General features: G+C 40.7%; 100 protein-coding genes, 1 tRNA gene, 1 other RNA gene and 7 pseudogenes (1 of these 109 only partly in view). 83 read left to right on the plus strand and 26 right to left on the minus strand.

Annotated features, from left to right (window positions below):
* Positions 1 to 199 precede the first annotated feature (199 nt).
* Positions 200 to 1,420, minus strand: a complete 1,221-nt coding sequence (locus tag AB1I63_09610; protein ID MEW4355087.1) for an MFS transporter — start codon at positions 1,418 to 1,420, stop codon at positions 200 to 202.
* A 441-nt stretch (positions 1,421 to 1,861) separates the two neighbouring features.
* Here AB1I63_09610 and tadA point away from each other — a divergent pair, with 441 nt between their 5' ends.
* From tadA to AB1I63_09635, 5 genes are all read left to right on the plus strand, one after another.
* Positions 1,862 to 2,329, plus strand: coding sequence for a tRNA adenosine(34) deaminase TadA (tadA, locus tag AB1I63_09615; protein MEW4355088.1), 468 nt, complete (start codon positions 1,862 to 1,864; stop codon positions 2,327 to 2,329).
* Positions 2,330 to 2,361: 32 nt separating this feature from the next.
* An RNA gene (ffs, locus tag AB1I63_09620) (signal recognition particle sRNA small type) lies at positions 2,362 to 2,460 on the plus strand.
* A 172-nt stretch (positions 2,461 to 2,632) separates the two neighbouring features.
* Positions 2,633 to 2,827, plus strand: coding sequence for a helix-turn-helix transcriptional regulator (locus AB1I63_09625; GenBank protein MEW4355089.1), 195 nt, complete (start codon positions 2,633 to 2,635; stop codon positions 2,825 to 2,827).
* A gap of 169 nt (positions 2,828 to 2,996) precedes the next feature.
* Positions 2,997 to 3,119, plus strand: coding sequence for a hypothetical protein (locus AB1I63_09630; GenBank protein ID MEW4355090.1), 123 nt, complete (start codon positions 2,997 to 2,999; stop codon positions 3,117 to 3,119).
* Positions 3,120 to 3,169: 50 nt separating this feature from the next.
* Positions 3,170 to 3,442 (plus strand): hypothetical protein, encoded by a 273-nt coding sequence (locus AB1I63_09635; protein ID MEW4355091.1) that lies wholly within the window; start codon positions 3,170 to 3,172, stop codon positions 3,440 to 3,442.
* Between the two features lie 170 nt (positions 3,443 to 3,612).
* Here AB1I63_09635 and def read toward each other — a convergent pair whose 3' ends face one another.
* Positions 3,613 to 4,227: a peptide deformylase gene (def, locus tag AB1I63_09640; protein ID MEW4355092.1), complete on the minus strand. Its 615-nt coding sequence runs from the start codon at positions 4,225 to 4,227 to the stop codon at positions 3,613 to 3,615.
* 136 nt (positions 4,228 to 4,363) lie between these two features.
* Between def and AB1I63_09645 the strand changes: the two genes are divergently transcribed.
* The 4 genes from AB1I63_09645 (at position 4,364) to rpsO (ending at position 6,297) form a co-directional block, all read left to right on the plus strand.
* Positions 4,364 to 5,092, plus strand: coding sequence for a pseudouridine synthase (locus AB1I63_09645; protein ID MEW4355093.1), 729 nt, complete (start codon positions 4,364 to 4,366; stop codon positions 5,090 to 5,092).
* 118 nt (positions 5,093 to 5,210) lie between these two features.
* Positions 5,211 to 5,423 (plus strand): helix-turn-helix transcriptional regulator, encoded by a 213-nt coding sequence (locus AB1I63_09650; GenBank protein ID MEW4355094.1) that lies wholly within the window; start codon positions 5,211 to 5,213, stop codon positions 5,421 to 5,423.
* Entirely contained in the window at positions 5,413 to 5,883 is a 471-nt protein-coding gene (locus tag AB1I63_09655; GenBank protein ID MEW4355095.1) for a DUF6773 family protein, read from the plus strand. The genes AB1I63_09650 and AB1I63_09655 overlap by 11 nt, the downstream gene beginning before the upstream one ends.
* A gap of 144 nt (positions 5,884 to 6,027) precedes the next feature.
* A complete protein-coding gene (gene rpsO, locus AB1I63_09660; protein MEW4355096.1) occupies positions 6,028 to 6,297 on the plus strand; it encodes a 30S ribosomal protein S15 in 270 nt (89 codons plus the stop codon).
* Between the two features lie 128 nt (positions 6,298 to 6,425).
* On the opposite strand, the gene pepF is transcribed toward rpsO, so the two are convergent.
* Complete coding sequence (gene pepF / locus AB1I63_09665; GenBank protein MEW4355097.1) at positions 6,426 to 8,225, minus strand: oligoendopeptidase F; 1,800 nt, start codon at positions 8,223 to 8,225, stop codon at positions 6,426 to 6,428.
* Between the two features lie 268 nt (positions 8,226 to 8,493).
* Between pepF and pnp the strand changes: the two genes are divergently transcribed.
* The 4 genes from pnp (at position 8,494) to AB1I63_09685 (ending at position 13,792) form a co-directional block, all read left to right on the plus strand.
* Positions 8,494 to 10,683 carry a polyribonucleotide nucleotidyltransferase gene (gene pnp / locus AB1I63_09670; protein MEW4355098.1) on the plus strand — a complete coding sequence of 730 codons (2,190 nt, stop codon included), beginning with the start codon at positions 8,494 to 8,496 and terminating at the stop codon, positions 10,681 to 10,683.
* Positions 10,684 to 11,157: 474 nt separating this feature from the next.
* Positions 11,158 to 11,742, plus strand: coding sequence for a serine O-acetyltransferase (cysE, locus tag AB1I63_09675; GenBank protein MEW4355099.1), 585 nt, complete (start codon positions 11,158 to 11,160; stop codon positions 11,740 to 11,742).
* Positions 11,743 to 12,072: 330 nt separating this feature from the next.
* Positions 12,073 to 13,416, plus strand: coding sequence for a cysteine--tRNA ligase (cysS, locus tag AB1I63_09680; protein ID MEW4355100.1), 1,344 nt, complete (start codon positions 12,073 to 12,075; stop codon positions 13,414 to 13,416).
* Positions 13,409 to 13,792: a Mini-ribonuclease 3 gene (locus AB1I63_09685; GenBank protein MEW4355101.1), complete on the plus strand. Its 384-nt coding sequence runs from the start codon at positions 13,409 to 13,411 to the stop codon at positions 13,790 to 13,792. Before cysS ends, AB1I63_09685 begins: the two co-directional genes overlap by 8 nt.
* Before the next feature lie 33 nt (positions 13,793 to 13,825).
* On the opposite strand, the gene AB1I63_09690 is transcribed toward AB1I63_09685, so the two are convergent.
* Both AB1I63_09690 and AB1I63_09695 read right to left on the minus strand, forming a co-directional pair.
* Positions 13,826 to 14,785, minus strand: coding sequence for an aromatic acid exporter family protein (locus tag AB1I63_09690; protein MEW4355102.1), 960 nt, complete (start codon positions 14,783 to 14,785; stop codon positions 13,826 to 13,828).
* 316 nt (positions 14,786 to 15,101) lie between these two features.
* On the minus strand, positions 15,102 to 16,064 hold the full coding sequence (locus tag AB1I63_09695; protein ID MEW4355103.1) for an aromatic acid exporter family protein: 963 nt from the start codon (positions 16,062 to 16,064) through the stop codon (positions 15,102 to 15,104).
* 142 nt (positions 16,065 to 16,206) lie between these two features.
* On the opposite strand from AB1I63_09695, the gene rlmB reads away from it, so the two are divergent.
* From rlmB to rpsI, 3 genes are all read left to right on the plus strand, one after another.
* Positions 16,207 to 16,935: a 23S rRNA (guanosine(2251)-2'-O)-methyltransferase RlmB gene (gene rlmB, locus AB1I63_09700; protein MEW4355104.1), complete on the plus strand. Its 729-nt coding sequence runs from the start codon at positions 16,207 to 16,209 to the stop codon at positions 16,933 to 16,935.
* Positions 16,936 to 17,147: 212 nt separating this feature from the next.
* On the plus strand, positions 17,148 to 17,594 hold the full coding sequence (gene rplM / locus AB1I63_09705; protein ID MEW4355105.1) for a 50S ribosomal protein L13: 447 nt from the start codon (positions 17,148 to 17,150) through the stop codon (positions 17,592 to 17,594).
* A 19-nt stretch (positions 17,595 to 17,613) separates the two neighbouring features.
* Entirely contained in the window at positions 17,614 to 18,006 is a 393-nt protein-coding gene (gene rpsI / locus AB1I63_09710) for a 30S ribosomal protein S9 (protein ID MEW4355106.1), read from the plus strand.
* A 110-nt stretch (positions 18,007 to 18,116) separates the two neighbouring features.
* Here the strand turns inward: rpsI and AB1I63_09715 are convergent, their stop codons facing one another.
* From AB1I63_09715 to AB1I63_09745, 7 genes are all read right to left on the minus strand, one after another.
* The gene (locus AB1I63_09715) at positions 18,117 to 19,337 is read right to left on the minus strand and encodes a tyrosine-type recombinase/integrase (GenBank protein MEW4355107.1); all 1,221 of its coding nucleotides are present in this window, start codon (positions 19,335 to 19,337) and stop codon (positions 18,117 to 18,119) included.
* Positions 19,338 to 19,405: 68 nt separating this feature from the next.
* The gene (locus tag AB1I63_09720; protein ID MEW4355108.1) at positions 19,406 to 19,666 is read right to left on the minus strand and encodes a helix-turn-helix domain-containing protein; all 261 of its coding nucleotides are present in this window, start codon (positions 19,664 to 19,666) and stop codon (positions 19,406 to 19,408) included.
* 71 nt (positions 19,667 to 19,737) lie between these two features.
* On the minus strand, positions 19,738 to 20,271 hold the full coding sequence (locus AB1I63_09725) for a hypothetical protein (GenBank protein ID MEW4355109.1): 534 nt from the start codon (positions 20,269 to 20,271) through the stop codon (positions 19,738 to 19,740).
* 152 nt (positions 20,272 to 20,423) lie between these two features.
* Positions 20,424 to 20,960 (minus strand): hypothetical protein, encoded by a 537-nt coding sequence (locus AB1I63_09730; protein MEW4355110.1) that lies wholly within the window; start codon positions 20,958 to 20,960, stop codon positions 20,424 to 20,426.
* A 148-nt stretch (positions 20,961 to 21,108) separates the two neighbouring features.
* Positions 21,109 to 22,395 carry a hypothetical protein gene (locus tag AB1I63_09735; GenBank protein MEW4355111.1) on the minus strand — a complete coding sequence of 429 codons (1,287 nt, stop codon included), beginning with the start codon at positions 22,393 to 22,395 and terminating at the stop codon, positions 21,109 to 21,111.
* On the minus strand, positions 22,395 to 22,805 hold the full coding sequence (locus tag AB1I63_09740; GenBank protein ID MEW4355112.1) for a hypothetical protein: 411 nt from the start codon (positions 22,803 to 22,805) through the stop codon (positions 22,395 to 22,397). Before AB1I63_09740 ends, AB1I63_09735 begins: the two co-directional genes overlap by 1 nt.
* 1 nt (position 22,806) lies before the next feature.
* A complete protein-coding gene (locus tag AB1I63_09745; GenBank protein MEW4355113.1) occupies positions 22,807 to 23,130 on the minus strand; it encodes a hypothetical protein in 324 nt (107 codons plus the stop codon).
* Between the two features lie 215 nt (positions 23,131 to 23,345).
* Here AB1I63_09745 and AB1I63_09750 point away from each other — a divergent pair, with 215 nt between their 5' ends.
* On the plus strand, positions 23,346 to 23,984 hold the full coding sequence (locus tag AB1I63_09750) for a hypothetical protein (protein ID MEW4355114.1): 639 nt from the start codon (positions 23,346 to 23,348) through the stop codon (positions 23,982 to 23,984).
* Between the two features lie 74 nt (positions 23,985 to 24,058).
* Here the strand turns inward: AB1I63_09750 and AB1I63_09755 are convergent, their stop codons facing one another.
* On the minus strand, positions 24,059 to 24,391 hold the full coding sequence (locus AB1I63_09755) for a helix-turn-helix transcriptional regulator (protein ID MEW4355115.1): 333 nt from the start codon (positions 24,389 to 24,391) through the stop codon (positions 24,059 to 24,061).
* Positions 24,392 to 24,568: 177 nt separating this feature from the next.
* On the opposite strand from AB1I63_09755, the gene AB1I63_09760 reads away from it, so the two are divergent.
* The 4 genes and pseudogenes from AB1I63_09760 to AB1I63_09775 all read left to right on the plus strand — a co-directional run bounded on the left by AB1I63_09760 (position 24,569) and on the right by AB1I63_09775 (position 28,392).
* On the plus strand, positions 24,569 to 27,013 hold the full coding sequence (locus AB1I63_09760) for an LPXTG cell wall anchor domain-containing protein (protein ID MEW4355116.1): 2,445 nt from the start codon (positions 24,569 to 24,571) through the stop codon (positions 27,011 to 27,013).
* An 82-nt stretch (positions 27,014 to 27,095) separates the two neighbouring features.
* Positions 27,096 to 27,740 carry a hypothetical protein gene (locus AB1I63_09765; GenBank protein ID MEW4355117.1) on the plus strand — a complete coding sequence of 215 codons (645 nt, stop codon included), beginning with the start codon at positions 27,096 to 27,098 and terminating at the stop codon, positions 27,738 to 27,740.
* 38 nt (positions 27,741 to 27,778) lie between these two features.
* Positions 27,779 to 28,078: a hypothetical protein gene (locus tag AB1I63_09770; protein ID MEW4355118.1), complete on the plus strand. Its 300-nt coding sequence runs from the start codon at positions 27,779 to 27,781 to the stop codon at positions 28,076 to 28,078.
* A 156-nt stretch (positions 28,079 to 28,234) separates the two neighbouring features.
* A pseudogene (locus AB1I63_09775) lies at positions 28,235 to 28,392 on the plus strand (putative holin-like toxin).
* Between the two features lie 516 nt (positions 28,393 to 28,908).
* Here AB1I63_09775 and AB1I63_09780 read toward each other — a convergent pair.
* Positions 28,909 to 29,973: pseudogene (locus AB1I63_09780) on the minus strand (site-specific integrase).
* On the opposite strand from AB1I63_09780, the pseudogene AB1I63_09785 reads away from it, so the two are divergent.
* The 13 genes and pseudogenes from AB1I63_09785 (at position 29,971) to lacG (ending at position 43,509) form a co-directional block, all read left to right on the plus strand.
* Positions 29,971 to 30,600 (plus strand): annotated as a pseudogene (locus AB1I63_09785) (phage replisome organizer N-terminal domain-containing protein). The pseudogenes AB1I63_09780 and AB1I63_09785 sit on opposite strands and share 3 nt — an antisense overlap.
* A 157-nt stretch (positions 30,601 to 30,757) precedes the next feature.
* Positions 30,758 to 32,692 (plus strand): N-6 DNA methylase, encoded by a 1,935-nt coding sequence (locus AB1I63_09790; GenBank protein MEW4355119.1) that lies wholly within the window; start codon positions 30,758 to 30,760, stop codon positions 32,690 to 32,692.
* Positions 32,676 to 33,710 (plus strand): restriction endonuclease subunit S, encoded by a 1,035-nt coding sequence (locus AB1I63_09795; GenBank protein MEW4355120.1) that lies wholly within the window; start codon positions 32,676 to 32,678, stop codon positions 33,708 to 33,710. The genes AB1I63_09790 and AB1I63_09795 overlap by 17 nt, the downstream gene beginning before the upstream one ends.
* On the plus strand, positions 33,711 to 35,483 hold the full coding sequence (locus AB1I63_09800; protein ID MEW4355121.1) for a DUF262 domain-containing protein: 1,773 nt from the start codon (positions 33,711 to 33,713) through the stop codon (positions 35,481 to 35,483).
* A gap of 15 nt (positions 35,484 to 35,498) precedes the next feature.
* Positions 35,499 to 35,639, plus strand: a pseudogene (locus tag AB1I63_09805) (ATP-binding protein).
* A 490-nt stretch (positions 35,640 to 36,129) separates the two neighbouring features.
* Complete coding sequence (locus AB1I63_09810) at positions 36,130 to 36,888, plus strand: DeoR/GlpR family DNA-binding transcription regulator (protein MEW4355122.1); 759 nt, start codon at positions 36,130 to 36,132, stop codon at positions 36,886 to 36,888.
* 171 nt (positions 36,889 to 37,059) lie between these two features.
* The gene (gene lacA / locus AB1I63_09815; protein ID MEW4355123.1) at positions 37,060 to 37,485 is read left to right on the plus strand and encodes a galactose-6-phosphate isomerase subunit LacA; all 426 of its coding nucleotides are present in this window, start codon (positions 37,060 to 37,062) and stop codon (positions 37,483 to 37,485) included.
* Positions 37,486 to 37,512: 27 nt separating this feature from the next.
* Positions 37,513 to 38,028, plus strand: a complete 516-nt coding sequence (gene lacB / locus AB1I63_09820; protein ID MEW4355124.1) for a galactose-6-phosphate isomerase subunit LacB — start codon at positions 37,513 to 37,515, stop codon at positions 38,026 to 38,028.
* 29 nt (positions 38,029 to 38,057) lie between these two features.
* Entirely contained in the window at positions 38,058 to 39,050 is a 993-nt protein-coding gene (gene lacD / locus AB1I63_09825; protein MEW4355125.1) for a tagatose-bisphosphate aldolase, read from the plus strand.
* Positions 39,051 to 39,224: 174 nt separating this feature from the next.
* Positions 39,225 to 40,058, plus strand: a complete 834-nt coding sequence (locus AB1I63_09830; GenBank protein MEW4355126.1) for a PRD domain-containing protein — start codon at positions 39,225 to 39,227, stop codon at positions 40,056 to 40,058.
* A gap of 37 nt (positions 40,059 to 40,095) precedes the next feature.
* Complete coding sequence (locus tag AB1I63_09835; protein MEW4355127.1) at positions 40,096 to 40,410, plus strand: PTS lactose/cellobiose transporter subunit IIA; 315 nt, start codon at positions 40,096 to 40,098, stop codon at positions 40,408 to 40,410.
* Position 40,411: 1 nt separating this feature from the next.
* Positions 40,412 to 42,097, plus strand: coding sequence for a lactose-specific PTS transporter subunit EIIC (locus tag AB1I63_09840; protein MEW4355128.1), 1,686 nt, complete (start codon positions 40,412 to 40,414; stop codon positions 42,095 to 42,097).
* Positions 42,098 to 42,106: 9 nt separating this feature from the next.
* Positions 42,107 to 43,509 (plus strand): annotated as a pseudogene (gene lacG, locus AB1I63_09845) (6-phospho-beta-galactosidase).
* A 187-nt stretch (positions 43,510 to 43,696) separates the two neighbouring features.
* Here the strand turns inward: lacG and sstT are convergent.
* Positions 43,697 to 44,908: a serine/threonine transporter SstT gene (gene sstT, locus AB1I63_09850; GenBank protein ID MEW4355129.1), complete on the minus strand. Its 1,212-nt coding sequence runs from the start codon at positions 44,906 to 44,908 to the stop codon at positions 43,697 to 43,699.
* A gap of 280 nt (positions 44,909 to 45,188) precedes the next feature.
* On the opposite strand from sstT, the gene AB1I63_09855 reads away from it, so the two are divergent.
* Together AB1I63_09855 and AB1I63_09860 are read left to right on the plus strand one after the other, a co-directional pair.
* The gene (locus tag AB1I63_09855; GenBank protein MEW4355130.1) at positions 45,189 to 46,049 is read left to right on the plus strand and encodes a mechanosensitive ion channel family protein; all 861 of its coding nucleotides are present in this window, start codon (positions 45,189 to 45,191) and stop codon (positions 46,047 to 46,049) included.
* 14 nt (positions 46,050 to 46,063) lie between these two features.
* On the plus strand, positions 46,064 to 46,660 hold the full coding sequence (locus AB1I63_09860) for a DUF4352 domain-containing protein (GenBank protein ID MEW4355131.1): 597 nt from the start codon (positions 46,064 to 46,066) through the stop codon (positions 46,658 to 46,660).
* 294 nt (positions 46,661 to 46,954) lie between these two features.
* Here the strand turns inward: AB1I63_09860 and gdhA are convergent, their stop codons facing one another.
* A complete protein-coding gene (gene gdhA, locus AB1I63_09865; protein ID MEW4355132.1) occupies positions 46,955 to 48,301 on the minus strand; it encodes an NADP-specific glutamate dehydrogenase in 1,347 nt (448 codons plus the stop codon).
* 235 nt (positions 48,302 to 48,536) lie between these two features.
* Here gdhA and AB1I63_09870 point away from each other — a divergent pair, with 235 nt between their 5' ends.
* Both AB1I63_09870 and msrB read left to right on the plus strand, forming a co-directional pair.
* Positions 48,537 to 49,475 carry a dihydroorotate oxidase gene (locus AB1I63_09870; protein MEW4355133.1) on the plus strand — a complete coding sequence of 313 codons (939 nt, stop codon included), beginning with the start codon at positions 48,537 to 48,539 and terminating at the stop codon, positions 49,473 to 49,475.
* A gap of 11 nt (positions 49,476 to 49,486) precedes the next feature.
* Entirely contained in the window at positions 49,487 to 50,422 is a 936-nt protein-coding gene (gene msrB, locus AB1I63_09875) for a peptide-methionine (R)-S-oxide reductase MsrB (GenBank protein MEW4355134.1), read from the plus strand.
* Between the two features lie 400 nt (positions 50,423 to 50,822).
* On the opposite strand, the gene AB1I63_09880 is transcribed toward msrB, so the two are convergent.
* Positions 50,823 to 54,335, minus strand: a complete 3,513-nt coding sequence (locus tag AB1I63_09880) for a S8 family serine peptidase (protein ID MEW4355135.1) — start codon at positions 54,333 to 54,335, stop codon at positions 50,823 to 50,825.
* A 476-nt stretch (positions 54,336 to 54,811) separates the two neighbouring features.
* Between AB1I63_09880 and AB1I63_09885 the strand changes: the two genes are divergently transcribed.
* The 6 genes from AB1I63_09885 to AB1I63_09910 all read left to right on the plus strand — a co-directional run bounded on the left by AB1I63_09885 (position 54,812) and on the right by AB1I63_09910 (position 62,840).
* Complete coding sequence (locus tag AB1I63_09885) at positions 54,812 to 55,645, plus strand: MetQ/NlpA family ABC transporter substrate-binding protein (protein ID MEW4355136.1); 834 nt, start codon at positions 54,812 to 54,814, stop codon at positions 55,643 to 55,645.
* Between the two features lie 97 nt (positions 55,646 to 55,742).
* A complete protein-coding gene (locus AB1I63_09890) occupies positions 55,743 to 56,765 on the plus strand; it encodes a methionine ABC transporter ATP-binding protein (protein ID MEW4355137.1) in 1,023 nt (340 codons plus the stop codon).
* Positions 56,758 to 57,465, plus strand: coding sequence for a methionine ABC transporter permease (locus tag AB1I63_09895; protein ID MEW4355138.1), 708 nt, complete (start codon positions 56,758 to 56,760; stop codon positions 57,463 to 57,465). The genes AB1I63_09890 and AB1I63_09895 overlap by 8 nt, the downstream gene beginning before the upstream one ends.
* A 241-nt stretch (positions 57,466 to 57,706) precedes the next feature.
* Positions 57,707 to 58,993, plus strand: coding sequence for a TRZ/ATZ family protein (locus AB1I63_09900; protein ID MEW4355139.1), 1,287 nt, complete (start codon positions 57,707 to 57,709; stop codon positions 58,991 to 58,993).
* A gap of 661 nt (positions 58,994 to 59,654) precedes the next feature.
* Positions 59,655 to 61,538 (plus strand): beta-glucoside-specific PTS transporter subunit IIABC, encoded by a 1,884-nt coding sequence (locus AB1I63_09905; GenBank protein ID MEW4355140.1) that lies wholly within the window; start codon positions 59,655 to 59,657, stop codon positions 61,536 to 61,538.
* A gap of 114 nt (positions 61,539 to 61,652) precedes the next feature.
* Positions 61,653 to 62,840 carry a CapA family protein gene (locus tag AB1I63_09910; GenBank protein MEW4355141.1) on the plus strand — a complete coding sequence of 396 codons (1,188 nt, stop codon included), beginning with the start codon at positions 61,653 to 61,655 and terminating at the stop codon, positions 62,838 to 62,840.
* Positions 62,841 to 62,968: 128 nt separating this feature from the next.
* Here the strand turns inward: AB1I63_09910 and AB1I63_09915 are convergent, their stop codons facing one another.
* On the minus strand, positions 62,969 to 63,850 hold the full coding sequence (locus AB1I63_09915; protein MEW4355142.1) for an AraC family transcriptional regulator: 882 nt from the start codon (positions 63,848 to 63,850) through the stop codon (positions 62,969 to 62,971).
* Between the two features lie 110 nt (positions 63,851 to 63,960).
* On the opposite strand from AB1I63_09915, the gene AB1I63_09920 reads away from it, so the two are divergent.
* The 8 genes and pseudogenes from AB1I63_09920 (at position 63,961) to AB1I63_09955 (ending at position 72,056) form a co-directional block, all read left to right on the plus strand.
* Entirely contained in the window at positions 63,961 to 65,367 is a 1,407-nt protein-coding gene (locus tag AB1I63_09920; GenBank protein MEW4355143.1) for a glycoside hydrolase family 1 protein, read from the plus strand.
* A 93-nt stretch (positions 65,368 to 65,460) separates the two neighbouring features.
* A complete protein-coding gene (locus tag AB1I63_09925) occupies positions 65,461 to 66,093 on the plus strand; it encodes a GDSL-type esterase/lipase family protein (protein ID MEW4355144.1) in 633 nt (210 codons plus the stop codon).
* Between the two features lie 196 nt (positions 66,094 to 66,289).
* Positions 66,290 to 68,545: a 5-methyltetrahydropteroyltriglutamate--homocysteine S-methyltransferase gene (metE, locus tag AB1I63_09930; protein MEW4355145.1), complete on the plus strand. Its 2,256-nt coding sequence runs from the start codon at positions 66,290 to 66,292 to the stop codon at positions 68,543 to 68,545.
* A gap of 415 nt (positions 68,546 to 68,960) precedes the next feature.
* A complete protein-coding gene (gene metF, locus AB1I63_09935; protein MEW4355146.1) occupies positions 68,961 to 69,827 on the plus strand; it encodes a methylenetetrahydrofolate reductase [NAD(P)H] in 867 nt (288 codons plus the stop codon).
* 127 nt (positions 69,828 to 69,954) lie between these two features.
* Complete coding sequence (locus AB1I63_09940; GenBank protein MEW4355147.1) at positions 69,955 to 70,803, plus strand: Cof-type HAD-IIB family hydrolase; 849 nt, start codon at positions 69,955 to 69,957, stop codon at positions 70,801 to 70,803.
* Positions 70,800 to 71,396, plus strand: a complete 597-nt coding sequence (locus tag AB1I63_09945; GenBank protein ID MEW4355148.1) for a histidine phosphatase family protein — start codon at positions 70,800 to 70,802, stop codon at positions 71,394 to 71,396. The genes AB1I63_09940 and AB1I63_09945 overlap by 4 nt, the downstream gene beginning before the upstream one ends.
* Positions 71,393 to 71,623 (plus strand): annotated as a pseudogene (locus AB1I63_09950) (phosphoglycerate mutase family protein). Before AB1I63_09945 ends, AB1I63_09950 begins: the two are co-directional and overlap by 4 nt.
* Positions 71,624 to 71,762: 139 nt before the next feature.
* Positions 71,763 to 72,056, plus strand: a pseudogene (locus tag AB1I63_09955) (histidine phosphatase family protein).
* A 72-nt stretch (positions 72,057 to 72,128) separates the two neighbouring features.
* Here the strand turns inward: AB1I63_09955 and AB1I63_09960 are convergent.
* The 3 genes from AB1I63_09960 to AB1I63_09970 are packed head-to-tail and all read right to left on the minus strand — an operon-like array spanning position 72,129 to position 74,666.
* Positions 72,129 to 73,241: an SPFH domain-containing protein gene (locus tag AB1I63_09960; protein ID MEW4355149.1), complete on the minus strand. Its 1,113-nt coding sequence runs from the start codon at positions 73,239 to 73,241 to the stop codon at positions 72,129 to 72,131.
* Between the two features lie 10 nt (positions 73,242 to 73,251).
* The gene (locus tag AB1I63_09965; protein MEW4355150.1) at positions 73,252 to 73,806 is read right to left on the minus strand and encodes a hypothetical protein; all 555 of its coding nucleotides are present in this window, start codon (positions 73,804 to 73,806) and stop codon (positions 73,252 to 73,254) included.
* Positions 73,807 to 73,835: 29 nt separating this feature from the next.
* Entirely contained in the window at positions 73,836 to 74,666 is an 831-nt protein-coding gene (locus tag AB1I63_09970) for a DUF4839 domain-containing protein (protein ID MEW4355151.1), read from the minus strand.
* Between the two features lie 166 nt (positions 74,667 to 74,832).
* Here AB1I63_09970 and AB1I63_09975 point away from each other — a divergent pair, with 166 nt between their 5' ends.
* The 4 genes from AB1I63_09975 to rpsR all read left to right on the plus strand — a co-directional run bounded on the left by AB1I63_09975 (position 74,833) and on the right by rpsR (position 77,197).
* Positions 74,833 to 75,702, plus strand: a complete 870-nt coding sequence (locus tag AB1I63_09975; protein ID MEW4355152.1) for a type II CAAX endopeptidase family protein — start codon at positions 74,833 to 74,835, stop codon at positions 75,700 to 75,702.
* A gap of 378 nt (positions 75,703 to 76,080) precedes the next feature.
* Positions 76,081 to 76,371: a 30S ribosomal protein S6 gene (gene rpsF, locus AB1I63_09980; GenBank protein MEW4355153.1), complete on the plus strand. Its 291-nt coding sequence runs from the start codon at positions 76,081 to 76,083 to the stop codon at positions 76,369 to 76,371.
* A gap of 11 nt (positions 76,372 to 76,382) precedes the next feature.
* Positions 76,383 to 76,871, plus strand: coding sequence for a single-stranded DNA-binding protein (locus tag AB1I63_09985; protein MEW4355154.1), 489 nt, complete (start codon positions 76,383 to 76,385; stop codon positions 76,869 to 76,871).
* A gap of 83 nt (positions 76,872 to 76,954) precedes the next feature.
* The gene (rpsR, locus tag AB1I63_09990; protein MEW4355155.1) at positions 76,955 to 77,197 is read left to right on the plus strand and encodes a 30S ribosomal protein S18; all 243 of its coding nucleotides are present in this window, start codon (positions 76,955 to 76,957) and stop codon (positions 77,195 to 77,197) included.
* 483 nt (positions 77,198 to 77,680) lie between these two features.
* Here the strand turns inward: rpsR and AB1I63_09995 are convergent, their stop codons facing one another.
* Positions 77,681 to 78,343: a DUF1129 family protein gene (locus AB1I63_09995; protein MEW4355156.1), complete on the minus strand. Its 663-nt coding sequence runs from the start codon at positions 78,341 to 78,343 to the stop codon at positions 77,681 to 77,683.
* Between the two features lie 20 nt (positions 78,344 to 78,363).
* Positions 78,364 to 79,308, minus strand: coding sequence for a magnesium transporter CorA family protein (locus AB1I63_10000; protein ID MEW4355157.1), 945 nt, complete (start codon positions 79,306 to 79,308; stop codon positions 78,364 to 78,366).
* Between the two features lie 131 nt (positions 79,309 to 79,439).
* On the opposite strand from AB1I63_10000, the gene uvrA reads away from it, so the two are divergent.
* Both uvrA and AB1I63_10010 read left to right on the plus strand, forming a co-directional pair.
* Positions 79,440 to 82,277 carry an excinuclease ABC subunit UvrA gene (gene uvrA, locus AB1I63_10005; GenBank protein MEW4355158.1) on the plus strand — a complete coding sequence of 946 codons (2,838 nt, stop codon included), beginning with the start codon at positions 79,440 to 79,442 and terminating at the stop codon, positions 82,275 to 82,277.
* A gap of 121 nt (positions 82,278 to 82,398) precedes the next feature.
* The gene (locus AB1I63_10010; GenBank protein MEW4355159.1) at positions 82,399 to 83,778 is read left to right on the plus strand and encodes an IS1182 family transposase; all 1,380 of its coding nucleotides are present in this window, start codon (positions 82,399 to 82,401) and stop codon (positions 83,776 to 83,778) included.
* A gap of 71 nt (positions 83,779 to 83,849) precedes the next feature.
* On the opposite strand, the gene AB1I63_10015 is transcribed toward AB1I63_10010, so the two are convergent.
* Positions 83,850 to 84,023 carry a YlcI/YnfO family protein gene (locus AB1I63_10015; protein ID MEW4355160.1) on the minus strand — a complete coding sequence of 58 codons (174 nt, stop codon included), beginning with the start codon at positions 84,021 to 84,023 and terminating at the stop codon, positions 83,850 to 83,852.
* 163 nt (positions 84,024 to 84,186) lie between these two features.
* Here AB1I63_10015 and AB1I63_10020 point away from each other — a divergent pair, with 163 nt between their 5' ends.
* The 11 genes from AB1I63_10020 (at position 84,187) to AB1I63_10070 (ending at position 92,044) form a co-directional block, all read left to right on the plus strand.
* Entirely contained in the window at positions 84,187 to 84,819 is a 633-nt protein-coding gene (locus AB1I63_10020) for a hypothetical protein (protein ID MEW4355161.1), read from the plus strand.
* 21 nt (positions 84,820 to 84,840) lie between these two features.
* On the plus strand, positions 84,841 to 85,896 hold the full coding sequence (locus AB1I63_10025; GenBank protein MEW4355162.1) for a hypothetical protein: 1,056 nt from the start codon (positions 84,841 to 84,843) through the stop codon (positions 85,894 to 85,896).
* A 12-nt stretch (positions 85,897 to 85,908) separates the two neighbouring features.
* On the plus strand, positions 85,909 to 86,256 hold the full coding sequence (locus AB1I63_10030) for a hypothetical protein (GenBank protein ID MEW4355163.1): 348 nt from the start codon (positions 85,909 to 85,911) through the stop codon (positions 86,254 to 86,256).
* A 275-nt stretch (positions 86,257 to 86,531) separates the two neighbouring features.
* Positions 86,532 to 87,593, plus strand: a complete 1,062-nt coding sequence (locus AB1I63_10035) for a Xaa-Pro peptidase family protein (protein MEW4355164.1) — start codon at positions 86,532 to 86,534, stop codon at positions 87,591 to 87,593.
* Positions 87,594 to 87,653: 60 nt separating this feature from the next.
* On the plus strand, positions 87,654 to 88,214 hold the full coding sequence (efp, locus tag AB1I63_10040) for an elongation factor P (GenBank protein ID MEW4355165.1): 561 nt from the start codon (positions 87,654 to 87,656) through the stop codon (positions 88,212 to 88,214).
* A gap of 21 nt (positions 88,215 to 88,235) precedes the next feature.
* Positions 88,236 to 88,625, plus strand: coding sequence for an Asp23/Gls24 family envelope stress response protein (locus AB1I63_10045; protein MEW4355166.1), 390 nt, complete (start codon positions 88,236 to 88,238; stop codon positions 88,623 to 88,625).
* A complete protein-coding gene (nusB, locus tag AB1I63_10050; GenBank protein MEW4355167.1) occupies positions 88,618 to 89,058 on the plus strand; it encodes a transcription antitermination factor NusB in 441 nt (146 codons plus the stop codon). The genes AB1I63_10045 and nusB overlap by 8 nt, the downstream gene beginning before the upstream one ends.
* Before the next feature lie 47 nt (positions 89,059 to 89,105).
* Positions 89,106 to 90,008 carry an ROK family protein gene (locus AB1I63_10055; protein ID MEW4355168.1) on the plus strand — a complete coding sequence of 301 codons (903 nt, stop codon included), beginning with the start codon at positions 89,106 to 89,108 and terminating at the stop codon, positions 90,006 to 90,008.
* A 120-nt stretch (positions 90,009 to 90,128) separates the two neighbouring features.
* Positions 90,129 to 90,407, plus strand: a complete 279-nt coding sequence (locus AB1I63_10060; protein ID MEW4355169.1) for a hypothetical protein — start codon at positions 90,129 to 90,131, stop codon at positions 90,405 to 90,407.
* A gap of 22 nt (positions 90,408 to 90,429) precedes the next feature.
* Entirely contained in the window at positions 90,430 to 90,696 is a 267-nt protein-coding gene (locus tag AB1I63_10065) for an ACT domain-containing protein (GenBank protein MEW4355170.1), read from the plus strand.
* A 10-nt stretch (positions 90,697 to 90,706) separates the two neighbouring features.
* Positions 90,707 to 92,044 carry a PFL family protein gene (locus AB1I63_10070; protein ID MEW4355171.1) on the plus strand — a complete coding sequence of 446 codons (1,338 nt, stop codon included), beginning with the start codon at positions 90,707 to 90,709 and terminating at the stop codon, positions 92,042 to 92,044.
* A gap of 36 nt (positions 92,045 to 92,080) precedes the next feature.
* Here the strand turns inward: AB1I63_10070 and AB1I63_10075 are convergent, their stop codons facing one another.
* Entirely contained in the window at positions 92,081 to 92,533 is a 453-nt protein-coding gene (locus tag AB1I63_10075; protein ID MEW4355172.1) for an NUDIX hydrolase, read from the minus strand.
* A gap of 135 nt (positions 92,534 to 92,668) precedes the next feature.
* Here AB1I63_10075 and truA point away from each other — a divergent pair, with 135 nt between their 5' ends.
* From truA to AB1I63_10125, 10 genes are all read left to right on the plus strand, one after another.
* Positions 92,669 to 93,418 carry a tRNA pseudouridine(38-40) synthase TruA gene (gene truA / locus AB1I63_10080; protein ID MEW4355173.1) on the plus strand — a complete coding sequence of 250 codons (750 nt, stop codon included), beginning with the start codon at positions 92,669 to 92,671 and terminating at the stop codon, positions 93,416 to 93,418.
* On the plus strand, positions 93,408 to 94,169 hold the full coding sequence (locus AB1I63_10085) for a bifunctional hydroxymethylpyrimidine kinase/phosphomethylpyrimidine kinase (protein ID MEW4355174.1): 762 nt from the start codon (positions 93,408 to 93,410) through the stop codon (positions 94,167 to 94,169). Before truA ends, AB1I63_10085 begins: the two co-directional genes overlap by 11 nt.
* Positions 94,159 to 94,632 carry an ECF transporter S component gene (locus AB1I63_10090; GenBank protein ID MEW4355175.1) on the plus strand — a complete coding sequence of 158 codons (474 nt, stop codon included), beginning with the start codon at positions 94,159 to 94,161 and terminating at the stop codon, positions 94,630 to 94,632. Before AB1I63_10085 ends, AB1I63_10090 begins: the two co-directional genes overlap by 11 nt.
* A complete protein-coding gene (locus AB1I63_10095; GenBank protein ID MEW4355176.1) occupies positions 94,629 to 95,171 on the plus strand; it encodes a TIGR01440 family protein in 543 nt (180 codons plus the stop codon). The genes AB1I63_10090 and AB1I63_10095 overlap by 4 nt, the downstream gene beginning before the upstream one ends.
* Positions 95,172 to 95,689: 518 nt before the next feature.
* A complete protein-coding gene (gene tig, locus AB1I63_10100) occupies positions 95,690 to 96,973 on the plus strand; it encodes a trigger factor (GenBank protein ID MEW4355177.1) in 1,284 nt (427 codons plus the stop codon).
* 120 nt (positions 96,974 to 97,093) lie between these two features.
* A complete protein-coding gene (rpoE, locus tag AB1I63_10105; GenBank protein ID MEW4355178.1) occupies positions 97,094 to 97,681 on the plus strand; it encodes a DNA-directed RNA polymerase subunit delta in 588 nt (195 codons plus the stop codon).
* 118 nt (positions 97,682 to 97,799) lie between these two features.
* Positions 97,800 to 99,407 (plus strand): CTP synthase, encoded by a 1,608-nt coding sequence (locus AB1I63_10110; GenBank protein MEW4355179.1) that lies wholly within the window; start codon positions 97,800 to 97,802, stop codon positions 99,405 to 99,407.
* Between the two features lie 105 nt (positions 99,408 to 99,512).
* Positions 99,513 to 99,598: transfer RNA gene (locus tag AB1I63_10115), tRNA-Leu, on the plus strand.
* A gap of 177 nt (positions 99,599 to 99,775) precedes the next feature.
* The gene (locus AB1I63_10120; protein ID MEW4355180.1) at positions 99,776 to 100,657 is read left to right on the plus strand and encodes a class II fructose-bisphosphate aldolase; all 882 of its coding nucleotides are present in this window, start codon (positions 99,776 to 99,778) and stop codon (positions 100,655 to 100,657) included.
* A gap of 368 nt (positions 100,658 to 101,025) precedes the next feature.
* Positions 101,026 to 105,732 carry a ZmpA/ZmpB/ZmpC family metallo-endopeptidase gene (locus tag AB1I63_10125; protein MEW4355181.1) on the plus strand — a complete coding sequence of 1,569 codons (4,707 nt, stop codon included), beginning with the start codon at positions 101,026 to 101,028 and terminating at the stop codon, positions 105,730 to 105,732.
* Positions 105,733 to 105,824: 92 nt separating this feature from the next.
* Here AB1I63_10125 and AB1I63_10130 read toward each other — a convergent pair whose 3' ends face one another.
* Positions 105,825 to 107,084: an ISL3 family transposase gene (locus AB1I63_10130; GenBank protein MEW4355182.1), complete on the minus strand. Its 1,260-nt coding sequence runs from the start codon at positions 107,082 to 107,084 to the stop codon at positions 105,825 to 105,827.
* A 316-nt stretch (positions 107,085 to 107,400) separates the two neighbouring features.
* Here AB1I63_10130 and AB1I63_10135 point away from each other — a divergent pair, with 316 nt between their 5' ends.
* From AB1I63_10135 to AB1I63_10150, 4 genes are all read left to right on the plus strand, one after another.
* Positions 107,401 to 108,387, plus strand: a complete 987-nt coding sequence (locus AB1I63_10135; protein ID MEW4355183.1) for an IS30 family transposase — start codon at positions 107,401 to 107,403, stop codon at positions 108,385 to 108,387.
* Between the two features lie 186 nt (positions 108,388 to 108,573).
* Positions 108,574 to 109,404 (plus strand): Cof-type HAD-IIB family hydrolase, encoded by an 831-nt coding sequence (locus AB1I63_10140; GenBank protein MEW4355184.1) that lies wholly within the window; start codon positions 108,574 to 108,576, stop codon positions 109,402 to 109,404.
* An 8-nt stretch (positions 109,405 to 109,412) separates the two neighbouring features.
* On the plus strand, positions 109,413 to 115,118 hold the full coding sequence (locus AB1I63_10145) for a ZmpA/ZmpB/ZmpC family metallo-endopeptidase (protein ID MEW4355185.1): 5,706 nt from the start codon (positions 109,413 to 109,415) through the stop codon (positions 115,116 to 115,118).
* A 174-nt stretch (positions 115,119 to 115,292) separates the two neighbouring features.
* Positions 115,293 to 115,343, plus strand: the start of a protein-coding gene (locus tag AB1I63_10150; GenBank protein MEW4355186.1) for a 6-phospho-beta-glucosidase. The gene runs 1,380 nt beyond the window's last position; the window shows 51 of its 1,431 coding nt (coding positions 1-51); it begins with the start codon at positions 115,293 to 115,295; the stop codon falls past the right edge of the window.

Below are 115,343 nucleotides of genomic sequence, written 5' to 3' on the forward strand. Positions count from 1 at the left end.
GAACAAATCCTCCGCTTTACAGGCTTACGCCTCGTTTTAAGTTGGAGATGAAGAAAAACGCCGAAGCGTTTTTTGTCCGCGGAACAACCTTATTGTACCTATGGAACATTTTTCATTAGCAAAAACGCTGATCAATGATTCCTGTTTTCAGTTGAAGAAAAAGTCTCAAACAAAGATACTTGTTTGAGACTTTTTCTCGTTATTTCTTCTTATACGTTTCTGGCAGGGTCATAATCATGACGAGGTAAATCACGGGCACAAGTAGGTAGAAGATATTAGCTGGCCAGTAGCCGAGGTGTCCGTAAATCCAGCTCCAGATATAGTTCAAGATAGTGTAGAGTCCATAAGTCACTCCCCAGATAATTCCAAACATGAGGGTTGCTTTTTGTGGATTCATATTTGGCAATTCATGTGGGATATTGAGGTAGACTGCGTATTGGTAAAAAATGAGGAATCCGCAGACAAAAAAGAAAAGGTAACCAAGAAAGGCAAGTTTCAACAGAGCAATGCTTGCAATTCCAGCTGCCATTGCAAGAGTTGCTGCAATTCCTAATTGGACTAAATACGGTTTACGTTCACGATTGACAGGGCGTTTCAAGCGGACTAAGGTTCCCATGATTCCACCACCTGAAATGGCACAAATCATATATCCTGAGACGAAAAAGTCTGGGAATTCCTTGGCGAGCTGTCCAGGAATACTATTGAGTGACATTACATAAAGAATGAGGAAGGCACTGAAACCAACGGCAAAACGCCAAACAAAGGAATCTTTGATTGCCATACCATAGGAATAGGCTTGAGCAGGTGCATTTTGAGCATTTCCAGCTGTTTCAAAGTCTTTTGCTTTAAACAGCCATACGATAAAGGTCGCAATAGCGACAAGTGCTACACCGCTGAGTGTGATGCGCCAGTCCGCTCGAAGAGCATCTGACCAAAAGACGAAGGCGATGGCAATGACAAAGGCACCGATATTATAGCTTGCGGTAATCAAAGATGAATAAAAAATCTTGTTTTCTTGAGCGACAAAGCGTACAACGATTGGGTTCATGAATACCATAATCATAGAACCGCCCAGCGCCATAATCATTCGAGCGATGATATAGAGCCAGTAGTTAGGCATCCAGACTGCAACAAGAGCAAAGCAGAGTAGTCCGATAGCGATTTGAGCTGCACGCTTGATGCCAAATCTGACTAGCACAGCGGCTGCTAAGAAGTTTGCGATGACCCGTGCCACCGTAATAGTGTAGTTAACCATTTCAGAAATGGTTGGATCTACTCCTTTATCTCCAAAATAAGTGGCAACAATCTGAGCACCGAGGTTAGAACCACCGACCCAGCTGGCGGCAAAAGTAATATAAGCAATCAACAGGGTGTAAAACATGAGAATCCCTGTTTTTTTTGAAACAGATTTGTCTGACATAAACAATCTCCTAGTATTTTTTTAATCTGATAGCGCTTTCAAGAATAGTCTATCATGTAACCAAATGAATTGTCAAAGAAAATGCTCATGAGATTTCCATTTATTTTAATGAAAAAATTGGAAAAAGACAGAGAATCAGCAAGCTTTTTTCTTAAAATAAAGGTTAAGTTTATTTTAAGGTCTCTTCGATATACTAAATCCATCAAGTAAAGACCTACTAACTTTATTTGATAGAATCCTAAATTTTTCATAATAATCTCCCTATAAAAGCCACCCAATTCGGTGGCTTTTATGTTTATCTGTGATGTTATAGAGATGGAGTTAGGTTTTTATACATATCAGATAAAATAGTCATCTTGTCCTTTAGGTTTGACTTTTTCGAGTAGAGCCAAGAAAAAGTCCTTGCTTTTTGGTATAATGATACAAGCGAAAGGAAGCAAAATGGAGTATACAAGAGAAGAAAAAGAAAACTTTATGAAAGAAGCCTTGAAAGAGGCGAGGATTGCCTTAGAGCATGAGGAGATCCCCATTGGCTGTGTGATTGTCAAGGATGGAGAGATTATCGGGCGCGGGCACAATGCACGAGAGGAGTTGCAACGCGCGGTTATGCATGCGGAGATTATGGCGATTGAAGAGGCAAATAAAGAGCAATCTAGCTGGCGATTGCTTGATACGACTTTGTTTGTCACGATTGAACCGTGTGTTATGTGTAGTGGGGCAATCGGTCTTGCACGCATACCACAGGTAATCTATGGAGCCTCCAATCAAAAATTTGGAGCTGCAGGGAGTCTCTATGATATTCTGACAGATGAGCGTTTGAATCACCGTGTTAGGGTCGAAAGTGGTGTTTTAGAAGAGGAATGTGCCCAGATCATGCAGGAATTTTTCAGAAATCGACGGAAAAAATAATTTTTCATATGCAAAAGAGAAAAAATGTGTTATAATAGTCTATGGAGCAACAGTTTTGCGTGAAGCGGGTCAGGGGAGGAATCCAGCAGCCCTAAGCGATGTAATCTGTGTGCTCTTTTTTACGATATGGATAATCCCTCTGAAACTAGGATTTCAGAGGGAATTTTTTTTTGTGAAGAAAAAATAGTTTAAAAAATGTAAAATAGACTTGACAAAAAATGTAAAGTTAGCTATACTTTTAATTGTAAAGGAAATTTTACATTTCTAAGAGTCATGACAATTACGAAAAGAGGAAAGGGGAGCATGGAAACACGGATACAAGAGTTACGCAAGAGCCAAAAGCTCAATCAAGCTGATTTGGCAGACGCTTTGGGAGTGACCCGCCAGACAATCATCTCTCTAGAAAAAGGGCGCTACAATGCTTCGCTTGAATTAGCGCATAAAATCGCTCGATTTTTTAATCTAACGATTGAAGAAGTCTTTATATTTGACGAATAGGAGAAATAAGATGAAACTAGTGAGATCATTTATCGTAGGAATTGCTTTAGGAATTATCGTTTATTGCTTACTTCATTCTTTATTGAGTCTTGCCCTATTGTTACTAGGGATTGGATTCTTATGCATGTACTGGGAAAAGCAGAACACAGTCAGGAAAGGAGAGGAGTAAATGAAGAAAGTGAGTGAGAAAGAATTTTTTAGAGAAACAGCAATAACTATTTGTATGTATATTCTAAATCTTGTGATTGTCGGCTTTCTAGTTTCTCGTTTATCCAGCTGGTGGTTAGATTAGATTTGCTTTTAGGTGTATGGGGTTTGATTTCTCTATTTATGCTAGGAGTCATGATGTATATAGTCTTGAATCCAGTGTATCGCAAGCGTAAGTTCATTGAGCGAAACGATGAGCGTCATCAGCTGATTCAGGAAAAAGTTGCAAGGAATGCTTATACAGTTCTAGCATTTGTGATTGCAGGAATCTTTGGCTATGCTTTGACAAGTTATGCCTTATCAGGAGAGGAGCTATCAATTTCTTTAGTGGTGGTAAGTACGGTGCTATTAGTGATTGGAGCAACAACCTATACCCTTTCGAGGTTACTATTAGAGAGAAGAATGTAAAAATAAGGCTGAGACAAAAGTGTCCAGCCTTACTTTTTTATAAATTGAACAGTTTGACGTATATCAATAGTCAGGGAAGTGACTATTGATACCTGAGTCTAAAAATGGGAAAGTGAAGATGACAAAATCGGTTTCTGCGAAATAATGATTGAGTCTCACTCCCATTTTATTTACTCAATCACCAACATGCCTTCTTTGATTTCAAAAGGTTTGTTTTGGTTGATGCGGTCATAGAACATGATGCCATTGATGTGATCAATCTCGTGTTGTACGACAATGGAGTTATACCCTTTGAGTTTGAGGCGATGTTTTTCGCCATGCTTATCACAGTATTCTACGGTGACGCGTGCATGACGGACGACATAGCCAGGCACTTCGCGATCAACAGATAAACAGCCTTCTCCATCTGCCAGAGCAGCATCTTGGACAGAGTGAGAGACGATTTTAGGATTGTACATGATGGCTTCTAAATCATAGGCGTTTTCTGGAGGATTGCTCTCTTCATCAGGGACATTTGGCACAAGGACAGCAATGATGCGTTTTGAAATGTCGATCTGCGGAGCAGCTAAGCCGACACCTCCTCGAAGTCCCATTTTCTCTGCCATGACAGGGTCTTGGGAATGTTTGAGAAATTGCAGCATTTTCTCGCCAAGGATGACTTCCTCATCGCTCAGTGGGAAGCTGACTTCTTCAGCAACCTTGCGTAGAGTGGGGTGTCCTTCTCGGATAATATCGTTCATATCAATTAAGTGGCTTGCTTTGGTTAATTCTTTAATGACAGACATAGTTTCTCCTTCTTTTATCATTGATAAATATACCACAAAAAGGAGCAGAAATAAAGCTAGGAGGGCTCTTTTTACAGAAAATACAGTTGCCTCGTGGGTTAAAAAATTGTATCATGAAAGAGAAGGGAGAGTAGGTATGCGCTTAGATAAATTTTTAGTAGAGTGTGGAATTGGCTCGCGGACAGAGATTAAAAAAATCCTCAAAAGAGGAGAGGTAATGGTGAATCAAGTTGTGGAAAAATCTGCTAAAGTCCACATTGATGAGCAAAAAGACGAGATTTGCTACCAAGGGCAGGTTTTACAGTATGAAAAATTTGTTTATTATTTGTTAAATAAGCCTAAGGGTGTGATTTCTGCGACAGAGGATGCCAACCATCGTACGGTTTTGGATTTGCTGGATGATACGGCAAGACACAAAGAGGTTTTTCCTGTGGGGCGGCTGGATATTGATACGCATGGATTGTTGCTCTTGACCAATAATGGAGCGCTTGCCCATGAGATGTTATCGCCTAAAAAGCATGTGGATAAGGTCTATCAGGCTGAGATAGCAGGTGTTATGACGGACGAAGATGTGATTCGCTTTTCGGAAGGAATCGTACTGAAAGACTTTACTTGCCAACCAGCTGACTTGAAAATCTTAGAAACGGATGAAATCAATCAGACTTCGTACGTAGAAATCCGTATCTCAGAAGGGAAATTTCACCAGATTAAGCGCATGGTAGCTGCTTGTGGCAAAGAAGTAATAGACTTAAAACGTCTGAGTATGGGACCTCTGAGCTTGGATGAAGGTCTTGCCTTGGGTGGATATCGTCGCTTGAGCTCGCAGGAAATGGAGCGATTAGCTGTATTTAGCGTAGAATTATAAACTAGGATCTTGGAGAAGTTTTCTCCAAGATTTTTTGTTAAGAAAAATTTATCAAACTTAATGCAAGTTATATGTTGCATTTTATAAAATATAGTGTATAATAAAGAGTAAAGGAGGGATTATGAAAAATCTTCGGTTGAAAATGGCGCGTGTGGAGCATGATTTGACCCAAGGGCAGTTGGCAGATGAGATTGGTGTGACACGGCAGACCATTGGTTTGATTGAGGCTGGTAAGTATAACCCCAGTATCAGCCTGTGCTTAGCGATTTGTCATCGCTTGGGGAAAACATTAGATCAATTATTTTGGGAGGATGCTACAGATGAAAGCTAAGAAAACACTTGTAGATGAGCGTGTGATTGGACTTGAACATCAGATTATGGCTGAGATTGGATCAATACTGCTAATGGTATTGCCGATATCTGCATTGATTAAGTCAGCGATTTTACATCAACCTTTTGAGAATTACAGTTTTGAGATTGTTGCAAGTCTAGTGACTTTGGTCTATTCGATCATTCGTTACATGATAAAAGGACTTGATATGACTCGTGGCGGAAATCTCTGGCTACAAGGATTGGGTTGCAGCCTTCTTGTGACGGTGATTTGTAGTTGGAATAATTATCAGACTTATGGCAGTCATTATCACGGCTTGAGTGATGGTCATTTTTGGGCAGTTGTACTCATCCTTTTTATCTCCTCTAGTTTATTTTTTTATATGATGTATGGCGGATTAACTCTTTTGAACCGTTACAGTCAGAAAAAAGCCCTCAAGCAGTTTGACAAAGACGAGTAGGCTAGGTATTTTTGAGATTGATATTTGACAAATCCAAACAAGCTTGATAAAATAAGAGTGTCGTTAGAGACAAAAAAACTTTTTCTTGGTTTTAGGACTGCCAAGCCTAAGACTCGGATTAAGCGGAAAACAAAGGAGAAAATCATGGCAATCTCAAAAGAGAAAAAAAATGAAATCATTGCACAATATGCTCGTCACGAAGGTGATACAGGTTCTATCGAGGTTCAAGTAGCTGTTCTTACTTGGGAAATCAACCACCTCAACGAACACATCAAACAACACAAAAAAGACCACGCTACTTACCGTGGTTTGATGAAAAAAATCGGTCGCCGTCGTAACTTCCTTGCATACTTGCGTAAGACAGACGTTAACCGTTACCGCGAATTGATCCATTCATTGGGACTACGTCGCTAATCAAAAGGCAGCTTTTACGCTGCTTTTTTGTTTTCCAAATAGTGCTTTAGTAAGTATTTGGAAAGAGTCAAGACAAAAGAAACGAGGCTGGAAATTTTCCAGTCTCGTTTGTTATGTGATGTGAAGAATTATTGTTCCAATTCTGCGCTATAAGTGATGATTTGATCCACCGTGTCAGAGAGGAATTGGATGGTATCACGCAGGGGCTTGTCGGTAGAGATATCTGCACCGATGAGTTTTGCGGTTTCAAGGGGTGTTCTGCTACCACCGGATTTGAGGAGTTCTAGCCAGTCAGCGGCTCCTGTTTCCGAATGTTTGAGATGGAGATAGCCAGCTGTTGAGAGGACTAAGCCAGCTGAGTAGGTGTAGCTGTAAAGCCCCATATAGTAGTGGCTTTGACGCATCCACGTTAGAGCGGCATCGTCATCAATTTCCACGGCATCTCCCCAGAACTGGGTTAAGACCTCTTTCATAATGCTGTTGAGCTTATTTGCCCCAAAGGTTTCTCCATTTTCAATCAAGGTGTAGACCTGACGTTGGAAGGCAGCTTCTAGGAGGTGAGTGATGAAGTTGTGGAAATACGTATCTGTCAAACGGTGCGCAAGAGCAAAGCGTTTTTGGTGTGGATTGTCAAATTGATGTTCCAAGTAATCGCTAAGGAGCAATTCATTGAAAGTCGAAGGGGCTTCGACATAGTAGGTGGACATGTGGGTGTTGAAATAGCTTTGGTGATTGTCTGAGAAGATAAATTGTCCAGAGTGTCCAATCTCGTGGATGAGGGTATAGACATCACTCATTCGTCCTGTCCAACTCATCAGCACATAAGGATGCACGCGGTAAGGGTCTGTCGCATAACCGCCAGAATCTTTGCCACTATTTGCCGCAAAATCCACCCAGCGCTCTTCTTGGTAGCGAGCGACTTCTCGACAGTACTCCTCTCCTAGTGGGGCAACTGATTTCATGACTAAATCATAAGCATCCGCAATCGTCACTTCTGGGTTGAGTTCGTTGTCAATGTCGAGTTTCCAATCGGCAAAGGTCATTTTTTCAAGTCCGTTGACTTTAGCTACGTGTTTGAGGTATTTTTGTGCGACAGGAGCAAATTCAGTCATAATGAGGTCAATTTGACGGTCAAACATCGCACGATCCACTTCTTGTTCTGCAAGGAGGTAGTCAAAGACGGAGTCATATCCGCGCATATCTGCCAAGAGTTTTTCGGATTTGACTTGGGCTAGGTAGCTAGCTGCAGCTGCATTTTGGTGTTTGCGAAGTCCTTTTGAGAAGGAACGGAAAGATTTTTCGCGGACAGTAGCGTCTTCGTGATTTTGATAGTAGTTTTCATAGGTGATGAAGCTATTTTTATAGACTTTGCCGTCGATTTCAAAATCCTCCATAGCGTAATCACCAGCCCGCATCTTGGCATAGATATCATAAGGGCTGCCAAAGACTTCGCGAAGGTTGGTGAGGGATTTTTCTACTTCAGCTCCAAGATAGTGTTTTTTGCGAATTTTTGCTAAGCGGATTTCGCTGGTCAAGTGTGGTAACTCTAACAGCTGGTCTAAAATGGTTTCATCTGCTTCTAAGACAGCAGCGTCAAAAAAGCTGAGTTCCACTCGTGCCCAGGTCTCAAAATCAGCTCCTGCTTGGGCGATTTGAGCAAAGCTCTCATTGCCAAAGTCAGTCGTCTGCGGCATAAAAGCGTAGTTGCCGATATGGCTCATTTGGATATAAATTTGCTCGATCTCAGTATAGGCAGCCTCAAAGTCTGTAAAAGTCGTGAGTCTTCCCGTGTAGTTGAGGCAGAAGGTTTGAATATCTTCTTTGGCTTTTTCAATGGCGCGTAGAAAATCTTCTTGGTCTTGGTAGAGGGCAGTCAGATCCCAGAGTTCTTGTTCTGGAAATTGATCTCTTGATTTCTGTTCAAGCATAGTATTCTCCTTTGAGGTCATTTTTAGAATCGCCTTTCCTGATAAGAAAGCCGTTTCATTCTTTTATTAGTATATCAAAAAAATCGGGATTTTGCCGAAAATTCTTGATTTTCCTTGGTTTCTTTTCTTTAAAAATATGGTAAAATGGAAACTATACGAACTTGGATACAAAGATGAGTGTGAAAGAGGTTTCCCATTGATCTTTGTAGGCCAGTCGTATAAAACACAAACAAGGAAAGTCTGCTTTTCTTACATTACAGGAGTTACTATGTCAAAACAAACTTTTAACACTACTTTTGCAGGTCGTCCTCTCATCGTTGAGGTCGGTCAGGTCGCAAAACAAGCAAACGGTAGCGTCGTTGTCCGCTACGGCGAAAGTACAGTCCTCACTGCGGCTGTCATGTCGAAAAAAATGGCAACAGGAGATTTCTTCCCTCTTCAAGTCAACTACGAAGAAAAGATGTATGCAGCAGGTAAATTCCCAGGTGGATTTAACAAGCGTGAGGGTCGTCCGTCGACGGACGCAACCTTGACGGCTCGTTTGATTGACCGTCCGATTCGCCCCATGTTCGCAGAAGGTTTCCGCAATGAAGTGCAGGTCATCAACACCGTCTTGTCTTATGATGAAAATGCGAGCAGCGCAATGGCAGCTATGTTTGGTAGCTCGCTTGCCCTATCCATCTCAGACATTCCATTTAACGGGCCAATCGCAGGTGTTCAAGTCGGCTATGTGGATGGTGAATTGATTATCAACCCAACCAAGGAACAGGATGACGCTTCCCTGCTTGAATTGACTGTTGCAGGAACCAAAGATGCCATTAACATGGTTGAGTCTGGAGCTAAAGAACTTTCAGAAGAGGTTATGCTCGAAGCCCTTCTCAAGGGTCACGAAGCGGTCAAAGAATTAATTGCCTTCCAAGAAGAGATTGTGGCTCAAGTTGGTAAGGAAAAGGCTGAAGTCGAGTTGCTCCATGTGGATGAAGACTTGCAGGCTGAAATCATTGCAACTTACAATAGCGACTTGCAAAAAGCCGTTCAGGTAGAAGAAAAATTAGCCCGTGAAGCAGCGACCAATGCTGTGAAAGAAGAGGTGACGGCTGCCTACGCAGAAAAATTCGCAGACCATGAAGAGTTTGACCGCATCATGCGCGATGTGGCAGAGATTTTGGAGCAAATGGAACACGCAGAAGTGCGCCGTTTGATTACAGAGGATAAGGTTCGTCCTGACGGTCGCCGTGTAGATGAAATCCGTCCGCTTGAAGCAGCAGTTGACTTCTTGCCGCGCGTGCATGGTTCAGGTCTCTTTACCCGTGGTCAAACCCAAGCCTTGTCTGTCTTGACCTTGGCGCCAATGGGAGAAACGCAAATTGTCGACGGTTTGGATCCTGAGTACAAAAAACGCTTCTTGCACCACTACAATTTCCCACAATACTCTGTTGGGGAAACAGGGCGCTACGGTGCACCAGGTCGTCGTGAAATTGGTCACGGTGCCCTTGGAGAACGCGCGCTTGAGCAAGTATTGCCAAGTCTTGAAGAGTTCCCGTATGCCATCCGCTTGGTAGCAGAAGTCCTTGAGTCAAACGGTTCATCATCTCAAGCCTCTATCTGTGCGGGTACGCTCGCTCTTATGGCTGGTGGTGTACCAATTAAGGCACCAGTAGCAGGGATTGCCATGGGCTTGATTTCAGATGGGACAAACTATACTGTCTTGACCGATATTCAAGGTCTTGAAGACCACTTTGGGGATATGGACTTCAAGGTGGCAGGGACACGTGACGGAATTACTGCCCTTCAAATGGATATCAAGATTGAAGGAATTACGGCAGAAATCTTACAAGAAGCCCTTGCTCAAGCCAAGAAAGCTCGTTTTGAAATCTTGGATGTGATTGAAGAGGCTATTCCAGCAGTTCGTCCAGACTTGGCACCGACTGCACCGAAGATTGATACCATTAAGATTGATGTCGATAAAATCAAGATTGTCATCGGTAAGGGTGGCGAAACCATTGATAAGATTATCGCAGAGACAGGTGTCAAGATTGACATTGATGAAGAAGGTAACGTAGCCATTTACTCAAGCGACCGCGATGCCATTAACCGTGCCAAAGAAATCATTGCAGGCTTGGTGCGTGAAGCAAAAGTTGATGAAGTTTACCGTGCTAAGGTTGTCCGTATTGAGAAATTCGGTGCCTTTGTCAACCTATTTGACAAGACAGATGCCCTTGTCCATGTATCTGAAATGGCGTGGACTCGTGTCAATCGAGTAGAAGACCTGGTGCAAATCGGCGATGAAGTCGATGTCAAAGTCATCAAGATTGATGAAAAAGGCCGTGTGGATGCGTCGATGAAAGTGTTGCTCCCTCGCCCACCACGTCCAGAGAAAAAAGATGGAGAAAAAGAGCATCACGCTCCAAAACACCCAAGAAAACCAAAGGAAGAAGACAAGAAAACAGTAGAATAAGCTCCACTAGCTTATAGTAGCCTTGATTGTCAAAAATGAGAGAGTAGGACTTAATCTTGATTTTTTCACTTCCTAATTTCTAGGCTTAAGTATGAACGGTCACTCCCCTGACTCTCGTCTCCAAGCTTAGGTATGAATAGTCCACTGGACTGCGAAGTTAACGCTTTCATAATCGAGAATTGTGAAAGGTTGGAAATAGGGCTAGCGAAGAAACGTTCGCTAGCTCCTTCTAATAGAATGTTGATGTATCAACGTTTTGGAGAAGCAGCTCACAACTTCCTTTTCTCTTAAATAGCTTCGCTGGAGCATTGGCGACAGGACTACGTTAAGCTGTTCAATCTATAAAATGTAAAGAAGTAAGTTTTTTGGTTCAACATTCTGCTTTCTTATATCGTTTTAGGATACATAAGGTTAGAAATCAAATTTATATATCAATTTATCCCACACTATCAGTTAGGAAGGAAAAGAAGTCGTATGGGCTGGTGGAAAGAAAGTATTGACATTGTTAAGAAACATGACCCTGCTGCACGGACAACGCTAGAAGTGCTCTTGACCTATCCAGGGCTAAAGGCCCTTGCGGCTCATCGACTGTCTCATTTTCTGTGGGTTCACGGCTTTAAATTGCTGGCTCGGATGCACAGTCAATTTTGGCGATTTTGGACCCAGATTGAGATTCATCCAGGTGCTAAGATTGCTAGTGGTGTCTTTATCGACCACGGCTCGGGTCTTGTGATTGGGGAAACGGCTGAGGTTGAGTCAGGTGTCATGCTCTATCATGGTGTGACGCTTGGTGGGACTGGAAAAGATGTTGGTAAGCGCCACCCGACCGTCCGAAAAGGTGCTCTTATTTCTGCCCATGCCCAGCTGATCGGTCCGATTGAGATTGGGGAAAATGCTAAGGTTGGTGCCTCTGCTGTGGTTGTATCTGATGTGCCGAGTGATGTGACAGTGGTTGGAATTCCTGCTAAAATCGTTCGCATTCATGGGAAAAAAGATGAACAGGCCATTCACCCCTTGCAAGAAGCAAGAGAAGCGAGTTACCATTCTGCCAAGTTGTAAGGACGAAAGAGGGATAAGAATTTTTGGAAGCAAAATTGGGGTCTTGTCACCTTTCTGATACTGGGTGTGCTAGTAGTTATTTATAGTTTCATTGAGGGAAAGACTGTATTAGGCATTATCTGAGTACTCTGTGTGATGACTTACTCCCTAATACTTTCTCTAAACTATAAAAACCGAGATAAGGAAAATAAGAAAGAACAGATAAAAAGTCTGAATGATGATTCCTACTAAATTAGAAAGGAGAGGGGATTTGAAGTTTAAGTGACAAACTGAGAAAATACAAATGAGTTGAAGTTTCACTGTTTTCTATATCATCCCCATATCTGAATGATGATTAAAATTTACGATACTATGACACGGAGTCTGCGCGAGTTTGTGCCTTTAGAGGCTGGCAAGGTCAAGATGTATGTCTGCGGGCCGACGGTTTATAATTATATCCATGTAGGAAATGCCCGCTCTACCGTGGCTTTTGATACCATTCGGCGCTATTTTGAGTACCGTGGCTTTGAGGTGACTTACGTATCTAACTTCACGGACGTGGACGACAAGATTATCCACCGCGCCAAGAAAGAAGGGGTGACTCCGCAAGAAATTGCTGAGAAGTACATCGCAGCTTTTACTGCGGATGTAGAAAAACTAGGGGTAAAACCCGCGACCAAGCACCCTCGGGTCATGCACTTCATGGATGAAATTGTGGCCTTTATTGAAGACTTGATTGCAAAAGGCTACGCCTATGAGTCAGAGGGTGATGTCTATTTCCGAGTGGAGAAGTCTGAAAACTATGCAGCTCTTGCCAATAAAACCTTGGAAGATTTGGTCTTGGGAGCCAGCGGTCGGACAGATGAGGAGACAGCTCGCAAGGAAAATCCTGTTGATTTTGCCCTTTGGAAATCCGTCAAGGCAGGGGAAATTTCTTGGGATAGCCCTTGGGGAGCAGGTCGTCCGGGCTGGCATATTGAATGCTCGGTCATGGCGACAGAAATCTTAGGCGACACCATTGACATTCATGGTGGTGGTGCGGATTTGGAATTCCCTCACCATACCAATGAGATTGCCCAGTCAGAAGCAAAGACGGGCAAAACCTTTGCTAACTACTGGATGCACAACGGCTTTGTTAATATCGATAATGTCAAGATGTCCAAGTCCTTGGGCAACTTTATCACTGTTCACGATGCTCTTGAAACGGTGGACGGTCAGGTCTTGCGTTTCTTCTTTGCCACCCAGCATTACCGAAAGCCGATTAACTTTTCAGAAAAAGCTGTACGAGACGCAGAAGTTAATCTCAAATATTTGAAAAATACCTACGAGCAGACCTTTTCAGAAAATGTGGACCTAGAGCGTCTAGCGGAGTTTGAAGGCAAATTCTGCCAAGCTATGGATGAAGATTTTAACACCGCAAACGGGATTACGGTTGTCTTTGAATTGGCCAAGTGGATTAACTCAGGCAATTACAATCCTGAGGTCAAGGCGGCGCTTGAGAAGATGCTGGCAGTCTTTGGTATTGTCTTTGAAGAAGAGGTGCTAGATAGCGAGATTGAGGCCTTGATTGAGAAGCGCCAAGCTGCGCGGGCAGCCAAAGACTTTGCGACTGCTGACCAGATTCGTGACCAACTAGCAGCGCAGGGTATCAAACTTCTTGATACCAAGGACGGAGTGAGGTGGACACGTGATTGATGTGACACTCATCAACGGGATTGCCCTTGCCTTTGAGGGCGATGCTGTCTATTCCATGTATATTCGCAGGCACTTGATTTTTAAGGGCTTGACCAAGCCCAATCAACTGCACCGTGAGGCCAATCGTTATGTGTCGGCTAAAGCTCAAGCAGCCCTCATCTCTAAGATGTTAGAAACTAATTTTCTGGCAGAAAAAGAAGTAGACATCTACAAACGTGGTCGCAATACCAACAGTCACACCAAGGCAAAAAATGCGGATGTAGTGACCTATCGCATGTCAACAGGTTTTGAAGCGGTGCTCGGCTATCTCCACATGACGGAGCAAACCAAGCGACTTGAAGAAGTGATTAACTGGTGTATTGAGGAAATAGATTAGAAAAAAGAGGATGAATGAGCCTCTTTTTGATGATTAAGCTGTTTCTTTGTACCGCTCATAAAAGGTGACTTTTAGCTGAATAAACCGTTCCAAGTCGTGCAAGAGTTGGTAGAGCGTAGCGCGTGTTTCAAATTCGATACGCGTTTTGGGGAGTGGACGCTTTCGAAAAGTGGTGAGAAAGTCATCAATGGCATCTAGCAGTTCGTGGGCGGGATTATTCTGGCTGAGTTGGGCAGCTGTTTTGGAAAAGAGCGTTCCTAAAATGCGACTTTCTTCGCTTTCTAGCTGACAGCCATCAATCATTTGCGCCATATCTCGCAAAATTCGATTTTGTGCCTGTCGCATCTCAAAATAGTGGACTTGGTAATCCGTTTGGTGAAAGACTTGATTGTGCCGATCCAGATAGACAATCCTGAGTGCCTCTTCTAATGTGGTATCTAGTTGCGTGATTAAAGTTGCATCATTTCTTCCATCTCCTGTAATGAGAAAATGATGAAACCGTAGTAAAATAGCTTTTAAGGAATGTTCGACTTGTAAGTGAAAATCATGGATTTTTTGATCTTGAGATGGCATATAAAGATTTGCGATGAGAGCGAGTCCTGCTCCGAGAAGAAAAAGAGCGAGTTCGTTACCGATTAGTGCGAAAGAGATAGATTTCTCAGCTAGGAGATGCGTGACCAGAACCGTACAAGGGGCAATTCCTGCAGTGAGATTTGCCTTGTAAGCAAGGGGGACGTAAAGGAGCAGGTAGAGGGCAAAAGATGCGAGATGAAAGCCAAAGAGCGAAAAGCAAAGGACGGCGGTAAGAAGTGCCAAGATCGTGGACCAAAGTCGTGCCCAAGCTGTTTTTAAAGAAGCTCTTCGGGTGTCTAGCACACTTAAAATCGCGATAATCCCAGCTGACGGAGCGTAAAGAAGATTTACCGTTTGCGCTAAATAGATAGCTAGGCAGGTGGCAATGACTAACTTGATGGTGCGGTGTAATAAAGGCATATCCTTCTCCTTTAAAGTAATGTTATCTAAGAACCTGTATTCACAGCTCAGCAACTCTATTCAGGGCTTATTTTTCGCTACTCATCGTTGCTTTTTCTCGAAATACAGTCAGTATTCCTTCAAAAAACGCCTTGATTATCGTAAAATAAGCTCCCGATTAGAATGACTTCGCTTATGAATACAGGTTCTAAACTGATTTCTATTGTAGCACAAAAAAGCTCATAAAAAAGAAGCTAAGACAAAAGTGTCTAGCCTTGATTCTTTTATAGATTTGATAGTTTGACGCAGTAGTTGTCTCACTCCCTGAATAGATCGTCTATCCATTTTCCTTGGGATAACGTTTGTAAAAATCGACTTTCAGCTGGATAAAATGCTCCAAATCGTGGAGGACTTGATAGAGTTTGGCACGGGTTTCAAACTCTTGTCTACTCTGGGGTAAGGGCCAAGCATGGAAATCTTCCCATAGTCTTGCGATGGCTTGGAGAAGAGCATGACCAGCATTGGTCTGGCTCAGCTGCTTTTCGGTTAGCTGAAAAATCTCAGCGAAAGCTTGTTTTTCTTGCGCATTCATTGGACAGTCTGTAAAGCTCTGTGCCATTTCACGCAAGATACGACTCTGTGCCTGCCTCATTTCAAAATAATGGACTTGATAATCCGTTTGTCGAAAGACTTGGTTGTGCCGATCCAGATACACAATATGTAGTGCATTTGAGAGAGTTTGGTCAAGTTGCGTGATGAGCTCTTCTATGGGAGATAGCGATTTATCCTCTAAAAAATCATGAAAGGCTTGTAAAATAGCCTTGAGTTCCCTCTCTACAGTGCGGTGAAATTCCTGAATTTTTTTATTTTGCGAAGGCATATAGAGATTAACCAAGAGTGCCAAACCAGCGCCAATGAAAAAGAGGCACATGGCATTCGTAAATAAAGGCCAGCTAATCGTTTTTTCCTGAAAGAAGTGAAGGACCAGTACCGTACAAGGGGGAATCCAAGCAGAAAGATTGGTCTTATAGGCAATAGGAACATAGATGCTGAGGTATAGCCCTAGTGCCCAGAGATTAAAGCCCAGTAGTGTAAAAGCGCTCATCCCAATGACCAAAGCAAGAATGGTAGACCAAAGCCTGTCCCAAGCGGTTTTAAAAGAAGCGCGACGGGTATCAAGGAGGCTTAAAATCGTGATGCTTCCAGCAGCTGTCGGATAAAGTAGATGCAGGACGTGCGCTAGCCAGACCGCTAAGCAGGTTGCCAAGGCTAGTTTAATGGTTCGTTGAAAGATAGGCATGCGTGTCTCCTAAAGTGTATTCATTCTATTGTATCATAAAAATAGCTTCAAACGGAATCGCTTTCTTTTAGTTTTTGAGAAAAATATTCTGGAAATAGCCTTCTTTGCGTTGGAAAACTTGATTTTGTGCTATACTGGGAATATGGAAAAAAATGATATTGTATATGGTGTACACGCAGTGACCGAGAGCCTGTTGGCAAATACGGGCAATAAACTCTATATTCAAGAGGATTTGCGGGGTAAAAATGTTGATAAGGTGAAGCAGTTAGCGGCAGAAAAGAAGGTCTCCATTTCATGGACGCCTAAAAAAACGCTCCAAGAGATGACAGAAGGAGCAGTCCATCAAGGTTTTGTGCTTCGTGTGTCGGAATTTGCTTACACGGAGCTTGAGACGATTTTGAAAAAGGCAAAAGAAGAGGAAAATCCTCTCCTGCTTATCCTAGATGGTCTGACAGACCCGCATAATCTAGGGTCGATTTTGCGGACGGCTGATGCGACAAATGTGACAGGGGTCATTATCCCTAAACACCGGGCGGTTGGTGTTACGCCAGTCGTGTCTAAGACATCAACAGGGGCTATTGAGCATATCCCTATTGCGCGAGTGACCAATCTCAGTCAAACCTTAGATAAGCTAAAAGACCAGGGATTTTGGATTTTTGGAACAGACATGAATGGCACCCCATCAACCAAGTGGAATACAGTAGGAAAACTTGCCCTTATCATTGGAAATGAAGGAAAAGGAATCTCTGCCAATATCAAAAAGCAAGTGGATGAGATGATTACCATTCCCATGAGTGGGCATGTGCAGAGTCTCAATGCCAGTGTGGCAGCAGCTATTCTCATGTATGAAGTGTATCGCAATCGCTCCTAAATAAAAGAAAGCCTTTCCTTGAGGAAAGCAAGGAAAAAGACAAGATTCTCATAAAAAAATAGGACAAAGGTCTTGACTGATAGAGGGTAAATTTGATATGATAGTAGACGGTATTGTTTACCCCATTTGAAAGGCCCCGGAACCCTTCAAATAACTTGCGGACCGGAACATCCGCCCTGTAAACAAAAACGACATTCATAATAGGAGAAATCATGAACAAAACAACATACATGGCTAAGCCAGGTGAAGTTGAACGCAAATGGTATGTAGTTGACGCTACTGATGTACCTCTTGGACGCCTTTCAGCAGTTGTAGCAAGCGTTCTTCGTGGAAAAAACAAACCAACATTCACACCACACACTGATACAGGTGACTTTGTGATCGTTATCAATGCTGAAAAAGTGAAATTGACTGGTAAAAAAGCAACTGATAAAGTTTACTACACTCACTCAATGTACCCAGGTGGATTGAAATCAATCACTGCTGGTGAACTTCGTTCAAAAAATGCAGTTCGTTTGATTGAAAAATCAGTTAAAGGAATGCTTCCACACAACACTCTTGGACGCGCTCAAGGGATGAAATTGAAAGTATTCGTTGGTTCAGAACACAACCACGCTGCACAACAACCAGAAGTTCTTGACATTTCAGGACTTATCTAAGGAAAGGAACAAATAAAGTATGTCACAAGCACAATATGCAGGTACTGGACGTCGTAAAAACGCTGTTGCACGCGTTCGCCTTGTTCCAGGAACTGGTAAAATCACTGTAAACAAAAAAGATGTAGAAGAGTACATCCCACACGCTGACCTTCGTTTGGTCATCAACCAACCATTTGCTGTTACATCAACAGTAGGTAGCTATGACGTTTTGGTGAACGTTGTAGGTGGTGGTTATGCAGGTCAAGCAGGAGCTATCCGTCACGGTATCGCTCGCGCTCTTCTTCAAGTAGACCCAGACTTCCGCGATTCTCTTAAACGCGCAGGACTTCTTACACGTGACGCTCGTATGGTAGAACGTAAGAAACCAGGTCTTAAGAAAGCACGTAAAGCTAGCCAGTTCTCTAAACGTTAAGAAACGGCTATATATCAAGCTTTATCAACACTTCATGGTTCACACCATGGGGTGTTTTTTTGATGATTTTTAACAAAATTCACACCACTTTTCACACCAAATTCACACCATTACTTTTTAAGGTTTCGGTAGGCAATCTCCCCTACAGCCATTGGGACTACATTTGAAGTATTGACATAAGTTTTAGTTGTTAGGGTATCACTATGTGTCAGAGCTTCTGAAATGGCTTCTAGTGAAGTTCCTGCTTGTTTAGCTAAAGTTGCGCCTGTATGGCGTAATTTGTGCGGTGTAGCGTGTATCAGCTCCTTGTGACGGCGTTTGACTGATTTCATCTTATTGTTGAGATAGTCAGAGTGTAAAGGGCTGTTGACATTCCCTTTCATATCAATATAAGTAAAGACATATTGTTCATCAGATTGGATAATGCCGAATTTTGCTAGTTCAACTTTTTGTTGTTTTTTCCAAGATTGAAGTAATTCAGTTAGTTCAATAGGGATTTGGAAAGTTGTTTTCTTGTTACCCTTTGTAGATTTTGGATTTTTATACTTATCCAAAGCTTGTACTAACTGAATTTCTTGTCTACTAATATTGATGTGTTTCCATTGTAAAGCGTAGCTTTCAGATTTTCTATCACCTAAGAAAAAGGTGGTATAGAATAAGACATAGTCTTTGAAAGATAGCTTGTCATTTTCTAAGTCTTCTTCAAAAGCTGCGAACCATGCTTGAAGTTCTGCTTGTGATAGATACAAATCTTCATCGTGTTTAGCTTCTTCCAATTTGATTTTCTTGGTTGCCTTGATTCGCTTGATTGTTTTTGAAATACGGTTAGCTTCAATGTATTCTAATTCCTCTGCCCAATCAAATATAGAATTGACATAACTTCTAATAACTTTGAAATTGGCGTATTCCTCTGCTTTTTGAGTTAATAGGTTCAAAACAACTTGTTTATTTTGATTAAGAAAATCAATGGAATAATTTCCCAGCATTGGAAGGATGTGTTTTCTAAAGACGATTTCAGTACCATCAATAGTTGCTTGTGTTGGTGGTTTAGTAGTAGAAGTTGTTTGACCTGCTTTATAGGCTTCCCACCACACGTTTTTATAGAAATCTTTGAATTGGATTGAACCTGCTATTTCAACGCTTGAAGTAATATCCCCACGTAGAATTCTATCAATTTTATTTTGTAACTCTAGTTCGTATTTTTTAGCTTCACTCCTTAGTTTGAACCGTTTTTCTACCACCTTCTTATCAATTCCAAGAGAAGACTTCACTTCCTCTGGGATATAGATACGCAAGCGATAAGTTCCATTTTTAGTTTTTGTAATTGACATAGTATTCTCCTTTTGAATTGAGCTAGAAAAATACCGTGATTAAATTATAGCAAATCACGGTAAAAATGCTACTGATTTTGTAACCAGCGATTGATTTCGTTCTTGTCAAATCGTACAGTTTTTCCAACTCGTATGACTGGCAAGCCTTTTTGAATCCAACAATCAAGAGTATTGTTTGAAATTCCTAGATATTGACAGGCTTGTTGCTTGTTCAAAAAGGGGCTTTCGATATTGCTATTGTTTAGCCGATTTTCGATTTCTTGTTTAATTAAATCGGCAATCAATAGCTGAATTTGTTGGATTTGTTCATTTGGAAGAATGACTTGCATATTATCTACTCCTTATTTCTTGTCTTTTTATTCATATTTTGAGATAATAGCAACAACAGAAGTAGTTGTGGCTATTTTTGTTGTGATGTGGGGTTATCGTTGTTGGTTTGGTCGCTTACATTGATAACCTTTTTTTCTTTTAGCTCGAACGGCTTTCCATTTTCACGATAATATCGAGAATATTGTGCTAACCATTTTTTGTGGTCGGCATTTGGTCTGAAACATTGTTTGTATTGATGATAGAGGTACTCCAAGAGTTCAATTGATGTTTCTTTACCCCAAATTTCATCAACCTTATATAACAATGAAAATAAGCCTGAAGAATGTTCAATATGATGTATTGATTCTTCTAATGATGATATTTTTTGTTTTGCAGAAGAGAACGAGAAGTTTTTTTCTTCTAACAGCTCAATCATCAATTCTGTAATTTTATGCGGCTTATTTGACCGCTTGTAGAAGAACATATATTTGTCCAAGATAGCGGAAAGCAGTAAATTTTTTAGGTCAGTATCTGATTGACATTCTTTTAGGTGTGTTGTCAATTCATGAGCGTAACGCCCTTTTATTTCTGCTTCAAATCGTATCCATTTTGATTTTTTAGTCATTTTGGTGTTGCTCCTTTGATTTATCATAGATTCGGACGTACAGATTGGTATTTCTTGAACGCTTCCCTATATAGATTGTTTCGGTTTCTAAGTCCGTGGAGATTTCGCGAGTTGAAGAGTGATTGCGAGGGTAGGGCTTGTTTTTATTCTCCTTAATTATCCGTTGAAGGAGAGCTGATGTTTCTTTTTCTGTATTTACCATATCGTAATTCCGTCCTTCCTTTTTCGATTGATGTTCGTAGTTGATGTATGTCAATGTCTTCATCGAAAAAATCAATGGCAATATCAACACGAGATAAGTATGAGCTATATAAATCAGATTCAATTTCACGCAAGAAATGATGTAATTGAATGTTCTGATTAAATTTCTTCAACGTATACTCTTGATAAGCAGTCCATGCTTGAGCTGAAAATTTCACAATCACCCCCATAGTTGGCTGTAGCGGATGATAAGCTATGCTAAAATACGCAGGTGTATCAGCTAGTGTATATCCTGTTGTATAGCCTGCTGGGAACATATTTTCTTGAGGTTTTATCTCAAATAACTTGTCAAGGCTTGATAAGCGGATAAACTCAGCAATCACATGCTCAGCAATGTAGCTCCATTCGTTTAAGTCTTCTAACGCTTCACTTTCTGAAGCATGGAGCATTAGTGTAAATTGGTCGACCTTGAGGGTTGTTTCACTCATATTTTTTTCCTTTCGTGGTTCGCGCTTTTTGTGTCAAAAAGTCAGTAATAGCAGGGTTTTTGCTCGATTTTTGAGGTGTTACGAACTGGGGTTATTACCATGCCCCAGTCCCAAGCCGCTGCGCGGCTTGGGGATGTGAGACATGATGCTAGTTATCCTCACATAAAGATTTGACAGCTTGATAAATGTCGAAATCTAAAAAGGGTGTCTTGAGATAACGCGGTCTAGTTGTCTTGCCCTGTAGCGTATAGAATGCTTCCCCTGTTCCAAGTTTTCTATTTGGGACTTGGGCATGCTCAAAAGCTGTAATGTAGGTTGTGTTTTCAGCCTGTCCCAAAACAATCTTCAATAGTAGCGAATTGCGGATGTGTGTTGGTAACAAAGTCGCATCGCTTTTCTGCATAGCAATCATAATAAAACAACCTAGTTGTCTTCCTTGCAGGATGATAGTATCAATGATTTCTTCAATTTCATCACGTTCTGCTTTCGACATTGTTTTTATTGAGCTTCTAAAAGTCGCATACTCATCAAATAGCAAAAAAATTGGCTCAAGATTAAAGTCTGTATAATCTTTTTCTAGTCCTGTTTCTAAAAGAGGAGATATCTCTTTCTTTCGCTCTTCCATTTTTTTATGAAACTCACGTAACAGAAGTAGACTTTCTTGCTTTGTGACAGCAATATTGCCAATCATTCTTCCTATAACTGCCATAGAGGAACTTTTGGGGTCAATGATGTAAAGATTTTCAAAAGAAAATCTTGAAAGAAAAACCAAAACGATATAGTATAGAAAATATGACTTGCCCATACCGGTTGCACCTGCAATTAGAGCATGACAGATGTTGAACTGAAGCTCTTTATCGATGGCAATACAATAATCGCTATGTCTATTGTTTTTTATAGCATCTAGTGAATGATAGATTAACCGCCTATCGTTGTCTATAGCATCGAGTTCATAGATAAATTGAGACTGAGTATCGTTCATGTAGAAGTCATCAACAATATAGCGACCCAATGCAGCAGAAATATCTAAAGATTCTAGTTTGCTTTGAAATTTGATGCTATTTTCAATAGAGATATGTAGTTTATCTTTGATAAAATATAGCTGAATTTTAGGCAACTTGACAATTTTCACATGATTTTGACTATTCACATCAAAATAGATATGAGCATCTAAGAGTTCTCTCTTCAATTTTTGTTTGATACAAAAGAGTTCAAACGCTAGCTTGAATCCAATTTTATTTGAGTAGCAACGATATAAGATATATGTTATACTAAAAGCAGGGATGAGAATCTGCATGAGAACAACTAAAATCAAAACAGATTGAAAAATTTGGAAATAATATAGAAGAAAACTAAAGAATAGCGACAGACAATAGACGAGAAGAACAAATTGAAGCGTTTGTTCTTCTGCTGTCTTCACACGTTTTGTAAACATTATTTCACGTTCCTAGCTCGTTGTGCCGCAACGTTTCGCGAGTATGCTTCAGCATTCATTAGCGAGCATTCAATTGATAGCTGATTGTTGTAGTCACCGTACAAAATTGCTTTTGTAAAATTGTAAGGCTGAACGAGTTCGCCATGTTTGAATTTGTTCACGTCGTTTTCATTTAGAACCTTAAACGTTATTTTTTCAAACTGATTGCAATTGTCTTGATATTTTTCTGATTTGAAGTTGTCTTCAATAACAACGCAATGCACTTTGATTCCATTTTGAATTGAAGATTTCTCCCTGTTTATATATGGGAAATTTTCTTCACAAGAAATGACTTGCATTTTCCATTTAAAAAAAATGGCAACATCAATTTGAACAGGCGCTTTTATTGCGCTAACGCATTTTAATGACATACTATAGATTCCTTTCTTTGTTTAACATACGATGTATTTTTGTATACATCATGATAGTAGCAACATCACAAACATAAATTTTACTTTTTTCTTCAGCTTCCTCATCATAGTATTTACACAATGAATTTTGAGCATTTTTGTAACAAAACATCTGCTCATCAAAAAATTGTAAATCAAGATGATTTGATGTGAACAAAAATTGATGTTTTTCTAACATTTCTATAAATTCAGAAATTGTTGTATCACGCTCAGTTATGATTGATAAAAGCTGTTTTTCAAAAGCTCTTAGTTTTTGTTTGCGAATAATTTTTTGCAGCTTTATCATGGTGACATTTTATCGCTCCTTTCGTTTTTTTAGGTTAGTGGTTGTAACCTTTTATACGTACATTATATAATTTTCAAGTCTGATAAACAACATATAAACGGAATACTAATAAACGAACAAAAAATCGATTATTCAGCTAGATAAACATAAATACTGTTGACTCCCATAAAAATAAATGGTATAATTTAAAATATAAACGGAAAGGAAATTGAGTTATGGCAAGAATCGAATCAACTTACAAAATTGTAGATGGTCAAAAATATTTTACGAGTAACCATCTAGCAAACAAATATTTTATTGACAAACGTACGGCTAGAAACTTTTTAAAGTCTTATCCATCGTTGGAGGGGTCTAAAAATCCAAGACTTTATGAAGAAGAAGTTATGAAATGTGCTGTTGACGATTACGAAGAAAAAACAACTCCTGCAAATAGAGAAAAGTTTTATGAAAAAATACGAGCAGCAAGGGAAGACAGCTTCTATAGTTCTCAAATATTAGAAGAATTGAGTAAGCTAGAAGTAAAAAGAAAAGAATTGGAAGAGTATAAGGATGCTGACCCTGAAACTCAACATAAACTAGATGAACTAAGGAAACAAACGGAGTATGAAATAGAGCATAAAGAAGCGGCTTTAGAAGCTGCTAAAAAAGAATTTGCGACAAATCTTCCGACAATGTTATTAAAACATCTATTATATGTGCAAGGCTATTCTTTCAACGAGGAACAGTATAAAAGAGATTTAGAATTGCATCACCTCTCTGAACTTTTTAGAGAAGCAGGAGTAATGAGAAGTGAAGAGCATAGAAAAGCTGTAAAGCGTTTGGAGTCAAATAAAGGTTATTTAATGAGGAAATAACTCATGGAGAACTTTAATTTTACATAAAGAAAAACACATTCCTACTAAGAATGTGTTTTTCTTTGTCATAAACTCTAATCTATATTTTGCAAAATATCAATAAATGATTTTAATATTACTTCTTGTTTACTTTTGGGTACATTTGCAACTAAGTGAATCAATTCAATGATGAGACTATGATTTTCTTCAAAGGTGGGCAATTCAAAAAATTCTTCTTTGGATATGTTAAGGGCTGCTAATAGTTTAGAAATGGTCTGTATTTTAAAATCGTATTTCTTGCCTTCAATATTTTGGACTGCTTTAGCACCTAGTCCTGCTAATTCAGATAATTTTTCTTGACTAAGTTGTTTTTCTTTTCTAAAATATTTGATTCTTGTAGCAATATAATCTTGTAAGTCTTCGTTCATCTAGTTGCCCTCCTCACCATTTTCTGGTCATACTTAATCATAACGTTTATATAACGAGAAAATAAGTAGAGTTAGCCATACTTTTATATAGAAAAGTATTGTAAACAATCCGAATATGTGTTAATATAAATGAGTATATTGTAGATTGTTTCATATAATAAGAAAGGACAAAGCAATATGAATAAAACAACAAAAACAATGAAAGCGGCATCTATCGCAGCGGCAATTGTGACCGCAGCCGCAACAGCAAACCAAACAGCATTTGCTGAAGAAGTAGGAAATCAACCAGTTGTGCCTACCGCAGCAGAAGCAAAAGCAAAAGCAGACGATACAAGTAAGGTTACAGAAGCGCAAGTTAATGACGCAAAAGCTGATGTCAACACCGCTCAAGCAGAAGTGACTACCGCAAAAACAGAACAAGCAAACGCCGTAGCAGCTGAAGAAAAAGCAACAGAAGCTGTTCGAACCCTTGAAGCTAATATTCAGACAGCCGAAAAAGCTGATGAGATTGTAAAGGCTCAAGACCAAGTAGTTGAAGCAAAAACGGCTGAAAAAGAAGAAGCTGACGCTCAACTAGCAACTACAAAAGCAGACGCTACTACAGCCAAGGCTGACGCAGACCAAGCAAATGAAGCAAAAGCAACCGCTCAAGCTCAACATGCAGCCGCACAAGCTGATGTAGCGAAGAAGCAAGACACACTTGACAAAACTACTGACAAGGCTGTTCAAGACCAAATTACTGCCACAAAGAGCGACATCAAAGCTGCTGAACAAACAGCACAAGCAAAAGCAACTGCAATTGCCGATGTTGACAGTCAAATTGCAAGCAAGCAACAAGCATTGGAAGCTCAACCAACCACACAAAAAGTGACGGCTTATACAAGTAAAGGCTATAAACCACAAGCAGACAAACATGCAGCTGAAACAGGTATGGAAAAAGTAGACTTCCAAGGTGCCGAAACCATTGAAGTTGAAATTACTCCAGCTCAATATGAAGAATACCAAAAGACTGGGAAATTCACGTATCAAGTAGACAACCATAAGCTATCTGAAATTTTTCTTCAAATGTTGAATCGACTACGTGAATTAAATGGTCTGGTTGGTAATTTAACTGTCGATAACGATTGGTTAGCCTATGCGGAAGCTCGTGCAAATGAGATGAAAACCAACAATGTATTAAGTCATGATACAAATCTCACAGCTCCAACAATCGGTCATTATTATGAAAATGGTTCTCAACGAGGTGCTTTTTCTATTGACAATGGTACAATTACATATCAAGATGAAATTGTAACACATGAAAAATTAGCTTATGACTTATTATACCGCTGGTATTCCGATTATCTTAATTTGACAGGTAAAAACTATGGTCATCGTCGCGCATTAATGGTCACTACCGGAAGTAAAGCTGCCGTAGCCGTTTCAACCGCGCCAAATGATGATAAACCTGGTTTTGCAAGCTATTATGCCGCGTATGAAGCAGATACAACAGGTGCTAATTACAAAATGATTGATGACCCTGACTTTGGTCCGAGTCTTGAGTATGTAACACCAGAAGATGCTATGAAAGGTAAAGAGCAAGACGAGCTAGAACAAACTTGGGACGAATCAGACATTCTCAATCCTAAAATTTTAGGTCGTCATATGGTCTTCTTGCCTGACATGACCTTCAAGTATGTTGTAAATCTTCCTGTTGACAACAACCACGATGTTATTCGTGAAGAAATCACAACCTTGAATAACAAGAAAGCTGTTTTGGTTTCTGAAAAGAATACTGCTGAGCAAACCAAAACAACACTTGAAGCTAAACTCAACAACTTGAACCAACAAGCTGCTGATATTACGGCTGCTCATCAAGCGGCTCAAACTGCGCTTGATGAGGCAAAAGCGAACTTGGCAAGCACTCAACGCACACTTGATACTGCAACAGCAGAAGCAAATGCTAAGAACGCTGCTCTGAAAACAGCAACTGACAAGGTAAACGCTTTAACAGAACAAGTCAATGCCCTTTCAAGTGAGATTCAAGACGCAACAGCTCTTCGTGACAAAGCCATAGATACAAAAGCAAATCTTGACCAATTGAAAGCTGATTTGACGAAAGCACAAGCTGCAAAAGCAAAAGCTGTCGAAGACAAAGCGACTGCTGATGTCAAAGTACAAGAAGCGGAAGCACGCCTTACTGAAGCGACAGACAAGTATGTTCGTTTGGTAAACTTGTATAACCTACAACAAGCCCTTGACAATCCAAAAGTAGACGAACCTAAGGTAGACGAACCTAAGGTAGACGAACCTAAGGTAGATGAACCTAAGGTGGACGAACCTAAGGTGGACGAACCTAAAGTTGATGAACCTGAGGTACCTCAAGTAGTCGTACCAATTGAGAACATCAAACCAATTGCTGAACCACAAGCAAAAGAAAACCCATTTGCGAAAACACCGAAGTCTCAAGCAGGTATTACTGTGATAAACACAGCAAACGGTCAAACTATCAGCTATTCACGTGTAGCACGTTCTAAAGAATTGCCGCAGACAGGCACGAAAGGAAGTCTATTGGCGTTGGCTGGTGTGGCTATTCTAAGTGGCTTAGGTCTAGCAGGGGCAAGAAGAAAACGGAGAGGGTAAATTGAAAGGAGAGAAATCTTGCTGAACTCTCTCTATGACTGATAAATCTAAAAACTCTTCCTACAAATTGTAAGAAGAGTTTTTGACGATAAAGATGAAAGGGCATGTGAATTTTATGAGAACACCTAAAGAATATTCAGATATGGTTAAGAATCGTCAATTGACAATGGCTATGATTGCGGAGTGCATCTATTCAGTTAACAAACGTGCTAAGAACTATCGCGATAAAAAGAAGGAATATAGTAAGCGTTCTTTTAGAAATTTTAGAAATATTCAATCATCAGATGAAAAAATGGAAGAATATTACGAATATAAAGAAGATTTGTTAATACATTTTACTCCTATTTCTATACATTATCAAAATTTTGGCGAGGAAACAAAGCGAGTATATAGTTATGAACGGGATTACGAAAAACTGTTAGAAGAGAAGAAAGATGTGACTGTTTGGGAAAATTTTTACTATGACTGGGATGAAAGCAGAGTGGATTTCTTCGATTATAAAACGGGACGTGATAAGAAGGTATATTTCTATTATTATGAGATAGGAGGATATGGCTTCCATTCACCGATTTCAGCAAAGATTGCTGAGCAATCAAAATTAGAGCTTGTGGATATTGGCAAAGGTTTTGTGACTAAAGGGAAAGATATCCATGAGCTGTTATCTGTTTCATTTGTCAAGAAGGTTATCGCACTACTAGATAGTGAAGATTACACAATTGTAGATTAAAGTAGAAATTTTAAAATTAGGTTAATGAGGTGAATATTATGAACTTGAGATTTATATGGGTTGCTGTTGAACCTGACGATAGATACGTGATAGGGCTATCAGAAAGCGAAGGCGAGGCAAGAATGGTTTATGTTAAAGTTTCTGAATCGGAGTGGGAGAGATTTAAGGAGAGGAACTACATCCAAATTGACGGTGACTGGTATTGGGATTTCCATGGTGAGAATGGAGATAGTCCGTTTATTGATTTCTATGATTGTCAGCTTATAGATAATAGAGGAATTTATAGCGCTGAATCATGGGAGAGAAAACCTTATGTAGAAGGGGAACTTGACGGTTAGTAATAAAAAATCTTCTTACTTAATTGTAGGAAGATTTTTTGGTTTCTTAAAAATCGTTGGAAAGACTACGCTATTCCAGCGACTTTTAAGAAAGAAAATGGTATACTGGAGCAGTAGAAAAGTGAAGACGGTGGCTCCTTATTCTGAAAGGTGGTGATGCCTATGGGCAGCACATTAAAATCTGACAGAAAGGAGGAGCTGAATTTTTGACAGCTTTTGAAGTTGTAGAAGTTCTATTTATGTTTGGTAGTTTTACTATCAGCTTGATAGGCTTATGCTATAAAATCTTCAAAAATGATGACAAAAAGAAATAGCCGTCAATACTTTGGATGAGTAACGGCTATTCTTTATAGCATTTACGAGCCACCGTCTTAAACGGTTCTACATTGGAGTTGAGTTCCCGCTCAGCTCCTTTTCTACTCTCATTATACCCATTTTTAGAATAAATAGCAAATCTAAACAATTTTCAATGGTGTGAACTTTTAGTATTTATCAGCTCAATTCATGTATTTTTAGTGAAAAATTCACACCATTCAGATGAAATTGGTTAAAATTAGATGAAATTTTGAATTTTGAAAACTCGTGAAAACGTTGATTTTAAAGGCTTTTGAAATTTATTCAAACAAAAATCTTTCAAACCAGGTCTTAAGAAAGCACGTAAAGCTTCACAATTTAGTAAACGTTAATATCCAGTTATATCAACGTTTCAAAGCACTTTGCAAAATTTCTGCAAGGTGCTTTTTTGATGAAAAAAGTGCATTGGTACTCCTTTTGATAATCTTTCGAGACTTGGTTTTTGAGTAAATATGAAGTTGAACAATAAATATAGTTCATTTAGCTTTATCAAGATATTCTGTAAATTTTGTAATTGATAGTTTTTCACCAGCTTTTGTAGCGTGGCTATAAGTATCTAAAGTCATTTGACTACTTGCATGGCCTAAACGTTTGGCAGTATTAACTGGGTCAATGCCTAGCTCAATCATTAAAGTTGCATGTGTGTGCCTGAAGCCATGTGGACTAATCTTCTTGAGATTGTGTTGGCGAATGGTTCTTTTTAGAATATTGTTGATGTAGTCAGCATGAAGAGGTTCAATATCCCCCGTTCTTGTGCAGTAAGTGAACATAAAGTCATCCTCAATTGAGATAGGTGCTATATGTAACTGCCCTTTTTCCTTGATAGATTCTTGTTTCCATTGATTGAGTATGGAACAGGTTTCATCGTCAAGGTAGATAGAGCGTACAGAAAATGAATTTTTAGTCCCTTTTTCAACAGCATGACCCTCTATTCTCCCTAAACTTTTACTGATTGTGAGTAATTGAGTGTCTGAATTAAAATCTGACCATCTGAGAGCATACATCTCCCCTTTTCGTAACCCGCTGTATGCTAGTAATCGAAATAGAGCATAATGCTTATAAGGTTCATTTTCTAAGATAATTTGTAAAAATTGATGAAGTTCACTCACTGACCAGTAGTTTTCACTGGCAGTTTTTTTGGTTTTGGGCATAATCACCTTACTCATAGGATTATGATCAATGTAATTCATATTGATGGCAAATTCAAATATTTTAGCAGTATAAGACTTGATTTGCTTCATATTCTTGAACGATTTCGCTTTATCTGTGATAAATGTTTGGCAGTCTAAAGGACTAATTTTTGAAATCTTTTTCTCTCCAAAGGTTGGAAGAATATGTAGGCGGTATAAGTCAGCTGTTTTAGTGGCTGTTGTTGCCTCTACAGTATCTTTGTAAGCTTCGTACCACTTTTGGTATAACTCTTGGTAAGTGTATGCTGTTTGATTGGTAATATGAACAAAAGTTCCACTATTCAACTGATGATTAATAGCAATTTCATGCGCTTTGGCAGCCTTACGAGTTTTGAAGCCTCGTTTAGTATAGCATTAACAAGCTTTGAGCAGTTTGGGATGATTGCCTTTGTAGATGGTGCAGTAATCATTCCAAAATGGGAGAAGCATCAGAATATTGATGGACTTGAAAAAATTCGTTAGCAAACTAGAGAAAGAGTAACAGGCCATCGCCAAAATCAAAAAGCTTTGGTTAATGGTTAAGATCAGTTACAACTGGAGGGTAACATTATAGAAACGTTACCTGTAATGGTTGGTAACGATCAGGTAACGCCTCAGATTGAGAACAAGAGTAAGAATAAGAAAGAGAATAAGGATGTACTGGATAATGATTCTAGAGAGGGTCCAACTTATGTCAAACCTGAATATTATTCTTTGTTGCAAGTTATTGTAGATAAGTACAATGACAGGTTTATTTATACATATAATTACAGTTTGACACATCAACAAAAAATGATGCTAGGACAGTTCTTGAGTGATGGTTTCATAACTTCTGATGAAGTTTTAGCAATGATTGATAGGATTCCATATAATGTAGAATCTCCCTTATCTTATCTAATTAGTTCTATGAAACGGTTAAAAGATGAGAGGATTCTAGAAGCAAAAGCAATTGCTCACGAAAATATCAAAAGGAAAAGGAATAAGAAGAACAGGAAATGATGAACTATCGTAAAAAACATTAGCAAAGGTCAAACTGACACTTTTTAGCTGATGTTTTTAATATCTGGGGAGAATCCCCAAGCCCCTGAGAAGATAGTTCTAGAAAAGGTTAGAAAATGGTATAATGGAAAGGAAACTGAATACAGAGGTGGATAATATGGTTAATGAATTAACGCTAACAGATCAATATGTTAGACGAGAGATAGAAAAATTTGGCATTCGTTACGATGAGCAGGGGTCTTCACACCCTGATATTGCAAAAGCCCTTAAAGGAGCTAGCAAGCAGGGAAAAACGGGTGTTGGTAAGCCTGAATTTGTGCTCCAAATTTTAGATTATTTAATTGTTATTGAGGATAAGCGAGACAATTCAAGATTAATTAAAAAGGATAAAGAGGAAATTGCGAAAGATATTTCGTCTTTAGTTCATTTTGCAGTTAATGGTGCGGTACATTATGCCAAACATATTGTTACCAAAACTACACTGTTTGATGAGGTTATTGCCATCGGTATAACTGGGGACGAAGAATCACATGAGATTCAACCAGTCCTAGTTAGTAGAATTGAAGGTCAAGTGAAGGAACGAATTTTACCTAGGCTTTCTAGTTTACAAGAGCTACATCCAGCTTATATCAATGAATGGTATTCAGTGAATGTGCTAGGTGAATATTCGACTGAACAAAAGCGAATTTTTGAGTTACAAAATGTCTCTAGAGAATTACATGAAGATTTGCGGAACTATGCTTCTTTGGAAGGTGAGAACAAGGCGACAGTTGTGTCAGCCATTCTTTTGGCACTGAATGAACCTGATTTTGATATCAAGACGTTGACAGGCAATAAATTAAATAAAAAAGGAAAAGTTATTGATAATGATGGCAAGCGTATCTTGAAATCAGTCAAGGATTACATCGAAACAGAAGGGATAATGCCAGAGGATAAGGTTAATATTCTCCTAAATAAATTTTCTTTTCTTGAAACAAGTATTAAACTTAATGAAACAAATATGACTTTAGGAGTCTCTCCCTTGCATTATTTTGCGAAGAAATTAGAAGCTAAAGTTATTCATCATTTTAAGCAGAATACTAATTATGACATCCTCGGTAATTTCTATGGAGAATTTGTGAAATATGGTGGCAGTGATGGTAATGGACTGGGAATTGTTTTAACGCCTCACCATATTACTGAACTGATGACAGAATTGATTGATATCCAATCTAATGATTATGTTCTTGACCCAGCATGTGGTAGCGGTGCTTTCTTGATTTCAGCCATGAATAGAATGACAGAGAGAGCGAGCAATGAGGAAGAGGTTAAACATATCAAGAAACATCAGCTTTTGGGGGTTGAATTGCAAGAAAAAATGTTCACAGTTGCAACCACTAATATGATTTTGCGTGGTGATGGCAAAAGTAATCTACAACTCAATGATATGTTTTCAGTATCAGGTGAGGAGATGCAATCTCAGAATGTCAATAAGATTTTGTTCAATCCGCCTTATTCTCAGGGTAAAACAGATAAGACGCTGACAGAGATCAACTTCATCAAGCATGCTTTAGATATGTTAGTCGTGGGAGGTAAGCTAGCAGTTATTGTCCCACAATCGACAATGGTTGGAAAATCCAAAGAAGAAAAAAAATACAAGAAAAAGATCCTTGAAAAGCATACTTTGGAAATGGTTATTACAGTAAATAAAAATACCTTCCATGGAGTTGGAACTAATGCAGTCATTGCCATTTTTGAAGCAGGTAAAAAACATGATATCGAACGTAAAAAGGTCAAGTTTGTTAATTTCGAAGACGATGGTTTTGTTGTTCGTAAACATATTGGCTTAGTTGACGATGGTTCAGCAAAAGAAAAGAGACAATACTTATTCGATGTTATCAATGGAAACGAAGATGATTATACTACTAGATTTATGGTCAAATCAACAATTCAACCAGACGATGAGTGGTTGCATAGTTTTTATTACTTCAATGATGAGATTCCAACAGACGAAGAGTTTGAAAGAACCATTGCTGACTATTTAAGTTTTCAGTTTGATATGTATGTTCATGGACGAGGTTATTTATTTGAAGGAAATGATGATGAAAAATAGGAAATGGAAAGAGTTTTTTTTAGGTGATGAAGAAATTTTTACTTTACATGCGACTTTAAATGGTATTGATAAGAATAAATTAGTTGATGATGGTGAGAAAAAATTTCCATATGTGACCAGAACTAAGATAAATAATGGCTTGGATATGTTTGTTTCTAAGCAACCAAGCCCAATAAATAGAGGAAATGTTATTATCATTGGTCTTGATACTCAAACAGTATTCTATCAGGAAACAGAATTTTATACAGGACAAAATGTTCAAATTTTGTATAATCTCTATCTGACTAAAAATATTGCGATGTTTCTTATACCAATTATAAAAAAACAATTAGAAGTTCTAAACTGGGGTGGTAATGGTGCAACTTTAGGGCGTTTAAAAAAGAAAAGAGTTAAGCTGCCTATAAAAAATGATGGTACACCAGACTGGACATTTATGGAAGAATATGTTCAAATCAAATCAAATCAAATCAAGAATACCTATCAGTTTCTTAAAAAGCATGAAATAAGTGATTTTAGAGGCTTGGATGAGGTTGAGTGGGGAGAGTTTAAATTAGAAGCAATTGCAAATATAAAAAGTGGAAAAGATTGGGAACAGTATAATAGAATTACAGGACAAGTTCCTTTTATTGGAGCATCGGCAATAAATAATGGTGTCACTGATTTTGTGTCTCCAAAGGGAAGAGAAATGCAAGTTGGTAAAGGAGTGCTCGGTATCAATCGCAATGGGTCGGTTGGTTATGTTTTTTATCATCCATATCATGCTTATTTTTCAGGTGATACCAGATTTTTAGAGATAAATGGCTTTAAAGGTAAAAAATTTATCAATCAATTCATTCAAACGATGATTCTTGCTCAAAAGGATAAATACGCCTATGGTTATAAAATGGGTACACAACGCATTAAAAATCAAATTATTAAACTCCCAATATTAAAAGATGGTGAGCCTGATTTTAAATTTATGGAACAATATATGAAGCGGTTGGAAAATAATGTTATTAAACAGGGAATGAAAAAATAGATGGATATTAAGGTTTCACAAGAAAGCACAGTAAAAGAATTATTTTCGGAATTTCTTAACATAGAGGGGGAGAATTATCAGTTTTCGATTCCGATTTATCAAAGAGAGTATTCTTGGCGTGAACAGCAGTGGCAGGAATTATTTGATGATTTGGTACATTCCTTTAATAAGCCGTCTATGGATACTGATTATTGGGGAAATGTCATTGTTTATAAAAATAGACAAAATAAAGTATTTGAATTGGTTGATGGACAACAACGAGTTATTACATTATTGTTGTTAATCGCTTCATTAGCTCAAATTGAGAAGAGCAATGATTATCTTCCGCTGAAATTTCATAATGAGGGTATCAATGAAATTTGGAAAAAAATATCTAAGCTTAGTTACTGGTGGGAGATTGAACAGAATCGTAGATTGAGCGAGGAAGAGGAGCAAGAAAAGAAGTCTTATAGTTTAAGTCAAGTCGAGAAACGGTCCTTTTATTATCGTGCTTGTGAATATTTTAAGCAAGAGATTGAAGAAAAAGGGATTGATAAAACTGATTTGTTAGAACATTTGTATAAAACAAAATTATCAGTTGTGGTTGTAGATGATGAACTTGAGAGTAACTTATTGTTTGGTCGCTTAAATACTCGGGGTATGTCTTTAAGTGATGTTGATCTAATTAAGCATAAGTTGTTTTATGATACGGAGAGACGACTTCCGCCGACAGGTGATGATGAAGTGTTGAAATTGTGGAAAGAGCTTCTGCAAAAAACTTCAACATTAGGTTTATCAATCGATTTGTTTATAAAAATCTGGTGGGATACTCACTATGGAATAGGTCAAAAGGGATTATATAAATCTTTTCTTAGTACACTTGAATTATCAGAGTATCTAAGCTTGCTACAAAATTGGTTACAGGATGCAGAAGAAATTAGTGAATGGAAAGCTAATGATGCTGGGAGTGACAACAAAATTGGTCGCAATTTGAAATGGTTAATTAAACTTTCTAATTCTGAGCAAGTATGGGCTGCTATTATGGGGTTACAAGTTACAACTAATAAACAAAAAGTGGAACTTGTTGAGTTATTAACTGTTATTGAATTTACAAGAGCAATAACATCACAAGTAGATTGTTCAAAACTTGACATAGTCTATCTTGATTTTGGTAAACAATTATTGACGGATCATGGCGATATTGGAATAACTGATAACGATATATCTATTGCTATACTTAGATTAAAAGAAGCTATTAAAACTCACTTACCTGATTTGTCGACTTTCACGGATGGTTTTACTAACTTACGGTTTCATGAGAAAGGTGAGTGGGAAACTGTTCATCAAGAAAATCTATTGTCAAGGTATGCTATATATACACTTAATAATTGGCTTGATACAAGAAATCATGGGCCTGGTGTTAAGTATAGAACGAGAGATGACGATGAGTATTCGATTGAGCATATCAAGCCAAAAAGTAGCGCCAGTTACGGAGAAACTTCACCAGAGTATAAAATAGGAAATCTAGTTGTTTTGGAAAAACAAATTAATAATGATTTGGGGGATGATGAAATTAATGAAAAGTTATTAGATTATAAGAAATCAAGTTATCCTCAGATGAAAGAATTTTTGTTTAAAAATCAGAGACAAAGAAGTAATAAATTTAGAGAAAATAATGCGATGGAATGGAAGGTAGATAATTTTGATGATATGTCTATTGAAAATAGAGGGAGATATTTAGCAATATGCTTCCACGAGAAGATAAAGAAATTATTAGATGAAAAAAAGATGTGATTGGAGACAATTTATATGAGACATAATCTATCTTATTTTCAATATTCTCAAGAAAGCCAATATTTGGACAGGAAATCCGCACGTAAAAAGCTGTCTGAACTGCTCAAACACCTACTTGCCTTTGCTAATGCTGACGGTGGTCAGTTGGTTATTGGTATACTATACTTTGGCGAAAAAATAGTCTATCCTTTATGAAGTAGGATACAGTAGCTTATATTTCTCAACTACATAAGCTCCGAAAACATGTTTTTAGTAATCTAATGGTAATGTATTATTTGTAAGATTAGATGATAGTTGTTTATGTTAAATGAAAATGGATTTTGAAAACTTGATTTAATAGGCATTTATAAGTATTTTATATCTGATATCTAAAACTCTGTCTCAAGAAAGTACATAAAAATATCACAGTTCTCAAAACGTTAAGAAACGGCTACATATCAAGCTTTATCATGCACTCAAGAGTTCACATCATGGGTGCTTTTTTGGTGTTTTTGGAAAAAGTTTATCTGAAAATTTACCTTATTTTCATCTGCTTGTTTGGAGCAGATTTTCTGACTATTTATTTGTTTTTTAGATTTGTTGAAGTCAACATTTTTTGTGGATATTTGGTATAATAGAGCAGAGAAATGTGTAAAGGATAGTAGAAATGAACAAAAAAGAGCGTTTGGCAGAGATTACCCGATTAGTCCATAAGAAAGGAACGGTTCGAATTGCGGAGATTGTGGAATCTTTGCAGGTGACAGATATGACGGTGCGCAGGGATTTTGCGGAGTTAGAAGAGCAAGGGGTATTGACCAAAATCCATGGTGGTGCGAGGAGTAACAAAGCGTTTCAATATCGGGAATTTTCTCATGCTGAAAAATATGTTCAGTATAAGGAAGAAAAGCAAGCTATTGCAGCAAAAGCAGCTTCGTTAATTGAAGAAGGTGATACGATTTTTCTAGGACCTGGAACGACCATTGCTTGCTTGGCAGAGGAATTGCAGCATACCAAGCTCACAGTAATTACGAATTGCTTGCCCGTCTTTAAGATCTTGAGCCAGAAAAAGACGGATCAGTTTCAAGTTTTTCTCCTAGGTGGGGAATTTCGGCAGATTACGGAGTCGTTTGTGGGGGAGATTGCAAATACTATTCTTGATAAAATGCGCTTTAGCAAGGTCTTTTTTAGTGCGAATGGTGTCAAAGAAAGTGATGTAATGACTTCAACCTTAGCAGAAGCCTATACGCAGCAACTGGCATTGAAGCATGCGGTTGAAAAGTATTTGTTGGTGGATTCTTCAAAGATTGGTAAAGATGATTTTACGGCTTTTTGTGATTTGCGAGATTTGACAGCAGTGGTGACCGATAGTTCTCCAAATGAGGAGCAATATCGCCATCTGAGTACTTATACGGAAGTTATTGCTTAAATGATGAAATGTTAAAAAACAACAGATAATAAACAAAAAATCTGCTGTTTTTATTTTTTTGTTGAAAAAAACACAAAAATTGTTGACTTAATGTTGTTTTTCTTGTATAATGTAAACATAAAAAGAGATATTTTTCAAAATATGATCATACTAAACAAAAGGAGAACAAATATGGTTGTTGTGATTGGTGCAGATGGAAACGGAAAAGCTTTAAAAGAAAAGATAAAAACTTATTTAGAAGAAGCAGGCTTTGACTTTATTGATGTGTCTCAATCAGATCAAGACTTTGTCGATGTGACACTTGCAGTTGTAAAGGAGCTAGAAAAGAATGAAGATTACCTTGGAGTCGTTATTGATGCTTACGGAGTGGGACCTTTCATGGTGGCAACGAAGATAAAAGGCATGATTGCAGCTGAAGTCTCAGATGAACGATCTGCTTATATGACAAGAGGACACAATAACTCTCGAATCATCACGATAGGCAGTGAGATTGTCGGAGAAGGTTTGGCTAAAAATATTGTAAAAGGGTTTTTAGAGGGTGAGTATGATGGCGGGCGCCACCAAATTCGTGTCGATATGCTGAATAAGATGTGTTAGTACCTATCGTAGATAAAGGAGAAAAAGATGAAAATTGCAGTTGGATGCGATCATATTGTGACCTATGAGAAAATCGCAGTAGTCAATTATTTAAAAAACCAAGGCTATGAGGTACTCGATTGTGGTACCTATGACAGTGTCAGAACCCACTATCCTATCTTCGGGAAAAAGGTTGGGGAAGCAGTTGTGAGTGGTCAAGCTGATTTGGGAATCTGTATCTGCGGAACAGGTGTCGGAATTAACAATGCAGTCAACAAGGTGCCAGGTGTCCGTTCAGCTCTTGTCCGAGATATGACATCTGCTCTCTACGCTAAAACAGAGTTAAATGCAAATGTCATTGGTTTTGGCGGAAAAGTGACGGGTGAACTGTTGATGTGTGACATTATTGATGCCTTCATTCAAGCAGAGTACCAGCCAACAGATGAAAATAAGCGTTTGATTGAAAAATTAGCGAAAATTGAAACAATCAATCAGGATCAAACAGACAGTGCCTTCTTTGACGAATTCATTGAAAAATGGAATCGTGGCGAATACCATGATTAAGCCTAGAGGCTAGACAGGTGGAATATACGATGACAGTAGAAAATCAAAAATATACGTTAATGGAAAAAGTCAGTAACCAAGACGGAATTATCTCCGCTTTGGCCTTCGATCAACGAGGCGCTCTGAAAAAAATGATGTCAAAATATCAAGATACAGAGCCTACAGCAGAGGATATGGAGATCCTAAAATCCATTGTTTCAGAAGAATTGACGCCTTATTCTTCTTCCATTTTGCTCGATCCAGAGTTTGGTTTACCAGCTTCTCACGTGCGTGCCAGTCAATCGGGATTGCTATTAGCCTATGAAAAGACAGGATACGACGTAAGTAGTACTAGCCGTTTGCCAGACTGCTTGGTGGAATGGTCAGTTAAACGCCTCAAAAAAGAGGGGGCAGATGCCATTAAATTCCTCTTGTACTATGATGTGGACGGCGATCCGTATGTCAATCTCCAAAAGCATGCCTATATTGAACGTTTAGGGTCAGAATGTGCTGCTGAGGGCCTTCCTTTCTTCTTGGAAATCCTGAGCTATGATGAAAAGATTCAAGATGCAACTAGTTTAGAATATGCCAAGGTAAAACCAAGAAAAGTCATTGAAGCAATGAAAGTTTTCTCGGACAAATCTTTTGGAGTTGATGTCTTAAAAGTAGAAGTCCCAGTCAACATGGCTTATGTTGAAGGATTTGCGCAGGGAAATGAAGTAGTATATAGTCAAGAAGAAGCGGCTGCTTATTTCAGACAACAAGATGCAGCGACCCCGCTCCCTTATATCTATTTGAGTGCAGGTGTATCAGCCAATCTTTTCCAAGAAACCTTACGATTTGCTCATGCTGCTGGAGCAGCCTTCAATGGTGTCTTGTGTGGGCGTGCGACCTGGGCTGACTCTGTTCAAATCTACATGGAAGAGGGAGAAGAAGCCGCTAGAAATTGGTTGCGAACAATTGGACGCAAGAACATCGAATCGTTGAATGAAGTCCTTGCTACAACAGCTTCCTCTTGGAAAGAAAGAGTTGGTTTGCAATAATAAATGTAAAGGTTTACAAGAATATTTTTTCGTGATATAATTGTTTCATTAGTTTGTATAGAGTGGATTGTAACTAAGAAAATTAGGCAAGACCGCAGATGAATAAGGGTGGAAACCTCCTTAGCTCATTTGTGGTCTTTTGTATTTTAAAAGACCAAGGAGACTATTCTTTAGATGTATCGTATTGTACAATCTTTAAATAATAATGCGGCTTTAGTCAAGAATGAACGAGGCGAGCAGTCAGTTGTTATGGGAATGGGAGTTGCCTTTCAAAATAAAAAGGGAGACTTAGTCAACGCTCATAAGATTGAAAAAGTGTTTTCGCTAAAAAATTCCGAATCAAAAGATCATTTCTTGATGCTGTTAAAAGATATTCCGCTAGATTTTATCACGGTGACCTACCAAGCTATTGATCAGCTATCCCATCAGTATGATTATCCTGTACAAGATTATATTTATGTTACATTAACCACTCATGTCCATTGTGCCTATAAGGCAGTCTTAGACCAGACCTATCAGGAAAGCAGGCTTCCTAGCATGTTAGAAGAGTATCCTATCGAACATCAGATTGCGGCAGATGCTCTCGCTATTTTCCGAGAGAGAATCTTAGAGGAATTGCCAAATGATGAAATCGGCAGAATCGCTCTTCACTTTATCAATGCAAAGGGTGAGAAGGCAGAAGAACAAGTCTTGAAAGTGGAGACCTTGCAACTACTTCTATCTTTGGTCGAAAAAGAACTAACAGAGCATGGTATTTTGCGAACGAAAGAAAATAGCAAATTTTACGACCGCTTGATGATTCACTTGACCTATTTTATCCGCTATGCAGATAAGGAAAAGGACAGTACCTCATCATTAGAACAAATGGTAGCAACCATGAAACTAGCCTATCCCGAGGCTTACGCTCTAGGGGAGAAAATTCATGAATTGATTGCACACGAATTGGGCCTGGCCCCAAATGAAGGCGAAAAAATGTACATTGTCCTTCATATTCAACGGTTACTATAACTACTCTTTCATCAACATATCACAAGGAGGAAATAAAATGAACAGAGAAGAAATTACATTACTTGGTTTTGAAATTGTTGCCTTTGCAGGAGATGCTAGATCCAAATTATTGGAGGCCTTGAACGCAGCTCAGCAAGGTGAGTTCGATCGTGCAGAGCAGTTGATTGCAGCAGCTAATGAATGTATCGTAGAAGCCCACCATGCACAGACCAGCCTTCTGCAAAAAGAGGCTCAAGGAGAGGACTTAGCCTTTAGTGTGACATTGATGCACGGTCAGGATCACTTGATGACAACCCTCTTGTTGAAAGACATGATGTCGCACATGCTTGAATTGTATAAGAGAGGAAACTAAGATGAATACGCTAATTGCACAAATTGAAAAGGGCAAGCCATTCTTTGAAAAAGTTTCGCGTAATATCTACTTGCGTGCTATTCGGGACGGCTTTATCGCTGCTATGCCAGCCATCCTATTTTCGAGTGTCTTCTTGCTCATCGCCTATGTACCAAATATTTTTAACTTTACTTGGTCGGATGAATATGAAGATATGATTATGAAGCCCTATAACTATACCATGGGGGTTGTAGCAGTGCTGGTCGCAGGAACGACAGCTAAATCCTTGACCGACAGTATCAACCGTAGTCTACCAAAGACCAACCAAATCAACTTTATTTCGACCATGATTGCAGCTATCTCAGCTTTCTTGCTCCTTGCTGCAGACGGCATTGAGGGTGGATTTGCCAATGGCTACATGGGTACAAAAGGCCTCTTGACAGCCTTTTTAGCAGCCTTTGTGACAGTTAATGTCTATCGTGTCTGTGTGAAAAACAATGTTACTATTCGCATGCCTGAAGAAGTACCACCCAATATTTCACAGGTCTTTAAAGATATTATTCCATATGGCTTATCAATTTTAGGAATTTATGCGATTGATATTGCTGTTCGACAAGCAGTAGGAACAAGCGTAGCTGAGGCTATCTTAAAACTCTTTGAACCCTTGTTTACAGCAGCAGACGGATACCTTGGTATTACCATTATCTTTGGTGCCTATGCCCTCTTCTGGTTTGTCGGTATCCATGGTCCTTCTATTGTTGAACCTGCCATTGCAGCCATTACCTATGCCAATATTGAAACCAATTTCCAATTGCTCCAAGCAGGTCAGCATGCTGATAAGGTCTTGACTTCTGGTACTCAGATGTTTATTGTTACTATGGGTGGTACAGGAGCAACTCTGGTCGTGCCATTCATGTTCATGTGGTTGTGTAAATCCGAGCGAAATAAGGCAATTGGGCGTGCCTCAGTTGTTCCGACCTTCTTTGGAGTTAACGAGCCGATTCTATTTGGTGCCCCAATCGTCCTTAATCCAGTTTTCTTCATTCCCTTCATTATGGCACCAATCGCCAATGTTTGGATTTTCAAGTTCTTCGTGGATAACTTAGGAATGAACAGTTTCAGCGTAAACTTGCCATGGACAACGCCTGGCCCACTCGGGATTGTCATGGGAACCAATTTTGCACCTCTAGCCATTATTCTTGCAGTATTACTAGTGGTTGTCGATGTGGTGATTTACTATCCATTCTTAAAAGTTTATGATCATCAGATTTTAGCAGACGAAGCGTCTGGTAAGGAAAATAGCCAACTACAAGAAAAAGTCGCAGCTAATTTTAATACTGCAAAAGCAGATGCTATTCTCGAGCGTAGCCTTTCAGATAAAACAATCACAAAAGAAACCAATGTCTTGGTCTTGTGTGCGGGTGGTGGAACCAGTGGGTTATTAGCCAACGCTCTAACCAAAGCCGCTAAGGAATACGGTGTACCTGTAACAGCGGCTGCAGGAAGCTATGGAGCTCACCGTGAGATTTTGCCAGAGTACGACCTTGTCATTCTTGCCCCACAAGTGGCTTCAAACTACGCTGATATGAAGCAAGAAACAGATGCTTTGAACATTCGTCTAGCAAAGACTGAAGGGGCAGAGTACATCAAATTGACCCGCGACGGTAAGGGAGCGCTCGCTTTTGTCAAACAACAATTAGAAGACTAGAGGTGGAAGATGACCAAACAATTACCCGAGGATTTTATTTTTGGCGGAGCAACAGCAGCCTATCAGGCTGAAGGTGCGACTAAGCTTGACGGCAAGGGAGCTGTTGCCTGGGATAAATATTTAGAAGATAATTATTGGTACCGAGCAGATCCTGCTAGTGATTTTTATCATCGATACCCAGTTGATTTAGAATTAGCAGAGAAATTTGGAGTCAATGGGATTCGGATTTCCATTGCTTGGTCCCGCATTTTTCCAACAGGATATGGAGAAGGCAATCCAAAAGGTGTAGAATTCTACCACCGCTTGTTTGCGGAATGTCACAAGCGAAAGGTAGAGCCATTTGTGACTCTGCACCATTTTGACACACCTGAGGCTCTCCATTCTCAAGGAGACTTTCTCAACCGAGACACCATCGACCATTTTGTTGATTATGCAGCCTTTTGCTTTGAAGAATTTCCAGAAGTGAAGTTCTGGACAACCTTCAATGAAATTGGCCCGATTGGTGACGGTCAGTATTTGGTCGGAAAATTTCCACCGGGTATTCAATATAATCTGGAAAAAGTCTTCCAGTCTCATCATAATATGATGATTGCCCATGCACGAGCTGTTAAGTATTTTAAAGATAAGGGTTATGCTGGTGAGATTGGGGTTGTTCATGCCCTACCGACCAAGTATCCTTATGATCCTGCAAATCCTGCTGATGTGCGAGCAGCAGAGTTGGAAGACATTATTCATAATCGCTTTATCTTGGATGCGACCTACCTTGGAAAATACTCAGATAAAACCATGGAGGGTGTAAATCATATTCTAGCGGCCAATGGTGGAACGCTTGATCTTCGCGAAGAAGATTTTGAGCATCTGCAAGGTGCCAAAGACTTGAATGATTTCCTCGGTATCAATTACTATATGAGTGATTGGATGCGAGGAGATGTTGAGGGCGAAACAGAAATTACCCACAATGGAAAAGGAGAAAAAGGCGGCTCCAAGTATCAAATCAAGGGCGTTGGCCGCAGAGAATTTGATGTCGATGTTCCAAGAACAGACTGGGATTGGATGATTTATCCGCAAGGCCTGTATGACCAAATTATGCGGGTCAAGACGGATTATCCAAATTATAAAAAAATCTATATTACAGAAAATGGTCTAGGCTACAAGGATGAATTTGTAGATGGTACCGTCTATGATGATGCGCGGATTGACTATGTCAAGCAGCATTTAAGCGTCATTGCGGATGCCATCGTTGCTGGAGCAAATGTTAAAGGCTATTTCCTCTGGTCTCTCATGGATGTCTTCTCCTGGTCAAATGGCTATGAAAAACGCTATGGTCTGTTCTATGTTGATTTTGAGACCCAAGAACGAAAAGTGCCTACTGGTACAAGCAGGTAGCTGAAAGTCGTTGCATTGACGATTAGATATAGCTATTTTGTCTTCATTGATTACGTCGGTAACTTGTCTTCCTTCAACAGTCCAATGGACTGTTGAAGATTGGAAATAGGGATTATGGCAAAATCTTCAGCTAATCTAAGTTTTGCCTGTGACTTGTTATCTCGTATTAAACTATAAAAAGTCTCGGAATAATCATTCCGAGACCTTTTGAATTTATTGTTTAGATTTCCAAGCGCTCATTTCTGCAACGGCTGTAAAGAGAACATCAGTTGAGGAGTTGAGGGCTGTTTCACAGGAATCTTGGAGGACACCGATGATAAAGCCGACTCCCACGACTTGGATTGAGAGTTCATTTGGAATACCAAAGAGGCTACAAGCTACGGGTACAAGGAGAAGCGAGCCTCCTGCGACACCCGACGCTCCACAGGCAGAGACCGCAGCGACCACGCTTAGGACTAGGGCTGTGGCAAAATCTACTTGAATACCAAGAGTGTTGGCTGCAGCGAGGGTCAAGACATTGATGGTAATAGCCGCTCCTGCCATATTGATGGTTGCACCGAGCGGGATGGATACTGAGTAGGTATCCTTGTCTAGTCCTAACTCTTCACAGAGCTTCATATTGACAGGGATGTTAGCAGCAGAACTGCGCGTGAAAAAGGCAGTGATTCCGCTGACCTTCAAACATTGAAACACCAGTGGATAGGGATTTTTACGCATCATGACAAAAGCGATCAAGGGATTGATGACAAGGGCTACAAAGAGCATATTGCCAACGAGTACAGCTAATAGTACGCTATAACTAGCGAGGACTTGGATTCCCTTGTCAGAAATGGTCTTAAAGACCAAGCCTAGAATCCCAAAAGGAGCGAGGTTGATAATCCATTCGACAATTTTTGATGTGACACTAGCCATGGTTTGGAGCAATTCCTTGCTCGTTTTACTAGCTTCGCGCATGGCAAGTCCAAAAACCACAGCCCAAGATAGGATTCCGATGTAATTTGCCGTGATGATGGCATTGACAGGATTGTCCACGAGGCGTAAGAGCAGGTTGCTTAAGACCTGTCCAATTCCGTCTGGTGGTGCAATATCAGTTCCTTCAGAAGCTGATAAATCAAGCGTCAAAGGAAAGAGATAGTTAGATGCCACAGCGACCAAGGCTGCGGCAAAGGTGCCAAAGAGATAGAGGATAATGATGGTTTTCATATTGGTCTCTTGGCCTTTTTTGTGTTGAGAAAGAGCATTGGCAACAAGTGCAAAGACGAGAAGTGGTGCAATAGCTTTCAAACCACCGACAAACAAGTCCCCTAAAATCCCAATGGCAGTGAATTTAGGAAGGGCAAGCCCTAAGATTGCACCAATCAAGATGCCAATCGCGATCCTCTTGATCAAGCTTGACTTCTTCCAAGCATGCATGATTTTTTTCATGTCAATAATACCTCCGAGAATAGTCTGCATATCCTTACATATTTCCGAAAAATACAGACGAATATTCCTCCATTATAGAATAAATAGCTGAAAAAATCAATAAGCTTGCATATTCTTTCACAAATTTTGAAAGAGTGGGACGAAAAATTTTTATCTGTTATCCCTGTCTGCGTTGTGGTATAATGGAGGTATTTATAGAGAGACATAGTTATTTAGCTTTTATTGATTAGGTCGTTACCTCGTACTAAATCAAGATTAAACAACTATAAAAGGAGGTCGTATGCTAGCCATACAAGGGAATATTTTTTCGCGGTATCTGGATAAGCTAGATTGGGTAGCTCTTATAGATACTATTGTGGATAGGGCGGTGTCCTTAGCGTTTATTTTCATCTTATTTTATGTGGCAAAAAAGGTGGTTCATCTTAGCGTCAAGCGTGTGATTGCCCCTTCGTTGAAGTTATCAAGCCAAGATGTAGCACGGCAAAAGACTCTTCTTCGCCTGATTGAAAATATTCTGAACTATGTCCTTTACTTTCTATTGATTTACTGGGTTCTCTCAATCTTGGGCTTGCCTGTATCTAGTCTCTTAGCAGGTGCGGGAATTGCAGGGGTTGCGATTGGGATGGGTGCTCAGGGTTTTCTTTCTGATTTGGTCAATGGATTTTTTATCCTTTTGGAACGGCAGCTAGATGTGGGTGATTCGGTCAGCTTGACCAATGGTTCGATAAAAATCTCGGGAACAGTTGTGAGTGTAGGGATTCGGACGACACAGGTCAGAGATGCGGATGGAACGCTTCATTTCGTTCCTAATCGCAATATCACTGTTGTTAGCAATCTCTCTCGTGGAGATATGCGTGTGGTGGTAGATATCCCTTTATCTGCTCAGACAGACTTAGACAAGGTCTATCAAGTCATCTCGCAGGTGAATGCCAAAGAGGTTGCGAAGCACTCTGAAATTTTAACAGAACCAAAGCTCTTAGGACCACAGATGGAAGTTACAGGACGTTTTTCGTTTCGAGTGACCGTGACAGTGCAATCAGGGATGCAGACGACCGTGTATCATCTATTTTATCGCTTGTATTATGAAGCTTTGTTGCAAGCTGGGATTGAAATGCCGACGCTTGCAGGTACAAAGAATTAGAAAAAGAGGAGTATATGGAAAAGATTCCAAAGGAAATCATCACTGAAGATGGTCATATTTATCAACTAAAACGGCCCATCTATAAGCAACCTTTGTTTTGGACAACAGTAGTAGGCGGAGTGATCATTGTTTTTATGGCTTTATTTATCGCCGTTGCAGCGATCTTTGGCAGCCTCTATCAAGAGGAATTAGCTGAGTCTTCTTATTGGAACGAACATTTGTTCCGAGAAGAATTGACTTATAATCTAGGGGAAGCTCATACGGATACGGACGGTCTAAAAGTTACGCTTACAGGGATTCGTGTGGATGAGACGCGAAAGCTCCTTGACTATCCACAAGGGACAGCAGTTGTTGCAGAAGTGACAGTGGAAAATACCGGTTCTAGCAGTGCTCTTTTGAACGTGTATGACTTTACCTTGTCAGATACGGACAGTGAGATTTATTCGCTTGATACATCTACTTTTGATAGTCAATTATTGGCGAGCCGCCTCCCAGTAGGAAAAAAGATCACTATGTCTTTGATTTTCGAAGGGGATAAGGATCGAGATAAACTGTATCGGCTCTTCTACAAAGATGCTTCTTGGGGTGAGTCAGTAGGACAGGTTTTTTAGCAAGGTAGTTCATTTAGTTTTCATTGATGACGTCGTTCACTCATCTTGCTCCAACAGTCCAGTGGACTGTTGAAGGTGGGAAATAAGGATTATGAAATAATCCTCAGTTAATCCTCAGTTAATCCCAGTTATGCCAGCTATTCGTTGCCTCGTACTAAATCAAAACTAAACAACTATATCATGATAATAGAGACTATGATTGTTCTTTAAAATTGTTGAATTGTGTTAAATGGCATATATGATAACAAATAAGAGGGTTGAGACCTAGTATCTCACCCTCTTTTATGATGTATATTAAACAATTCCTTGTGCAATCATAGCATTTGCAACATTTTCAAAGGCTGCAATGTTTGCTCCAGCAAGATAATCTTTGCCAAGGTCATAGGTTTCAGCAGTTTCTTTGGCAGTATTGAAGATATTTTTCATGATATCTTTCAAGCGACCATCTACTTCTTCGCGTGTCCATGACAAGCGAAGGCTGTTTTGGCTCATTTCAAGAGCAGATACTGCTACACCACCAGCGTTCGCAGCTTTGGCAGGTCCGTAGTAAATGCCATTTTCTTTGTAAACGGCAATCGCATCAAGGTCACTTGGCATATTTGCTCCCTCAGAAACGCAGATAACACCTTGTGCTACGAGACGTTTTGCAGCTTCACCATTGATTTCATTTTGAGTAGCGCATGGCAAAGCGATATCGTAGTTGCCTGCGTAAGTCCATACAGATCCCTCATAGTAAGTTGCAGAAGGTTTTTCGGCAGCATACTCAGTCAAGCGGGCACGACGTTTTTCTTTGACATCCACAAGCAAATCAAAGTCAATGCCGTTTTCGTCAATAACATAGCCGTTTGAGTCAGAAACAGAGATGACAGTTGCACCAAGTTCTGTTGCTTTTTGAAGAGCGTACTGAGCAACGTTTCCTGAACCTGAAATGACTACTTTTTTGCCAGCGAAGCTTTGACCGTTGGCTTGAAGCATTTCTTCGGTATAGTAAACAAGTCCATAACCAGTCGCTTCTGGGCGAATCAAGCTACCGCCAAATCCAAGAGGTTTACCAGTCAAGACACCAGCGTCAAATTGACGAAGGCGTTTGTATTGACCATATAGGTAACCAATCTCGCGTCCTCCAACTCCGATGTCCCCTGCTGGTACATCAAGAGAAGGTCCGATGTGCTTTTGCAACTCAGTCATAAAGCTTTGGCAAAAGCGCATAACTTCCGCATCTGTTTTGCCTTTTGGATCAAAGTCTGAACCACCTTTACCACCACCGATTGGTAGACCAGTCAAAACATTTTTAAAGATTTGTTCAAATCCCAAGAATTTCAAGATTCCTTGGTTAACAGTTGGGTGGAAGCGAAGTCCGCCCTTGTAAGGACCAACTGCTGAGTTAAATTGCACACGGTAGCCACGGTTGACTTGTACCTTACCGTCACGATCCACCCAAGGGACACGGAAGCTAATCACACGTTCTGGCTCTGTGATACGAGCAAGGATGTTTTCTTCGATGTACTCTGGATGTTTTTCAAATACAGGCTCAAGGGTAGAGAAAAATTCTTCCACAGCTTGGAGGAATTCTGCCTCATGGCCGTTGCGTGCTTTAACCGTTTCAAAAGTGCTTTGAATGTATTCTTTAGCAGTTGTCATGTTGTACTCCTTGTATGTTATATTTTTTTACATGGGCTATTATAACAGAAATCATGAGACTTGTAAAGTCAAAAGACGAGAATTTTCTAAAAATTCGGACAATTAGAAACCGAACATTTATGTGAGAATGTGAGAGAAATTCCCCTAAAAATGAAGAGAGATGATATACTAGAGGGGAAGCAAAGTGAATGACGGATATCAGTTTTTGAGACTTAACGAGTATAAGGAGGACGCTATGCCATCGACCAAGACACGAATTGCAGATTTTATCTTTGAAAACTGCCTGATGAATGCGGCAGGGGTTGCCTGCATGACCATTGCAGAGTTAGAGGAAGTGAAAAACTCACAAGCAGGGACCTTTGTGACCAAGACGGCGACCTTAGAAGCACGCGCAGGAAATCCTGAGCCGCGTTATCAAGATGTGCCACTAGGGTCTATCAACTCTATGGGCTTGCCAAATCAGGGTTTGGATTATTACCTGGACTACCTCTTGGACTTGCAGGAAAAAGAGCCTGAGCGCACCTTCTTTTTATCTCTTGTCGGCATGTCGCAGGAGGAGACACATACGATTTTGAAGCAGGTCGAAGCAAGCGACTTCAAGGGCTTGACTGAGTTGAATTTATCTTGTCCAAATGTGCCAGGAAAGCCGCAGATTGCCTATGATTTTGAGACAACAGAGAAAATCTTGACAGAGGTATTCAGCTACTTTAAGAAGCCCTTGGGCATCAAGTTGCCGCCTTATTTTGACATGGTGCATTTTGATCAGGCGGCAGCGATTTTTAATCAATTCCCACTTGCCTTTGTCAACTGTGTCAACTCGATTGGAAATGGCCTCTACATCGAGGACGAGTCGGTGGTCATCCGTCCGAAGAACGGTTTTGGAGGAATCGGTGGCGAGTATATCAAGCCGACTGCGCTAGCAAATGTCCATGCCTTCTATCAGCGTTTGAAACCAGAAATCCAAATCATCGGAACGGGCGGCGTCTTGACAGGGCGCGATGCCTTCGAGCATATCCTCTGCGGAGCGAGCATGGTGCAGGTCGGAACGACCCTCCACAAAGAAGGCGTTGTAGCTTTTGAACGTATCACAGCAGAATTACAAGCCATTATGGCAGAAAAAGGCTATGAAAGCTTAGATGATTTCCGTGGGAAATTGCAATATATGGAAGAATAAAGGAGAAAAATATGGCAGAAATTTATTTAGCAGGCGGTTGTTTTTGGGGTGTGGAAGAGTACTTTTCACGCATTGATGGTGTGCTTGCGACAAGTGTTGGCTATGCCAATGGGCAGGTTGAGACGACGAATTACCAGTTGATTAAACAAACAGACCATGCAGAGACGATTTATGTAGAATACGATGAAGCAGTTGTCAGCTTGCGGGAAATCCTGCTCTATTATTTCCGCATTATTGATCCGCTATCGGTCAATAAACAGGGAAATGACGTAGGGCGCCAATATCGGACAGGGATTTATTACAAGAATGAGGCGCAGTTACCAACGATTGCCCAAGTCGTAGCAGAAATTGAGGAGCAATTAGGGCAGAAGATTGCAGTAGAAGTGGAGCCTTTGCGTCATTATATCTTGGCAGAGGATTATCATCAAGATTACCTCAAGAAAAATCCAAACGGCTATTGCCACATCAATGTCAATGATGCTTATCAACCCTTGATTGACCCCAAAGATTACCAAAAAGAATCCCAAGAAAGCTTAAAAGAACGCTTGTCAGAAGAGTCTTACCGCGTCACTCAAGAAAGTGCGACAGAGCGCCCGTTTCAAAATGCCTATTTTGACACGTTCGAAGAAGGAATTTACGTGGATATCACAACAGGAGAGCCGCTCTTTTTTGCCAGTGATAAGTTTGATGCTGGTTGCGGTTGGCCAAGTTTCACGCGCCCCATTGCCAAAGAAGTGATTCACTACTATCGTGATACAACACACGGCATGGAGAGAATTGAAGTGCGGAGCCGTTCTGGCAATGCCCATTTAGGACATGTCTTTACAGATGGACCGAAAGAAGAAGGCGGACTTCGCTACTGCATTAACAGTGCAGCCTTGCGCTTTATTCCAAAAGAAGAGATGGAAAAAGAAGGATACGGCTATCTTCTTCCTGCAATGCAGTAAAATAGTAGTAAAAAGCACCAAGTAGGTGCTTTTTTGATGATTCGAGGCTGAAAAATAATTTTAGGAGGATAACATTGTCTATGTTGATATTGATAATGCTCACTTTAAAAAGTCATTGTAGATGATAGTGAGATTCTCCAAGGATTATCAAATGGGAGTGAGACCCAATCGTGATGTCGTAGAAATCGTGAATCTACGGACAAGACAGTCTAAAGAGGAGAATTGCGAAGTCAGGAAAGCTAACAATAATCATTTTAAGTAAAAAAGAACTTCTGCTTTTATAAACTAAAACAGAAGTGCTCTTTCTCTTATTTATTAGGTAGGAAACAATGTTCAAAAGGTAAGGTTTTTCTGATATTCAATACCCTCTTGATAGAATAGAGCAAGAGGGTATTGAACACTATTGAGAATCTTTTTTTCGATTCGATACGATTTTTAGTACAACGTAGAAGGATGACAGTAGGCTTCCTAATAGCGTTGTATGCTTCGTTGAATCCCCTGTTTGAGGAAGTTCATAGGTCTTATGATATGGTTTTTCTGACTTCTTGGTGTCTTGACCTTTACCCATTTTAGATTCAGTTAGTTTTGCTTGAGAAGCTAGAGAAGTTTTCTTTAGAATGTTGCCTATCCTTGGTGCTAGAGTTCTTGAATGATTCTCTTCTTTAGGAACTTCATTTTGAAGCTCTTCATTTTTAGAAGTTTCATTTTGAGGCATTTCTTTTTTAGGAGTCTCGTTTTGATTGTTCTCATTTTTAGGATTCTCTTCTTTAGGAACTTCATTCTTAGAATTCTCATTTTTAGGAGCTTCGTTTTGAGAGTTCTTCTTTTCAGGAGTTTCTTTTTTAGGCATCTCATCTTTAGGATTCTCTTTTTCGGGGACATCAGGCTGATGATTTTCCTTGTTGAGAATCTCGGTAAGTTTTATATGAGAATAATTACCTGCGAAGTCTTCAACCACATAAGTTAGTTGTTCAAGTGTCAGCTCAGTTACTTCTCCTGATTCGGTATGAGTTGTGCTTGGGATGCTAAAAGTTCCGTCAGGCTGTGCTTCTATATAGCGAATAACTGGTAGTTCGTCCTCTATATCAGTGTAGGCTAACCGCTCTCGCAAAATAGGAGTTGTTCCTGTGGATTGTTCTTTAGGGGTGACTTTGACGAATCGAGAAGTGTGATCATAAGTCGCTGATGAAGGTAGTACAGGTGGGGTAGTATTGAGTGTCAAATAGAAATCCATGGACTGTTCTTTTGCTCCTTCAGAAATAGGAGTAAATACGATACGATAGATATACTTCCCATCCCCTACATACTGTCCACCTTGGTCTTTTCCATCCCATCTAGTTTTTTCAAAAGTAGTAGTAGCACCCGTTTTTTCTAAGGATTCGCTGTAATGCTTATCAGCTCTTGAGGGTTCTGAGCTTTCCCAGATAGGATTTGTGAGGTCAGATGTTCGATAAACCTTGGCTTTTAAATCTTTTACATTGCGTAAAAGTGTTCCTCTAAATACAACGGTGTCCATGACACCATCCCCATTTGGTGAAAGGGCTAGATAAGGTTTTCCATCTTTGAAGACTAATGTTTTGATATCGTTTGTACCTGCTTTATCATAAGTCCCTAAAACAGTAGTAGAGCGAAATTCCAAGGCTTCTTCTTCAATGAAATCTGGACGTTTTGATTCTTGCACATATCCCCAAGATCCATATTGACTAAGGAGAGCTGTAAAGTTCTGTGCTTTAAATTCTTTAAATTCACTGACCTCAAATTCGCCATCCTTTAGATGGTTAGGTCGTGCATAATAAAATGTTTTATTTGGACTTTCATAGATGGATTGTTCGATGGCTCTTAAATCAGCGAACTTACCTGCTCCACGAAAACCAATGAAAGGAATGCTCATTATTTCAGAATCATTGGGAGAGGTCATAAAGCGGATAAAGCCGTCCAAAAAGTAGCCGTTAGGCATTTGTTTTATCAACTGGTTGTGAAACTTGCTAACATCAATAGGGATAGTAATGTCTAGTGTACTATTTGCTGGAACAACTACTGTTTTAATATCCGTTGTTAGTAAATGCTTTGGTGCAAGTGCAAAATGTTCCCCTTCTACTTTATCGGTTGCAAGATGTGCTGTATAGTAAAATTTAGTAGGGGTAGAGCTTAAGTTATGAATTTTAGCCGTTAGATGAAATCTATCTTTTACATCCCCAAGATGTATCTTACTGTTCCCATTTTGATCGGTCACATAAGCAGTCGCAAGGGCAGCTTTTTTTGCATCTACAAGACCAGCTCCTTGTTGTCGTGGTGAAATATAAGCTTTTTCTTGTTCATTAAAGATAGCAGTAGCTGAGCTCATCAGAATCTGTTTTATGAATGGTGCCAGCTCTTTTGGTGTTTTGTTTGGAAAACGTTTTTGATAGATAGGTTTTAAGAGATTGACTAACCCAGCAACATGGGGAGCTGCGGAACTCGTACCGTTAATCAATTCATAGTTATGATCTCCTTTGAAAGAAGCTGAGTAGGTGAAGCCTCCTGGGGCTGCAACGTCTGGTTTTATATGACCATCTGCCGTAAGTCCCCAACTGGAGAAATTTCCGATCTGATTGCCACCAGGATTTTGAAAAATTTGATAGTTCTTAGGAAACGATAATGTTTGATTTTGCTTGTTTAACAAGGCTTGCCCATCTTTTTGACTGATAAAGCCAGACGGTATTTTGGCAAGTTTTTCAGGTAATGGTAATGTTAGATTTTCTCCTGCTACATTATTATAAATAAGCACCCCTGCTGCGCCACTTGCGATTGCATTAGTAATTTTATCAGCAAATCCAATCTCTCCACGCTGAATCAACACAATCTTTCCTTTTGAGTTAATTGTTTTAAAGTCTTCTTCTCGTCCAAATTTAGCGTCAACAAACTTGTATTGTTTATTTTTGTCAAATCCAGTCAGTAAACCTTGACTGGTGGAGATGGCAATTTTTTCTTGTGTTGATGTTGTGAGATACTCACTGTAAATATAAGGATTTTGGTAAGCAGCGACACTGATCACATCCTCTGATAAACCTGGGGAGGCAATGACCCCAAAGTCGGGATTGGTTGCTAATGGTTTTTTGGACGTATCTCCAAACGCACGGTCGTTTCCTGCGCTTGCTACCAAGAAAACGCCTTTTTCTTTGGCTAATTGGATGGCTTTTACTACATCTGGGTGCAAATTATCTTTTGAATCTCCACCTTTTCCATAGCTCATATTGATACTATCGGCACCTAGATTGATGGCGTCTATCATGGCTTTGGCTCTTAATTCATCAGCTCCTCCAACGACTTTCATAAATATCAGTTGAGATTGAGGAGCAACACCAGTCATTTTCAAGCCATTTTCCATAGCCTGTGTACTTTCTCCGACTGCAATACCAGATACATGACTTCCATGTGTATCTGTGCCTGCGATGTCATCGTTGTTTTTAAGATAGTTATGGGCAAAAATAACTTTGGATGAAATCCATTTGCCATAATCAATCTTTGCTGCTTCTTTTAAGCCGTTCAAATCCTGCTCTGTTTTTACTTTAGGTGTTTTAAGATTTGTAGGTGAGAAAATCTCATGCTGGCTATTTAGCTCACTGTCAAGGATTGCGGTTACGGTCCCTGCTCCTTGTTGGCTATCTTCCCAAATTTTTGTAACATTCGTGCTGTCTAATTCGGAGCTAAGAGTGGTTTCTGGATTTGAAGAAGGTACTTCTGATTCTAAAGGTTGAACCTCTGATACACCTTCAGCTTCATTGATAGCAGGTGTCGTGTTGTCTTTTATTTCCGTGGTGACGCTAGGTAGGCTTTCTTCCTGCGCTTCGACTTGCTTGGCATGTGCCATCAAGATACTGGTGGTTATCAATGATACCGCTAGTAATTGCTTCTTATGACTATCTCTTTTCATACGATCCTCCAACTGTTGTTCAATATTTTTTGCCTATCTACGCAAATAGGTTAGTAAATACTGTGAGCATTGTATAATAAATCATGAAATTGTTCAATGTTGCAAGACATGTCAAACTGATGTAGAGGCGCTCGAATGCAGAAATTCACACATATTTGATGGATAAAAACAGTTAAAACATACATGATGTGTAGTGCTATGGCGACGATATTTGATGCTTTATACAGTTCTATTTTTTAACGTAGATGGATAGTATTTTTCTGTTAATAGGGATATTTCACAAACATGCTATAATTTTGACTGGTTAGACAATCCAGCTCTTTTTGAAAAGTGTATCGAAAAGATTGTGAAGTTTTTCTGAGAACATTTTCCCTTATAACTTCTACCTATACCCCATGATAGATTTTTGGTATTGGACAGAAAAAGAGCTAGATGGTACACTGGATATATCAATTTGAGATAGACAAAGGAGATAAATGATGACGTTTAAGAAATTATTAACACTTGGTTTTGTTGGTGTGGCAGCTGTGACTTTGGCTGCTTGTGGAGGAGGGAATTCTTCTGATGGTGGCAAGGATACGAAGATCACAGTGGTAGCCTCACCAGCTCCGCACGCAGAAATCTTAGAAGCAGCAAAACCAATCTTGGAAAAAGAAGGCTATAGCTTGGACATTAACATCGTAAACGACTATGTGACACCAAATAAAATCGTTTTTGATGGAGATGCGGATGCTAACTTCTTCCAACACACCCCTTATCTTGAGAAGTTCAACAAGGAAAACAACGAAGACCTTGTGAGCGTGGGAAATGTGCACATCGAACCACTAGCTATTTACTCTAAGAAGTACAAATCCATCAAAGATTTGCCAGAGAATGCGACGGTTTATGCTTCAACCAACCCAGCAGAGGTCGGACGTTTCATTGATTTGTTTGTGAAAAATGGCTTGATGACCTTAAAAGACGGTGTGGATCCTGTGACAGCGCAGTTGACTGACATTGCAGAAAACAAGAAAAATATCCAAATCAAGACAGAGATTGCTCCTGAGTTCTTGGTGAAAACCTATGAAAATGACGAGGGAGATGCGGTGATTATCAATTCAAACTTTGCGATTGATGCTAAACTTTCGCCAGTTAAAGATTCGATTGCGATTGAAGATGAGTCTTCACCATATGCAAACTTAATTGCGGTAAAACCAGCAGATAAGGACAAAGATAAGATTAAAGCCCTTGTCAAGGTTTTACAAAGTGATGATATCAAGAAATTCATCGAAGATAAATACAAAGATGGCTCAGTCATTCCTGCTAAATAGTAGGACGATGAGAAACCAACGAACTAGCTTGAGCTTTTTCTATCTGAGGGCTGCTAGCTAGTTCGTTTTTCTGGTGAAGAAGAGGAAAGGAAGAAAGATGATTCGGATTGAAGATGTATCAAAGGTCTATGAGACCAAGCAAGGACGAGTAACAGCGGTCAACCATGTGTCACTTGCGATTGAAAAGGGAGATATTTTTGGGATTATTGGGTTTTCAGGAGCAGGGAAAAGTACCTTGGTACGTTTGCTCAATGGTTTAGAGAGTGTGTCGTCTGGGAAGATTTTTCTAGGTGGCAAGGATATTACCAGCCTTAAAAAGAAAGAATTACTAGAAACTCGCAAGAAAATTTCCATGATTTTCCAGCATTTCAATCTCCTATGGTCACGGACAGTGGAAGAAAATATTGCCTTTCCGCTAGAAGTGGCAGGAGTGCCAAAGGAGGAGCGCCAACAACGTGTTAAGGAATTGATTGGTTTAGTGGGCTTAGAGGGGCGTGAAAAATCCTATCCTGCTCAACTTTCTGGTGGACAAAAGCAGCGGGTCGGTATTGCGCGTGCTCTTGCTAATCAGCCGGAAGTCTTGCTCTGTGATGAGGCGACAAGTGCGCTAGATCCAAAAACGACCAAGGATATTTTAAATCTGCTGGTGGATATTAACAAGAAATTGGGCTTGACCATTGTTATGATTACCCATGAGATGCATGTGGTGAGCCAGATTTGCCACAAGGTTGCGGTGATGGAAAATGGGCAAGTCGTAGAAGAAGGCAAGGTAATTGATGTCTTTAAACATCCGCAAAAAGCCATCACTCAGCAGTTTGTCGGTGAAGAGCGTTCTGAAGAAGATTTGACGCAGGTCTTTGCTCACTTAGAAGGGGCGTTGAATGTGGGTGCAGTAGCACGAATTCAGTATTTGGGTGAGAGCGCAGGAACGGGTGCCCTGGCAGAAGTGATCCGTCAGTTGGATGTATCAATTTCGATTTTACAAGGGAAGGTCAATATCACGCAGGAAGGACCGATTGGAAGCTTGATTGTAGTGATTGAAGATGTAAGCAAGGTAGGAGCTGTCATTGAGCAACTCAGCCAGAAAGGAATGAAAGTGGAGGTATTGGAGCATGTATAAAGCAGTTCAAATAGGCTTTTTTGAGCTTTTAGAGGATATGTTGAGCTTTCAGAATGTCGAATGGGGTGAGGTCTTAAAGGCAACTCAAGAAACCCTTTATATGACCTTGATTTCAACGGCTTATGTGTTTGTGATTGGCTTGATTTTAGGCTTATTCTTGTATTTGACAGGACCTGGGAAAATGCTCCAAAACAAGGTGGCAAATGTCATTTTAGCAGGGCTTATCAATATCTTCCGCTCCGTTCCTTTCATCATTCTCTTGGCGCTTTTGATGCCTTTTACCAAGGTTTTGATGGGGACAATTTTGGGACCTCGTGGAGCTTTGCCTACCTTGGTGATTAGTGCAGCGCCCTTTTACGCTCGTTTGGTGTCCATTGCCCTAAATGAAATTCCATCTGGGGTGATTGAAGCGGCAGAATCCATGGGAGCAAATACCTGTCAGATTATTTTTAAGGTCTTGATTCCTGAGTCTTCACCTGCCCTTGTGTCAGGAATTACCGTGACAGCCATTGCCTTGGTCGGCTCAACTGCTGTTGCTGGAGTTATCGGTGCTGGAGGGCTAGGAAATCTGGCTTATCTCATCGGATTTACACGCAATAAGCAGGATATTGTCTTGGTATCAACTATTGCTATTTTGATTTTGGTCTTTATCTTGCAATTTATCGGAGATTTTGTGACCAAGAAATTGGACAAACGTTAATATCATAAAGAGTGAGATTCAATCGTAGTTGGAAATTGCGATTGGTCTTGCTCTTTTTTCTAAATAAGATAAGGGATTATCTAAATTTTGAATAATATGGGATAGAATTATAAAAAATGTCTGTCTTTTTGAATAAATTCGTATCTTTTTTCTTTGTTTTTTAAAAAATGGTTGAGTTTTTCTGATTCTCTTGTTATAATAGCAAAAATCAAAAACCAGCAGTGGGGAAAAAGGAGGAGCAATGAAAGCGTTTAAACATGTAACCTTAGTGACCTGTGATGAGGAGTTTCAGATTTTTAAAGACGGACTTTTGGTCATTGATGGCGCAAAAATTGCCTATGTGGGACCTAGCAATCAGGCGATGTTGGATCAGTGTGAAGAGATTGTAGATGGTGAGGGCAGCTGGATTTTACCAGGTTTGGTTAATTGCCATACTCATAGTCCTATGACGGTTTTGCGAGGGATTCGTGATGATAGCAATTTGCATGAGTGGCTAGAAGACTATATTTGGCCTGCTGAGAGTCAGTTCACACCTGAGGTGACGACGCAGGCGGTCAAGATGGCTTTGGCTGAAATGCTACGCTCAGGTACGACGACTTTCAATGACATGTACAATCCTCAAGGGGTGGATATTCGTGCTATTTATCAAGCAGTGAAAGCATCTGGCATGCGTTGCTATTTTTCTCCGACCTTGTTTAGTAAAGATGGTGAATCAACAGAAGAGACGATTGCGCAGACACGGCAGACAATTGAGGAGATTTTGTCGTATCAAGATGAACGTTTTCGTGTCATGGTGGCACCGCACTCTCCCTATACATGTAGTACAGACTTGCTCGTAGAAAGCCGTGCTTTAGCGAAAGAATTGAACTTGCCCCTACACATTCATGTGGCAGAGACGGAGCGAGAAAGTCAGATGATCTTGGAGCGCTATGGCAAGCGTCCTCTTGCTTACTTGGAGGAATTGGGCTATTTGGATTGGCAAGCTGTCTTTGCCCACGGTGTGGAGTTAAATGAAGCAGAAATCGCTCGCTTAGGTCAATCACAGGTCGGCATTGCCCACAACCCTATCAGTAATCTCAAGCTAGCATCAGGCATTGCTCCGATTACAGATCTGCAAAAGCAAGGCGTGACAGTCGGTATTGCGACAGACTCGGTAGCTTCTAACAATAACTTAGATTTATTTGAAGAGGGGCGCACAGCAGCACTCCTTCAAAAAATGCGGACTGGAGATGCGAGTCAATTTCCGATTGAGACAGCTTTAAAAGCAATGACAATCGAAGGGGCTAAGCTTTTAGGGATGGAGCAGGAGATTGGGAGCCTTGAGGTTGGAAAACAGGCGGACTTTCTCATGATTCAGCCAAAGGGCAAGATTCATCTCTATCCAAGAGAACATATGCTTTCGCACTTAGTCTATGCAGCTAAAGGGCAGGATGTGGATCAGGTCTATATCGCAGGTCAGCAGGTCGTACGTGACGGCGAAGTTTTGACGGTTTATATGCGGGAAATCTTTGACAATCCTCTTTTATAGTCATTTAGTTTTCATTTATTATGTCGATAACTCGTATTGTTTCCACAGTCTAGGAGACTGTTGGAGGTTGGAAATAGGGCTAGTGAAGAAACATTCGCTAGCTTCTTTTGCTAGGATGTTGATTTATCAACGTTTTACAAATCAGATAAGGCTGCGTCAAATTGTTAGAACTATAAAATGTAACGAGATCAAGGAATTTTGTCTCAACCTATCAGCTGATCTAAGTTCTGCCTGCGTGTACGAAGTCAACACGAAACAACTATCTAACATCGTTGAATGAGTGGGAGTGAGAAGCAGTGGTACGTTTTAAGTTTCGATTGTGCTCGCTCTTTTTTGATCGGTTTAGGCTAGATAGATCTATGAGAGAGTTTATAGGGATATGCTTAATATGAAAAGAAAATGGGGGCTTTTTATCCTTAGGTAAAATTTTTTCAAAAAGTTTTGGAAAACGCTTGCATTTTTTTAAAATTCTGTTATACTAAGAATGTGGATTGTTACTGGTCATGCAGGCAAAACCTAGTTAAATACGAAATATTGGGAAATAGGAGTCATCTATTTCTTACTGTTTGGTATTTACCTAGGTTTTTTTGTACCCTATTTTCATATATCAGCGCTGGGATGAGCTAGGGCTTGACCAAAAGAACATAAAGGAGGAGAATCCATGGCAAAATATACAGCACTTGCACAAGATATTTTAGACCACGTTGGTGGAGCAGAAAATGTCAGCGGTTTGAAACATTGTGTTACGCGCTTGCGTTTTAACTTGAAAGATGAAGGAAAAGCAGATACGGATTATTTGAAACAATTAGATGGGGTTGTGACCGTTGTTCAAGCAGGTGGTCAGTATCAAGTTGTAATCGGTAATCACGTTCCAGAAGTTTATGCAGAAGTCTTGAAAGTCGGTAATCTTCAAGGATCTGGTACGGTGGATGCAGATGAAGAAGATGGACCAAAAGGCAATCTCTTTGAGCGATTTGTGGATCTGGTTTCAGGTATTTTCCAACCTTTCTTGGGTCCTCTTGCAGCAGCAGGGATTATCAAAGGGATCGTAGCCATTTTAGGCGTGTCAGGGATGAGCCATGACAATAGCGCTCTTTATGCGATTTTAGAAGCCACTGGCGATGGACTTTTCCAATTTATGCCAATGTTGATTGCCATTACCTCTGCTCGTAAGTTCAAAATGAATGAGTTTACAGCGCTTGCGATTGCTGGTTCTCTGGTTTATCCAACCTTGCCTGCAACAGTGGCAGGATTAGCAGAGGCAAAACTTTCTCATGTTTTGGGAATTCCATTTGAATTGCCATCATCTGGTAGCTATCTACAAACAGTTATGCCAATTATCTTGGCAATCTGGGTAGCTTCTCATGTTGAGAAATTCATGAAAAAAGTCACACCTGACGTGGTGAAATTATTTGTTGTTCCATTTGCAACCTTGTTTGTGACAGTGCCTCTCACTTTCTTGGTGGTTGGACCTGTGGCAAATCTTGCCTCAGACCTCTTGTCTAGTGTCTTTACAGCCATTATGGGCTTCAGTCCTTTGATTTACGGGCTCTTACTTGGTGCTTTATGGCAAGTCATGGTGATGTTTGGTCTTCACTGGGCACTTGTACCGCTTGCGATCTTGCAATTCTCTCAAAATGGTTGGACAGATATTTTGCTTGCGGCAGCTCTTCCAAACTTCACACAGACAGGTGTCTTAGCTGCGATTTACCTAAAAACGAAAGAACAAAAAGTCAAAACCCTAACCGTTCCAGCTTTCATCTCTTCTATCTTTGGAGTTACTGAGCCGGCAATTTACGGAATCACCCTTCCAATGAAAACCCCATTTTACATTTCATGTGTGGTTTCTGGTTTGATTGGTGCAGCCTTATCCTTCTTTAATGTTAAATCCTATGGCTTCGGAGCTCTTGGAATTTTCCAATTTCTAGCTTATGTCAGTTCAGAAGGCTTAATGCCAATGTGGATTATGATTGGCTTTAGTGTTCTTGCAGTTGTTGCTTCCTTTGCTGTTCAAATGGCACTTCCAGTGCCAACGCTTTATGCAAAAGCAGAAGTGAGTGAGTTAGTTGCATCTGCTGAGGAAAAACAAGAAGGTGCTGAGCAAGTTATTACTAGCCCATTGGCAGGGGAAGTCATCGCTCTCTCAGACACTCCAGATGCGGTATTTGCAAGTGGTGCAATGGGACCAGGGATTGCGGTTGAGCCAAGTGTTGGTGAAGTTGTAGCTCCAGCAGATGGATTTGTCCGCCTTTTATTCCCAACCAACCATGCGATTGGTTTGGCAACAGAGGATGGAACAGAAGTTCTTATCCATGTAGGGATGGATACCGTAGCTCTAAATGGTGATGGCTTTACAGCCCATGTCACTCAAGGTTCTCGTGTCCGTAAAGGTCAACTGCTTCTCACATTTGACATTGAAAAAATCAAGGAAGCTGGCTATCCAGTGACTACACCAGTCATTGTGACAAGCCCAACGACGACTATTCAGGTTACAGACGCAACAAACGTAAATATCGGTGATTACTTGTTAACAGCTGTTAAATAGAATTGAAAAATAAGTAGCGAGGAAGAATTTTCCTCGCTTTTGCTTTATTTTGAGTTGTAATGATGCTAGAAAATCAAATGGAAAATTGATATAATAATAAAAAGGAGAGTGCTTATGAAGAAATCAGCATTTTTAGCAGGTTTGCTTTCTGCAGTAGGAATTGCAGCAATTTCGGTTTTATTGGTTGAATCTTTGATGGAGAGTCCTAAGAATGAGCCAGAGCAAAAAGTTGTTCATACCGCTCGCGTCATGGCGCATGGTGATTTATTGTACCACGATGTGGTCTATATGAGTGCCTTGAGAGAAGATGGAAAATATGATTTTTCAGAGAACTTTCAATACGTCAAGCCTTGGTTTGAACAGGCGGATTTGATGATTGGTGATTTTGAAGGCACGATTCATCCAGATTATCCCTTGGCAGGCTATCCTTTGTTTAATGCGCCAAAGGATGTGCTGACTGCGATTAAGGATGCAGGGTATGATGTCCTTGATTTAGCCCATAATCATATCTTGGATTCTGGGCTAGAGGGTGTGAGTACAACGGTGAATGCCTTTGATGAAGTAGGAATTGATACGGTTGGAGTGTACACGAAAGAACATCGTGATCAGGCACCGTTATTGATAAAAGAAGTTAACGGTATTAAAATTGCGATTCTAGCGTATTGCTATGGTTTTAACGGCTTAGAGGAAGGTTTAAGTAAAAAAGACTATCAAAATGTTCTCTCAAATTTAGATGAAGAACGCATGAAAGAGGAATTGAAAAGAGCTGAAAAAGAAGCAGATGTGACCGTTGTCATGCCGCAGATGGGAGTGGAGTACCAGCTAGAGCCGACAGACGAGCAGGTAGCCTTGTATCACAAGATGATTGACTGGGGAGCAGATGTAATTTTTGGTGGACATCCTCATGTCGTTGAGCCTTCTGAGATTGTGGAAAAAGATGGGGAGAAGAAGTTGATTATCTATTCAATGGGGAACTTTATCTCTAATCAGCGGATTGAAACCATGGACGGAGTACCAACGGCAGAATGGACAGAGCGTGGTGTCTTGATGGACGTTACTTTTGAAAAAGTTGGTCAAAAAACGAAGATTCAAACAGCAACAGCACACCCAAGCTGGGTCAGTCGGATTCCGACAGGTCGTTATTCATCTGAAGGGTATGACCTGTATCAGTACCAGACCTATATCTTAGAGGATTTGATCGAAGGTGGGAAATACCGTGAGCAGTTGGACTCAGAAACAAAAGAGCGAGTGGACCGTGCTTATCAAGAAATGAATGAGCATGTGCATTTGAATTGGAAATAGATAGCGTCATGTCGTTTTCATGTATTGCATTACTAACTGACTGTGTCTTGTTAAATTAAAACTAAACAACGATAAAAAACAGCTTACAATAGAGCATCAGTTCAGTTGTAAGCTGTTTTTATGATCGGCTAGCCAGTTTGAGCTTTTCGGTACTGGCTAGGGGTCAGGTGATAGTATTTTTTGAATTGCCGATTGAAATTAGACAGGTTATTAAAGCCCACTTGGCTGGAAATCTCTAAAATCGAGAGGGTCGAATGTTCCAGTAACTCTGTGGCTTTTCGCAGGCGAAACTGGATAATGTACTCCATGCAGGAAGTTCCTAGATGTTTTTTAAAGAAATTCATAAAATGCGTCTGACTATATCCGCAAAGGGTGGCTAGCTTTTCCACAGTGAGCTCGTCTTGGTAATGGTCGTTAATGTGGTCGATAATGGTGCGGATTTTTTCCTCTTTGCGGTAGCCTTCAAGAGACATCTCCTTAGAGCGCACATAGCCGTGGATAAAGAGGAGGTGGAGGAGCTGGTGTAGCTGAGCTTTGAGTTCAAGCTCAAAAAAATCTCTACGATAATAGCCAATCTCCATGGCAGTGAGGAGACATTTGCGAATGTTTTCATAGCCAGCTTGATGAGGTTTGATGACACGGACAAAATCGAGTTGTCCATGATAGAGGGGCTGGAGATATTGGAGACTAACCTGATCCACCGTTGAAAACCCTAACAAGTCCAAGTGAACGTTAATCGCATCCATGAAATGCTCCTTATGACCAATCGGGTGAATCGAGTGCAGAGCATTTGGGCGGATAAGGATAATGTCCCCAGCTTCACTGTTAAAATAGTCATAATCGATATGAAATTGTGCAGTGCCCTCATGCACATAAATCAGCTCCATATCCGTATGCCAGTGAAATAAAATGTCTGGCTGTCCATTTTGCGTATAGGTACGGGTGATGGAGTAGGGCGTTAAGGGATTTTTATAGGTGCTATTTTTATGTAATTGACCAAGGTCTAGCATAGGATTGCCTTTCTAGTAGGATAGTATCAGTTTATTATAGAATTGTGTTAGAAAAAAGAATTTACCTTTATTATAATATAAGTAAGTAAAAATTGAAAGGGCTTAACAAGATGACACGATTTCCTGAGAATTTCCTATGGGGCGGTGCAACAGCTGCCAATCAATATGAGGGAGCTTACAACCTAGACGGCAAAGGCTTGTCTGTGCAAGATGTAACTCCAAAAGGTGGTTTTGGACCGATTACAGATGAGCCAACACCTGATAATCTCAAATTAGAAGGGATTGATTTCTACCATCGTTATAAGGAAGATATCGCTTTGTTTGCTGAAATGGGCTTCAAAGTCTTTCGGACTTCGATTGCTTGGTCACGGATTTTCCCAAATGGAGATGAGGAAACTCCAAATGAAAAAGGCTTGCAATTTTATGACGATTTATTTGATGAATTGGTAAAATACGGTATTGAGCCTTTAGTGACACTGTCCCACTATGAAACACCGCTTCATTTGGCGCGTGAGTATAATGGCTGGGCAAGTCGTGATTTGGTTGGCTTTTATGAACGCTATGTGCGTACAGTCTTTACTCGTTACAAGGACAAGGTCAAATACTGGTTAACGTTTAATGAGGTCAACTCCGTGCTCCATGCTCCATTTATGAGTGGAGGCATTGTGACACCTCTTGAAGAATTATCGAAGCAAGACTTGTATCAAGCAGTACACCATGAGTTGGTGGCGTCAGCTCTTGCGACGAAGATCGGTCATGAGATCAATCCAGACTTCAAGATTGGTTGTATGGTGCTTGCCATGCCCGCCTATCCGATGACCTCTGACCCACGAGATGCGCTAGCTGTTCGTCTCTTCAACAATCAAAACTATCTCTTCTCGGACATTCATGCCCGTGGAAAATATCCAAACTACATCAAACGTTTCTTTAAAGAAAATGGCATTGAGATTCAATTTGCTGAAGGCGATAAGGAATTGCTTGAAAATCACACAGTTGACTTTATTTCCTTTAGCTATTACATGAGTGTTGCTCAAGCCCACAATCCTGAAGCCTATAATAGTGGCATTGGAAATATCCTAGGAGGTGTAACTAATCCGTATCTTGAAAGCTCTGAGTGGGGCTGGCAGATTGACCCGATTGGCTTACGCTTAGTCTTAAATGATTTTTATGATCGCTATCAATTACCACTATTCATCGTCGAAAATGGACTCGGAGCAAAAGATGTGCTGGTAGAAGGACCAAATGGTCCAACGGTTGAAGATGATTATCGCATTGATTATTTGAGAAAACACTTAGAGCAAGTCGGAGAAGCACTGGAAGATGGTGTAGAGGTCATGGGCTATACAACATGGGGTTGTATCGACCTTGTCTCTGCCTCTACGGCTGAAATGAGCAAACGCTATGGTTTCATCTATGTGGATAGAAATGACGATGGTACAGGAACTCTTGCTCGCTATAAGAAAAAATCCTTTGATTGGTACAAGGAAGTCATTGCGACTAACGGTGCTGATTTATAGATTTATTTGTCTTTCCTTACAAAACTGGACTCGCCATCCAGTTTTTTGACGTCTTCTGCGGTATAATAAGGTATCAAGGAAAAGAGGTGGCTGATGGCGGTTCAATTATTAGACCAGTGGTTGGAAAAGGAGCAGGAAAAAATTTGTCAAACCTATCAAGACCTAAATCGTTTGGCGCATAAAGAGCCTGAAATGGTCTTTTTGGGAGATTCGATTGTAGAGTATTATCCTGTGGGTGAATTACTTGCATCTCAAAAACATTTGGTCAATCGTGGTGTTCGTGGTTATCACACGCAGATCTTGCTGAAAAATATAGAGCGACTATTAGCAGGGGATTGCTTGGACAAGGTTTTTATCTTGATTGGCACCAATGATTTGGGAAAAGGCTTGTCTCAAAAGGAAATCGTAGAGAATGTAGAGAGAATCGTGCAAGAAATTTTTCAACGCTATCCTTTGGTGGAGGTTTATCTCTTGTCGATTTTACCCGTTCATGAGGGTGAGAGCTATCGTGATAAGGTTTATATCCGCCGAAATCAAGATATTAAGGCGGTTAATCAAGCTTATCAGGAGTTAGCTCAGAGCTTTGTTCATCTGCATTATTTAGATTTTTATGCACGCTTTTTAGATGAAACTGGTCAGCTACATCCAGATTTTACCACGGATGGTCTGCATTTGAGCGTAGAGGGATATGTGGAGTTATCACGTTTATTGCAGGAGTATGTGTGAATTTTCAAGTTTTTGTATAGTTTTCTTCTATAACTATCTATAAATAAATATAGAAGTTATTGCTACGACAAGGATTTTTATGAGCAAATAAATCAAGGTATAGTTTTTAGCTATACCTTTTGCTATGCATTTTCAATTATACAGAAAAGCATTTTTCTGATAAGATAGGGGCAAGAAAGATTTTGGAGGCGTTTTTATGGTAACAAGTATCATTGGATTCCCACGTTTGGGTGAATTTCGTGAGTTAAAATTTACAACTGAAAAATACTTTAGAGGAGAAATTGGCGAAGCAGAATTGCTAGAAACTGCCAAGAACCTCCGCAGCAAGCATTGGAACTTGGTCAAAGAAGCAGGTATTTCAGAAATTCCTAGCAATGACTTTTCTCATTATGATAATGTTTTGGACACCGCCTTCCTACTGAATGTAGTTCCTAAAGCGGTACAGAACTTAGACTTGACGGATTTGGAGCGCTATTTTGCTTTGGCGCGTGGCTATCAAGGGGAAAAAGGCGATATCAGAGCTCTGCCGATGAAAAAATGGTTCAATACCAACTACCACTATATCGTACCGAAATTTGAAAAGGATACGGAAGTTCGACTTTCATCCAATAAGATCTTTGATGAATTTGCAGAAGCAAAAGTGCAAGGTTTAACGACCCGTCCTGTTTTAATTGGTCCTTTTACCTTCTTGCAGCTGGCAGACTATGAAGAAGGAGTTTCGGCTACTGACTTTGTGGAAAAGATTGTCGCAACCTATCAAGCAATTTTTGCCAAATTAGCAGAGCTGGGGGCTGAGAAGATTCAGCTGGATGAGCCGAGCTTAGTCAAGGACCTATCTGCTGATGAAAAAGCCCGTTTCTTAGATATTTACAAGAAACTATTAGCTGATAAAAAAGGCTTGTCTGTCCTTGTTCAAACCTATTTTGGCGATGTGCGAGATGTCTATTCCGACTTGATTGCTCTTCCAATTGACGGCTTGGGACTTGACTTTGTTGAAGGGAAAAAGACGCTTGACCTCGTCTCAACAGGTTTCCCGGCAGACAAGGTCCTCTACGCAGGTATTGTCAACGGAAAAAACATCTGGCGCAATGACTACAAAAAGAGCCTTGCCATTTTAGAAAACATTCCTGCTGATAATATCGTGCTGAACACCTCTTGCTCGCTACTTCATGTGCCATTTACAACGGAAAATGAAGAATTTGAAGCAGCTATCCTGCAACATTTCGCCTTTGCGGTGGAAAAACTAGCTGAACTCCGTGACTTGGATGCGATTAGAACAACTGGTGGAGCTGATATCTTAGAGCAAAACAAAAACTTGTTTGCGGCAGCACGAGTTGGAAAAAATACAGAATTAGCACATCGCATCGCAGGCTTGACAGATGCGGATTACACTCGCTTACCAGCCTTTAGCGAACGTGAAATCTTGCAGGCAGAGCGCTTCAACTTACCAGATTTGCCAACGACTACCATCGGTTCCTTCCCGCAGACAGAAGATGTGCGAGCAACCCGTCTTGCCTTCCGTAGAGGTGAGGTATCTGAAGAAGCGTACGATGTCTTTCTCGCCAAGCAAATTGATGATTGGATCAAGTGGCAGGAAGAAGTCGGCTTTGATGTCCTTGTCCATGGTGAATTTGAACGCAATGACATGGTGGAGTATTTCGGTCAGAATCTCTCTGGCTACCTCTTTAGTAAGAACGGTTGGGTCCAATCCTACGGTATGCGCGGTGTGAAACCACCGATTATCTGGGGCGATGTTACCCGCTTGCAGCCAATCACCGTCAAATGGTCCAGCTATGCCCAAAGTAGGACAAATAAGCCTGTCAAGGGCATGCTGACAGGGCCTGTGACCATTCTCAACTGGTCCTTCCCTCGTGAAGATATCTCCATCAAGGAGTCAACCTTGCAGATTGCGCTAGCCATTAAAGAAGAGGTGCTGGATTTGGAAGCAGCTGGTATCAAGATTATCCAGATTGATGAGGCGGCACTACGGGAGAAATTGCCGCTGCGCAGAAGCGACTGGTACGAGGATTACCTCGACTGGGCTATTCCGGCTTTTCGTTTGGTGCATGCAAGTGTTGCACCTGACACACAGATTCATACTCACATGTGTTACAGCGAATTTACTGATATTATCCCAGCTATTGACAATATGGATGCAGATGTCATCTCCTTTGAAGCGAGTCGCTCCAACCTTGTGATTTTGGATGAATTAAAAGCTCAAGACTTCCAAACGCAGGTCGGACCTGGTGTGTATGACATTCACTCACCGCGTGTACCAGCTGAAGGCGAAATCGACCACACGATTGAAGCAATTCTTGCCAAAGTCCCAAGCCGCAAGGTCTGGATCAATCCCGACTGCGGACTCAAGACCCGTGGTGTCAAAGAAACCCGTGAAAGTCTCATTCGCTTAGTTGAAGCTGCTCGGGCTGCACGTCAATCGATTACTGATTAGGGAGTGGGACAAAAATCGTGATTTCGAAGAAATCGATTTTGTAGTCTTCGCTTTCTAGTTTTTAGGCTCAGGTATTAACAGTCACTCCCCTGACTGTCCTCGCCTTCTAGTTTTCAAGCTTAGGTATTCACAGTCCACTGGACTGTGAATATCCCGCAAGTTGACTAGCTTCCACAATTGAGAATTGTGGAAGGTTGGAAATAGAGCTAGCGAAGATAAATTCGCTAGCTTCTTCTAATAGAATGTTGATTTATCAACATTTTACAAGCCAGACAAGCTTCGCTTTCCAGTTTTTAGTCTTAGGTATCAATAGTCACTTCCCTGACTATTGATATGCGTCAAACTGTTAGGACTACAAAGTATAATGAGATCGGTACTTTGTCCCAACCTCTCCTACTTACCTAGAAAGGACAAAATAATGGTTCACACTCCTAGTCTTTCTTTTGAAGTATTTCCCCCCAATCCTGCCGCAGGCAATGAAAAAATCCTCGCTGCCCTCCGTGACATGCAGGACTTGGCTCCACATTTTATCAGCGTGACCGCAAGTAATAACAAATTCAATATCGAAGAAACCACGGTTCGCTTAGCAGATTATATCCACAATGACTTGGGGATCTCCTCCATTGCCCACCTGCCTGCTGTCTATCTGACCAAGGATCAAGTTTTGAACATCTTAACAGAGCTTGATCAGATTGGGGTGCACAAGATTTTGGCGCTCCGAGGAGATATCATTCCTGATGCTACGCCGCAGACAGATTTTCACTATGCGACTGACTTGATTTCCTTTATCAAGGATGAAGCTCCGCACTTTGAGATTATTGGCGCTTGCTATCCTGAAAGCCATCCTGACTCGCCAAATCAAGTGTCAGATATTAAGCATCTCAAGAAAAAGGTGGATGCAGGTTGCTCCAGCCTTGTCACCCAGCTCTTTTTCGACAATGATGTCTTTTATGATTTTCAGGAAAAATGCCAGCTGGCAGACATTGATGTTCCGATTTTCGCAGGCATTATGCCGATTATCAATCGCAATCAGGCGTTGCGCCTGCTCAATACCTGCGAAAATATCTGTTTGCCACGGAAATTTCGAGCGATTTTAGACAAATACGAACATGACCCTGAATCCTTACGGGCTGCAGGTTTAGCCTATGCCATTGACCAGATTGTTGACTTGGTCACGCAGGATGTAGCAGGTGTCCATTTATACACGATGAACAATGCAGAAACAGCACGTCATATCCATGAGGCAACGCATGCACTTTTCCATCATCAAGGGTTAGCCTAACATTCCACACATTTGTGTGGAATTTTTCAATTCGTAGAATAGTACCAGTATTAGCTAGGATAAGACTAGAAAAGAGCGCTTTCTTGATTTATAATCTTAGTATAGAATAAGGTGTGAGGGATAGAATATGCGTAAATTGATTTTTTTAGATGTGGATGGAACCTTGGTTGATTATGAAAATCGGATTCCAGATTCTGCTGTCACAGCGATTAAAAAAGCGAGAGAGCAGGGGCATTTGGTCTATGTTTGTACAGGTCGGAGTCGAGCGGAGATGCAGGATGCTCTTTGGGAGATTGGGCTAGATGGTATGATTGGTGGCAATGGCGCTTATGTGGAACATAGAGGGCAGGTATTGCACCACGAGATGATTCCTTTTAAGACGGAAAAGAAAGTCGTGGATTGGCTTCATGAGCGTGGTTTAGAGTATTATTTGGAGAGCAATAATGGCTTGTTTGCCAGTCGGAATTTTAAAGAAAAAGCAGCTCCAGTCCTGAAAACATACGCTCAGAAAAAAGGAAAAACTGCAGAAGAAGTTGAGAATTTAGAAGTCGATGAGGTCTTGCACGGCTTGGTTTATGGAGCTGATTTGTATAGAGACGATGTGAATAAGATTAGCTTTATTTTGGAAAGCTATCAAGACCATGTAGATACAAGAGCAGTCTTTCCCGAGTTAAAAGCAGGCACTTGGGGCGGTCGTGGAGAGTCAGCTCTCTTTGGTGATTTGGGCTTGAAGGATATGACCAAAGACAAGGGCATTGCAGTGCTTTTGGAGCATTTAGGAGCTAGTCAAGCAGATACGATTGCTTTTGGGGATGCTAAGGTGGACATTCCGATGCTGGAGTTTTGTGCGGTCGGCGTTGCCATGGGAAATGGAGGGCTGGAAATCCTTGCGATGGCAGATATGGTTACCGCAGATGTGGAAGAAGACGGTCTTTATCAGGCTTTTAAAAAGCTTGCCTTACTTGGAGAAGTATGATGGAAAAAGTTCTTTATTTGATGCGGCACGCAGAGACACTGTTTAACCGCAGACGAAAAATTCAAGGTTGGTGCGATGCTCCCTTGACAGAATTTGGGCAATACCAAGCCAGTTGTGCACGAGAGTATTTTAAAAGAGAGGATATTGCATTTTCTGATGCGTATAGCTCAACTTCGGAGCGAGCTTGCGATACGCTTGAAATCGTCACTAATGGCGAAATCCCTTATCAACGGATGAAGGGCTTAAAAGAATGGAATTTTGGGACTTTTGAGGGAGAAAGTGAGGACTTGAATCCCCCTCTTCCTTATGAGGATTTCTTTGTTCCCTATGGTGGTGAATCTCAAAATCAAGTCGTCACACGAATGGTGACAACGATTACGAAATTAATGCAAGAAAGCAAAGGCTCCTCTATTCTCATAGTGTCGCACGGCGGAGCGATTGCCAACTTTGCACGGGCGTATAGAGAATATTGGCAGACGGACTTACCCCTTGGTCTAGGAAATTGTGCGATTTTGAAATTCCACTTTAGAGATGATGTGTTTTATTTGGAAGAAGTGATTCGCCATGATTTTAGTGGCTGGAAGGAGACATGATGGGATTATATCTTATGAGGCATGGGCAGACCATGTTTAATCAAGCAGGATTAGTGCAGGGAGCCTGTGATTCTCCCTTGACTGAACTTGGGATTGAGCAGGCAAAAAAGGCTAGAGCATTTTTTGAAAATCGGCAGATTCAATTTGATGCGATTTATACCTCTACGCAGGAGAGAGCTTGTGATACCGCAGAAATCATTAGTCAGCGAACGGATTATAGTTGTTTAGTTTTGATTTAGTACTAGGCAACGAGTCGCAGGCATAACTGAAGTTAGGCAAGACGAGGTAACGACGTAATAAATGAAAACTAAATGACTATATCAGCGACGCAAGGGCTTAAAAGAATGATATTTTGGGCAATTTGAGGCACAGCCAGAAAGACTCATGCCTCGTGCCCGTGAAGGTGCGAATTCTTTTGAAGATTTACTGGTTCCTTATGGCGGTGAGGACGTCCGAGATGTCGGTGCACGTATGAAGGAGACCTTGTCAACCATTGCAGAAAAAGAGACAGGGATGGTTCTTGTCGTCAGTCATGGCGGGGCGATGTGGGCATTTCTCTTAGCGCTAGGTGTGGACTTTGATACGGACATCCGTTTTGGAAATTGTGCCATTTGCCATTATCGTTATGAAAATGGAAGATTTACGCTTGTTGAGGTTTGAAACATTAAGACAATAAAAAAACTCTAGGAAAGCGAAAGAATCCTCATTCCCTAGAGTTTTTTAGGTGTTAATTTATAAATCCATGATTTCCTTTTTCTTAGTCTCAAACTCTTCCTGTGACAGTATGCCAGCATCCAAGAGGGATTTTAGCTTCGTCAGCATTTCAATTTGCTCATCAAAGGAAGGTTTATTCGATGAAGAGGCTCTGGTATCTAGGCTATTTCCCATATTCATTCCAAAAATTGTAGAGCCACTATCTCCTAAGCCGTGTTGTTGGACTCCGTCTGCAATTTTTTGTTGGGCAGCGATATCAGCCACTCTTTGAGATACATGTTCGTAGGCATTGATATTCATCTTATTTGCAGAATATTGTCTTACTAATTCTTTTGATTCTGGGGAAAATTCAATATTAGCAATCGCTACTTGAACAATTTCAAATCCAAATCTTTCTTTCCATGTACCCGCGTGTTGTGTATCGTTTGCGATTTGTTGAGTGATGGTATTTGTTTGAGAAGGGAGCTGGGAGATGCGAAATTGTGTGGAGAGCGAATTGAGTGCTACGATAAAAGATTGGAGAAATTCAGCAATCATTTGCTCACGGGCTTCTTTGTCGTCAAAGCTATAAAAATTGACATTAGCAGGGACATAGTTGCGGATAAAGACTTCAGGTTCTGTAATTTTGATGGAAAAAGTCCCAAATGAGCGAATCTCAAGGTCTGTCCCATAGTGGAGATCGTGGTAGAGAACAGCCCCTCTAGTCCCAAATCGGATGTCACGAATCTCTCTCAAATTTACAAAGGCGATTTGCTTATAAGAAGACGATTGACCGCCATAGCCAATGCGCTCACCGATGGTATTAAAAATGGCTTTTTTGATACTGTCACCGTTGAAAATACTAGATTCACCGTTTGTGTATTCATATCCACCAGGCTCAGTTAAAATGTCCTCAATACCTCCTTGGCTGAAGATAAAGGCAGCTGTATTTTCTGGGATGAAAATTTTAGAACCATTGGTGATGACTCCATCTGATCCTTTGATATTTGCCCCTCGTCCATTCTTTGTCTGCTGAATGACACCTGGGCTTACAGCTGTATGCTCATCAAAGTAGCCTGCTGTGATAATCTCTTTCCATTGATCGGCAAATGTTCCAGTAATGGCGTCTGAAAATGCTTTAATAATTCCCATATGAATCTCCTTATAGTTGCTGCTCCATATCGCAGTAGTTACAAGCAATGACTTGACCGACTAAGCCAGAAAGTGGCGCCCCGCAAAATGAGCATTTTACAGATACCGTTTTCTCCATAGGCTTGTCTTTTATTCCAAAGCTGTTTTTAAAGGTGTCAATGGTATCCTTGACAGAATCTGCCAGCAAGTCCATTCCTGGAATAAAGCTATGCCCTAGCTGTTCTAAATCTGTAAAATCTTGCTGGTACACTTTGCAAATATTTTTAGCCCATTTATCCGTATCGCGACGTTCTTGAAATTGAAATACCTCGTGTCCATTTCGGAAATAGACTTCTAGCTGTTTTTCTGACCCTTTTTTGACGGATAAAGCTTGAGGTTGGTTGTTAAGGAGCTTGAGTTGTTTGAGGGGAAGTTTTTTAATAGCCTTGGTTTGTCCAAAAAATCCTTTCTGGATGACAATTAAATGTAAATTAGTCAGGATTAGTTCGCTATCAAACAGAGTGCCATTGCTGACATTTTCGCTCTGCATGATGATGGATTCGTTTGGTAATAATGAATAGTCCATAGTGCTTCTCCTAGGTAGATGATGAGTGATTAACGAGGGGTGATTTCTGAAGGATCAAGCCGGAAAACTTCTCCCTGTGTGAAGCTAGCGATACGTGCTTTGATATGGATATTTTGCCCTGCTTGTAGCCCATCTATCTTTGAAAATGCATTTGATCTAGCAGAGATATTGTAAAATTGAAAAGCAGGTCCAGGCACTCCGACATCTGGTCCTTGGTAGTCGCCTGCATAGATGAGAATATCGTAGTAGTATTTTTTATTTTCATGATGAGTGAGAAGGGCAACGTGTCCATCAAATTCGACAGTTCTATCTTTATACTTTTCGACAAAAGTAGAGATGGCTCCTGGATCTTCTGTTGTCAAAATCGCGGCAAAGTCAGGATTGTTAGCGGCAGTAATATTTTCTTCTGCTGGTTTTTCTGGCTCAGAAGAGACTGGCTCTGAGCTTAAACTCGTACTCTCTTTGGTGGATGAACTTGTACTTGAGCTTGCTGACTCTTTAGATTCTGAGGAAGATTCTTCTTTTTCTTCCTTAAAAGTATGATAGGTCACGGTAATCTTAGCGTCTTTTGCATATTCGGACCCTTTGGTAAAATCTGTATCGCCATTGATAGATACGCTTTCGATTTGCCCATCTTTTTTGAGCAATCCTGTAATGAGGTCTTCGATTTTTTCTACTTTTACATTGGTAAATCCAGCGTCCTCTAGCTGATTGACAATCGTTTTATAGTTTTGTTTGTGGATGTTTTCAGAAGTAATAGGTAGCTTAATAGTATCTGTTTTCGCCTCTTCATTGTCTTTTGAGCAGGCAACTAAAAGTAGGGCAGTACCAGCCACCAATAGATGTTTCCAAGATTTCATAATAATCTCCTTTATTTTAGATAAGATACGTCTATTGTATTATATATATATATATATAATGTCAAGTATTTTTTGTAAAAAAAATTCAAAATTGTAGGCAGAAATTAGATGGATTGATATTTCCTTGAAAAAAATATGATATAATCCTTCAAAAGGAGGCCCGCTTATGAAAGACAATCGTATATTAGCAGGTGTTCATGAGAGTGTTCGTCCGACACCTGTTCTTCTTGTGCCAGTGGTGGCAATTTTATGCTTAATCGGTGGCGGAATCTTGACCTTTGTATTTGGTCTAATGTTCTTTCCTCTCGTTGCTAGGCTTCTCAATACTTTTGGCTTTTTGTTCATTGAGCTGGGGAGTTTTGCAGCGACTAGCCTTGTGCTGATGACTTGGGTTAAATTCGTCGAAAAACGCTCTATTCAGAGTCTCGGTTTCTTTCGGAAGCATGCTGGGCTAGAGTTGTTGAAAGGAATTGCTTGGGGCTTTCTAGCTTTTAGCCTGTTATTTTTAAGCATTTTTCTAGTTGGTGGCTATTCGATTCAAGGGCTTGATATTAGTGTGAGTAATCTCCTCTATGGACTTGCGATTTTTCCGTTTTGGCTGATTCAAGGAGGCACGGAAGAGCTATTGACACGCAGTTGGATGATGCCAGAGCTTCATCGGAAATGCTCTCTTATGGTTAGCATTCTCTTGTCCAGTAGTTTTTTTGCACTTCTTCACATGCTGAATCAAGGCATTGCTATTTTACCAATTGTGAATTTGCTTTTATTTGGCATTTTTGCCTGCCTGTATCTACTTTACACAGATAATATCTGGGGCGTGGCTGGTTTTCATGCCGTTTGGAATTTTGCGCAAGGAAATCTTTATGGAACGCCTGTCAGTGGTAATGTTGTGGAGCAAAGAATCTTACATGTGACGAGCAATCCAATCCCTGATTATCTGTCAGGAGGTAGTTTTGGTCCAGAAGGTTCGATATTTACTACAATTTTATTTATCTGTACTAGCCTGTATCTCTATCGACGAATCAAGAAAACCTAAAAGCCGACAAATGTTGGCTTTTTATGATGTGTATTGATAGCAAAAACTGCTCCTAGATACAATAAGGAGTCATCAAATGACAAGCGAGAAAAGCGTAGAACTGTGGAATACTAGCAATGCTTGAGAGCTTAGAGAAGAAAACGCGAGTCTTGGTGGGATTTTTAGAAAAAAAGAGGACTATCTGCCAAGTAAAAGCCTGTCAAAGATGGAGTATGTATCATTTACAGCTAACGGATATCTGTTTTCTTTAAGGAATTAGAGAATTTGAGCAGTTTATTCTTGCTATTTTTTTAAGAATCCTTTATAATAGTTATTTGTGAGCAAACCTCACTTACTCATGGAAAACATGAGTCACTAGACCAAAAGGAGGAAAAATCAATGGCTAAATACGAAATTCTTTATATCATTCGTCCAAACATTGAAGAAGAAGCAAAAACTGCTTTGGTAACACGCTTTGACTCTATCTTGACAGACAACGGTGCTACTGTTGTTGAATCAAAAGATTGGGAAAAACGTCGCTTGGCATACGAAATCCAAGATTTCCGCGAAGGACTTTACCACATCGTAACAGTTGAAGCAAATGACGATGCAGCTCTTAAAGAGTTTGACCGTCTTTCAAAAATCAACGCAGACATTCTTCGTCACATGATTGTGAAACTTGACGCGTAAGAAGGTAGACTATGATCAATAATGTTGTACTTGTGGGTCGTATGACTCGTGATGCAGAACTTCGTTACACCCCGCAAAACCTCGCCGTAGCGACATTTACACTTGCCGTAAACCGCAATTTTAAAAATCAAAACGGAGAGCGTGAAGCAGACTTTATTAACTGTGTCATTTGGCGCCAACAAGCTGAAAATTTGGCGAATTGGGCTAAGAAAGGCGCTTTGGTAGGAGTGACTGGACGTATCCAGACACGCAACTACGAAAACCAACAAGGTCAGCGTGTGTATGTAACGGAAATTTTAGCAGAAAGTTTCCAACTATTGGAAAGTCGTGCTAGTCGTGAAGGTCAATCTGGTGGTTATACTCCAAATAATTTTGGAACTCCAGCACCAAGCTTTGGCAATCCTGAACCTGCAAATCAAGTACCAAACTTTTCTCGTGATGAAAGCCCATTTGGTACAACCAATCCAATGGATATTTCAGACGACGACCTACCATTCTAGTCAAGGAAGAATTGGACTAAACTCACTTGAGTTTGGGGACTGTTTGTACAGAACCCTAAGATATCATATAAAGGAGAATACACATGGCTCAACAACAACGTCGTGGCGGATTCAAACGCCGTAAAAAAGTTGACTACATCGCAGCAAACAAAATTGAATATGTTGATTACAAAGATACTGAGCTTCTTAGCCGTTTTGTTTCAGAACGTGGGAAAATCCTTCCTCGTCGTGTAACTGGAACTTCAGCTAAAAACCAACGTAAAGTAACAACTGCAATCAAACGTGCGCGTGTAATGGCTTTGATGCCTTTCGTAAACGAAGATTAATAAAAATGAGACTGGATTTGTATCCAGTCTTTTTTGATACCTTGTCACTGAGTTCCATGCTTCACTAGAGCATGGAAGAAAATAGAAAATTGTGAACAACTTATCCAAAACACTGATAAAGCCACATTCTACGTAGAAGAAGCTATCTGGAGTTAGGAGAGACGAGTTAACGATGTCATACATTAAAACTAAATGACCATGCTAGCCCTATTTCTAACGGTATGGACATGTCGTAGGCAGATTTATGTAAACGCTAAAGTGAGAACTAGCAAATAGTTTAAGGGAGATAGGGCTTTTGATGAAGGAAAAGAAATTGCATATATAGTTTCATAAATGACCCTCTAACACTATCTGTGCATTACTTTTACGTCTATAAAACATTTTAAACGACTTTGTTTCTGAATAGACTAAGAAAAAAGCCCCAACTCCAAAGCTACAATGTATGTTAGCTTTGAAATTGAGGTTGTTTTAAAAGATATCTGTTTACGATTGAATCCGACTGGATTGCATGGTACTTTTGATATTGTATTTTTTCTTGAGTAGGTAGCGGATTCCAAAAGCGATGGCTCCGATAAGAACCAAACCAAAGTGCGGAAGAACAGGGTTGATGATCGCTGGTAAAAGGCTAGTGATGGAAAAGGCTACAATCCAAAGGAGCGTACAAGCAGTGAGAATCAAAAAAGATTTCCACAGTGGTGGACGCTTGGTGCGATCTTGTCCCATAAAGCGATACACATACCTATACATGGCGTAAAAGACTAAACCACCGACTGCACTAGAGCTGAGAATGGTGGTAAGACCATAGATTTCGGGTTGTGATGAAAGCATAGAAACCACCCCTTGTACGATAGCAAAAAAAGCTAGGATAACCAAGGAAGTATCTAACCACATGAGAAATGGGTTGTCGTTTTCTGGTGCTGTTTCAGGGGCAGCTGGCTTGACTTGCTCCAATGCCCAAGCCGTTGGGGAGCCATAAAGTCCACGCGCAGGGATTCCCTTTTTTTGGTTTTCTAAAATAGTTGGCAAAATGGTGGATAGAAGTGCTTCAATTTCCTGATCGGTTTTGCCTTCGTGGATCAACTGCTTGGTAGCGGTATGGATAAATTCTTGATTTTTCTTGGTTAATTCATTGAGATTGATTGACATAAATGCTCCTTAAAATAGGGTTAGAACCATCTTTTCTTGATGAAATAGACGGTGAGTGAAAAGCTGATGGCAAAGGAAATGAAGATAATGAGCCAAAAGGCATGCGGGAGACCATTTAGCGGAATATCGTTATCCTTAAAGTTCATACCATAAGCCGAGAAAATCATGGTTGGGATTTCAAGTACCATGGTCATGAGAGCCAAGGTTTTCATGATGGTATTTTGATTGTTGGAGACAATGGTTGCAAAGGTTTCTGTCATACCGTGCAAGATATTGCCATAGATATCAGCCATCTCAATCGCCTGTTGGGTCTCAATTAGCGTGTCTTCAAGCAAATCATCGTCTTCGACATAGCGCTTGATAATGCTTGATGAGCCTGTCAATTTTTTGACTACACGCTCATTGGTCTTGAGAGAGGCTTTGAAATAGACGATGGTTTTTTCCAGCTCCATCAGCTCAATCAATTCTTCATTTCGAGTGGCTTGGTGGAGTTGGCTTTCGATTTGCTCACTTTTTCGGTCGATTGTTCGTAGGGCGGCTAGGTAAATTTCTGCATTGCGGTAGAGCATTTGAAAGACAAAGCGGGACCGCATAAAGGTGTAGAAATTACGCAAGCGACGATTGATAAAGCTATCGAGCAAGGGTAATTGCTCCAAGCAAGTCGTCACAATGACATCGTCTGTGATGACGATTCCCAAAGGAATGGTTACATAGTAGGTCTTGTTATTACGTTCTTCGACCACGGGCACATCCACGATGATAAGGGTATAGTCGTCTTCGATTACGATACGAGACATCTCCTCGGCATCAAGTGGAGCTCTGAGGTCTGCAAGGTCGATATTATAGGCATTTGCGACTTCAATGGATTCGCTTTGGGTAGGATTCACAAGGTTAATCCAAGTTCCAGGTTCCAGAGACTCAACTTCTCTAAACTCTGTTGTGGTTGATAAAAATATTTGTCTCATCCTGACCTCCTTTTAGTGAATTCATTGCACACTTTACCATTATACTATAAAAATCCAATTTTTAGGACAAAAGATTGTCAAAATTTTTGATATAATGAAAGGTAGCAAATAAAAAGAGAAAGTAAGGAAACATGCAGGATAAAATTGTCATTCATGGAGCTCGTGCCCATAATTTGAAAAACATTGATGTGACTATTCCACGAGATAAGCTGGTTGTGGTGACTGGATTGTCAGGTTCTGGGAAGTCAAGTCTCGCTTTTGACACGCTCTATGCAGAAGGGCAGCGCCGGTATGTGGAGAGTTTATCGGCTTATGCTAGGCAGTTTTTGGGCAATATGGAAAAGCCAGATGTGGATTCGATTGATGGTTTGAGTCCTGCTATTTCCATTGACCAAAAAACGACCAGTAAAAATCCCCGCTCAACCGTGGGGACAACGACGGAGATCAATGATTATCTAAGGCTTCTTTATGCACGGATTGGGACGCCTTACTGTATCAATGGGCATGGAGCGATTAAGGCTTCGTCCGTTGAGCAGATTGTTAATCAGGTCTTGGAATTGCCAGAACGCCAGCGTCTGCAGGTCTTGGCACCAATTGTTCGCAAGAAAAAGGGGCAGCATAAGACCTTGTTTGAAAAAATCCAGAAAGACGGCTATGTCCGTGTGCGTGTGGATGGCGAGATTTATGATGTGACAGAGGTTCCAGAGCTTTCAAAGAGCAAAAAGCACGATATTGAGGTCGTGGTGGACCGTATTGTCATCAAAGATGGGATTCGCAGTCGTCTCTTTGATTCGGTTGAGGCAGCGCTGCGAATTGCAGAAGGCTATGTGATTATGGACACCATGGATGGTAAGGAAATGCTCTTTTCGGAGCATTATGCTTGTCCTTTATGTGGGTTTACAGTTCCAGAGCTTGAGCCACGTCTCTTTTCTTTCAATGCTCCTTTTGGCTCTTGTAGCGAGTGCGATGGCTTGGGCATGAAGCTTGAAGTGGATCTTGACTTGGTCGTGCCAGATGGGACAAAGACCTTACGAGAAGGGGCTTTAGCGCCTTGGAATCCGATATCTTCTAACTACTATCCACAAATGCTCGAGCAAGCCATGACGGAATTTGGCGTGGATATGGCTACGCCGTTTGAAGAATTGAGCGATGATGAGAAAAACTTGATTTTCAATGGGTCAGATGGTAAGGAATTCCATTTCCATTATGAAAATGAATTTGGTGGTGTTCGTGATATTGACATTCCTTTTGAGGGGATTGTGACCAATATCAGCCGTCGCTATCGTGAGACCAGTAGTGATTTCACACGGACGCAAATGCGGACCTATATGAATGAGCTGACTTGTGCGACTTGTCATGGCTATCGTTTGAATGACCAAGCGCTTTCTGTTCGTATTGGTGGGGAGAAAGGGCTACACATCGGAGAATTGTCGGAGTTGTCGATCGCAGATCACTTGGCTGTTGTAGAAAATCTCAGCTTGACTGACAATGAAGCAACCATTGCAAAACCGATTGTCAAAGAAATCCATGATCGCCTCTCTTTCTTGAATAACGTCGGTTTGAATTATTTGACCCTATCTCGGTCTGCAGGAACTCTCTCAGGTGGAGAGAGCCAGCGGATTCGCTTGGCAACGCAGATTGGCTCAAACCTGAGTGGTGTCCTTTATATCTTGGATGAGCCGTCGATCGGTCTTCATCAGCGGGACAATGATCGCCTGATTGAGAGTTTGAAAAAAATGCGGGATTTGGGAAATACCCTTATCGTGGTGGAGCATGATGAGGATACCATGCGTGAAGCGGACTATTTGATTGACGTTGGACCTGGTGCGGGTGTGTTTGGCGGTGAGATTGTCGCAGCTGGAACACCCAAGCAAGTCGCAAGAAATAGCAAGTCTATTACTGGTCAGTACCTATCTGGAAAACGCAAGATTGCTGTGCCAAGTGAGCGTCGTGTAGGAAATGGTCGCTTTATTGAAATCAAGGGGGCTAGCCAAAACAATCTCCAAAATGTCACTGCTAAGTTTCCGCTAGGCAAATTTATCGCAGTTACAGGCGTTTCTGGCTCTGGGAAATCAACGCTGATTAATTCGATTTTGAAAAAAGCCATTGCGCAGAAACTCAACCGAAATTCGGATAAGCCAGGGAAGTTTACGTCTATTTCTGGAATTGAGCATGTCGATCGCTTGATTGACATTGACCAAAGTCCGATTGGGCGCACTCCGCGTTCCAACCCTGCAACCTATACAGGGGTCTTTGACGATATTAGGGATTTATTTGCTCAGACCAATGAAGCCAAGATTCGTGGCTACAAGAAAGGGCGTTTCTCGTTCAATGTGAAAGGTGGACGTTGTGAAGCTTGCTCAGGAGATGGCATTATCAAGATTGAGATGCATTTCTTGCCAGATGTTTATGTGGCTTGCGAGGTCTGCCACGGTACGCGCTACAATAGTGAGACTTTAGAAGTTCATTATAAGGAAAAAAATATCGCACAAGTGCTGGATATGACAGTCAATGACGCTGTCGAGTTCTTCAAGCATATTCCAAAAATTGAGCGCAAGCTAAAAACCATCAAAGATGTGGGGCTGGGTTATGTCACTTTAGGGCAGCCTGCAACGACTCTCTCTGGGGGTGAAGCGCAGCGGATGAAACTAGCTAGTGAACTCCACAAACGCTCAACTGGAAAAAGCTTTTATATCCTTGATGAACCAACCACGGGCTTGCATACCGAAGACATCGCAAGACTTCTTGCGGTCTTGGCTCGCTTTGTCGATGATGGCAATACTGTGCTTGTCATCGAGCATAATTTAGATGTCATTAAAACGGCAGACCATATCATTGACTTGGGACCAGAAGGCGGTGTCGGTGGTGGTACCATTATCGCAACAGGAACACCAGAAGAAGTAGCAGCAAATGAAGCTAGCTATACAGGTCAGTATTTGAAAGGAAAGTTGAAATCAACTGACATATAAAAAAGAGCCGCAAGGCTCTTTTCAGACTGAAGACAAATCTGTTAGAATTCCCTTTCTAACAGATTTTTTGTCTATTTAGGAGTATAATAGAACTAGAGAAACAGGTGTGAGAGGTAGAGGTATGTTTCACAAAGAAAATCCCAGTTACAATCGCCAACAAGTAGGTTTTTACAGTTTAGATGAGCTGGTTCCTAAAGATCATCTTCTTCGTCAAATAGAAGAGACAATTGACTTTTCCTTCATCTATGATGTTGTAGAAGATAGCTATAGTCTAGATAAGGGTCGTCCGAGCCTAGACCCTGTCCTGCTTATAAAAATCCCTATCATTCAATGTCTCTTTGGAATTCGTTCGATGCGACAGACAATCAAAGAGATTGAAGTGAATGTGGCTTATCGTTGGTTCCTAGGTTTGTCCTTAGAAGATAAGGTTCCACATTTCACGACCTATGGCAAGAATGTGGTGCGTCGCTTTGCGGATAAGCAGGTAATAGAGAAGATTTTCTCTCATATTCTTGGTCTCTGCTTGCATGCAGGCTTCATTCATCCAAGTGAGATTTTCGTAGACGGAACTCATATTAAAGCAGCTGCTAATCATCATAAATATCTCAATCAAGAAGTTGAAGTGCAAGCGAAGTTTATGAGCGAGCAATTGGAAAAGGAGATTGACCTAGAGCGAAAAAAACACGGAAAAAAGTCGCTAGGGCTCGCCAAAGAAAAAGAGCCCGTTAGTAAAAAAGTCTCTACTACGGACCCTGAAAGTGGTTGGTTTCATAAGGGAGAACATAAGGAGGTATTTGCTTACAATGCACAAGTAGCTTGTGATAAACATGGCTGGGCGTTAGGTTACTCTGTTCATGCAGGAAACGTCCATGATAGTCAGGCTTTTCCTGTGCTATTTGAAACGATCAAAGAGTTCAATCCTAGTCATATTATCTTAGATGCTGGCTATAAGACACCTGCTATTGCTAAATTTCTCCTTGATCAATCCATCACTCCAGTATTGCCTTATACTAGACCTAAAGGGGACAAGACGAAACTTCGTCCCAAGGATTTTGTTTATGATGAATACTACGACTGCTACCTCTGTCCTAAGGATCAAGTCTTATCTTATAGCACTACAAATCGAGATGGCTACCGTGAATACAGGAGTCAAGCCCAAATATGTTGTAGCTGCCCTCTTCTAGGTCAATGCACAAGCTCCAAGAATCATCAACGCTTGATTACCCGTCATATCTGGAAAGATTATTTAGAAACCTGTGAAGTGATTCGACATCAAATTGGCATGAAGGAGCTCTACCAAGGGCGTAAAGAGACGATTGAGCGTCTTTTTGGGACAGCTAAGGAATACCACAATCTCAGATACACGAGACAGAAAGGCAAGGCCAAGATGGAAGCAATGCTTGGGCTGACTTTGGCTTGCTTAAATCTCAAAAAATATGTCAAAATCATGGCAGGGAAGCCCTTTTTATTTTACATCAAAAGAGTATGGGAACTGATATGAGACAAAAAAAGAAGACAAGCAGTTGGGAAAAATTATTTGTCTTCAGTCTGAAAAGAGCCGCAAGGCTCTTTTTAGTCATCTTCTTCCATATTTCGTAAGGCGTAGTCACAAGCCTGTATGACAAAACTTGAAAAACTAACATCTTGTTTGATAATGGCAGCTTCGATTCTATCTACTAAATCTGAGGGGAAACGAACGGTTTTGATTTCTGTTTCTTTTTTATCTGATTTCAATTTAAATGCCATATATTCCCTCCTATGTTTAAGTGTATAGGGATTTTGCTTAATATGTAATACTACATAATGTATTACAAAATGTATTGCAATTATAAAACGTTTATAGTAAAATATATGTGAAATCAAAAATAATCTGCTTTTGTTGTATAGTTCAACAAGCTTAGGAGGGGTTATGGTATTTAGAAAAACAGTAGATGAATACGAGAAGTGGCCAGTAGGAGAAGTGTCTCCTTACGGTGAGGAGCTGTATATTGATGTTGAAAATAATGTTTACTTTCATACTGGCACTAAGTATATCAAAGTTGGCTATGATATTCCGGTATTAGATGATTTTGTCAAGTTAATTCCAGAAATCGGGATTGGTCTTTTCTTGGCAAATATCTTTCTTCCTCAAAGGAGAAAAGGAGAGGAAAGCGATTTTTGGGCTGTGGTGATTGGATTCATTGTGGGATTGCTCTTCCTGCTTTGGTACCATCTTATTGCTTGGATTGGTTACAAAATTGTAACTTTGTTTGCGGAACGTTTGATTCGTATAACAGAGCATCGAAAGTGGTTACGACTATGTTTACCTTGTACTTGGTTTATGGATAAGCCCGACAAGAAACTGCTGAGTATTGGGATGGGGGCGACTATGTTTCCGCTGTATTTTATCTTAGCGATTCCAACTGTGATTGCGATGGCAAATGGCTATTTTGAGGGGGCAGGTCTAGGTGCTTTTTTCATCCCAGTCTGTTTTGTTCTATCGGGGTTCGACTTGTGGATTAACATTGGTATTAATCGTCGGAACGGTATTGATAAATATTAAGAAAAAAGAGAGGAAAATAAAATGAAAAAAGTAGCATTACGACTATTGCTAGCAACAGCAACGATTAGTTTAGTAGCTTGTAGTAAAGCTGAAAAGAGTCATCAAGTAAGTCAGGAAACATCTAGCACTGTTGAGGTTGTGACAGAAAGCTCAAGCGAATCAAAGAGTAAACAGGATAACTACAAGGTGACTCCTGCTGACTATTCACGAATTCCTAAAGAGAGGTCTGTGAGTGAAGAAGTTAAAAAAGCAATAAAGGAATATATTGGAGTCTATAGTGGAACAGAGAATATAGAAGAAAATGGGATTATCACCAAAGTGAGCTATGAAGTAGAAATTACAGATGATGGAGTCTATAATGTCTATATAGAATCTCGTCTAATGGATAGTAGTCAGAAGGTCGAGGGACAATTATATGTAAATACCAAAGGTGAATTAGATATTATTAGGAGTAAAGGCGAACTAGGTACTGGAACGGTGGCTATGGCGTACGGACAGTTAGAGTTTTCTCCGCTAAATTCCTTGCGTCGAGGCTATGTAAATGAAGCTGGGGAACTTTTACCGGTTTATGGAGGAGGTTCTAGAAGTGCGGTGAGTATTCCAACTGGAAGGGTTTTGCTAGTTGATGGAAAAATTAAGTATGGTAATGAATACGATAAGGATGCAGCTATTACTTTAGAGAAACAGAAAAAGGCTAGTCAGAATCTTCAATATACAACCTATCAGATTTTAGAGTATTCAAAATCTTTACCCCGCGATAGAGACGTGTACCAATTTGATACGTTGAATGAATTTATTCAAGCGATGGATATTGACGGTCTGGATGCGGCTTCTCTTCGAAAAAGTTATCAGATTGTTGATCCTGCAAGCTTAAAAGGATACTACACAGAGGATAATCAAGAAATCACAGGGATTAAGTATGCCTATGGTTATCATCGTGAGAATGAAAAGGGACAATTTTACGTTTATGATGGTAAGCTTATCTATGAATTGCAAGAAAATGATAAAGGTCAAAAAATAGCTAGAGAAGTCAGTCGTTCCGTTTATGACTTTGTGGATTTTGCGACAACACACTAAGAGGAGAAAATAATGAAATCACTAAAAGTATTACTAGGAGTGTTCCTACTCTTCATGTTAGGCGCTTGTGCTGCTAAGAACGATAATGGAACCTATGCATATTCGAGAGAAAAAGAAGGTGGTACCTATAAGGTAATTATCACTATTCGTGGTTCTACAGGTAGCTTGACCTTTGAAGAAACAGATAAAAATGGACAAACTGAGTCCAAAGAGCAAGGACTTACTGTTGACCAAAAACGGAAAACATTAACTGCCGAGAAGGATAATTCAACAGTCGATTATACAATTGTAGATGAAGTTTTAACGTTAGAAAATACACATGATCCAACTCTGGAACACGCAGAGTTCACGAAAGAATAATCTCAATCAGTCTGATTGAAAAGCATTGAAAGAGTAGAGTGGCTGATTAGATAGTTTAAGGTTCTTAGGAATTATTTTCTAAGGCCTTTTTGTATTATTTTGCAGTATAAGTAAGAGGAAGAGACAGATAAGATATGTCTGTTTTAGGAAGAGAATTTTGACCTTATCTTATATAGGAAATTGTTTGTACTAATCTATTTACGAGTGTTGGTGAAACACTTGGTATTTGGTGGTGTTTTTGATATAATGATTACAATTATCTTAGGAGGTTCAGTATGCAAAGGAGACTTGAAAATTTACGCCAGACAATGGCAGAGAAAAACATCCCTGCCCTTCTCATTAGCAATCTTAAAAATATTTACTATCTGACAGGTTTTTGGGGGACGGCTGGTACTGTCCTCATCACAGCTGACCGTCAAGTCTTGGTGACAGATGATCGCTACATCACCTATGCCGAGTCTGTGGTCAAGGATTTTGAAGTGGTGTCAGAGCGCGATGAATTAGCAGTTGTAGCAAAAGTTCTAAAAGAAAGTAACCTTACAGAACTAGCCTTTGAAGATGAGGTATCTGTTTCCTACTATACAGCCATGCAAGCAGTGTTTGAGGGCGTTCATTTGATCCCAACGACAAATGTGGTTATGAACTTGCGTATGATTAAAGACGAGCATGAGATAGCGACTATTCAGCGGGCATGCCAGATTTCTGACCAAGCCTTCTTAGATGCCTTGGACTTTATCAAGCCAGGGAAAACAGAGCTTGAAGTAGCAAATTTCCTTGATTTCCGCATGCGAGAAATGGGCTCTGAAGCGGTATCCTTTGATACCATTGCTGCATCAGGCTACCGCTCTGCTATGCCGCACGGACGTGCGTCTGAAAAGGTCATTGAAGCAGGCGACGCGCTAACGCTCGACTTTGGCTGTATCTACAACCACTATGTGAGTGATATGACGCGGACCATTTATATCGCTTCTATCAGCGATGAGGAGGCAGAGATTTACCAGACCGTTTTAGAGGCGAATCAAGCCTTGATTGGAGCAGCCAAGGCTGGTATGGAGTACCGTGAATTTGATGGCGTGCCACGTCGTGTGATTGATGCGGCAGGTTACGGACCATACTTTACTCACGGTATTGGACATGGGATGGGACTTGATGTCCATGAAATTCCTTATTTCAGTAAGACAGCGACTGATACAATTCAAGCGGGTATGGTCTTGACGGATGAGCCAGGAATTTACTTAGAGGGCAAATACGGGGTGCGAATCGAGGATGACCTCTTGATTACAGAGACAGGATGCAAAATCTTGACCCTTGCACCAAAAGAATTGATTGTGATTTGAGAAAAATCTCAATCTATGGTAGAATAAAGAGAAATATTTTTTATAAAGAGGTAATGAAACATGATTGAAGCAAGCAAGCTGAAAGCAGGCATGACATTTGAGACAGCAGACGGAAAATTGATCCGCGTTCTTGAAGCAAGCCACCACAAACCAGGTAAAGGAAATACCATCATGCGTATGAAATTGCGTGATGTACGTACAGGATCAACCTTTGATACAAGCTACCGTCCAGAAGAAAAATTTGAACAAGCTATTATTGAAACTCGTCCAGCTCAATACCTTTACCAAATGGATGATACAGCTTACTTTATGGATACAGAGTCTTTTGAGCAATATGAAATTCCAGTGGTAAGCGTTGAGCAAGAATTGAAATTCATCCTTGAAAACTCAGAAGTGAAAATCCAATTCTACGGAACAGAAGTGATTGGTGTCACTGTACCAACAACGGTTGAGTTGGTGGTAACAGAAACACAACCATCAATCAAAGGAGCAACTGTAACAGGTTCTGGTAAACCAGCAACACTTGAAACAGGTCTTGTCGTGAACGTTCCTGACTTTATCGAAGTTGGACAAAAATTGATCATCAATACGCAAGAAGGAACATACGTTTCTCGCGCATAATTCCACTAGAAAGGACAGATTATGGCAGTTGAACAATTAGGTGAAATCGTTATTGCACCGCGTGTCTTGGAGAAAATCATTGCCATTGCAACTGCAAAGGTTGAAGGAGTACACTCTTTTGCCAATAAAAGTATGTCAGATAGCTTGTCAAAACGTGCTTTGAGCCGTGGAGTTTATCTACATACAGCAGAAAATGGGGATTTGACAGTGGATATCTACCTCTATATGGAATATGGAGTAGGTGTACCAACTGTTGCCGTTGCTATCCAAAAAGCCGTTAAGAGCGCGGTCTATGATATGGCAGAGGTCAGCTTGAGCGCTGTCAATGTCCATGTAGCAGGCATTGTGCCAGAAAAAGCACCAAAACCAGACTTTAAAGATCTGTTTAACGAGGATTTCCTCAATGACTGATGTATTATTAGAAACCAGACGAGACCTGCGTGAGCGTGCTTTTCAAGCCTTGATGGCATTAGAGTACGGTAAAGATGTTGTTGAAGCCTGTCAGTTTGCTTATCTGCATGACCGAGATGAGGAAAAAGAAATGGATATTCCAGCCTTTCTTTTAAACCTTGTGAGCGGAGTTGCGCAGTCTAAGGATGAGCTAGATGAAAAAATCAGTCAGCATTTGAAAGAAGGCTGGACCTTGGAACGCTTGACCTTGGTAGATAAAAATCTTCTTCGCCTTGGGGTCTTTGAAATCACGGAATTTAACACCCCACAGTTGGTTGCCGTTAATGAGGCGATTGAGCTAGCTAAGACTTATTCAGATGAAAAGTCTAGTCGTTTTATCAATGGTCTCTTGAGCCAATTTGTGGTGGAAGAAAAGGAATCAATCGAATCATAAAAAAGTGCAGAAAATGCACTTTTTTCTATATAGAAAGAGGAGAAACGATGACAGCACATTATCTTGTTTGCGATATTGGTGGAACCCATCTGAAATACGCTTTGATGAATGAAGAGGGTATGATCTTAGAAAATCATCATATTGCAACGCCTGAGAATTTGGCTGATTTTTGGCAGGTTTTGGGTAGCATTATTGAAGTCTATCGGCAGGATATTAACGGGATAGCCTTTAGTGCTCCTGGGAAAATTGATACGGCACAAGGCATCATCGAGCAAGGAGGGAGTCTATTTTACTTAAACCAAGTAGCCTTAGCAGCTGAAATCAAGGAGCGCTATGATTTACCTGCAAGAGTCATAAATGATGGCAAAGCCGCAGCTCTTGCAGAATACTGGAAAGGGAGTCTTAAGAGGCAGGACAATAGTGCTGCGATCATTCTTGGTACAGGTGTTGGAGGTGGATTGATTCTTGATGGTCAGTTGCGCCATGGGCCTCATTCTCAAGCAGGAGAATTGAGCTTCATGCAGCTGAACGCTAGAGGGTTTGACATCTCCACAATGAGTGGCTCGTTGGGGTCTGCTGTTGGTATGGTAAAGGCCGTCAATCAAGCAGTCGGACATCTTGATGAAACAGATGGACGAGCAGCCTTTGGTGCGATTGAAGCAGGGCATGAAAAGGCGAAAGCTATTTTTGAGCAGTATTGTCGAGTCATTGCGACCATTATTTTGAATACCCATACGATTTTGGATCTTGAGGCGATAGCGATTGGTGGCGGGATTAGTGCTCAGCCGTGTTTGCTTGTAGAAATCAATCGTCAGTACGACCTGATGCTGGAAGAAAGTCCCCTTTTTAAAGCTGTTTTGACGAGACCAGCTATTCTCAAAGCGCGCTTTGGGAATCAAGCCAATTTGATTGGAGCTTTGTACCATTATTTGCAGTCTCAAGCTTTATAAAGGATGATTGCTCTCTTTCAGGTTTTCCGAATATTTTTTGAAAAAAGCTTGTGACTATTAGAGGTTGCGGCTTTTTTATGGTACAATGAAATCCACACATGACAAGAATGGAGAAAGAATATGGAAGTAACCTTATTTTTTGTGACAGAATGCCCAGATACAGCCCCATTTGTGGCGGGCTTAAAGGATTTGGGATTGGACTATGAAGCGGTGGAAATCACTGCTAATCTAGCTAATTTCAAACGATTTATTCGCTTGCGAGACAGCCATGTGGCTTTTGATAGGGCGAAGGCAAATGGCTATGTGGGGATGCCTGCTTTGCAAGTGGGGGAGCACATCTTTTTAGAGCTAGCTGAGGTTAAGGATTTTTTGGCACATTCACAAGAACATCAAGAATAGGGAATTAGAAAGAGGAAGCAATATGAAAGCAATTATTACCGTTGTAGGAAAAGATAAGACAGGGATTGTGGCAGGTGTGTCTGCTAAAATTGCAGAATTGGGTCTCAATATCGATGATATTTCCCAGACTGTCTTAGATGAATTTTTCACCATGATGGCAGTGGTGTCCAGTGACGAGAAAAAGGATTTCACAGTCTTGCGCAGTGAATTTGAAGCCTTTGGTGAGAGTTTGAATGTCAAAATTAACATTCAAAGTGCGGCAATTTTTGATGCCATGTACAATATCTAAGAGGTGATTCATGGATATTAGACAAGTTACAGAAACCATTGCCATGATTGAGGAGCAGAATTTCGATATTAGGACTATTACCATGGGGATTTCGCTCCTTGATTGTATTGATACGGATATTGAGCGTGCAGCTGAGAAAATCTACCAAAAAATCACGACCAAGGCGCGTGATTTGGTCGCAGTCGGTGATGAGATTGCGGCTGAATTGGGGATTCCCATTGTCAATAAGCGGGTCAGTGTAACTCCGATTGCCCTAATTGGTGCAGCGACAGATGCGACAGACTATGTGCCACTTGCTAAGGCTTTGGATCGTGCGGCAAAAGAAATCGGCGTTGATTTCATCGGTGGTTTTTCTGCCTTGGTGCAAAAGGGGTATCAAAAAGGGGATGAGATTCTCATTAACTCTATCCCTCGAGCCCTTGCAGAGACCGACAAGGTCTGCTCATCCGTTAACATTGGCTCGACCAAGACAGGGATTAACATGACAGCCGTGCGGGATATGGGGCGGATTATCAAGGAAACAGCAGAGCTTTCTGAAATGGGAGCTGCAAAACTAGTTGTCTTTGCAAACGCAGTTGAGGATAATCCCTTCATGGCAGGAGCTTTCCACGGTGTGGGAGAAGCAGATGTGGTCATCAATGTTGGTGTTTCTGGTCCTGGTGTGGTCAAGCGTGCCCTTGAAAAAGTCCGTGGGGAAAGTTTTGATGTCGTGGCTGAAACGGTTAAAAAGACAGCCTTTAAGATTACCCGCATTGGTCAGCTAGTTGGTCAAATGGCGAGCGAGCGCCTTGGTGTTAAATTCGGGATTGTTGATTTGAGTCTAGCGCCAACACCTGCTATCGGAGACTCCGTAGCGCGCGTGCTTGAGGAAATGGGGCTTGAAACCGTTGGAACACATGGTACAACAGCAGCACTAGCTCTTCTCAATGACCAGGTCAAAAAAGGTGGTGTTATGGCATGTAACCAAGTTGGCGGACTCTCTGGTGCCTTCATTCCTGTGTCTGAAGACGAGGGCATGATTGCGGCAGTGCAAAACGGCTCCCTCAATTTGGAAAAATTAGAAGCCATGACGGCCATTTGCTCGGTCGGTCTTGACATGATTGCCATTCCAGAAACAACGCCAGCAGAAACCATTGCAGCCATGATTGCAGACGAAGCAGCCATTGGCGTTATCAACCAAAAAACGACTGCTGTTCGGATTATTCCAAAAGGAAAAGAAGGCGACATGATTGAATTTGGCGGTCTCTTAGGAACAGCCCCTGTCATGAAAGTCAACCAAGCCTCATCAGCTGACTTCATCGCGCGTGGTGGACAAATTCCAGCACCGATTCATAGCTTTAAGAATTAATGTAAAAAATCTAGGTAGAAAGAACTACCTAGATTTTTAATTAGAAGTCACGATGTGATGAATACCAGAGTGTGTGCTTTGTAAAATCTTATCTAAGAAATTGGGATAGAGTCTATGTTGGCTGAGCTCTGAAATGGGAATCCAGTGGACCGTTTCCTCATTGTCAGTAGGCGCTAAGAAAGTCTTTCCTTTTGATTTCATGAGGTAATAGAGGCAGATTTCATGCCGATTTTGTCCATGGTCGACAAAGAAATTTTCATGAATACAGATTAAACGATCAATAGCATAGACTTGACCGGTTTCTTCCTTGATTTCACGGAGAAGAGCCTCCTCAGAAGTCTCGCCAAGCTTCACTGCTCCTCCGAGTGAGTAGAGATAGTCGTCATGGGGATTACCGATAAAACAAATGGCATCATTTTCAATGATGATGGCAGCAGCACGGTAGCGAAAATGGCCACTGGGAGTGTGAAGATAAATGTCAGGTATCATGTAGAAGTTCCTTATGATGATAGATAAGAGTAGTATATCATTTTGTTGGTGAGTCTTTCAAGTCTAAAAAAGTGTACCCATACACTTTCTGCTTTTTCTCTTGTTTGTCCTTATTATCCCTGCTATAATAGGAACATGGTAAGATATAAAGCAACGATTTCCTATGATGGCTATGCCTTTGCTGGCTTTCAGCGCCAGCCTCATGCGCGTAGTGTTCAGGAAGAATTTGAAAAAACGCTAAGTCGTATTAACCGTGGTTTGCCGATTACAATTCACGGGGCAGGGCGGACGGATAGTGGTGTTCATGCCTTGGGGCAAGTGATTCATTTTGATTTGCCTGAAAAGCGGGATTTGGAAAAGCTGCGTTTTGCACTTGATACGCAGACGCCAGAGGATATAGATGTGATTGCGGTAGAAGAAGTCAGTGATGATTTTCATGCTCGCTACACCAAGCATAGTAAAACCTATGAATTTTTAGTGGATACAGGTCGTCCGAAAAATCCGATGATGCGTCACTATGCCACTCACTACCCTTATCCTTTGGATATTGGCTTAATAGAGCAAGCACTGCCTCAACTTGTAGGAGAGCATGACTTTACAGGATTTACAGCTGCTGGCACCAGTGTTGAGAACAAGGTGCGGATCATCACAGAAGCGAGTTTGCGAGTAGATGATTCTCAAAATCTCTTGATGTTTACCTTTTCAGGGAATGGATTTTTATATAAGCAGATTCGCAATATGGTGGGTACGCTGTTAAAGATTGGCAATGGTCGCATGCCTGTTGAGCAGATTTCAAAGATCTTAGAAGAAAAAGATCGCAATTTAGCTGGACCAACTGCGGCACCGAATGGATTGTATTTAAAGGAGATTTCCTATGAAGAATGAATTGATTTTAGCGATTTCAGGCAATGATATTTATAGTGGTGGTGGGCTATATGCTGATCTTACGACCTATACAGTGCATGCGCAGCATGGTTTTGTTGCTGTGACTTGCTTGACTGCTATGACAGACAAAGGATTTGAAGTGTTTGCGACGGATACAGAGGTGTTTCGCCATCAGCTAAATAGTTTGAAAGATGTTCCTTTTTCAGCGATTAAAATTGGTCTTTTACCCAATGTGGAGATTGCACGTCTGACTCTTGAGTTTATCCAGCAACATAGTGAGATCCCTGTGATTTTAGATCCTGTTTTAGTGTGTAAGGAAACGCATGATGTGGAGGTGACAGCCCTACGCGAGGAACTCTTTAGGCTATTTCCTTATGCGACGATTATCACACCAAACTTGGCAGAAGCTCAGCTATTGATCCAAAAAGACATCAAGACTTTAGAGGATATGAAAAATGCCGCACAAATGCTCTATGACTTGGGAGCAAAAGCGGTGGTGATTAAGGGAGGAAATCGCTTTAGTGAGAGCGAAGCTATCGATCTTTTCTATGATGGAGAGAATGATGAAGTGCTGCGTCAGCCTCTCCTTACCAGCAATAACACGGGAGCAGGTTGCACTTTTGCGTCAGCGATTACAAGCTTTTTAGCGAAGGGAGAAAGTCTATCTCAAGCTATCAAGCAAGCAAAAGTTTTTGTCTATCGTGCCATTCAAGGCGCCGATGATTATGGAGTGATTCAATATGAGCAATAAACGAACCTATAAATTAGTGATATTAGCCATTCTAACAGCCCTCAGTGTGACCCTAGGTTATTTTCTAAAAATTCCAACTCCAACAGGGATTTTAACCTTGCTTGATGCGGGGATTTTCTTCACAGCCTTTTATTTTGGCAGTAAAGAAGGGGCTTTGGTTGGCGGTTTGTCAGGATTTTTGATTGATTTACTAGCTGGTTATCCTCAGTGGATGTTCTTTAGTCTGATTATTCACGGACTACAAGGGTATTTTGCAGGTTTTAGAGGAACTTTTCGGTGGTTAGGGCTTGTTTTGGCAAGTTTTGTGATGGTTTCTGGCTATGCTCTAGCCTCCAGCTGGATGAATGGCTGGGGAGCAGCTCTGCCAGAAATCTTACCAAATCTCTCTCAAAATCTCCTTGGGATGATTCTTGGCTGGGGCATTTCACAAACCTTTAAAAAGAGTCTGGGGGATAGAATATGAACAAAGCAGTGCTCCAAGAAGATATGAAAACCATCTCCCTAGATGTCTTAGAGAAATCAGGCATTCGTGAAGGGCAGATTTTTGTGCTAGGCTTGTCATCAAGTGAGGTCGTAGGAGGTAGGATTGGACAAGCTTCTAGCCAAGAAGTTGGAGAAATCATTGTCCAGACCTTGCTTGAGATCTTAGAAGAACGTGGAATTTATTTAGCTGTTCAAGGCTGCGAGCATCTCAATCGTGCGCTTATGGTTGAGCGAGAAGTAGCAGACAAGTACCATTTAGAAATTGTCAATGTGCTTCCGAGTCTCCATGCAGGAGGAGCCGGGCAATTAGCAGCGCTGCAATATATGAAAAATCCTGTCGAAGTTGAATTCATCACAGCCCACGCAGGAATAGATATTGGTGATACTGCGATTGGTATGCATATCAAGCATGTCCAAGTGCCGATTCGTCCGATTTTAAAAGAGTTGGGTCATGCCCATGTGACAGCTTTGACCACACGCCCTAAAAAAATCGGTGGCGAGCGGGCAATCTATGCTTAAGGACTAAAGTTCCATATAGATACAAAAAACACTTCTGTTTTTAGTGAAAACTGAGAATAGAGGTGTTTTTTAGTAGGATAAATTGTAGATTTATTTGGTCATTCTTAAGATTTCTCTTTTTTGTGGGGATATATTTGGTGTAGTAGACAGAGCAATGTTTGAGGCTATGCCAAAAAGGAGCGGTAATGCAGGTGATACATACATATGAAAGCTAGGAGGATAAATCTGCGTCGGTAGTGTCCTGTCTTTATCTCCTAAATTACAAAAAAATGATAATATTTAGCATTTGTCCAAAATAGCTTATTTTTAAAAGTATGTATTTACTCAAAACTAAGCAAAATATAAAGAAATGGAAGATGAAATATCATTTTTCTTGATGGTTATAGGATTTTAGATTTTTAATGAAATTCTTGATTTGAGAAGGATTGAGCAAGTTTGGTCATTAGTGAGTGGACAATTATATAGTAGATGTGCTATAATAGAGCGTATGCAATAAAATGTTAAGGAGAAATGACAGAATGTCTGTATCATTTGAAACAAAAGAAACAAACCGTGGTGTATTAACTTTCACCATCAGCCAAGAGCAAATCAAACCAGCTCTTGACAAAGTATTTAACGATGTTAAGAAAAATCTTAATGTTCCAGGTTTCCGTAAAGGTCGTATCCCACGTCCAATCTTTGACCAAAAATTTGGTGAAGAAGCGCTTTACCAAGATGCTTTGAATGCTCTTCTTCCAGCAGCTTATGAAGGAGCTGTTGCTGAAGCAGGTATCGAAGTGGTGGCACAACCACAATTTGATATTGAATCAATGGAAAAAGGACAAGACTGGACCATCACTGCAACTGTTGTGACAAAACCAGAAGTAAAACTCGGTGCTTATAAGGACCTTGAAGTATCTGTTGACGTTTCAAAAGAAGTGACTGATGCAGATGTGGATGCGAAGATTGAGCGCGAGCGCAACAACTTGGCAGAATTGGTTATCAAAGAAGACAAAGCAGCTGAAGGTGATACTGTTGTCATCGACTTTGTTGGTTCTGTTGATGGTGTTGAATTTGACGGTGGTAAAGGAGATAACTACCCACTTGAGCTTGGTAGCGGTCAATTTATCCCAGGATTTGAAGAGCAGTTGGTAGGTCATGCGGCAGGTGAAACTGTGGATGTGAATGTAACCTTCCCAGAAGATTACCAAGCAGCAGATCTTGCAGGAAAAGCAGCGAAATTCGTGACAACCATCCACGAAGTGAAAGCAAAAGAAGTGCCTGCACTTGATGATGAATTGGCAAAAGACATCGATGACGAAGTAGAAACACTTGACGAGTTGAAAGCAAAATACCGCAAAGAACTAGAAGCAGCTAAAGAAATTGCTTATGATGATGCTGTTGAATCAGCAGCACTTGACCTTGCGGTTGAAAATGCAGAAATCGTTGAACTTCCAGCTGAAATGATTCACGAAGAAGTACATCGCTCTATGAATGAATTCCTTGGAAATATGCAACGTCAAGGCATCTCTCCAGAAATGTACTTCCAAATCACTGGAACAACTGAAGATGATCTTCACAAACAATACGAAGGCGATGCTGAAAAACGCACAAAAACAAACCTTGTTATTGAAGCGATTGCGAAAGCAGAAGGATTTGAAGCAACAGATGAGGAAATCGAAGCAGAAATCACTTCTCTTGCATCAGATTACAACATGGAAGTGGACCAAGTTCGTCGCTTGCTCTCTAAAGATATGTTGAAACATGACATTGCTATCAAGAAAGCTGTTGAAGTGATCACTAGCACTGCAAAAGTAAAATAAATCGGGTAAGCTAATAGTTTCGACTATTGGCTTTTCCTATCATGTGTAGATAAAATTCCTTTGACGAAAGTGAAAAATTATCGTACAATAGAAGGTAATGACAACATAAGGAGAAAAACGTTGGAATTAGAAGTATTTGCTGGGCAAGAAAAAAGTGAACTATCCATGGTAGAAGTAGCGCGTGCGATTTTGGAAGTGCGCGGTCGTGACCATGAGATGTATTTCAATGACCTTGTTAATGAGATTCAAAATTACTTGGGAAAATCAAATAGTGATATTCGTGAAGCCCTTCCTCTTTTTTATACAGAGTTGAATGTTGATGGAAGCTTCATTCCTCTTGGGGATAATAAATGGGGTCTTCGTTCTTGGTATGCGATCGATGAGGTTGATGAGGAAATCATTGCGCTTGAAGAAGATGATGAAAATGATGTTCCGAAAAAACGTAAGAAAAAACGTGTCAATGCCTTCATGGATGGGGATGACGATGCTATTGATTACAATGCAGATGACCCAGAAGATGAAGACAGCTACGAAGCTGACCCTGCTCTTAACTACGGTGATGATAATCCAGATGACGAAAAGAGTGAAGTAGAAGCTTATGATGCGGAAATCAACGAGATTGCTCCAGATGATTTGGGTGAAGAAGTGGACCTCAATGAAGAAGACGATGAGTTTTCTGATGAAGAGGAAGTTGAAATCGAAGAATAATCTAGTTGACAAACGAGCTAATCTGCGATATTATAATATTGGGCACCTCTTTTGAGAGGTCTTGACGCTCCCTAATCTTAGGGAGCTATTTTTGTTTTTAAGTGGTAAAGGAGTATCTATGGAAACCAAGTATATTTTTGTGACAGGTGGCGTCGTCAGCTCGATCGGAAAAGGGATTGTAGCTGCAAGTTTGGGACGTCTCTTGAAAAATCGTGGCTTGAAAGTAACCATTCAAAAGTTTGACCCATATATCAATATTGACCCAGGAACGATGAGTCCGTATCAGCATGGGGAAGTATTTGTAACAGATGATGGAGCAGAGACAGACCTTGACCTTGGTCACTATGAGCGTTTTATTGATATTAACCTCAATAAATATTCAAATGTGACAACAGGGAAGATTTACAGCGAAGTTCTTCGAAAAGAACGCCGCGGTGAGTATCTTGGCGCGACTGTTCAGGTAATTCCTCATATTACAGATGCTTTGAAAGAAAAAATCAAGCGTGCGGCAACGACAACGGATTCGGATGTGATTATCACAGAAGTCGGGGGAACGGTTGGAGATATTGAAAGTCTGCCTTTCCTTGAAGCCCTTCGCCAGATGAAGGCAGATGTTGGTGCGGATAATGTTATGTATATCCATACGACTCTTCTACCTTATTTGAAGGCAGCCGGTGAGATGAAAACCAAGCCAACTCAACATTCGGTTAAAGAACTGCGTGGACTTGGCATTCAGCCAAATATGTTGGTTATTCGGACCGAAGAGCCAGCTGGGCAAGGGATTAAAAATAAATTGGCACAATTCTGTGATGTAGCACCAGAAGCTGTGATTGAGTCGCTTGATGTGGAGCATTTGTACCAAATTCCGCTCAATTTGCAAGCGCAAAATATGGACCAAATCGTTTGTGATCATCTGAAGATTGATGCGCCAGCAGCGGATATGACAGAGTGGTCTGCGATGGTGGATAAGGTGATGAACTTGAAGAAACAAGTGAAGATTGCCTTGGTTGGTAAATATGTAGAATTGCCGGATGCTTATATTTCTGTGGTTGAAGCCTTGAAACATGCAGGTTATGCCAATGATTCAGAAGTTAAGCTAGACTGGGTCAATGCTAATGATGTGACAGCAGATAATGTAGCAGAATTACTCGGGTCTGCAGATGGTATTATCGTCCCAGGTGGATTTGGTCAACGTGGAACAGAAGGAAAAATCGAAGCTATTAAATATGCGCGTGAGAAAGATGTCCCAATGCTTGGTGTCTGCCTTGGTATGCAGTTGACCTGTATCGAGTTTGCGCGTAATGTCCTAGGACTTGAAGGAGCGAACTCTGCCGAGCTAAATAGTGCAACAGCCTATCCAATCATTGACATCATGCGTGATCAAATCGATGTGGAAGACATGGGTGGAACTCTTCGTCTTGGTCTTTACCCAACCAAGCTTAAAAAAGGAAGCCATGCAGCAGCAGCCTATGACCACCAAGATGTCGTTCAAAAACGTCACCGTCACCGTTATGAGTTTAACAATCAATTCCGTGAGCAATTCGAAGCAGCAGGATTTGTATTCTCAGGCGTATCACCAGACAATCGCTTGGTCGAAATCGTGGAAATTCCTGAAAATAAATTCTTTGTGGCTTGTCAATATCATCCAGAGCTATCTAGCCGTCCAAATCGTCCAGAAGGACTCTACACTGCCTTTGTCACAGCAGCCGTAGAAAATAGTAAGTAATCTTTGTACCTTAACAGTTAGAAAAAAATATGAAAATTTGAAAAAAGTTGACAAAAACTCTTGACAAGAGAGTCAATCCTTGATATACTGTTAAGGTACTCAATCGCGGGGATGGCGGAATTGGCAGACGCGCAGGACTAAGGATCCTGTGACCGCTTTAGGTCGTGAGGGTTCAAGTCCCTCTCTCCGCAGTAAGTAAGACTGGTTTATCCAGTCTTTTTTTCTTAATAAATATTTTTCAAAAATGTGTAAGAATAAGAAATGGTAAACGTTTTCAAGTTGTAGTAAGACTAGCATTTTAGATGAAAAAGTGATAAAATAAACAATGTAAGTGGGAAATCCCACAAAAATAAAGAGGAGGCTAGAAAATGCCAATCGTTTCAGCAGAAAAATTTGTTCAAGCAGCTCGTGACAATGGTTACGCAGTTGGTGGATTTAACACAAACAACCTTGAGTGGACTCAAGCTATCTTGCGTGCAGCAGAAGCTAAAAAAGCTCCTGTTTTGATCCAAACTTCAATGGGTGCAGCAAAATACATGGGTGGTTACAAAGTAGCTCGTAACTTGATTGCGAACCTTGTAGAGTCAATGAACATTACAGTTCCAGTTGCAATCCACCTTGACCATGGTCATTATGAAGATGCTCTTGAGTGTATCGAAGCTGGTTACACTTCAATCATGTTTGACGGTTCACACCTTCCAGTTGAAGAAAACCTTGAAAAAGCTCGTGAAGTTGTTAAATTGGCTCACGCAAAAGGTATCTCAGTTGAGGCTGAAGTTGGAACAATCGGTGGAGAAGAAGACGGAATCATCGGTTCTGGTGAGCTTGCTCCAATCGAAGATGCAAAAGCAATGGTAGAAACTGGTATCGACTTCTTGGCAGCTGGTATCGGTAACATCCACGGTCCATACCCAGAAAACTGGGAAGGTCTAGACCTTGAGCACTTGAAGAAATTGACAGAAGCTGTTCCAGGTTTCCCAATCGTTCTTCACGGTGGTTCTGGTATTCCAGATGAGCAAATCCAAGCAGCGATCAAACTTGGTGTTGCAAAAGTAAACGTAAATACTGAGTGCCAAATCGCATTCTCAAATGCAACTCGTGAATTTGCTCGTAACTATGACGCAAACGAAGCAGAATACGACAAGAAAAAACTCTTTGACCCACGTAAATTCTTGGCAGACGGTGTAAAAGCTATCCAAGCATCTGTTGAAGAGCGTATCGATGTTTTCGGTTCTGAAAACAAAGCTTAATAAGCGATAAAAGATGACAAGGCTGAGACAAAAGTGTCCAGCCTTGTTTTTTTATAAATTCAACAGTTTGACTCAGTCTTGTCGCTGGCTTCAATTCTCCAGTGGAGCTTTGAAGAGAGTAAACTAATCCAGCGGATTAGTTTAGATCGAATTTAAAAACAAAGGAGTGAAGAAAATCGATTTCTGAGAAATAACGATTGAGTCTCACTCCTTTTTTTGTACTGAAGATATGAGTTTTTTCGACAACTATCGCAGACGGGGGCTTCAATATTTTGATATGTTTAAGTTTACAAATGCCCTATAAGTATGCTTTAATAGAAAATGGACAAATGTAAGAATATTGATTGAAAAGGAATAATGTGAAAGATATGTGGGAAAAACAAAGAAAGTTTTCCATTCGAAAACTAGCAATCGGAACTGTATCGACGGTGATTGGTGTTAGTCTTATGGGAGGGGCTTTTGCTATGACTAGCTATGCAGATGAAGCGGGAACGCTAGAGATTGAGCAACAGCAGAAAGCTGATTTTTCTTCTACTACTAGTACAGAAACAAACTCTGATCATATTGTAGAAGAAAGAAATGTGTCTCTTCAAACCTCAGTAAGTACACCTGTTTATACGGCTACTCAAACGGTTCCAGTTGTAAGTGCAACTGAAAAAGTTGCTAATCCAAATACTGCTCAAGTTGTGACAAATGAACAAACTTCTCAAACAGTTGAACGTCATGATGGTGAAAATGAACAGAGGGCAGTCGCAGAATCTATTAAAAATGAAGATGCGACTACTCTTTCTCGTACAGAAAAGCCTACCTATCCAGTAGATGCAGCAGAGAATTCCCAAAAGGTGAAACTAGATCTTGATAAGGGAGATATCACCAATCAAGGAGCTACTGCATTTAAAGTCCGTCATAGCTTAGATGAGACTAGAGAATCTCGTGCTGTTGCAACTCGTGATGGGAAAACAAGAACTCTGGCAGCTGATGAAGTGAGCAGGGCTTCTCAAACAGACAGAGTTCGTAAACAAAATGGCACACGAATTGATTCACAAAGTAACCCAATTTCTGCTAGTGTAGAGAAAGTAACGAGAGTGGTCATTCCTCATGGACGTCGTGTAGAGCAGGATCCGAATCTGTGGGTAGGTACATCTCGGACTGTTCAAGGTAGAAATGGCGAGAAGTTAGTGACGACTGTCTATGAGACCATTAGAGGAAGAAGAACTTTCAAAATTCTTTCACGAAAAGAAACGATTACAAAGCCAGCAGTAGATACGATTATTTATAGAGGAACGAAGCCCATCTATGGGAATGTGATGGAAGTTACGAAAGTATCTCTCGCCCATGGTAGCCGTACAGAGCAGGATCCAAATCTGTGGGAAGGAACGAGTCGAGTTGTCCAAGGTTCAGATGGCGAAAGGTCGATTGTGACCGTTTATAGGACGATTAGAGGTGTAAAAACTTCTAGGATTCTTTCACGAAAAGAAACGATTACAAAGCCAGCAGTAGATACGATTATTTATAGAGGAACGAAGCCCATCTATGGGAATGTGACCGAAGTTAGTAAAGTATCTCTCGCTCATGGTAGTCGTACAGAGCGGGATCCAAATCTGTGGGAAGGAACTAGCCGAGTTGTCCAAGGTTCAGATGGCGAAAAGACGATTACAACTGTCTATGAGACCATTAAGGGAGTAAAAACTTCTAAGGTTATCTCAAAGCAAGAGGCGATTGACAAACCAGCAGTAGACACGATTATCTATCGAGGTACAAAGGTTGGTGTGAAACCTACACTCACTATTTCTGGAGTAGAGACGGATGTCGCACAAAAATCTGCAACTATCCAGTATCAACTAACGGACCAGACAGCTACCTATCTTTCAGCTAAAGCTTTCTTGATGCAAGTGGGTAAGAAAGTTCAAGAAGTTGATCTTGTCAACAATCAAGCAAGTTTCTCTCACTTAGAGTACAATGTACCTTATACAGTGCTTACAACTGTGACTTATGCACACCGCGATGGAAATAAAACAGAGGAAATACAAGCTCGTAGAGATATTGAACTAGAGTATAAAAAAATTGAGTTAAAAGACATTGAGTCCGTAGAACTGTACAGCCGTGTTAACAATGTAGAACGTCTTCATCAAACCTTGGATCGCTTGCCAAGTAGTGTCGACAATTATTTTGTGAAGGTTAAATCTTCTAAATTTAAAGAGATGCTACTGCCTGTTTCGACTATTACACAGGTCAATCAGAAAGGTGTTCCAAGTTTCAAGGTAGGGATTTCATTTGATGAATTGGTGGAAGACCCAAGTAAGAGACTGAATTATCAAGATGGTTATCATTTCTATGTTAGAAAATCGAATACAAGACAAAAGCTATCTGCTCAGGAGAATCGCTACCAAGTATCTTATAGCTCTCTCAAAAATGCGACTGCTAATCGCGTAACAGCATATGAAAATGTGGAGAAATTACTTCCTTTCTACAATAAAGACTTGATTGTTCGCTATGGTAATCAAGTGGCTTTAAAAAGTAAGCTCTATACAACGAAATTAATCGATGTTGTGCCCATGAAAGACAAGGAAATTGCACTTAACATTCATGGTAACAAGGAGAAAATCAATCGTCTTATGCTTCATTATGCGGATGGAACGGTGGATTATATGTCCCTTGCCTATAAGGGGGATTTTGCATCTGGTAAGGTGGCAGAGTATCATCTAGGTGATACAGGGCTGCTCTACACGCCAGAAGTATTCTTATCAGACTATCAAAATGTTTTAGGAAAAGTGCTTCCGACATTTACCAGCTTGACCTATCGTTCAGATATTGTCAAGAATGCTCTTGGAATTCCAGCTAGTGTAACAGAAGAGGTCATTGCTACAAGGAAAAATGAATTAGAAGCTGCTAAGAAACGAAATCCAGCACTCGTCATTCCGTCTGATGCGGAATTGCGTACAAATCTGATTGAAGAGCGGTTGTCGCTGATGTTTTTAGAAGACAGTTTTAATGAGGTAAAAAGCAACCTCTCTGATCAACTACAAAAGGTCTTAAGCATGGACAAAGCCATCAATACGCTTGGAAACGTAGTCGCAGATAGTCTGGTTCAAAAGATTTCGAGCAACAATGTGGCTGTGTTATTAGGGTTAAGCTACCTCAACCGCTGGTACGATATTAACTACGGTGATGTGAATACCAAGGATTTGACCAGCTTTAAGCTTGATTTCTTTGGAAATCAAAATGTTTCTACCTTAGATACGATTATCTCTCTTGGTAAGCTCGGCTATGAGCAGTTGCGAGCTGCAAATAACGTAGATGGATATGCAAACACTCTTGGTCGTGTGAATGGAAAAGCTGATATTTTCAATCTTGTAGAGAGCTATCGTGAGCGTTTCTTGCCAAAGAAAAATAATAATGAATGGCTCAAAGAAAATACCAAGGCGTACATAGTGGAGGCAACTTCGCAGTTACCAGAAGTGAGAGTGCGCCAAGAAGTAGCTTATGGCAATAAAGAGAATACGGATTCACTTGGTATCTATGACCAATTGGTGCGACCAAGTTGGAACTATAAGAATATGCTCTTGCCACTTCTGACGATGAAGAAAGAATCCGTCTATATTATCTCTACGATCAATAGCCTTTCTTTTGGCGGTTACGAACGTTACCGTGGTAACTTGACCGATGAAGCAATCGCAGAAATTCGTGCCATGGTGGATCAGGCAGCAATCTGGCAACGAGATCATTATGATTTCTATTACAAGATTTTGAATGAAGAATCTCGCGGACGTCTTTTTAATAACTATCCAGTCTATGATGGATTTAACTACTTTAAGCCAGATGGTTCAAAAGAGTGGGCGTCTCTTGTAGGAAACTATGATTCGATGAAGGATTTCTTTGGGCCTGTCGGGAAATACTATGGAAACAACGGTAGTGGTGCCTATGCATCCGGTAGCTATGTGCATTTTGTATATAGCCGCTTGCTGGATGAATCAGGAAGCTCTGTCTTCACACATGAAATGGTTCATAATAATGACCGTAAAGTCTATTTTAATAACTATGGTCGTAGGGATGGGCAAGGTGCAGAGCTTTATGCCTACGGACTCTTACAAGCTCCAATGTCAAAGGATGCAGGTCATTTAGCGCTTAACACTCTCTTTGCGTATGACAAGGATGCTGAAAATCGTTTCCATGCGGCAAATCCAGTAGAGCGTTTCAAAAATGTGGATGACTTAAATCAATACGTCAAGGGAATGATGGATTTGGTGTATGTGCTAGATTATGTTGAAGGCAATGCCTTGGTGAAACAATCTGATACCGTTAAGAAACAATGGCTTCGTAAGATTGAAAATTACTATATAAAAGATAGTAAGTACCAAAAAGATACCCACGCAGGAAATAGTATTCGAGGATTGACGGATGAAGAGGTTGTACAATTAACCAGTTTTGAATCCTTGATTGACAACAGCATAATGACGCGTCGTCTAGGCTTTCAAGATGGAGAAGTCAAACGAAATGGCTATTATTTGATTTCCTTGACCTCTCCGATTTACTCTGCTTTAGACAATCCAAATGGTGCGCCAGGAGATTTGATGTTCCGTCGTATGGCTTATGAACTCTTTGCGGCTAAGGGATATTATGGAGGATTTGTGCCGTATGTTTCAAACCAATATGCAGATGCAGCATTTGCAGCGGGTTCGAAAACTTGGTCAAGTCATTTAAAGAAAGATCAAGGACTGGTGACAGATACCATCGTTCTTGAAAAGGTCTTTGGTGGCAAGTACAAAAATTGGACAGACTTTAAAAAAGCGATGTATCAAGAACGGATTGATAAATTGGTAGATTTAAAACCAGTTACGATTCGCTATGAACTAGGACGATTGAATTCGAATAAGACAGTGACGATTACTTCATTTGAGCAACTCCAATCTATGATTGAAGATGCGATGGCATTTGATGTTAGAAATGATGCAAGTTTAAAACGCGCTACCTTAAATTCCAATCCTGTTGCTAGCTGGGTGAATATCCTGAAGCAAAAAGTGTACAACGCTTATCTTCGTAGCACAGATGATTTTAAGGAATCAATTTTTAACTAAGCTAAATTAGTATTTATACATTCTATATGGAATTTTTAAGAAAAGGCAGATTGAGAAAATCTGGCACTTTGTCAACTGTAGTGGGTGAAGTATTACCCCATACGAGAGAGAATCAGGTTGGTTCTCTCTTTTTGTATGTTTAAAGCGATGAGAATTTTTGTTTTAAAGTTCTTAAAGTTTCGGAAACCGAAAGCTTGTCGTTTGATGTCCTTGATTAGTTTGTTAGTTGCTTCGAGTTTAGCGTTTGAATAAGGTAATTCAATTGCATTGGTAATGTATTGTCTGTATTTGAGAAAGGTTGTCAAGACTGTTTTGAAAGTAGGATTCACAGTAGGTAAATAGTCTTCTATCAGTCCGAAGAATGCCTCGCTGTTCTTCTCCTGAAAATGGAAAAGCAAGAGCTGATAAAGATCATAATAGTACTTTAGTTCCTCTGACAAGTCTAAGGTCTTTTGAACTACTTCTCTAGGGGTTAAGGTTTGCCTAAAGGTTCGAGAATAAAAGAGTTTGTTAGAGAGTTTCCGGCTGTCCTTTTGGAGGATTCTCCAATGATGTTTCATAGCACGATAAGGAAGTGATCCCTTGTCACAGTTCTTCATAATGGCAATCCGAGTAGCCATCATCGCTCTGCTCAGGTGCTGCATAATATGGAAACGATCCAGGACAATCTTTGCTTTCGGGAATAAGAAGTTAATGATGGGGATGTAGTTTCCAGCCATATCCATAGTTACGACTTTGACGTTTTCCCTCATCTCTCTCGTGTATTTGAGGAAGTAGTTTTTAATGGTTGTTTGTCGATTATTCTCAAGAATAGTGATAATCTTTTTGGATTGAAAATCCTGAGCGATAAATGCCAGCTTTCCCTTATTTCGAGAGAATTCATCCCACGAGAGGATTTTAGGTAATTGTGAGAACTGTTCCTTGAAGGAGAATTGATTCAGTTTTCTCTGTACCACAGAGACAGAGATATGAAGTCTTCTAGCAATATCAGAGTTCGTTAGTTTTTCCGTATGTAGTTGAGTGATTTTATCCCGGACAGGTTGAGAAATTTGATGATGTTTCTTGACGAGAGGCGTTTGAGAAACGGATACACGGAGACAACACTTGCATTTAAAGCGGCGTTTTCTCAGTTTTAGAAGAGTAGGAAATCCTTGAATATCAAGCATAGGAATAGAGGATTCTCGTTGGAAGTCATATTTTATCATCTTTCCTTGGCAGTGAGGACAAGGAGGAGAAGGATAATCTAAGGTTGCTTGAATGAGGATATGGGATTTAGACTTGTAAGCAGAAGTGATGGTGATATTTTTATCTTTAATTCCGATAAGATTTGTGGTATTATGAAGTTGTTCCATATGATTCTTTCTAATGTGAGTTTCGTCGCTTTTCATTATAGATTATATGGGACTTTTTTTCTACACTGAAAAGCCCTATAATCTCTTCAGTGGAAGTTACCCACTACAGAAATTATAGAGCCTTAATTGTTTGACTAAGGGCTTTTTTGTGTTGAGGAGATAAAAAAGGGGCTCAAAGCCCTGATGAATTGATACTCTAGGAGAATCTTAGAGTGTTTTTTATTTCTTGAATTTACAATATAAGTGCACGATAAAAACTCATAAGATTTTTTCTAGTAAAATAAAACTGAACAAACATCTTACGAAAGGAAATCTTATGAGCTACCATCATTTTACCATAGATGAACGAGAAAGTATTCTGATTTATCGTACTAAAGGGATGACCTTTTCTCAAATAGCACGACTATTACATCGGCACCCCTCAAGTATTAGTCGTGAATTAAAACGTCATTCAAAACAAGGCAACTATTCGCCTAGTAGGGCACAAACAGCTTATCATCTCGCTAAATCGCATTGTGGGCGAAAAAGGAAATTAGAAATAGACACTGAACTCAGTCAGACCGTCAAGCATCTTTTTCTTGAGTGTCAATGGTCGCCAGAAGAAATTGAGGGACGATTACGTTTAGAACGAGAAAGACCCGTCATTAGTTATCAAACCATTTATAGAGCTATCTATCGCGGTCACTTTGACGACACGCCTCTTTCACATGGTGCTCGTGGGGTTGTTCGCAAACTTCGTCACCATGGTAAAACACGCCATACACAATCCCATGTGGAAAAGCGAGGAAAAATTCCTATTTCTCATACCATTCATGAGAGGCCAATAGCAGCTAATGAACGCTCGAGAATAGGTGATTGGGAAGCCGATACTGTTGCTGGAAAGACTGGAAAAGCTTGCCTAGTAACACTCACTGATAGGCATTCCCGCTTCCTCAAAATTCAGAAAGTAGCTGTCAAGAAAAGTAAATTGGTTATAGAAGCCATGGTAAATATGTTAGAGTCCCTACCAAAAGAAACAGTGACTCCTGATAGAGGTAAGGAATTCTCAGGACATCCTGAACTCACCGAGAAACTAAATGTCGAAGTCTATTTTCCTGATCCTCATGCTCCTTGGCAACGAGGAACAAACGAGAATACAAATGGCTTATTGCGAGAGTATTTTCCAAAAGGAAGTGACTTAACAGAGGTAGAACACTTGATCATTCAGGAATGGGAAGATAAATTAAACAACAGACCACGAAAATGTCTAAACTGGAAAACACCTTATGAAATTTTTTATGGGATAAATGTGCACTTAATTTGACAATTCGCCACACTGAAAAAGCCCTATAATCTCTTCAGTGGAAGTTACCCACTACAGAAATTATAGAGCCGAAAATCTGTCTTTTTGATAATCCAGACTCAATAGATATTTATAGCATTTAAAATCCCCTATTTTTAAATAAGGATATGGTATAATGGAAGAAAAGTAAGATGGATGAGGTAGTGGATGGATATACGAGTGATAGCCACGGATATGGATGGGACACTCTTGGATTCGCAAGGTCGCTATCCAAAAGAGCGATTCGAAAAGCTCCTAGAAAGTCTGGAAAAAAGAGGGATTCGCTTGGTGATTGCGACAGGAAATCACTTATCGCGGATGAGGTTGCTTTTCGGTGATTTGATGGGTCGTCTGTCTTTTGTGGCAGCGAACGGTACTGTCTTGGTGGAGCAGGGGAGAGTTTTTTCTCAGCGTTTTTGGACAAGAGCAATGGTTCAGGATTGTTTGGCTTATTTTCATGGAAAATTACGGTCTTACCATGTTATTGTTGGCATGGAGGAGCAGAATATTGCGCTTGAGGGAACGGATTTTTCCTATGTTTATCAGTTGGTATCGCGTGAATCTGCTGAAGGCTTTTTATCCCGTATTCAGTATGTGGCAAGCTTTGATGACTTACCTTTGGGAAACTATTTGCGTGTGAGTTTGATGCTGAAAGAAGCAGAGGTTGAAGACGTGATTAGGCAGTTTAATCAGACTTTCCAAGGGAGATTTGTCGCGGTGACGAGTGGATATGGTTCTGTCGATATTTTGGAGACAGGGATTCATAAAGCCTGGGGGTTAGAGCAACTCCTTACTAGATGGGATATGTCTGCTTCTCAATTAATGGCCTTTGGTGATAGCAATAATGATGTGGAAATGCTTGAGTTAGCTGCTTACTCCTATGCTATGGACAATGGAGATGAGGCAGCTAAACTCGCCGCAAATGCTTTAGCACCAACAAATGATCAAGCAGGAGTGCTACAAGTGATTGAAAACTATTTAAAAGATGGTGAAAAATAGGAGGAAATATGAAAGATTTTTATAGAAATGTCAGTCGATTTTCGATTCGGACCTTTTCGGTCGGAGCTGCCTCGGTCTTATTAGGGATGAGCCTCGTTGCGACGAGTTTACAAGAAACGGTACAGGCAGAAGAGATGAGCTCTTGTACCAAGATTACCTATCATTATGTGAGTGAAGATGAGCTGAGTGCCGATGAGAAAAAGCTAATTACAACAGCTCTTCCATCTAATATGGTGACAGGAGAGACAACCTATTACATGGTGTATCGTCCAGATGCTAAAGGAATCTTGCCAAAAACAGGATCAGACTTGACTGCCTTGTTAGTGACAGGAGCAGGTGTGGCATTTTTGGTCTGCGCTCTTGTGTTTCACAAGAAAAAGAAGACTTGGATTGCGACCGCTTTTGTGGTAACCAGTTTGGGCCAAGTAGTAGCAGTACCTGAAGTATCAGCGATTACGCATAATTTATTTGCACACTTGACCCAAGAATTTTGCTTGCCAAATGGCGGTATCATGCCAGAAAAAGTCCGTGATATTGATGGCTATCACTTTGTTGGTTATATTGTAGAAGCAGCACAAAAAGCCCAATCAACAGCTCCAACTGAGCAGGTGAAAAAAGAGCTTTCAAGCGATGACACAAAGCCAGCTATGCCAGAGCCAGAGGTTGAAAAACATTATGAAGTTCCGACTGCTAACATTCCGACGGTAGAAAAGCCCGTTTTCCCAGTAGAGGAAGTTCCTGTCACTCCGGATCCAGAGGTTGAAAAACATTATGAAGTTCCGACTGCTAACATTCCAACGGTAGAAAAGCCTGTTTTACCAGTAGAGGAAGTTGCAGTTACTCCGGAGCCAGGGGTTGAAAAACATTATGAAGTTCCCACCTCCAACATTCCAACGGTAGAAAAGCCTGTTTTCCCAGTAGAGGAAGTTCTGGTCACTCCAGAGCCAGAGGTTGAAAAGCATTACGAAGTTCCGACTGCTAACATTCCGACAGTAGAGAAACCTGTCTTGCCAGTAGAGGAAGTTCCTGTCACTCCGGAGCCAGAGGTTGAAAAACATTACGAAGTTCCGACTGCTAACATTCCAACGGTAGAGCAACCTGTTTTCCCAGTAGATGAGGTTCCTGTCACTCCGGAGCCAGAGGTTGAAAAGCATTACGAAGTTCCCACCTCCAACATTCCAACGGTAGAAAAGCCCGTTTTCCCAGTAGATGAGGTTCCTGTCACTCCGGAGCCAGAGGTTGAAAAGCATTACGAAGTTCCGACTGCTGACATTCCAACGGTAGAAAAGCCCGTTTTCCCAGTAGATGAGGTTCCTCATTATGAAGTCCCAAGTGAGAATATTCCAACGGTAGAGAAACCGATTCTGCCAATTGAAGAAGTCCCTCAGTATGATGTTCCGCAGGACAATATTCCGACGGTGGATCAGCCAGTAGCTCCGTTGGAGTTGATTGTGGCTGCGGATAAGTTAGATCAAGGCTTGAAAAAAGAAGTCAATACTAGCAAGAAAACACCAGAAAGTATAGCTGATTATCAGACGGCAAAAGATAAGGCTAACACAGCCTTGGCAGACGCAAATACTGTAATTGCAGACAAGGCAGCTAGTCCAGAAAAGATCGCAGAAGCTCAGAAAAAGGTAGAAGAAGCCCTCAAAAACTTAGAAGCAGCAGAAGCAGCTTTGAAAAATCAATCACTCACCAAGCCAACGTTGACTTTTTCAGCTTTAGAAAAGAAAGAAAAAGACAAGTCTGTCCGTGTCAGCTATCAATTAATTGATCCAGATAATAGCTTCGTATCTGCGACTGCTCAGATTTTTGCAGGGGACAAGCTAGTTAAAGAAGTAAAACTGTCTAAGGATGATTTGGCAGGGGCAGTTATTTCAGGTTTGGATTATGATGTTGATTATCAGCTGAAGACAGTCTTTGAATATGCAACCTTGGCTGAAAATGCGCGTGAAACGCTTCCTGATGTAGAGGCTTTTGTCCTTGAACGCAAGCAGATTGAGCTGAAAAACTTACGCGACCTTTCTCTTTATACCTATAAAGGTGGTGTCAAGACCAAGGTCATCAGTCTTCAAGAAATTGGGGATATTAAGGACTATTTTGCAAGTTTTGTATCAGAAACCGGCAAGGAAGTAGAGTTACCAATCAAGGAAATTGTGGCAGACGGAGCGAGCTTTAAGGTCGTAGCGACTCATCCTGAGCTGGTTCAGCGAAGTGAGACTGGTGATTATGTAGATGACTATACTTTCAACATTGGTCGGATTGCCCCAGCTCAAAATGGCATTTATACCTCTTTCAAAGACTTGATCGATTCCATCAATGCCAATCCAAGTGGCACTTTTACACTGGGTGCAGATCTCAGCGCAGATGAACTTGGGGTGCCAAGTGCCAGCTATGTGACAGTACCATTTACAGGGACACTGACAGGTGTAAATGGCGGTAAAAACTTCACCATTTATGGTTTGAAAGCTCCACTGTTTGCCAGCACGAATGGCGCTAGCCTAACCAATCTTAATTTGGCAGATGTAGCGATTAGAAGCGCTAATGCAAATGCAGCAACGCTGGTTAATACAGCTCAAAATACGACCATTCGCAATGTAGCAGTGACAGGTGCGATTGAAGCGCCTAACAATGTAGCTGGATTGGTTTATGATGCAGCATCTGGTACAAAGATCCAAGATGTGGATCTGGATATGACCATTCGGACAACGAAAACAGACGGAGAAATGATCTCTGGTGGTTTGGTTGGAAAATTGCGTGATAGTAGTATTGAAAAAGCCCATATCAATGCTCAGATTGATACCTATGTCAACTCAGGACAAGCCTTTGGTGGTATTATTGGTAGCGCAGAAGGCAAAACGCCAAGTATCCAAGATGTTTATGTCGAAGGCTTATTGGACAATAAAAAAGGTGGTCGTGTCGGTGCGATTGCAGGAAATCCAGGAAATACAGCTCTACATCGTATCGTTTCTGGCATGACGGTGAGAGGTGGTTCGGACTATGTTGGAGCAGGAACTCCAACCAATACGACAGAGCTTTACCGCATTGAAAATCGCTCAACTGCAAGTGTTCAATCTAATAAACTGACAGAAATTCCAGCAGATGAGGCCAAGGCGAAGATTGATGCTATGGGGTTGACCGCAAGCTTGTCTGACAAGGAAAGCTTGGTTGGTGCGACTTCTAAGACCATTGATTACAGTACCTTGCCAAATTATGAGGCGGAGCGTGAGATAGCCTATCGCAATACCGAAAAACTCCTACCTTTCTATAATCGTGAATACATCGTTAAGCAAGGAAACAAGATTGACGCTTCAAGCAAGCTCTACACGACTAAGCTTGTGTCTGTCGTGCCGATGAAGGACAAGGTAGTTGTGGCGGATCTCTACAAGGATAAGACAGCGATCAATCGTCTCATGCTCCACTATGCAGACGGTACGGTCGAATATGTCAATCTAGCGCTTGGTGAAACCTTTGCTGATAATACCATTCAAGAGTACAAATTAGCAGGAGGTGAGCTGCTCTATACGCCTGAGCAATTCATGACGGATCCTTCTGATGTGATTGCGACAGCCATGACGCGGGTAGCTGGTTTAGGCTACTTCTCAGAAGATGTTTGGAAAGTGACCCAAAGGCATCCTGAGACAGAAGCAGATAGCCCAGATTTATCACCGATTGAGCCTTATCAACGTGAGATTTTAGAAGTTCTTTCTCTCAAGAATGCCTTTGATGAAGTCAACAGCCGTGCCAAGGAAGTCTTTGAGGCAGCTCTGGCACAGAGTGTAGCGGCTGATTTCACGGCTTCTCCAATGAAGACTCAGATGCAGGATTATATGCGCAAAAATGCCGTGGCTATTCTAGTTGGTGCGACCTATCTCAACCGTCTCTACAAGATTCAGTTTGGTAAGATGAATGTAGGAGAGCTTGCAACCTTCTATCAAAACTTCTTTGGCAATCAAGTCAATAGCCTAGAATTTCTAGCCAATCTCGGTCGGATGGGCAATGATGCACTGGATATTAAGAACAATCCAGCTACTTATGAGAAATGGATTGCTCCAGTGTCTGGTTATAACAATCTCCGTGACTATCTCAGTGCTTACCGGACACGCTTTACGACTATGAGTGAAAATGACTGGTTCAAATCAGCAACTAAGGCGCATATCGCAGAAGCAGCGTCTAAGGAATTGCCAGATCAAACCTATCAAGTCTATGACCAGCTTAACCGGATTGATCATACTCGCTTGATCTTGCCACTCTTGAACTTGACGACAGAAGGCATCTATGTCATGAGCAATATGACTACGCTCTCCTTTGGGATGTACGACCGCTATATGGATATGTCTTTGAAAGAGACAGATCCAGCAAAATATGCGAGTGAAATCGAGCGAGTTGACAAGCTAGTAGATTACTATGCCAAGGTGCAGGCAAATCATTTTGACTTCTGGTACCGCATTGCAAAACCTGAGGTCAAAGAGCGCCTATATAGCAGAAGAGATATACCGATTCCATCTTGGGATGGGTACCTGATTCCGAAATTTGGCAATAAGGAATCCTATTGGATGCCGAAATTTGGTGAGGGAGCGTCTCCTCGGATGACAGACTTCTTTGCACCGATTGGCAAATACTATACCTCAAACGGTCTAGGGGCTTATGCGACGGGTTCTTTGGTTCACTTTGTCCTTGATCGTATGTTGGATCTTTACGGAGAATCCGTCTTTACCCATGAGATGACTCATAACTTTGACGGAACGATTTACCTCGGTGGTCATGGTCGTAGGGAAACTCTTGGAGCAGAAGTCTTTGCCCAAGGCTTATTGCAATCGACAAGCACGGCTACCAACCAAATCTTTTCTCTGAATACTCATGCAGATTTTGCAGAAGTGGACGGCGGAAAATTTGCAACCAACCGCGTGCACAATCTATCACCAGAACGCTTCCAGACAGAAGCTGACTTAAAAGCCTATAGTCAAGGTCAGATGGATGTGATTTATACTTTGGAAGCCTTGGAAGCAAATGCTTTGGTGAAACTTGCAAAAGAAGACCAGGCACTCTTCTACAAGAAGATTGAACGTTTGAATGACATAGGTGAATCGAAGATTCGTCAAATGACTGCGGAAGAAGTACAGTCCCTAACCCTTGCGAGCGTCAATGACTTGGTGGACAATGATATTCTTCTTGGAACACATGGATTCCATGCAAATAAGGACAAGATTGGCAAGAACGGCTATGACCACGAAGTATTGTTTGCGGCAAATTACAGTGGTCTGACTAATCCACATGGCTCATCGGATAGCTTGACCATTAAGCGTCTAGCCTTTGAATTGCTAGGAGAAACGGGCTATGATGGCTTTATTGCCTATCTATCTAACCAGTACCGTGCAGCAGCTCAAGCAGAGGGCAAGGTCTTTAACGATGAGTATATCTTGAAGAAGATTTCAAATGGAGCATACGCTGACTTCCATGCCTTCAAGAAAGCCATGTACCAACGCCGTTTGGACAAGGTTGGTCAGTTGAAGCCAGTCACCTTTACCTATGCGAAAAACACTTATACTGCTGATCAAGCAACCTTGAATCGCTTGATTGGAGAGGCAGTTGAAGCCGACTTGGCAGCCTTTAAAGCCAAGAAAGCAACCAACAATCTCTTTGCGCTCAAAGAAGCGATTTACAAAGCTTATCTTTTAGATACAGATGATTTTAGAGCATCGATTTATCAATAAAACAAGGAAAGAGGTTGGGACATCGTCCTCGTGGGCGTTTGTCCCACTCTCTTTTCTTAAATAGAAATGCATAGAATAGTATCAGTTTTTCTTAGAATAAAGGAAGAAAAGGGTTTCAAATCGTGGTATGCTATAATTATCGAGAAAACAATACTAGAAATAGAGGAAAAGCAAATGACCAAACAATTTCCAGAAGGCTTTTTATGGGGTGGCGCAACAGCTGCC

It is taken from the genome of Streptococcus pneumoniae (assembly GCA_040719455.1).
Taxonomy (GTDB): Bacteria; Bacillota; Bacilli; order Lactobacillales; family Streptococcaceae; genus Streptococcus; species Streptococcus pneumoniae_G.

Bases quoted from the DNA above. Each gene is read 5' to 3' on its own strand.
- AB1I63_09610 (MEW4355087.1), bottom strand. From the start codon at position 1,420: ATGTCAGACAAATCTGTTTCAAAAAAAACAGGGATTCTCATGTTTTAC.
- tadA (MEW4355088.1), top strand. From the start codon at position 1,862: ATGGAGTATACAAGAGAAGAAAAAGAAAACTTTATGAAAGAAGCCTTG.
- AB1I63_09625 (MEW4355089.1), top strand. From the start codon at position 2,633: ATGGAAACACGGATACAAGAGTTACGCAAGAGCCAAAAGCTCAATCAA.
- AB1I63_09630 (MEW4355090.1), top strand. From the start codon at position 2,997: ATGAAGAAAGTGAGTGAGAAAGAATTTTTTAGAGAAACAGCAATAACT.
- AB1I63_09635 (MEW4355091.1), top strand. From the start codon at position 3,170: ATGATGTATATAGTCTTGAATCCAGTGTATCGCAAGCGTAAGTTCATT.
- def (MEW4355092.1), bottom strand. From the start codon at position 4,227: ATGTCTGTCATTAAAGAATTAACCAAAGCAAGCCACTTAATTGATATG.
- AB1I63_09645 (MEW4355093.1), top strand. From the start codon at position 4,364: ATGCGCTTAGATAAATTTTTAGTAGAGTGTGGAATTGGCTCGCGGACA.
- AB1I63_09655 (MEW4355095.1), top strand. From the start codon at position 5,413: ATGAAAGCTAAGAAAACACTTGTAGATGAGCGTGTGATTGGACTTGAA.
- rpsO (MEW4355096.1), top strand. From the start codon at position 6,028: ATGGCAATCTCAAAAGAGAAAAAAAATGAAATCATTGCACAATATGCT.
- pepF (MEW4355097.1), bottom strand. From the start codon at position 8,225: ATGCTTGAACAGAAATCAAGAGATCAATTTCCAGAACAAGAACTCTGG.
- pnp (MEW4355098.1), top strand. From the start codon at position 8,494: ATGTCAAAACAAACTTTTAACACTACTTTTGCAGGTCGTCCTCTCATC.
- cysE (MEW4355099.1), top strand. From the start codon at position 11,158: ATGGGCTGGTGGAAAGAAAGTATTGACATTGTTAAGAAACATGACCCT.
- cysS (MEW4355100.1), top strand. From the start codon at position 12,073: ATGATTAAAATTTACGATACTATGACACGGAGTCTGCGCGAGTTTGTG.
- AB1I63_09690 (MEW4355102.1), bottom strand. From the start codon at position 14,785: ATGCCTTTATTACACCGCACCATCAAGTTAGTCATTGCCACCTGCCTA.
- AB1I63_09695 (MEW4355103.1), bottom strand. From the start codon at position 16,064: ATGCCTATCTTTCAACGAACCATTAAACTAGCCTTGGCAACCTGCTTA.
- rlmB (MEW4355104.1), top strand. From the start codon at position 16,207: ATGGAAAAAAATGATATTGTATATGGTGTACACGCAGTGACCGAGAGC.
- rplM (MEW4355105.1), top strand. From the start codon at position 17,148: ATGAACAAAACAACATACATGGCTAAGCCAGGTGAAGTTGAACGCAAA.
- rpsI (MEW4355106.1), top strand. From the start codon at position 17,614: ATGTCACAAGCACAATATGCAGGTACTGGACGTCGTAAAAACGCTGTT.
- AB1I63_09715 (MEW4355107.1), bottom strand. From the start codon at position 19,337: ATGTCAATTACAAAAACTAAAAATGGAACTTATCGCTTGCGTATCTAT.
- AB1I63_09720 (MEW4355108.1), bottom strand. From the start codon at position 19,666: ATGCAAGTCATTCTTCCAAATGAACAAATCCAACAAATTCAGCTATTG.
- AB1I63_09725 (MEW4355109.1), bottom strand. From the start codon at position 20,271: ATGACTAAAAAATCAAAATGGATACGATTTGAAGCAGAAATAAAAGGG.
- AB1I63_09730 (MEW4355110.1), bottom strand. From the start codon at position 20,960: ATGAGTGAAACAACCCTCAAGGTCGACCAATTTACACTAATGCTCCAT.
- AB1I63_09735 (MEW4355111.1), bottom strand. From the start codon at position 22,395: ATGTTTACAAAACGTGTGAAGACAGCAGAAGAACAAACGCTTCAATTT.
- AB1I63_09740 (MEW4355112.1), bottom strand. From the start codon at position 22,805: ATGTCATTAAAATGCGTTAGCGCAATAAAAGCGCCTGTTCAAATTGAT.
- AB1I63_09745 (MEW4355113.1), bottom strand. From the start codon at position 23,130: ATGATAAAGCTGCAAAAAATTATTCGCAAACAAAAACTAAGAGCTTTT.
- AB1I63_09750 (MEW4355114.1), top strand. From the start codon at position 23,346: ATGGCAAGAATCGAATCAACTTACAAAATTGTAGATGGTCAAAAATAT.
- AB1I63_09755 (MEW4355115.1), bottom strand. From the start codon at position 24,391: ATGAACGAAGACTTACAAGATTATATTGCTACAAGAATCAAATATTTT.
- AB1I63_09760 (MEW4355116.1), top strand. From the start codon at position 24,569: ATGAATAAAACAACAAAAACAATGAAAGCGGCATCTATCGCAGCGGCA.
- AB1I63_09770 (MEW4355118.1), top strand. From the start codon at position 27,779: ATGAACTTGAGATTTATATGGGTTGCTGTTGAACCTGACGATAGATAC.
- AB1I63_09790 (MEW4355119.1), top strand. From the start codon at position 30,758: ATGGTTAATGAATTAACGCTAACAGATCAATATGTTAGACGAGAGATA.
- AB1I63_09795 (MEW4355120.1), top strand. From the start codon at position 32,676: ATGATGATGAAAAATAGGAAATGGAAAGAGTTTTTTTTAGGTGATGAA.
- AB1I63_09800 (MEW4355121.1), top strand. From the start codon at position 33,711: ATGGATATTAAGGTTTCACAAGAAAGCACAGTAAAAGAATTATTTTCG.
- AB1I63_09810 (MEW4355122.1), top strand. From the start codon at position 36,130: ATGAACAAAAAAGAGCGTTTGGCAGAGATTACCCGATTAGTCCATAAG.
- lacA (MEW4355123.1), top strand. From the start codon at position 37,060: ATGGTTGTTGTGATTGGTGCAGATGGAAACGGAAAAGCTTTAAAAGAA.
- lacB (MEW4355124.1), top strand. From the start codon at position 37,513: ATGAAAATTGCAGTTGGATGCGATCATATTGTGACCTATGAGAAAATC.
- lacD (MEW4355125.1), top strand. From the start codon at position 38,058: ATGACAGTAGAAAATCAAAAATATACGTTAATGGAAAAAGTCAGTAAC.
- AB1I63_09830 (MEW4355126.1), top strand. From the start codon at position 39,225: ATGTATCGTATTGTACAATCTTTAAATAATAATGCGGCTTTAGTCAAG.
- AB1I63_09835 (MEW4355127.1), top strand. From the start codon at position 40,096: ATGAACAGAGAAGAAATTACATTACTTGGTTTTGAAATTGTTGCCTTT.
- AB1I63_09840 (MEW4355128.1), top strand. From the start codon at position 40,412: ATGAATACGCTAATTGCACAAATTGAAAAGGGCAAGCCATTCTTTGAA.
- sstT (MEW4355129.1), bottom strand. From the start codon at position 44,908: ATGAAAAAAATCATGCATGCTTGGAAGAAGTCAAGCTTGATCAAGAGG.
- AB1I63_09855 (MEW4355130.1), top strand. From the start codon at position 45,189: ATGCTAGCCATACAAGGGAATATTTTTTCGCGGTATCTGGATAAGCTA.
- AB1I63_09860 (MEW4355131.1), top strand. From the start codon at position 46,064: ATGGAAAAGATTCCAAAGGAAATCATCACTGAAGATGGTCATATTTAT.
- gdhA (MEW4355132.1), bottom strand. From the start codon at position 48,301: ATGACAACTGCTAAAGAATACATTCAAAGCACTTTTGAAACGGTTAAA.
- AB1I63_09870 (MEW4355133.1), top strand. From the start codon at position 48,537: ATGCCATCGACCAAGACACGAATTGCAGATTTTATCTTTGAAAACTGC.
- msrB (MEW4355134.1), top strand. From the start codon at position 49,487: ATGGCAGAAATTTATTTAGCAGGCGGTTGTTTTTGGGGTGTGGAAGAG.
- AB1I63_09880 (MEW4355135.1), bottom strand. From the start codon at position 54,335: ATGAAAAGAGATAGTCATAAGAAGCAATTACTAGCGGTATCATTGATA.
- AB1I63_09885 (MEW4355136.1), top strand. From the start codon at position 54,812: ATGATGACGTTTAAGAAATTATTAACACTTGGTTTTGTTGGTGTGGCA.
- AB1I63_09890 (MEW4355137.1), top strand. From the start codon at position 55,743: ATGATTCGGATTGAAGATGTATCAAAGGTCTATGAGACCAAGCAAGGA.
- AB1I63_09895 (MEW4355138.1), top strand. From the start codon at position 56,758: ATGTATAAAGCAGTTCAAATAGGCTTTTTTGAGCTTTTAGAGGATATG.
- AB1I63_09900 (MEW4355139.1), top strand. From the start codon at position 57,707: ATGAAAGCGTTTAAACATGTAACCTTAGTGACCTGTGATGAGGAGTTT.
- AB1I63_09905 (MEW4355140.1), top strand. From the start codon at position 59,655: ATGGCAAAATATACAGCACTTGCACAAGATATTTTAGACCACGTTGGT.
- AB1I63_09910 (MEW4355141.1), top strand. From the start codon at position 61,653: ATGAAGAAATCAGCATTTTTAGCAGGTTTGCTTTCTGCAGTAGGAATT.
- AB1I63_09915 (MEW4355142.1), bottom strand. From the start codon at position 63,850: ATGCTAGACCTTGGTCAATTACATAAAAATAGCACCTATAAAAATCCC.
- AB1I63_09920 (MEW4355143.1), top strand. From the start codon at position 63,961: ATGACACGATTTCCTGAGAATTTCCTATGGGGCGGTGCAACAGCTGCC.
- AB1I63_09925 (MEW4355144.1), top strand. From the start codon at position 65,461: ATGGCGGTTCAATTATTAGACCAGTGGTTGGAAAAGGAGCAGGAAAAA.
- metE (MEW4355145.1), top strand. From the start codon at position 66,290: ATGGTAACAAGTATCATTGGATTCCCACGTTTGGGTGAATTTCGTGAG.
- AB1I63_09940 (MEW4355147.1), top strand. From the start codon at position 69,955: ATGCGTAAATTGATTTTTTTAGATGTGGATGGAACCTTGGTTGATTAT.
- AB1I63_09945 (MEW4355148.1), top strand. From the start codon at position 70,800: ATGATGGAAAAAGTTCTTTATTTGATGCGGCACGCAGAGACACTGTTT.
- AB1I63_09960 (MEW4355149.1), bottom strand. From the start codon at position 73,241: ATGGGAATTATTAAAGCATTTTCAGACGCCATTACTGGAACATTTGCC.
- AB1I63_09965 (MEW4355150.1), bottom strand. From the start codon at position 73,806: ATGGACTATTCATTATTACCAAACGAATCCATCATCATGCAGAGCGAA.
- AB1I63_09970 (MEW4355151.1), bottom strand. From the start codon at position 74,666: ATGAAATCTTGGAAACATCTATTGGTGGCTGGTACTGCCCTACTTTTA.
- AB1I63_09975 (MEW4355152.1), top strand. From the start codon at position 74,833: ATGAAAGACAATCGTATATTAGCAGGTGTTCATGAGAGTGTTCGTCCG.
- rpsF (MEW4355153.1), top strand. From the start codon at position 76,081: ATGGCTAAATACGAAATTCTTTATATCATTCGTCCAAACATTGAAGAA.
- AB1I63_09985 (MEW4355154.1), top strand. From the start codon at position 76,383: ATGATCAATAATGTTGTACTTGTGGGTCGTATGACTCGTGATGCAGAA.
- rpsR (MEW4355155.1), top strand. From the start codon at position 76,955: ATGGCTCAACAACAACGTCGTGGCGGATTCAAACGCCGTAAAAAAGTT.
- AB1I63_09995 (MEW4355156.1), bottom strand. From the start codon at position 78,343: ATGTCAATCAATCTCAATGAATTAACCAAGAAAAATCAAGAATTTATC.
- AB1I63_10000 (MEW4355157.1), bottom strand. From the start codon at position 79,308: ATGAGACAAATATTTTTATCAACCACAACAGAGTTTAGAGAAGTTGAG.
- uvrA (MEW4355158.1), top strand. From the start codon at position 79,440: ATGCAGGATAAAATTGTCATTCATGGAGCTCGTGCCCATAATTTGAAA.
- AB1I63_10010 (MEW4355159.1), top strand. From the start codon at position 82,399: ATGTTTCACAAAGAAAATCCCAGTTACAATCGCCAACAAGTAGGTTTT.
- AB1I63_10015 (MEW4355160.1), bottom strand. From the start codon at position 84,023: ATGGCATTTAAATTGAAATCAGATAAAAAAGAAACAGAAATCAAAACC.
- AB1I63_10020 (MEW4355161.1), top strand. From the start codon at position 84,187: ATGGTATTTAGAAAAACAGTAGATGAATACGAGAAGTGGCCAGTAGGA.
- AB1I63_10025 (MEW4355162.1), top strand. From the start codon at position 84,841: ATGAAAAAAGTAGCATTACGACTATTGCTAGCAACAGCAACGATTAGT.
- AB1I63_10030 (MEW4355163.1), top strand. From the start codon at position 85,909: ATGAAATCACTAAAAGTATTACTAGGAGTGTTCCTACTCTTCATGTTA.
- AB1I63_10035 (MEW4355164.1), top strand. From the start codon at position 86,532: ATGCAAAGGAGACTTGAAAATTTACGCCAGACAATGGCAGAGAAAAAC.
- efp (MEW4355165.1), top strand. From the start codon at position 87,654: ATGATTGAAGCAAGCAAGCTGAAAGCAGGCATGACATTTGAGACAGCA.
- AB1I63_10045 (MEW4355166.1), top strand. From the start codon at position 88,236: ATGGCAGTTGAACAATTAGGTGAAATCGTTATTGCACCGCGTGTCTTG.
- nusB (MEW4355167.1), top strand. From the start codon at position 88,618: ATGACTGATGTATTATTAGAAACCAGACGAGACCTGCGTGAGCGTGCT.
- AB1I63_10055 (MEW4355168.1), top strand. From the start codon at position 89,106: ATGACAGCACATTATCTTGTTTGCGATATTGGTGGAACCCATCTGAAA.
- AB1I63_10060 (MEW4355169.1), top strand. From the start codon at position 90,129: ATGGAAGTAACCTTATTTTTTGTGACAGAATGCCCAGATACAGCCCCA.
- AB1I63_10065 (MEW4355170.1), top strand. From the start codon at position 90,430: ATGAAAGCAATTATTACCGTTGTAGGAAAAGATAAGACAGGGATTGTG.
- AB1I63_10070 (MEW4355171.1), top strand. From the start codon at position 90,707: ATGGATATTAGACAAGTTACAGAAACCATTGCCATGATTGAGGAGCAG.
- AB1I63_10075 (MEW4355172.1), bottom strand. From the start codon at position 92,533: ATGATACCTGACATTTATCTTCACACTCCCAGTGGCCATTTTCGCTAC.
- truA (MEW4355173.1), top strand. From the start codon at position 92,669: ATGGTAAGATATAAAGCAACGATTTCCTATGATGGCTATGCCTTTGCT.
- AB1I63_10085 (MEW4355174.1), top strand. From the start codon at position 93,408: ATGAAGAATGAATTGATTTTAGCGATTTCAGGCAATGATATTTATAGT.
- AB1I63_10090 (MEW4355175.1), top strand. From the start codon at position 94,159: ATGAGCAATAAACGAACCTATAAATTAGTGATATTAGCCATTCTAACA.
- AB1I63_10095 (MEW4355176.1), top strand. From the start codon at position 94,629: ATGAACAAAGCAGTGCTCCAAGAAGATATGAAAACCATCTCCCTAGAT.
- tig (MEW4355177.1), top strand. From the start codon at position 95,690: ATGTCTGTATCATTTGAAACAAAAGAAACAAACCGTGGTGTATTAACT.
- AB1I63_10110 (MEW4355179.1), top strand. From the start codon at position 97,800: ATGGAAACCAAGTATATTTTTGTGACAGGTGGCGTCGTCAGCTCGATC.
- AB1I63_10120 (MEW4355180.1), top strand. From the start codon at position 99,776: ATGCCAATCGTTTCAGCAGAAAAATTTGTTCAAGCAGCTCGTGACAAT.
- AB1I63_10125 (MEW4355181.1), top strand. From the start codon at position 101,026: ATGTGGGAAAAACAAAGAAAGTTTTCCATTCGAAAACTAGCAATCGGA.
- AB1I63_10130 (MEW4355182.1), bottom strand. From the start codon at position 107,084: ATGGAACAACTTCATAATACCACAAATCTTATCGGAATTAAAGATAAA.
- AB1I63_10135 (MEW4355183.1), top strand. From the start codon at position 107,401: ATGAGCTACCATCATTTTACCATAGATGAACGAGAAAGTATTCTGATT.
- AB1I63_10140 (MEW4355184.1), top strand. From the start codon at position 108,574: ATGGATATACGAGTGATAGCCACGGATATGGATGGGACACTCTTGGAT.
- AB1I63_10145 (MEW4355185.1), top strand. From the start codon at position 109,413: ATGAAAGATTTTTATAGAAATGTCAGTCGATTTTCGATTCGGACCTTT.